Below are 115343 nucleotides of genomic sequence, written 5' to 3' on the forward strand. Positions count from 1 at the left end.
TTTATCTTTGTTGAATTTACTACAAATAGGAGTATTGCATGCAAAGAAAATGTGCCTTTGAGTTATGATTATTCCATTAGCAAATTGTTTCTTTATGCGATGGTTGGCTTTGGGATAATAGGCATGTTAATAGGGATTGTGTTAGCCTTTGAATTGTCTTTCCCTAACTTGAATTACATTGCAGGGGAGTATGGCGTTTTTGGCCGCTTGCGCCCTTTACACACGAATGCGGTGATCTATGGTTTCACCCCTTGGGGGGATTTGGGCGAGTTGGTATTATATCGGTCAAAGGGTGCTTAAAATCACTTATCACCAACACCCCTTTTTTGAAAATTGGTAGGGTTATTGCATTTTTGGCTCTGGATTCTTCTTTTAATTCTAGGGGTTATTAGCTTGTTTGCTGGTCTTACTCAATCTAAAGAATACGCTGAATTGATGTGGCCTTTAGATATTATTGTGGTTGTGGCATGGGTGCTATGGGGGTTAATATGTTTGGGAGCATGAGCGTTAGGAGAGAAAATACCATTTATGTGTCTTTATGGTATTACATCGCTACTTATGTGGGTATAGCGGTGATGTATCTCTTCAATAACCTTTCTGTCCCCACCTATTTTGTCGCTGATATGGGGAGTGTTTGGCATTCTATTTCTATGTATTCAGGCAGTAATGATGCGCTCATTCAATGGTGGTGGGGGCATAATGCGGTCGCTTTTGTCTTTACGAGTGGGGTGATTGGCACGATTTATTATTTCTTGCCTAAAGAGAGCGGCCAGCCTATCTTTTCTTACAAACTCACTTTGTTTCTTTTTGGAGCTTGATGTTTGTTTATATTTGGGCAGGCGGGCACCATTTGATTTATTCCACCGTGCCTGATTGGGTGCAAACCCTTTCTAGCGTGTTTTCAGTGGTGTTGATCTTGCCTTCGTGGGGGACAGCCATTAACATGCTTTTAACGATGCGAGGCCAGTGGCACCAGCTCAAAGAAAGCCCTTTGATTAATTCTTAGTTTTGGCTTCAACTTTCTACATGCTTTCCACGCTAGAAGGATCCATTCAAGCCATTAAGAGCGTGAACGCCTTAGCGCATTTTACCGATTGGATTATAGGGCATGTGCATGACGGCGTGCTTGGGTGGGTAGGCTTCACTTTGATTGCGAGCATGTATCACATGACGCCTAGGCTTTTTAGAAGAGAGATTTATTCAGGCAGGCTTGTGGATTTCCAATTTTGGATCATGACTTTAGGGATTGTGCTTTACTTTTCGTCCATGTGGATTGCAGGGATCACGCAAGGGATGATGTGGAGGGATGTGGATCAGTATGGGAATCTCACTTACCAGTTCATTGATACGGTTAAGGTGCTAATCCCTTATTACAATATTAGAGGCGTTGGGGGTCTTATGTATTTTACCGGATTTATTATCTTTGCCTACAATATTTTTATGACAATCACAGCAGGCAAAAAATTAGAGCGTGAGCCCAATTACGCCACGCCTATGTCTAGATAGGGGAGGTTGGAAATGTTTAGTTTTTTGGAAAAAAACCCGTTCTTTTTCACTCTTGCGTTTATTTTGTGTTTGCGATCGCAGGCTTGGTGGAGATTTTGCCTAACTTCTTTAAATCCGCTCGCCCCATTGAAGGCTTACGGCCTTATACGGTTTTAGAAACAGCGGGGAGACAAATTTATATCCAAGAAGGTTGCTATCATTGCCATTCCCAACTCATCCGCCCTTTCCAAGCTGAGGTGGATCGATACGGCGCGTATAGTTTGAGCGGGGAATATGCGTATGACAGGCCATTTTTATGGGGATCTAAAAGGATTGGCCCTGATTTGCACAGGGTGGGGGATTATCGCACAACCGATTGGCATGAAAAACACATGTTTGATCCCAAAAGCGTTGTGCCGCACAGCATCATGCCCGCCTATAAGCATTTATTCATAAAAAAGAGCGACTTTGACACCGCTTATGCAGAAGCTTTGACGCAAAAAAAGGTTTTTGGCGTGCCTTATGACACCGAAAACGGCGTGAAATTAGGGAGCGTGGAAGAAGCGAAAAAAGCCTATTTAGAAGAAGCTAAAAAAATCACAGCCGATATGAAAGACAAGAGGGTGCTAGAAGCGATTGAGAGAGGTGAAGTGTTAGAAATTGTGGCTTTGATCGCTTATTTGAATAGCTTGGGTAATTCCAGGATCAACGCTAATCAAAACGCTAAATAAGGGGTGAATGATGGATTTAGAAAGTTTGAGAGGTTTTGCGTATGCGTTTTTTACCATTCTTTTTACGCTCTTTTGTATGCCTATATTTTTAGCATGTATAGAAAGCAAAAAAAGGGTGTCGTGGATTATGAGCGATACGGGTATTTAGCGTTAAATGATGCTTTAGAAGATGAGTTGATTGAACCACGCCATAAAAAAGTTCATGATAAGGGCATAAAGGAAAGTTGAAATGGATTTTTTAAACGACCATATAAATGTTTTTGGCTTGATTGCAGCGCTTGTGATTTTAGTTTTAACCATCTATGAATCCAGTTCGCTCATTAAAGAAATGCGCGACAGCAAATCTCAGGGTGAGCTTGTAGAAAATGGGCATTTGATTGATGGGATAGGGGAGTTTGCCAATAATGTGCCAGTAGGCTGGATCGCAAGCTTTATGTGCACGATTGTGTGGGCTTTTTGGTATTTTTTCTTTGGGTATCCGCTGAACAGCTTTTCTCAAATCGGGCAATACAATGAAGAGGTTAAAGTGCACAACCAAAAATTTGAAGCCAAATGGAAGCATTTGGGTCAAAAGGAATTGGTGGATATGGGGCAAGGCATCTTTTTAGTCCATTGTTCGCAATGCCATGGCATCACCGCTGAAGGCTTGCATGGGAGCGCTCAAAATCTGGTGCATTGGGGTAAAGAAGAGGGCATTATGGACACCATTAAGCATGGCTCTAAAGGCATGGATTATCTCGCTGGGGAAATGCCCGCTATGGAATTGGACGAAAAAGACGCTAAAGCGATTGCGAGCTATGTGATGGCAGAAATTTCTAGCGTTAAAAAAACCAAAAACCCTCAACTCATTGATAAAGGCAAGGAATTGTTTGAAAGCATGGGCTGCACAGGTTGTCATGGCAATGATGGTAAGGGCTTGCAAGAAAATCAAGTGTTTGCGGCCGATTTGACCACTTACGGCACAGAGAATTTTTTAAGAAATATCTTAACGCATGGCAAAAAGGGCAATATAGGGCATATGCCATCATTCAAGTATAAAAACTTTAGCGATTTGCAAGTTAAAGCGTTGGCCGAATTTATCCAATCGCTAAAACCCTTAGAAGATTAAAGGAAAAGAGATGAAATTTTTAAACGGATTAGCAGGGAATTTACTGATTGTGGTTATTTTATTGTGTGTGGTCGTTTTTTTTACGCTCAAAGCGATCCATATCCAAAAAGAGCAAGCCACCAATTATTACCGCTATAAGGATATTAACGCTTTAGAGACAAAAAACACCCAAAACCGGGCTAATTATGAATTGATCAATCAAGGGAGTAAAAAATGAAATTCACCACTTTAGAAAAAATCTTAGCCTTAATGGTAGTAGCGACCATTTTAATGACGATTGTTATTTCTTTTGTGCCTAACTTGTTTTTGTTTAGCACATGAGGATCTTATGGCTTGTAATAGCCTTTGTTTGTTGTTTGGGGGCTAGTGATTATGTTTTGAATAATTCTAAAGGGCGTTTGGTAAAAAAAAGCGTTGCGTTTGTGGAGGGTGTTTCTAAAGAGCTTTATCTTAAAACAGGCGTACGTTTTGCGATTGACATGACGGATTTTGAAAAAAATCCTATCGCTTTGGCGGATAAAAATGAACGCCAAAATTATCAAGAGGGCTTTTTAAAACAGCTCAAACCCCCTTTTGTGGTATTCTTTTTCTACCATGACGCTCAAAAAATAGAATTAGTGGCTAACCCTAAAGATTTGTTGGATACTGATAAAATCTTTTTTGAAAAAATCGCTCCCTTACTCCCTACAAACGCTAAAGAATACACGCCTCAAAGGATTTCAGCCATGCTCATTAACGGCTATTCGGTCGCAGTAGATGCTTTAGCGCAAAAATATCGTGTGAATATCGCGCAGAATTTTAACGCTCCTAAGGGAGTAACTTTTGTAAAGGTGGTTGTTTATATTTTATTATTGACGCTTTTAGGTGCGTTTTTGGGGCTTTATTTTTTTAAAAAATCTTAAGAGAGAAATCAATGAAAGAAAAAAACTTTTGGCCTTTAGGGATCATGAGCGTGCTCATTCTTGGGCTTGGGATCGTGGTGTTTTTGGTGGTGTTTGCCCTAAAAAATTCGCCTAAAAACGATTTAGTGTATTTCAAAGGGCATAACGAAGTGGATTTAAACTTTAACGCTATGCTTAAAACTTATGAAAATTTTAAGTCTAATTATCGTTTTTTAGTGGGTTTAAAACCCCTTACTAAAAGCCCTAAAACCCCCATTTTGCCCTATTTTTCTAAAGGCACGCATGGGGATAAAAAACTCCAAGAAACCCTTTTAAACAACGCTTTGATTTTGGAAAAATCCAACACGCTTTATGTGCAATTGCAACCGCTCAAACCCGCTTTAGATCCGCCAAATATTCAAGTGTATTTAGCGTTTTATCCCAGCCCATCACAGCCCAGATTATTGGGGACGCTTGATTGTAGAAGCGCATGCGAGCCTTTAAAATTTGATTTGTTAGAGAGCGATAAAATGGGGCGTTATAAGATCCTTTTTAAATTTGTTTTTAAAAATAAAGAAGAATTGATTTTGGAGCAACTGGCTTTTTTCAAGCAGCGCGTTTAAAAAATGCCTTTAGCGTTTTTATTGGCACTTGATGATAAAAAGCCTGAATTTTCTATCCAAACGGGTATAATAAGGCTATGGGTTTTTTAAAAGTTTTTAAACATGATGCTTTGGGGCAATTAGGGAATGTTGTTGTGGGGAATTTTTTAATAACGCTCACTATTTTAGCGGTTTGTTTTTCCTCTCAAGGTGCTGAAGAAACGACCATGCTCACCCTAAGCTACACGCTCTTTTTTGTCTTGGGGGCGTTTTTACTGATTGCAATCAGTGTGGGAGCGATCAAAAATCTCAATGCGCTTTTTTCTAAAAGGGGGGTTTTAAGCTTTTCTTTACCCGTTAGTTTAGAGTCTTTATTGCTCCCTAAAATCTTGCTCCCTATGGTGTTTTTTATCTTCAGTTTGTTCTGGTTTGTGGCGAGCGTGCGTTTGGGCTATTATCTTTTTAACGCGCAATCCAGCGTGCTGTTTATCTTGCACACCGCTTTAAAAACCTTTGTGTTAAAACCCACTAAAACCCTAGGTATCGCGCTGTTTTTAGGGCTTGTTTTAATGAAATTTTTATTTGTTTTGAGCGTTTTAAACGCTGCTAGGATCAAAAAAGCGCGTTTTTTACTAGGGGGGCTGTTGTTCATTCTTGTGGGGGTTGTTTTGGAATTAGCGTTTAATTCGTTACTGCCCTTAATGAGTTCTAGTTTAAGCATCAATGAGGGGTTTTATTATTTCTTGCAACAACAAGAATTACAAGAAAAACAATACTACCTTTTATGGGGGTGGATTTTTTAAAAATCCTTTTATTGTATGCGATGAGTCGTTACTTGCTTGCACATAAATTAGAATTGGATTAAGAAAAGCGGTATTGCAAATACTCATCAGTGAGTAAGCAATCTTTAGCCTTTAACAAACTGGCATAAAACCCATGCTGATAGCCTAATTCAAAAAGCTTGTCTATGGCGAGAATCTGAATCTTGCTTAAGCGCGTTGAAGTTTCATTCGCATACAAGCTTAAATAAGTTTGCAAGCACTCTTTATTGACACGAATGAGCGAGCGCTCTAAGAGCATGTTAGAGAGCAGATTTTGGTGTTTTAGCGCGACTTCAACCGCTTTAATCAAAGCCTTTTTAATCAAAATCGCGCGATACAAGGGGATAGAGCGCCTAATCGCCATGCCCCCTAAAGGCAAGGGTAAATCCACTTTAATGAGTTCTTTCCAAACATCCCACAATTCTTTTTCCACTTCTAATTCACTATGGAAATCCAAGATATTTTCATGGATTAATACGCCCGCATGCACTTTTCCTTCCAAAACCGCTTTTTCAATGTCTAAAAAATTCATGTAAGCGATGCGCGCATGTTTGTAATAGATCTTAAACAAGAGGGCGTTGGTGGTATGCTCCCCACTTAATGCGACTTTAAAATCTTTTTTCAATTTCACGCCCTTTTTTTTCACTAATTTAGGCCCATAGCCATTCCCAAAGCTCGTTGCCGTGGGGAGTAAGGCGTAATCGTTCGCAATTTTAGGGTATAGCCCAAAGCTTATCGCACTCACATCATAAGTGTTTTTTAGGGCTTCTTGGTTTAGGGTTTCAATATCAAGGGCAATGTTTTTGAATGTTTTATTCTTAATGGGGCAATCTATCCAGCCAAACTTAATCGCATAATACATGAAAATATCATCAGCATCAGGGCTATGAGCGACACTAATCAAAGTAAAATCCTTTTGTGATAGGGTAAGTCCTTTTATTATAATAGATTTTAGGCTAGGATTTGATAGAATAAACAAATCAAATTCAATAAGGTAATTTAATGGCAATAGATGAAGACAAACAAAAAGCGATTTCTTTAGCGATCAAACAAATTGATAAGGTTTTTGGTAAGGGGGCGTTGGTGCGCCTTGGGGATAAGCAAGTAGAAAAGATTGACGCTATTTCTACAGGCTCGTTAGGATTGGATTTAGCTTTAGGGATTGGGGGCGTTCCAAAGGGTAGGATCATTGAAATTTATGGGCCAGAGTCAAGCGGGAAAACCACTCTAAGCTTGCACATTATTGCAGAATGCCAAAAAAATGGGGGCGTGTGCGCGTTCATTGACGCTGAACATGCCCTAGACGTGTATTATGCCAAGAGATTGGGCGTGGATACAGAAAATCTACTCGTTTCTCAACCAAGCACAGGAGAAGAAGCCTTAGAGATTTTAGAAACGATCACCAGAAGCGGAGGGATTGATTTAGTGGTGGTGGATTCGGTGGCGGCTCTTACGCCTAAAGCGGAGATTGATGGGGATATGGGCGATCAGCATGTGGGCTTGCAAGCAAGGCTTATGAGCCATGCGTTAAGGAAAATCACCGGTGTTTTGCACAAGATGAACACTACTTTAATCTTTATCAATCAAATAAGAATGAAGATCGGCATGACGGGCTATGGGAGTCCAGAGACCACAACCGGGGGTAATGCCTTAAAATTCTATGCGAGCGTTAGGATTGATATTAGAAGGATTGCGGCTTTAAAACAAAACGAACAGCATATCGGTAATAGGGCTAAAGCCAAAGTGGTTAAAAATAAAGTCGCTCCGCCTTTTAGAGAAGCGGAATTTGACATCATGTTTGGGGAGGGGATTTCTAAAGAGGGCGAAATCATTGACTATGGCGTGAAATTAGACATTGTGGATAAGAGTGGGGCATGGCTTAGTTACCAGGATAAAAAGCTAGGGCAAGGCAGAGAAAACGCTAAAGCCTTACTGAAAGAAGATAAAGCCCTAGCGGATGAAATCACTCTTAAGATTAAAGAGAGTATTGGCTCTAATGAAGAGATCATGCCCTTACCCGATGAGCCTTTAGAAGAAATGGAATAAAAGGATTTTGATGCTAACCATTAAAGATATTCATGCTTTAGAAGTGATGGATAGTAGGGGCAATCCTACCATTCAAGCCAGCGTGATTTTAAGCGATAACACTAAGGCGAGCGCGATTGTGCCTAGCGGAGCGAGCACCGGTAAAAGAGAAGCGTTAGAGTTAAGGGATAATGACAAAACCCGTTTTTTGGGTAAAGGGGTTTTAAGGGCATGCGAAAATGTCAATAGCGTGATCAAACACCATTTGATAGGGCTTGAAGCGATCAATCAAGCCTTTGTAGATGAGAGGTTAAGGGCTTTAGACGGCACGCCTAATTATGCTAATTTAGGGGCGAACGCTGTTTTGGGCGTTTCTATGGCGTTAGCAAGGGCTAGCGCGAAAGCCTTAAATCTGCCATTATACCGCTATTTAGGGGGGGCTAACGCTCTGACTTTGCCGGTGCCGATGCTCAATATCATTAACGGCGGATCGCATGCGAACAATTCCATAGACTTTCAAGAATACATGATCATGCCTTTAGGGTTTGAAAGCTTTAAAGAAGCCTTAAGAGCGAGCGCAGAAGTCTATCACACGCTTAAAAAACTTTTAGATGAAAAGAATCAGCTCACAAGCGTGGGCGATGAGGGGGGTTTTGCGCCTAATTTTAACAACAATGTAGAACCTCTTGAAATCATTTCTCAAGCCATTGAAAAAGCCGGCTATAAATTAGGCGAAGAAATCGCACTCGCTTTAGATGTAGCGAGCAGTGAGTTAGTGGATGAACATTTCAATTACCATTTAAAGGGTGAAAATAAGATTCTAGATTCGCATGAATTAGTGGCTTATTATAAAGAGTTGGTGGCAAAATACCCGATCGTGTCCATTGAAGATGGTTTGAGCGAAGACGATTGGGAGGGTTGGGCGTTTTTGAGCGAGGAATTAGCGCGTCAAATCCAATTAGTGGGCGATGATTTGTTTGTAACGAACGCAAGCATTTTACAAAAAGGCATTGAAAAAAACATTGCGAACGCCATTTTAATCAAACCCAATCAAATCGGCACCATTAGTGAGACTTTGGAAACCATAAGATTAGCCAAACACCATGCCTATCAATGCGTGATGAGCCATAGAAGCGGGGAGAGTGAGGACAGCTTTATCGCTGATTTTGCAGTCGCTCTCAATACGGGAGAAATCAAAACCGGATCCACCGCAAGGAGTGAAAGGATCGCCAAATACAACCGCCTTTTAGAGATTGAGCATGAATTAAAAGGGGGGATTTATATCGGTAAAGAGTTGTTTAAGCATGGCTAGTGGCCTTTTTGAAAACGATGAAATCAAAGAAAACAAAGCACGAGATTTTTTCTATAGCCATAGCTCCCTTATTGTCTTTTTCCTTTTACTGCTTGGGTTTGGGTATTATTTAGGGAAGTTGCTTTTTGGGGGTTCTTCTTTAGAGGTTTATTTGGATTTAAGAGACAAGCATGAACGATTGCAACAAGAAATCACCGAATTGCAAAGCAAGAATGTGCGTTTGCAAAAGCGTTTGTTTGAGTTGAAGGAATTACGGCCTAGAGATTAGATTTAAGGAAATGGTAGTGTTAAAAAAGATGATAGGTTTGGTGGTGGTTTTAAGCGTTTTATTGGCTAGAGACAACCCTTTTGAGCCTGAAATTAATTCCAAGAATTTGCAAGGGGGCTTTAATGGGATCTATGATAGCTATTTTAAAGAAATCCATGTGGATTTGCCCACGAGCGCTAGGATCTTAAAAAAAATCACGCTCACTTACCAGGATATTGATGGCTCTATCCATTCTAAAGTCGTGGGCATTGATAAAAGCATTGATTGGCACTACCCCTTAAAGCTCTCCCAACACACTCTTGATCAAGACGCCTTTGAAAAACGCTACCAGATCCAAGATTTTGATTTTTTAATGGCAAACAACATGATGATTTTGCGCTCCCCTTATAAAATTTTACGCTCTTTTGTGCTAGTCAATCCTTATAGAATCGTGTTAGACACGCAAAAAGGCCCTTTGGATATTTATCAAAATAGGGATTTAAACCAGAAGTTTTTTTCTCAAATTAAAGTCGGCACGCACAAAGATTATTACCGCATCACGCTCATTTTAGACGGGAAATACCGCTATCTTTTGGAAGAAAAAAATGGGGTGTATGAATTAAAATTGAAATAAAAGCATGCAGCATTTAGTCTTAATCGGTTTTATGGGGAGCGGTAAAAGCTCTTTGGCGCAAGAATTGGGGCTGGCTTTGAAATTAGAAGTGTTGGATACGGATATGATCATTAGCGAGAGGGTGGGCTTGAGCGTGAGAGGGATTTTTGAAGAGCTTGGCGAAGACAATTTCAGGATGTTTGAAAAAAATTTGATTGATGAATTAAAAACGCTCAAAACCCCCCATATCATTTCTACCGGTGGGGGCATTATCATGCATGATAATTTTAAGGGTTTAGGCACAACTTTTTACCTCAAGATTGATTTTGAGACCTTGATTAAGCGTTTGAACCAAAAAGAAAGGGAAAAACGCCCCCTTTTGAATGATCTCACTCAAGCCAAAGAGCTTTTTGAAAAACGCCAAGCCCTCTATGAAAAAAACGCCTCCTTTATCATTGACGCAAGGGGTGGTTTAAATAATTCTTTAAAACAAGTGCTACAATTCATCGCATAAATTTTTTTTAAAGGCCTTGTGATGTTAAGTAGAGACATTGTCCAATATTCCAAGATCCGCACCGAGTTATACGCCTACCTCACTTATTTGTTTTCGCACAATATCCGCAACCATCTCCCTGAAATCACTTTGGATTATTTAAACAAACAGATTAGAAAAATGCATGCTGAAATCAAAATGGCAAAAAGTTTTTTTGTGTTAGACGCTAAGGGCATGCTAATTCTTAAGCCAAGTCAGCTTAAAGAGGAAGGGCATAAGGAAGGGATATTAGAGCATGATTTAACAGAAGGGATTGAACTAGAATCGCATGCCAGTTTTAGCGATAAATATTATTTTTATCAAGCCGTGAGTGAAAAGCGTTGCATTTTAACCGATCCTTACCCTTCTAAAAAAGGAAACCATTTGGTAGTGAGCGCGTCTTACCCGGTGTATGATCAAAATAACGATCTAGCGTTTGTGGTGTGCTTGCAAATCCCTTTGAGGGTAGCGATTGAAATCAGCTCGCCTTCAAAGTATTTCAGAACCTTTAGCGAAGGGAGCATGGTCATGTATTTTATGATTTCTATCATGCTCACTTTAGTGTCGTTACTTTTATTTGTGAAATGCATCTCTAGCTTTTGGACAGCGATTGTCAATTTTAGCAGTTTTGACATTAAAGAAGTGTTCCACCCCATTGTGCTTTTAACCCTAGCCTTAGCCACCTTTGATCTGGTCAAGGCGATTTTTGAAGAGGAAGTTTTGGGTAAAAATAGCGGGGACAACCACCATGCGATCCACCGCACGATGATCAGGTTTTTAGGATCTATCATTATCGCATTAGCCATTGAAGCGTTAATGCTCGTGTTTAAATTCAGCGTGAGCGAACCGGATAAAATCACTTATGCGGTGTATTTGGCTATCGGCGTGGCGGTGCTTTTGATCAGTTTAGCGATTTATGTTAAATTCGCCTATAGCGTGTTGCCCAAACGAGAACGCTAAGAGTTAAAAAATTTTTCTTTTAAGCGTTTGAAAATCCTATTCAATCTGAAAAAGACATATTCTAAAAGGGTTTTTGGATTGAGTAGGGGGGCAAGAAATTCAAAGGTTTTTTGTTTGTCTTTAAGGCTTAAACATTCTGTCATTTGTTTGAGGAATTTCACGGAATACTCAGCGTAAAAAGGGGTTTTTAAAAGAGTCTCATGCCATTCTTTGGAGTATGAAAAAGTGGGTAAAACCCAAGGTTTTCTTACAAAATAAAAATGCAGCATGACGATTTCTTGTTGGTCAGGGATGAAGCGTTTTTGATTGGCCATGAAAGGGTGGGCGTTATAAATATAGGGTAAGATTAAAACTTTTTGATAGCATGCGAGCGTTAAAAGATCCTGTTCAGGGCAAAACACGCACTGGCCTTTTTGATGGGCTAAATTGAGTAAGCGTTCTTCTAATTTATCAGCCCGCCATAGCTTTAAATTCACGATTAAAAACCCAACGTTATAGTGGTTTTCATAAATGATCTTCACGTCTTTTTCTTTAAGGTAATGCTCATGGAGAAAAAATTTTTGGCGAGGCTCTCTCTCCCTTTCTGTTTGAAAGCGTTTAAGGCTTTTAGGAGAAGAAAAATCTTTAGCCGCTCCAAAATAATAGCCATCTAGCGGGATAAAAAAACTCTCGCTCACATCGTTTAAAAACAAAGTGTCTGCATCAAACATGATGATTTTGTCGTATTGTGGGAATAAAGAAGCCAAAAACAAACGGCACATGACCATTTTAGAAAAGCGAGTCTTAGCGTAAATATTGAGTTGCAAAAAAGCTTCATGGATTTTATCAATCACAGAGGGTTCTACTGAAGTGGTGTAAAGATTAGGGGTTGAAATGTCTAAAAAATCCACGCTCGCAAAAGCGCTAAAGGGGGCTAGAGTTTCTTTTAATTTTTGTTGGTTTTCAAGGCTTAAGTTATCCACTAGGCAGTGGATTTTATAAAAAAGTTTTTTATCATGGTGTTCTGTTTTAGTGCAAGCTAGCATGGAATACAAGCTCACGCCAGCCGGAATAACATAATGATTGTCAAAGGCGATGACAATAGGAATAATGATACTCATTTTAAGTGGTTTTCCTAAAATAGGTTTTTAATTAAATTTAATCCAAAAGTTGAATTTATTTTTTGACAATATTATACTATAATAACCAATTAGATTGGGGTTTTACTGATTTTTCTTTGTGTGAGCTTTGGCTTAGTTTTGTAAGGAATGAGATGATAAAGAGTTGGACTAAGAAGTGGGTTTTGATTTTATTTTTAATGGCAAGCTGTTTTGGTCATTTGGTGGCTACAACCGGTGGGAAATATTTTAAGATGGCTAATCAAGCCCTTAAGAGAGGGGATTACCATAGAGCGGTGGCTTTTTATAAGCGGAGCTGTAATTTGAGGATGGGGGTTGGTTGCACGAGTTTAGGCTCTATGTATGAAGATGGCGATGGCGTGGATCAGAATATTTCAAAAGCCGTTTTTTATTACAGAAGAGGGTGCAATTTAAGGAATCATCTCGCTTGTGCGAGCTTGGGTTCTATGTATGAAGATGGCGATGGCGTTCAAAAAAACCTTCCAAAGGCTCTCTATTATTATAGGAGAGGGTGCCACTTAAAGGGTGGGGTGAGCTGCGGGAGTTTAGGCTTTATGTATTTTAATGGCACGGGCGTTAAGCAAAATTATGCCAAAGCCCTTTCTCTTTCTAAATACGCTTGCAGTTTGAATTACGGCATTAGTTGTAACTTTGTGGGGTATATGTATAGGAACGCCAAAGGCGTACAGAAGGATTTAAAAAAAGCCCTTGCGAATTTTAAAAGAGGGTGCCATTTAAAAGACGGAGCGAGCTGTGTGAGTTTGGGATACATGTATGAAGTCGGTATGGATGTCAAGCAAAATGGAGAGCAAGCCTTGAATCTTTATAAAAAGGGTTGTTATTTAAAAAGGGGGAGCGGTTGTCATAATGTGGCGGTGATGTATTACACGGGTAGGGGCGCTCCAAAGGATTTAGATAAAGCCATTTCGTATTATAAGAAAGGGTGCACTCTAGGCTTTAGTGGTAGCTGTAAAGTGTTAGAAGAAGTGATTGGCAAGAAGTCTGATAATTTGCAAGATGACGTGCAAAACGACACGCAAGATGATACGCAATAAGCTAAAGTTTAAGAGCTAATCGTTGAGATTCGTCTTATAGAAATCTTTCTACTCTCCTATTATCAAATAGGGATTAATCTTCTCTATTGATGGGTATTGAGACTAAAAATCTGCAAATAGGGTTTGGATTTGTTCTCATATTGATAATAAAATACTCAAAGGCATTTTAAAACAAATATAAAAGAGATTGCACCAGACACAAGCGATAATTTTTAAAGCGCTTCTTTAGGGGATTTAATGGGGTTAAAGGGGGCGTTATTCTAAAATCCCCCTATCCGCTTTAAAAAATAACTTCACCACAAAATAAAATTTAACTATAAGAAAGCTTAAAAACAAGTTTTTTAAAAAAGAATATTGAATAAAGCTTTCATGTTTGAACAAATTTGAACAAAACAAAAACCTTTATTCAATCAAAATAAAATTAAAAATCCAATCAAAAAGGAGTTTTATAACTCTTTATAGGATTTTACAAGCTTATAGCGACAAAACTTTTTGTTGTTTTTGTTAAAAATCCTTTGAGCCTTTTTGCATTTCACTCAATATTCGTATAAAGCGCGACCACATCATCATCGTCTTCAATCCTATCCAATAATTTTTCGGTAAGCTCCATTTGTTCGTCATTCAATTCAATGGGCGTTGTGGCGATGCGTTGCAAACTCGCTTTTAAAATGGGCAATCTCAAGCTTTCAAACCCTTCATTTAAGAGCTTGAAGCTGTTATAATCCCCTCTAATAATGATTCTATCTCCCACTTCTTCTAATTCTTCCAAACCATAATCAATGAGGGCGAATTCTAAATCTTCTAGGTTGAGTTTTAAATTTTCCACTTCACTTTTCAAGCATTCAAACACGCTTTTTCTATTAAACATAAACTCTAAAGAGCCATTAGGCACGATGCTCGCCCCTTGCGTTTTATTGAAATAGCTTTTAAGGTTAGCGATGGTTCTAGTGGGGTTATCAGTCATGCATTCCATGATGATTAGCACGCCAAAATTCGCCTTACCCTCATAAGTGATTTCGCTCAAATTCCCCTCTTTGCTGCTCGCTCTTTTAATCGCCGCATCAATATTGTCTTTAGGCATGTTTTGCGCTTTAGCGTTTAAAATCGCTGTTCGCAGTTTGGCGTTCGTGTCCGGCTCGCTCCCGCCATCTTTTGCCGCTAGAGTGATTGCTTTGGCGAGCTTGGGGAAAACCTTACTCATCTTATCCCATCGTTTTTCTTTAGCCGCTCTTCTGTATTCAAACGCTCGTCCCATTCAATTCCTTTGTAATAAGTTAGCCACTTCTTTAGCATGATAGCTAATAATCATATCCGCTCCCGCTCTTTTAAAGCAAGTCATCGTTTCTAACAAAACGCTTTCATAGTTGATCAGGTTGTGTTTTTGCGCGAGTTTGAGCATGGCGTATTCCCCACTCACGTTATAGAGCGCTAAAGGGAGCAAAGTGTGATCTCTAATCTCTTTAACAATATCCAAATACGCCAAAGCCGGCTTCACCATTAAAATATCCGCGCCCTGCTTTTCATCTTCTAAACTTTCTAAAAGCGCTTCTTTTTGATTAGCGTAATCCATTTGATAGCTCTTGCGATCGCCAAAACTCGGTGCAGAATTGGCTACATCTCTAAAAGGCCCGTAATAACTGCTCGCAAATTTAGTGGAATAGCTCATGATGGGCGTGTGAAAATACCCGGCCTCATCGAGTGCGTTTCTTAGGCTTAAAACATTGCCATCCATCATGTTGCTTGGGGCTAGAATATCCACGCCGCTTTCAGCCAAAATAAGCCCTTGAAGATTTAAAATCTCTAGCGTTTTATCGTTAGACACAGAAGCGTTTTCTAAAATCCCGCAATGCCCATGGTCGGTGTATTCGCAAAAACACAAATCCGCTATAACGATCAAATCCTTAAATCGTTTTTTAATTTCTCTCGTAGCTTTTGCGACAATGTGATCCTTATTTAACGCATGGCTTCCTGTTGCGTCCTTATGTTTAGGAATGCCAAACAATAAAACGGCTTTTATACCAAGCTCCATTAATTCTTCGCACTCTTTTAAAAGAGGCTCTATACTCATTTGATACACGCCAGGCATGGAGCTGATTTCGTTTTTAATATAACTATTGCTTTCTATGACAAATAAGGGAGCGATGAAATCATTAATATTTAAACGCGTTTCTCTTAACATCGCTCTTAAGTTTTCGCTGCTTCGTAATCTTCTCAATCGTTTGAACATGTTCTCTCTTTTTGTTTTTCTTTAACCCCACAATTGGCTTTTTCTGTTCCCTTTATTCCCTTCATCTCTCTCAAATTTTCGGGGGGGGGGGGGTAGCTCTTCATTATCCGCTTCTAAATCGTAAAAACTATTAAAAACGCAATCATGGATAGTGAAACAAATTCTTCCATTGCCATAATGATAGCTCAAATTCAATCCCATAGCTTCTAAAGCGTTTTTAATGATATACATGCCTAACCCAAACCCATGGGCTTGGCTGGGGTTAGAAGATTTAAAATAAGGTTGCAAATACTTTTCAAAATCTTCTTTTAAAGGTTTGCTTTTATTAGACACCACCAAATCATTGCCGATGAAATCCAAAAACACCTGTTTGTCATTGCTGTATTTGATCGCATTATCTACCATGTTTTTTAACGCTATAGCAAACAATTCAAAATCCGCTTCAATAATGTAATTGGAAGAGGATACATGGATGGGGCTTTTTTATCCTCATCAATCAAAAGCATTTTTTCAATCTTGTCTATCAAATCGCTCATTAAAAATTTTTCTTTATTGCTCCCATAATTTTTGGAAGCGAGCTGCTCAATGCGGGCAAATTGCTCAATCAGCGTGTTTAGGTGATCAAAAATGGAAATGAAGCGTTTTTGTGGCAATTCTTCTTTGAGCATAGAGATTAGTATCTTGCCCTTAGTGATAGGGGTGCGCAATTCATGCATGATAGAGCGCAAAAATAAAACCCGAGATTCATTCATCGCATTGATTTTTAGAATGCAATTGTCAAATTCGTTAGCCAGATCCCCTATTTCATCTTTTTGCTTGCTTTTACAACTCACGCTTTTATCCCCTTGAGCGAAGCGTTTCACTTGAGATCTCAACTCTCTTAAGGGCAATAAACTCTGTAAAACAAATAAAAAGAGGAATAAAATCAATAATAAACCTACCGTGATAGCCAAGAAATAGTTCCTATAAGAAACCGAATGCAAATCTTTATAAAGCACAAAATGCTCATCCTTTTTTAAAAGGATAAAAACCATGTCGCTGAATTTGAACACTTCCGCATACCCAATATTCCTATGGTGCAACTGGTGGCGTCTTTTGGCTAAAACCTTTTCTAAATTTTCTATCGTGGTTTCTCTAAAACCGATTTTATAGAGGTAATCTTCTATGGCTCTATAATCAGAGTAGTTATTTAAGATTTCATTGATGGTGGTAACAAACTGGTAATGGCGCATTTCGTTTTGATAGTTTTCGTGACTGATTTGAGAAGACACGAAATAATAAGCGAACGCTCCAAAACTAAAGAGCGTTATCATAAACAAAGCGACAACTTTAAAAAAGATAGAGAAACGCAAAACCCCTTAACTCCTTATTAGAATCAGTATTCTAATTTATAACCAATCCCTCTAACAGAGATGATGTATTGCGGTTGCTTAGGATTTTTTTCAATCTTAGATCGCAAACGGCCGATGATCACATCAATGCTTTTGTTAGAGCTTTCAGGGTTGATGCTCTCGCTTTCAATCGCAATGCTTTCACGGCTAAACACATAACCTTTTTTGCTAATGAGAAGCGAAAGGATTTCATATTCAGCCCTAGTTAAGTCTAGCTTTTTTTCATGCATATACACTTCTCGGCTGTCCTTATCTACCCTAAAGATATTCGCATCGCCTGGCTCACTCACTTCTTCTTTTTTATGAGAACGCCTGAGTAAGGATTGGATGCGAGCTAGTAATTCTTTAGGATCATAGGGTTTAGGGAGGTAATCGTCAGCCCCATAATCTAGCGCTTTAATCTTATCTTCCACATCGCTTCTTGCTGAAGAAATAATAATAGGGATATGTTTTTGTTTGGAAATGCGTCGACACACTTCAAGCCCGTCCAAATTAGGCAAAGTCAAATCCAACAACAACAAATCATAATTTTGTGTGTTAGCCGCACTAATACCGGTGTATGGCTCATCGTAATTGGTTACATGAATGCCATGTTGGAGCAAAAACTCGCTCAAAAACTCGGCTAATTCTATATCATCTTCTATCATTAAAACTTCTATCATACTTCAATTAACTCCTTCAATGATTTTTACAACTTTAAAAACGATTAACTCTGTTAATGTTTTAAGGGCTTGATTTTAGCATTTTATTACTAAAGATACCTTAAAGATGTCTTAAAAATAAAAATTCAAAACATTATCATAGTTATTAATGGGAATTTAAGGCTTTGTTTTCATGGAATATTGAAAATTAAAAAGCGCTTTGAGTGTTTTTTACCCTCAAAAGAGCCTGCGTAAGCAAGCGATAATTTCTTATTTTAGGGGGGCTAAAAGGGGGAGAATGATTTCAAAATACCCCTATCCCCTTAAGGAAATGAGTTTAAAATAAAGTAACTAAAACCCCATTTTTTAAAATTAAAATAAGATTTCAGCGTCAGTATTTAATTAAAACAAAACTTTATTTTTGCATGTTACTTCGTGTTTTCTCGCTCCAAAGATTCCAATCGTTTTTCAAGCACGCTCAATTGGTATTGCAAGAAACGCGCCACTAAATCCAAACGCTTCAGTGCTTCTTTTTCGTTTAAGGCTTGCATGCCTTTAAACAACACTAAGGTCCTCTCTAGTAAGTTTTTTAAAAAAACCCGCTCGCTTGAAATTAACACTTGCGTGGGGTTTTTGGGCGTGATTTCTTCTATAATGATTCCTTTTGTTTCTTCTTCTTTTTCTTCTGTGTTTTCTTCTGTGATTTTTTCTTGCGTTTCTATTTTAGCAGCGTTTTTTGACTCTAAAGGGGTGTTAGCATTTTTAGGGTTTGGGGTGTTTTGCAAATGAGGGGGCGTTTTGAAAAAAGAGGGCGTTTTTTGCGCCGTATCAAAGTTATTATCAATGGTTTTAGCCATTTTCTCAATTTCATTAAGGGTTTCTGAAATAATGTTTTTCAATTCCATTCTACCAGCCATTGTTCTAAATTTTCAACGCTCAAAAAATCCCCTTTGATAAAATTCAAATAATGTCGCTCTAATAGCGCATCGTGTTTGAAAGGGGTGCAATTTTTTTGGATTTTTTCCAAACGCTTCATTTGTTTTAACGCCTCTATATGGTCAGGGGTTTTGTTTAAAATATTAGTATAAATTTGCAACGCTTCTTCAAAAAACCCTTGTTCTTCATAAATACGAGCGAGCGTGATAGTTTCTAATGGCATGCGTTTCTCTTAATTATTTTTAATACCTAATCTCTAAACGCCATTTTTAGACTCTACTTGGGTGCGTAAAAAACTAAAAGCCGGTAAGGGTGCGGGCAGTCGCACTAAATTCACGTTCCCGCTATGGATGGTTTCTAATTCGGTGTTATTTTCTAAAAGGATTTTATACAGCACTAGATAGTAGCGTTTTTCAAAGGTATAAATCTTGCCAATTTCATTGACTATTGGCGTGATAGTGGCATTTTTGGGGGCGATGATTTCATAAGCCATGTTAGTGGTGGTGGTGAATTTGCATGCAAAAAAACGCCCGTCTTCTGTGATTTCGCCATTGACTTGAAAATCCCCTTCGCTAATGGCTGTCTGGTGGTTTTGAGTATCCAACCTTTCAAAAGGCCTTCGCATCAAATAGCCGTCCGTAAAACCCCTGTTTTTAAGCGTGTTCAATTCGCTAGCATAAAAACTCGGCTTTAAGGTGTTATGGTAAAAATCATCAACCGCTAAACGATAGATGCGCGTGGTTTGCGCGGCGTAGTAACTGGACTTGGTGCGCCCTTCAATCTTGAGCGCGCTAATGGCGTTGGAACTTAAAATTTCAGCGATATGACTAGAAAGGTTCAAATCTTTAGCGTTAAAAATATGCGTGCCTACGCCCTCTTCTTCAACCAATCTCATCATCACGCCATTATCAGGGTTTTTCACGTAATATTCATAATCAAACCGGCAATCATTCGCGCAACTCCCTCTATTAGGCACGCGCCCCTTTTGTAAAGCCGAAATCAAGCAACGCCCTGAAAAGGCAAAGCACATGCTCCCATGCACAAAGATTTCTAATTCCAAATTAGGTAAGGCTTTTTTAATCTCAATCGCATCATTCAGGCTCAATTCCCTAGCGCACACAATGCGTTTAACCCCTAAATCATAAAACACTTGTGCATCTAGCGTGTTTAAAACATTCGCTTGCGTGGATAAATGGACAGGAATATGCGGGGCGATTTTTGAAGCGAGCTTGATGACACCAGGCGCAGCGATAATGAAAGCGTCTGGCTCTAGCTCTGCCATTTTAAAAAGATGCTCTTCTAAAAGTTTGAGCTGTGAATTGAAAGGGAAACCATTGATCGTGGCATAGACTTTTTTATTCAGTGCATGGGCGTAGTCAATCCCTTCTTTAAAGGTCTCTAAAGTGAATTCCTTGCTAGCGCGATTGCGTAAAGAAAAATGGCTCACTCCCCCATAAACCGCATCAGCCCCATAGTTGAGAGCGATTTTAAGTTTTTTCAAATTACCGGCTGGAGAGAGTAATTCAACTTGGTTCAAAATCACTTGGCTCCAAAAGAAGCGATCAAGGCTTCAATATCATCAGCGCTAGCTAAATCTTTATCGTCATCACCGGTGATAAAAGTCGCTGAACTCACGCGCTTAGAATCATCAATTTTGCCTTCAAAAAGCGAATTCATGTATTGGCTGAGCGCTCGCATGACATTGACCACTCGTTCAATTTTTTGGCGGTGGATGTCTTGAAACTGCATAATATCCATCGCTTGCATGGAGCTATCAGAGCAATTAGTGGCTTCTTCTTCAATGCTTTTAAGGGCGTTTAGGATTTCTTGTTGCTCATTGAGCGCGGTTTTAAAAGATTCAACATGGGGGAAATGGCCATGCAGATTGTCAAAAATTTCTTGGTGTTTTTGCAAAGGTTCTTGGATCTTTTTAACCATTTTAGCGATTTTTTCAGCGCTAGCTCCGATCAAATCCAATTGATCAAAAATTTGCGTGGCTTTCACTTCAGAATCTCTTGTAACATCGTCTAATTGATGCACGACCTTATGCTCTTCAGTGGGGGGAGGGGGAGGCCATTCATTGGGGCTAATCTTGCCGTATTTTTCAGCGTCTTCTTTTTTGACGGTCATTTTTTCACTAGAACTTTCTTTGGATTCTTTAGTTTCTTCTTTCTCTTTAGTTCCTTCTTTAGCCTCCTCTTTGGTTTCTAAGGCTTCCAAGTTTTCTAAATCGCCACCATTCATCAAAGCGTCTAATTCTTCTTGTGTCATTGTTGTTCCTTGCCAATTGGTTTTAAAAAGCGTTTTATAGTAACCATAATTTATCGGCTATCATTTTAGCGCACTTAAGCTTTAGCAATCAAAACGCCCTCTAAAATCGCATCAATATCGCCGTCTAAAATCGCTTCCACATTGCTATAAGCAATATTGGAGCGCGCGTCTTTGACTTGCTGGTAGGGGGCTAGAACATAGCTTCTTATTTGATGCCCCCAACCGATCTCGCTTTTTTCTTCATTTTTGGCGCTGCTTTGCTGCTTTTCTAATTCCAATTCATAAAGCTTGGATTTAAGCATTTTTAACGCGCTCGCCTTGTTTTTATGCTGGCTCCTGTCGTTTTGGCATTGCACCACAATACCGGTAGGGAAATGCGTGATTCTAACCGCGCTTTCTGTTTTATTGACATGCTGACCGCCTGCCCCACTGGCTCTGTAATAATCATAACGGACATCTTTTTCATCGATTTCTATATCAATATCATCGTCTAATTCAGGGCTAATTTGCACGCTCGCAAAACTCGTGTGCCGTTTGGCGTTCGCATCAAAGGGCGAAATCCTTACAAGCCTATGCACCCCGCTCTCGTTTTTCAAATAGCCATAAGCGTTTTCGCCCTTAATGATAAAGGCGACCCCTTTAATGCCCGCTTCTTCGCCATCTTGGTAATCTAAAATCTCGCTTTTAAAGCCCCTTCTTTCTGCCCACCTCAAATACATGCGATATAAAATACTCGCCCAATCCTGGCTTTCAGTCCCCCCCGCTCCAGGCTGAATGGTGATAATAGCGTTTGAAGCGTCGTTTTCACCGCTTAGCATGATTTCAATTTCCACTTTTTGCACGCTGTGTTCTAAAATGGGAGCCTCTTCATAGAGCAAAGATAAAGTAACCTCATCGTTATCGTTTTGAGCGAGTTCAAACAATTCCACGCTTTCATCTAAAGAATTTTTCATTTTTTGATAGGTTTCTAGCAAGCGGTTCAAGCGCACTTTTTCTTTATTGGTGTCTCTAGCCTTTAAGACATCTTGCCAAAAATTAGGGTCTTCTTGCTCTTTTTCAATGCGTTCTAATTCCTGTTTGATCTTTTCAGGCTTGATGATTAAGGCGATATTATCGCATTTGTTTTGCAGGCTTTTTAACAATTCGCTATAGGTGTAGTTATCCACAAACAGAACCTTTATGAGTGGGGTTTTGAACTTGCCATTATAGCATTGTTAGAGGCCATTTTAATTCTCAAACCTTAAAATTTCAATTTCGCCTTGAACCCATTCCACTCCTTCATCAATCAAGGCGATAGAATCCACTTGCGCAAGGGCTTGAATCGCTCCTGATTCATAGCGGTTGTTGTTGTAAGGAATGAATTGGTGGTTTGAATAGTTGCCTAAAATTAAATGCGCGCGTTCGCCTTTAAGCTTTAAAGGGGCATTGATTTGAGCCTTAAAGAGATTTAGTTTAAAATCTTTATTTAAGGATAAGCGCTCCAATAAGGGTAGAATCAAAACTCGTAAAACCAGTAAGCAACTCAAAGGATTACCCGGTAAGCCTATAATAATACTTTGATTGAGTCGGGCTAAAGTTACCGGTTTTCCAGGTTTGAGATTGACTTTTTCGTAATAAAAAAGGACGTTTTTTTCTTTCAAGGCGTCTTTAAAAAAGTCTTTATCCCCCACGCTCACCCCCGCGCTTGAAAGGATGACATCATAGCCTTGCAATTCAAGTATTTTAAGCTGTAAATCTTTATCGTCTTTTAAAACCCCTAGAAAATGCGTGTTGTAGTTTTTAAGCATGTTAAAAACACCCACTGAATTAACATCATAAACCTGGCATTCTAGGGCGTTTTGCCCTAAAGGCACTAATTCATCGCCGCTGCTAAAGAGAGCGATTTTTAATTTCCTAAACGCTTTGATTTCTTTGAACCCTTGAGAGGCAATGAGTGCGATATGCCCGTAATTCAAACGGGTATTTTTAGGGACTAAAACGCTGTTTAAAGAAGCGTTTTCGCCCTTTTGACGGATATTAGCGTGAATTTTAAAATCTTTAGGAGCTAGGGCGAAATCTTTATGACTCTCTAGCATGCACTCTATGGGAACGATCGTTTCTATTCCCTTTGGCACCATCGCTCCAGTCATGATTTTAACGCATTCATTTTCTTTGACTTCTAAAGCGCTCACATCATCTCCGGCAAAAATGTGCTGGATAACTTGAGTTTTTTGGCCCAAGTCTTGCATTTTAAACCCATAGCCATCCATTGCGCTTTGATTGAATTTAGGCAAGGCGTGAGTGCAAATAATATCCTCTGCTAAAATGCGCCCTATACTTTCAAACAAAGAGACAACCTCTATTTCTAAGGGTTTTAGGGGAATGTTAGAATGGATTTTTAGAGCTTCTTTAAAACTAATCATGTTTATCCTTTAAAAGATTTTACTAATAACGCTAAAGGCCAGGCTGATTTCTTCTTTAAAACGCCCCATGATAGCCGAAGTGATTAAAATAATGCCCACAAACCCGATCGCAATTTTAACCGGAAACCCGATAGCGAGCAGGTTGAATTGAGGGTGGGTTTTCATGATCATGCCAAAAATAATATCGCTCAATAACACCAAGCATAAAATAGGGAACGCCATAGAAAACCCTATGACAAAGAGGTGCGAAAAGGCTTTGACAATGTTTTTAGCTAATTCTGGCTCAAAGACAAATTGCCCTAAAGGGACGGCTCTTAAGCTGTGATCCACAAACAAAATGATTTGATGGTGGAACGATAAATCCAATAAAATTAAAATCGCTAACAATAAAAGGGCTTGCCCCACAATGGGTTTTTGCGATCCTGAAATGGGATCATAAGCGCTCGCCATGGTAAGCCCCATAGAAAAGCTGATGCTGTCAGTGGCAAACACTAAGCTTGCAAAGACGATTTGTAAAAAAACAGACGCGCACACCCCTAAAAACAGCTCGCATAAACAAGCAATGATAAAACCCTCTGGCGTGTAAATAGCGTTTGAAAACTCTAAAGTGGGGTAAAAAATCGCGCTCACATACAAGCTCAAAGCCCCACGCACCGACAATGGCACTAAATGGTTTTCAAAAAAAGGGAAAAAAGACAGCACGCCGCTAACCCTTAAAAACAACAAGAAAAAATCCCTAACATGGGGGGTGCTAAGCTCTTGAATAAAATCTAGCATTCTTTCTCTTTAAAGATAAAAAAGTAGTGCACTAGCATTAGGGTTTGCAATAAGGTGGCAAAAAAATTAAAAAAAGGGATTAAGGAAAAAAGATAGCAAAAAAACGAAAAACGATAATGCTTTAACCGGTGCTGTTTGAGTAGGTTTTGATAGCTTTGATAATTAAAAATCATGCTGGCTATATCCAAGCTCATGGTGTTTTTGAAAAAAAGAAAATGCGCGATTATGGAAAAAAGACCCCAAAGACTCCTATAAAGGGAATGAAATAAAAGGGCGTTAAAACCGCTAAGAATAAAAGCATAAAAATGAGCGATTTTAAAAAATATTTAATAGAAAAAAGAATAGAGCCAAATTCTTCTAAAACGACATGGGGATAATATTTTTGGTGCAAATAAGAAACCACTAAAGGGGTGTAAAAAATAGACGCAAAAATATTGATGACTAAACTCAAAAGAATCACGATCCAAAAAATAAGAAAATACACTAACGCTTTAAAAACCCATGTGAACACACCAGCAAAAAAGCCTTGAGAATGGGAATAATCATTCAAAGATTGCGGTAATAAAGTTTGGCAATAACCCACAATACTCCCGCCATTGTAATAAAAGATAGCTCCAAAAAACGCCAAACTCAAAAGGATAGGGCCAAGATTGATTAAAAGCATTCTAGCACTTAAAAAATCATTAAAACTTTTTTTAAAAATGGATAGAAACAAAACCATAAGCCTTTTTTAAACTCACTTTTTAAGGGGTATTTAAGCGCAAAGTCCCTTAATCTTAATATAGTGTAAGCTTAAATGTGAGATTGACTAAAGGAGTGTAGAAGTTATTTAATATGGGATAACATGTAATGCTAAAAAACCAAATATTAGAATAATAACCCTGGTAACCAAGGAAAGAGAATATATGCAACAATAATTACGAATATAATATTCATAATTGCATCGAGAATTTTTGAATCCTTTTTAACATTCTTTTCCTTTCCAAAAAGAATAAAACTAACACCAAAAAAGATAATCAATATTATTACAACATCTGAGGCGAACCTTTTTACCCGCTTTTAACGGAATGAATAACTTTAAGCATTTCTTACCCTTTAATGTGAGTTTTCTATAATCATGATAGCTGATTTTGTTTTAAATTTGCTATAATGTGAATTTAATGATGAAAATTAGTTTAGAGTGGAGAACACACAATGAAAAAAAATATCTTGAATTTAGCGTTAGTGGGCGCGTTGAGCGCGTCGTTTTTGATGGCCAAGCCGGCTCATAACGCAAATAACGCTACGCATAACACGAAAAAAACGACTGATTCTTCAGCAGGCGTGTTAGCGACAGTGGATGGCAGACCTATCACTAAAAGCGATTTTGATATGATTAAGCAACGAAATCCTAATTTTGATTTTGACAAGCTTAAAGAGAAAGAAAAAGAAGCCTTGATTGAGCAAGCTATCCGCACCGCACTTGTAGAAAATGAGGCTAAGGCAGAAAAGCTTAATCAGACTCCAGAATTTAAAGCGATGATGGAAGCGGTTAAAAAACAGGCTTTAGTGGAATTTTGGGCTAAAAAACAGGCTGAAGAAGTGAAAAAAATCCAAATCCCAGAAAAAGAAATGCAAGATTTTTACAACGCTAATAAAGATCAGCTTTTTGTCAAGCAAGAAGCTCATGCTAGGCATATTTTAGTGAAAACCGAAGATGAGGCTAAACGGATTATTTCTGAGATTGACAAACAGCCAAAGGCTAAAAAAGAAGCCAAATTCATTGAGTTAGCCAATCGGGATACGATTGATCCTAACAGCAAGAACGCGCAAAATGGCGGTGATTTGGGGAAATTCCAAAAGAACCAAATGGCTCCGGATTTTTCTAAAGCCGCTTTCGCTTTAACTCCTGGGGATTACACTAAAACCCCCGTTAAAACAGAGTTTGGTTATCATATTATCTATTTGATTTCAAAAGACAGCCCTGTAACTTATACTTATGAGCAAGCCAAACCCACCATTAAGGGGATGTTACAAGAAAAGCTTTTCCAAGAACGCATGAATCAACGAATCGAGGAATTAAGGAAGCACGCTAAAATTGTTATCAACAAGTAATTGATGAGGTGTTATCATGTTAGTTAAAGGCAATGAAATCTTATTGAAAGCCCATAAAGAAGGTTATGGGGTAGGGGCGTTTAATTTCGTGAATTTTGAAATGCTAAACGCTATTTTTGAAGCAGGAAACGAGGAAAATTCCCCGCTTTTCATTCAAGCGAGTGAAGGAGCGATCAAATACATGGGGATTGATATGGCAGTGGGCATGGTGAAAATCATGTGCGAACGCTACCCGCACATTCCTGTGGCCTTACATTTAGATCATGGCACGACTTTTGAAAGCTGCGAAAAAGCCGTGAAAGCGGGTTTCACTTCTGTGATGATTGATGCCTCTCATCATGCTTTTGAAGAAAATTTGGAATTGACTTCTAAAGTGGTCAAAATGGCGCATAACGCTGGAGTGAGCGTGGAAGCGGAGTTGGGGCGTTTGATGGGGATTGAAGACAATATTTCAGTGGATGAAAAAGACGCTGTGTTAGTGAATCCTAAAGAAGCGGAGCAGTTTGTCAAAGAATCTCAAGTGGATTACTTAGCTCCAGCCATTGGGACAAGCCATGGAGCGTTTAAGTTTAAGGGCGAGCCAAAATTGGATTTTGAACGCTTGCAAGAAGTCAAAAGGCTCACTAATATCCCTTTAGTTTTGCATGGAGCGAGCGCGATACCAGATGATGTGAGGAAATCTTATTTGGACGCTGGAGGCGATTTGAAAGGTTCTAAGGGCGTGCCTTTTGAATTTTTACAAGAATCTATAAAAGGGGGGATCAATAAGGTCAATACCGACACGGACTTAAGGATCGCTTTCATCGCAGAAGTGCGCAAGGTGGCTAATGAAGATAAGAGCCAATTTGATTTGAGGAAGTTTTTTTCTCCGGCCCAATTAGCGCTTAAAAATGTGGTCAAAGAGCGCATGAAACTTTTGGGCAGCGCTAATAAAATTTAACCAACAAGGAAAGAATGTAACATGGCAATTGGGATGAGCGAGCTCAAAAAGGGCTTGAAAATTGAATTGGGCGGTGTGCCTTATAGGATCGTAGAATACCAGCATGTCAAGCCCGGCAAGGGTGCGGCTTTTGTGCGCGCGAAAATCAAGTCGTTTTTGGACGGCAAGGTGATTGAGAAGACTTTCCATGCTGGGGACAAGTGCGAAGAGCCTAATCTAGTTGAAAAAACGATGCAATACCTTTATCATGATGGCGATACATACCAATTCATGGATATAGAGAGCTATGAGCAAATCGCTTTAAACGACTCTCAAGTGGGCGAGGCTTCTAAGTGGATGCTAGACGGCATGCAAGTGCAGGTTTTATTGCATAATGACAAGGCGATTTCAGTGGATGTGCCGCAAGTTGTGGCTTTAAAGATTGTAGAAACAGCCCCTAATTTTAAGGGCGATACTTCAAGCGCGAGCAAAAAGCCAGCGACTTTAGAAACCGGTGCGGTCGTGCAAGTGCCTTTCCATGTTTTAGAGGGTGAGGTAATTAAAGTCAATACGGAAACAGAAGAGTATCTTGAAAAGGTGAAGTGAGACTATCTTTTTATTGAGTTAGCGTTTTTAGACACAGCTTTTTTATCATAAGGGGTGTTTCAGCCCCTTTTTGGGCTTTGTTTAATGAGCTTTATTTAGAGCGTGTGTGGAATCTGTGATTAAAAATTATTTAGGATTTCTTTTCTCTGTTCTCGTTTGGAATTGATTATTATAAAATATAAAAAATGCTTTAGTATTTTTTACAATCTAAAAAGAGATTGATTTAGCCAAGCGGATAACCTCTTAAAAAGCATTCTTTGGGGGTTAGGGGGATAAAAGAGGAAGAATTTTATTACCCCATTTAAAAGAGTGTGAGCTTAGACATAAGGACTTGCACCAAGTTTTATTGAAATAGATACAAAAATCCACTTAAATTGTTTTGACCCAATTTATTTTGCTACAATCATACTAAAAGCAAAAGATAGTTGGCGGATAAAATGAAACAAGAAATAAAATATCAAACAGACTTTATAATACCATAGATGGCGTTAAGAGTTTAAATGAGCAAATATAATTGCATAGATTTATTTAGTGGGGCTGGCGGTTTATCATTGGGCTTTGCGAATACAAATAGATTTAATATTTTAGCCCACATTGAGTGGGAAAAACCTATGGTTACTACACTGAGAAACGCTTTAATCAAACGCTTTAAGATCAGTGAAAAAGAAACAAAAAAAAGAGTTATTAAATTTGATATTCAAAAAACTGATGAATTGATAAATGGCTCTTGGAGTGATGAAACTCTTAAAATTTATGGATCTGATAATGATGAAAGCGTTAGCCAATTTGGGCTAAATGGCGTAATTAGTGGTAAAAAAATAGATGTTATCTTTGGCGGTCCTCCTTGTCAAGCTTATTCCCTTGCGGGTAGAGCGCAAGATAAACACTCTATGAAATATGATTATAGGAATTATCTTTTTGAAAGTTTTGTTAAAATAGTTGATTATTACCAACCACAATGTTTTGTGTTTGAAAACGTTCCTGGCATGCTTAGCGCAAAACCGGGTAATCAATTTGTAAAAGACAGGATTTATGAAGCTTTTTCAAAAATAGGGTATGAAATTAAAAAACCAAATGAAATGAAAGAGATAGTCTATTCCAGCGATGATTATGAAGTCCTACAAACCAGAAAACGAGTGATCGTATTTGGCGTTCGCAAAGACAATAAAGAGCGGTTATTCAAATTTTATCAAAATCTAGACAATCTCAAATCAAAAAACCCACCGCTTAGCGTTAAAGACGCTATTGGCCATTTACCCAAGTTTAGACCACTCAAAACGCCCTTAAAAATCAACAATAAAAACATTTCTCACGAACTTATTGGCGCAAATAATTTGGCACAAAATTTTCCACGATATAATAATTTACGAGATTTAAAAGCGATGAAATTTTGGATTGAAAACAACATGAATAACGCTCCCGCAAAAGAAAAGCTTGACTTTTACACTAAGATTACAGGAAAAGTCTCAAACCATAACAAATACAGGAATTTAGAATGGGATAAACCATCGCCAACCTTAGTGGCGCATTTGCAAAAAGATGGTTTTATGTTTATACACCCAGAAGCCGATCAGAGCCGCTCAATCACCATAAGAGAAGCAGCGATTTTACAGACTTTTCCTAATGATTTTGAATTTATCGGATCGCAAGCGGCTTGTTTTAAAATGATAGGCAATGCAGTGCCAATTAATTTTGCCAAAAATATAGCCCTAGCAGTGGCAAAGGTCTTAGATGAAAAAAACTAATATAAATATTTTAGTAGCTTGTGAAGAAAGCCAAAGGGTGTGCAATGAATTTAGAAAGCTTGGTTTCAACGCTTATAGTTGTGATTTATTAGAATGTAGTGGCGGGCATCCTGAGTGGCATTTTAATTGCGATGTTTTTGAAGTGATTGGAAATAAAGGCGGTGTTTTGCAAAATGGCAAACATGCAAAAGTTTCGCAATGGGATATGATGATAGCGCACCCGCCTTGCACCTTTTTAGCTGTTAGTGGAGCGAAGTGGTATTACCACCCTAAAGATAAAGATTTGCCCATAGAACAAAAAAGACCCCACCCCAAATTCCCCAACCGTGCAAAAGACAGAGAAGAAGCTTCAAAATTCTTTATGGATTTAGTGGAAGCAAAAATCCCTTATATTGCAATAGAAAACCCCATTGGCATAATGAATACAAGATACAAAAAGCCCAATCAAATAGTCCAACCTTACCACTTTGGCGATAGTGCATCAAAAAAGACTTGTTTGTGGCTTAAAAACTTACCACCCTTAAAATATACAAATATCGTTGATCCTGGCGAGTTTATAGAATTTAAAAGCGGTAAAAAAATAGCAAAATGGTATAGCGATGGACTGACTAAAACAAAATCAGCCAAAGAGCGTCAAATTTGGAGGAGTAAAACATTTCCAGGATTTGCAAAGGCGATGGCAGAGCAGTGGGGGGAGTTTGTAAAAAATGAGATGTTTAAAAAGGTGAAAAATGAAAGTTTATTTGAGGAAAATTGATAATCAATGCATCAACAAACAAATTAGTATTACAAGAGGTATTTTAGAGCATTTTTTTGATAACGCCAACAACCAAGATGAAATAGATGTGAGTGGTATCTTGTCTGATTATAACGATAAAGTGAGCATTCTCTTAGCAACAGATCCCAGACTTGGTGGAGGAATTAAGAGAATCATTAATGCAGAAGTTGACAAAATAAAAGAAAACCGATTGGATTATGAATTAAAAATTGATGATATTCTGCTTTTTACTCACATATCTTATAAAAATACACATTAGAAATCATTTTACCCACTGATACAAGATACAATGTCTTAAACGGCTTAATCAGTAATAGCAGGCATTTATTGGTTTTTAGCGAGAATGAAACGAGTTCTTTAGATGATAGTAGAATAGATGAAAGCGTTAGAATAGATGGGGGAAAAAATATCATCCTTTATGGTGTTCCTGGCAGCGGCAAAAGTTATACTTTACGAAGAGATTATTGCAATGATAATAGCGTGGTAGAAAAGATAGTGTTCCACCCTGATTATTCTTATAGCGATTTTGTGGGACAGATTATGCCAAGTGTGGATGATAGCGGTATAGTCAGTTATAAATTTTTAGCTGGACCTTTTACAAACATCCTAAAAAAAGCGTATCATAACCCACAAACTAAACATGTTCTGGTGATTGATGAAATAAATCGTGGTAATGCACCTGCCATATTTGGAGAAATTTTTCAACTTCTTGACAGACTAAAACATGACAAAGATGGCTTTAAAAAAGGCTCTAGTGAGTATGCTATCAATAATACGGATATTGCAAATATTGTCCATAACGATAAAAATGCAAGTATAAGAATCCCGTCAAATTTATGGATAGTCGCTACAATGAATACGAGCGATCAAAATGTATTCACACTAGATACTGCTTTTCAGCGCAGATTTTCTATGCAACTCATTGAAAATTCCTTTGAAAATGTTGATGATGATTTTAAAAATATGAAAATTTTAGATACTGATATAACTTGGCAAAAATTTTGCACCACCATCAATGAAAAAATAGCTCAAAATAACGAGGGGCTGAGTTCTATGGAAGATAAGCGATTTGGCGTTTATTTTGTAAGTATTGATGATCTAAAGAGCAAAGAAAATTTTGCACATAAAGTTATAAAATACCTTTGGGACGATGTCTTTAAATTTGATAGAAATATAATATTTAACACTATAAAATTTAATACGCTTGAAGCTGTTGTAAAGAATTTTACCAGAGAAAAAGGTAGAACCCAATTTGATATTTTTAGCGATGATATAAAAGAACTTTTATTCAATGTTTAATTTAAAAGAGCGCTGTTTTACAGACAATGAACTGAACGACAATTTTGTAGGTATTAGAAGCATCAATAATGACTTGCAAATTTGTTTCCCACTAGGATTTGATATAAGCGATGATAAAAACATTAGAGTAGATGTAAAAAAGCTTGTTTCTATTCTTTTAGAATACAATAAAACAATTGTATGTGAAAATTTGTTAAATAATAAAAATGAGATTATAAGATCAAATTTTCCACTCATAGCGTATAAAAATGTCATAGAATATTTTTTATCGCATGGTTATTATATAGAAAATAAGAGCTATTATGAAAATAACGCAAAAGGCAGGATAAATTTTTCCAAAACGATGAAGAAAAATAGGCCCATTATTCAAACTTTTAACAATAAAAACTCTTTTGTTTATACTCGTTTTCAAGTTAAAAAGGAAATGATTTAATGAAAATGAATTGATAACAGCTATAAACAAATATTGTGTGCATGAAGCGTTTTCTAAATTTGGCTTTGTGTTTAGCTCGTTTATGCCATCAAAATTTAACCTACCCACTGATAAAAATTATTGCATTTATCTGCTTGAAAACAAGCTAAACAACACCTTTAATGATGACAAGAAAATCCTTTTTCAATCTATGAAAAATATTCTTTTACAAGATGATAATATTTTGGATAAGACTGATTTTAAATTTGGAACATATCATTTTTATGTTGTTTGGGAAAGAATGATAGACAAGGCATTTGGTATAAAAAATAAAGAAGTTTATTTTCCTAAAACAAAATGGAATTTGCGGCGTTCTAATCAAAACCCTGATTATTCATTGCAACCAGATAGCATCATGCTGTTTGGCGATAAAATTTACATATTAGATGCAAAATATTATAAATATGGCATAAGTGGGGTTGCAAGCGATTTGCCTAGTAGCACATCCATCATAAAACAGATTGTTTATGGCGAATATGCGGCAAAACGAGAAACAAAAAAAGAGATTTACAATGTCTTTTTAATGCCCTTTAACAGATTTAACAATCCGCTAAAATTGGGTAATATTCTTGAAAATATAGGTTTTGCAAATGGAGAGTGGAGAGACAATCTAAAGCAATATGAAAATATACAAGGAATTTTAATGGACACTAAATTTTTAATGCAAAATTATAACAAGAAATCCAATGATCTTTTAAAATTACTAGCAAAAAATGTGGAAGAAACTAAAATATGATTTTAAATTTTAATCAAAAATCAAATCTAAAACCACAAAACAAAATTAAAAACCCCATTTTTTAATCAAAACGAACCTACAATGAGTGTTCTATATCATCAGCGTTTAAAGGGGTGTTGGCTTTTAAGAATTTTGATGCCTTTTGGCCTAAAATTTCTTTATAAAATTTAGGGTGTAAGCCAAGGTTGGGGCGTAAGGCTTTGATATTGTTTTCAGTCAATGCTTCGCCTTTTTGAATATCCTTAATGACAAATAAAGAACGCGCAAAAAATCTTCGCTCCTCTAAAGTCTTTGGATTGATTTTAGGCTCTTCTTCGCCCAAGGCTAAAACGCTTTGTTTGATGGCTTCAACCATGCTTTTAAATTCGTTAAAATCCATGCTAAAAGCGCTGTCTGGGGTTTGTAAGGATTTGTTTAAAATGAAATGCTTTTCTATCATGCTCGCTCCTAAAGTGGTGGCTAAAATGGGGCAAAGAGAGCCAATCGTGTGATCGCTCAAGCCAAATTTAACGCCAAAGGTTTCGCCTAATTTAACCATGCTCAATAAGTTAGCGTCTTCTATTTGGCTGGGATAAGCGCTCACGCATTTTAAAAGGGTGATGTCAAAATTATTCACGCCTTTGCACAACGAGATAGCGTCTTGCAATTCGGTATGTGTAGCGATACCGCTAGAAAGGATAATGGGCTTTTGTGTGCGAGCGGACTTTTCAATCAAATCTAAATCAACGATTTCAAAACTAGCGATCTTATACATGGGGCAATTCAGGCTCTCTAAAAGCTCTAAAGCTTTTGAGCTAAAAGGCGAGCTAAAAATGCCTAAATCAAGCTTTTTAGCCAACTCAAACAATTCCGCATGCCACTCTAGGGGGGTAGAAGCCTTTTGATACAATTCATACAGATTTTCTTTATCCCATAAAGTGCCTTGAATGATGAAAGGATCTTCTTTGGAGTTTAAAGTCATGCAGCTTGGCGTGTAGGTTTGGAGCTTGACAAAATCCGCGCCGCTTTCCTTAATGGCATGAAGGCTTTCTTTGGCTAGGTTTAGATCCTGGTTATGGTTAGCGCTCAATTCAGCGACAATTTTAGGGCGTTGTAACATTTCTTATTTTTCCTTAATCAAAACTTCTTTTTCTAGGCGATAGACTTGAGAGCAAGTGAAGGCTAAATGCTCATCATGCGTGGCTAAAACTAACGCCCCTTCGTTTTCTGCAATGTAATTTTGCAGCATGCTGATGACTTGATTAGCGCTAATGGTGTCTAAATTCCCGGTGGGTTCATCAGCGATAATGATTTTGGGTTTTTTAGAAAGCACTCTGGCGATGCTTAAGCGTTGTTGTTGGCCGCCGCTCAATTCACCCACGCCTTGTTTTAGGGTGTGGGCTATGCCTAATTGTTCTAAAAGGGAATGATTTATTTCTTGCTTGGCTAGGATGGAAGCGACTTGCAAGTTTTCTAAAGCGCTAAAACCCTTAAAAAGGTAATGCGATTGGAAGACTATGCCCACTTTTAAGCGTCGTAATTCCAAAAGTTTTTTGGAATTTAAGGCATAAATATCCTGGTGCTCTAACAAACTAACTGTCCCGCTATCCGGTTTTAGCATGGTGGCCAAATGGCTTAAAAGCGTGCTTTTACCGCTCCCGCTCACGCCTAAAATCGCTAGGCTTTCTTTGGGTTTAATGCACAAATTCACGCCATTATAAAGAGGTTTTTCAAAAGCATGAGAAATACCAGTCGCTTTAATCATGATCGTTTCCTAAAAAGAATATCGCCCAATAAGCTAGGGCTTAAAATGTAAGAAGTTGAAAAATTCGCACTGTGCAAAATGATTTTATCATAACGCCTTGCATAGTATTTTAAAAGCGTTCTTTGTAAGGTGGGTTCAATGCTTGGGCTAAACCATGCGTTATTGCTCATCACGATAAAAATTTTTGAAGGGCTGTTTGAATAAGCGGGTTTGGAAGTGCCTTCATAGCAAATCAAGGGGCGAAAAGTGAAATCGTCTAATGTAAAATCGCTGAAATGGGGAGCGTTGCGGTATAAATAAGCGCTCTCGCCAAAAAAGAGCTTTTCAAGGGGTTTTTGAAGAAACTTGGGTAAAGGCATTATCTCGCCAAAGGGGGCTAAGATCACTTTATCAGCGATCTGAACGCTTTTTTTAGAAAATAAAAACGAGCTGTTATAAAGGCTATAGCCTTGAGCGCGCAATGTCCCTATTAAAATAGCAATATTATCGCTTAAATCTTCTAACTTCGCTTTAAAAGGGGAGTTTTCTAAAGCGATGGGGTAGGCGGTCTCTGGAAAAACAATCAGGGTTTTTTGCTTGCTTTGAGCGAGTTTGATTTCTTTAAGGATGTTGTTTTCAATATTGTTAAGGTAGTTTGAATCAAATTTCAAATCTTGGGGCGTTCTTGTAGAGACTAATTCAACATTTCCAACCTCTGTTAAATCGCTTGTTTTAAAAAAATGAAAATCCAACGCGCCAAGCAGCAATAAAACCCCTATCATTCTGTATTTTTTAAGATTTTGAGCGCTCAAAAAAATGCAAGCTAAAAAAATAAGCCCTAAAGATAATTTATCCACCCTAAACACGCTATAAGAAAAAAAGCTATCCGGGACTAACCAATCAAATCCAAAAGGGTGGATAAAACTAGAGCCTAAAAAACTCAAAAGCCTGAAGTAGGGGTTTTCAAAATAGAGCAACAAATAAAATAAAACCCCATAAACTAACGCTACTAAAACAATGATTAAGGGCAATAAATAAGTGAAATCCGAATAGCGAAAGCTTAAAGCGCACCAGTAAAACAATAACGCCCCCACGAAAAAACCCAAAGCAAAAGCGCTGTTTCTAGGGGTTTTTAAAAACGCTAGCATGCTTAAAGGGGCTAGTAGGCTTGTGAGCATGATAGAAATATAAGGGTTTTCAACCACATAAGCGTCTAAAACAGCGTTCGCATACGCACTTGAAACAAACATGCATGCCAATAAAAAAGCGTTTTGATTGAACAGAATAAGACGCATGGCTAGATTTTGAAACCTTGAGATTGTTTTAGTGTATTATAGCTATATTTTAATTTAAGAATTTTAGATTGATTTTTTTAAGGGTAGTTTTTTTTAAGTTGTGTTATTATTTTCAAATTTCAAGTCTAAAGAGCGTGAATTGGCATGATTTAAGAGTAATGGGTGTTTGTTTTAAGACGCTATGACTATCTTTATGCGAGATATATGAGAGAAAGGTTTGGGTTTAGGGTTTGAATTATATTGATTTGGCGTTACTTGTGGTGGTGGTAGCTTTTGGGATTAGGGGATTTTATCATGGCTTCGTGAGTGAAGTGGCGGGGACTTTAGGGATTGTGCTTGGCGTGTATTTAGCGTCTCGCTATTCTGTGGCTGTTGGGAATTTATTTTCAGAGCATTTGTATGATTTAAGAAATGAAACCATGACGAATCTCATCGGTTTTTTATTGGTGTTAGCGTCTATTTGGGTGTTTTTTTTAGCTTTTGGAGTGTTGCTAGGCAAGGTGTTAGTCTTTAGCGGATTAGGCATTATAGACAAAGCGTTAGGGTTTATTTTCTCATGTTTAAAGACTTTTTTAGTGCTTTCTTTCATCCTTTATGCACTCTCTAAAATGGAAGTCATGAAAGACGCTAACGCCTATTTGCAAGAAAAAAGTGCTTTTTTTTCTACCATGAAAAGCATCGCCAGTAAGATCATGCGCCTTGATGGCGTCAAACATGTGGAGAAAAACCTTAAAGACAACCTTGAAGAAATGAGCGATGAAGTCAAAAATAAAGAATCTTTTAATAAAAATAAACAATCTTTTGATAAAGCGATGGATAAGGGCGTGGAATCTTTAAAAGAAAAGGCTAAAGATTTGCCTAAAAACATGCTAGATCCAAAAGCTAACCAAACCCCACCAAACCCCACCCCATCTAATAAAGAACCCCTATAAAGGCATCACATGTTTTCTAACCAATACATCCAACAACGCATCCATAAAGCCAATAGCTTGAGAGAAGAAGGGAAAAACCCTTATAAAAATGGCTTGAAACGAAGCCTCACCAACGCTGCTTTTTTAGAAAAATACGCTTATGTTAAGGGTTTAGAAGAGCCTAAAGACAAAGAAAAACACGAAAGTATTGTAGGGAGGGTCAAGCTCTTGCGTTTAATGGGTAAGGCATGTTTTATTAAAGTTGAAGATGAAAGCGCGATTTTGCAAGCTTATGTTTCGCAAAATGAATTGAACGATGAATTTAAAAGCTTGAAAAAGCATTTGGAAGTGGGCGATATTGTGTTGGTGAAAGGCTTCCCTTTTGCTACCAAAACCGGTGAATTAAGCGTTCATGCCCTAGAATTTCATATTTTAAGCAAAACCATTGTGCCTTTACCTGAAAAATTTCATGGATTAAGCGATATAGAATTGCGTTACCGCCAGCGCTATTTGGATTTGATCGTCAATCCTAGCGTTAAAGATGTGTTTAAAAAGCGCAGTTTGATCGTCTCTAGCGTGCGGAAATTTTTTGAAATGGAAGGGTTTTTAGAAGTGGAAACCCCTATGATGCACCCCATTCCTGGCGGGGCGAACGCAAGGCCTTTCATCACTTATCATAACGCCTTAGAAATTGAAAGGTATTTGAGAATCGCCCCAGAATTATACCTTAAACGCTTGATTGTAGGGGGGTTTGAGGCGGTGTTTGAAATCAATCGTAATTTCAGGAATGAGGGCATGGATCACAGCCATAACCCCGAATTCACGATGATTGAGTTTTACTGGGCGTATCACACTTATGAAGATTTGATTGAACTCAGTAAGAGGTTGTTTGACTACTTGCTAAAGACTTTAAATTTAGATTCAAAAATCATTTACAACGATATGGAAGTGGATTTCAACCAAACGAGCGTGATTTCTTATTTGGACGCTTTAGAAACAATAGGGGGCATTAGTAAGGGCATTTTAGAAAAAGAAGACAGGCTTTTGGCTTATTTATTAGAGCAAGGCATCAAAGTAGAGCCAAACCTCACTCATGGCAAGTTACTCGCTGAAGCGTTTGATCATTTTGTAGAGCATAAGCTCATTAACCCCACTTTTGTAACCCAATACCCTATTGAGATTAGCCCCTTAGCCAGACGCAACGATAGTAACCCTAATATTGCTGACAGGTTTGAATTGTTTATTGCAGGGAAAGAAATCGCTAACGGCTTTAGCGAGTTGAACGATCCTTTAGATCAATTAGAACGCTTTAAAAATCAAGTGGCTGAAAAAGAAAAAGGCGATGAAGAAGCCCAATACATGGATGAAGATTATGTGTGGGCGTTAGCCCATGGAATGCCCCCCACTGCAGGGCAAGGCATAGGCATTGATAGATTAGTGATGCTACTCACTGGAGCTAAAAGCATTAAAGATGTGATTTTATTCCCAGCGATGCGTCCTGTTAAAAACGATTTTAATGTGGAGAGTGAAGAATAATGGCGTATTTTTTAGAACAAACGGATAGTGAAATTTTTGAGCTTATCTTTGAAGAATACAAGAGGCAAAACGAGCATTTAGAAATGATAGCGAGCGAGAATTACACTTTTGCAAGCGTTATGGAGGCTATGGGGAGTGTTTTAACGAATAAATACGCTGAAGGCTATCCTAACAAGCGCTACTATGGAGGCTGTGAAGTGGTGGATAAAATAGAAAGCTTGGCCATAGAAAGGGCTAAAAAGCTTTTTAATTGCCAGTTCGCTAATGTGCAAGCGCACTCAGGCTCACAAGCCAATAACGCTGTCTATCACGCTCTTTTAAAGCCTTATGACAAGATTTTAGGCATGGATTTAAGCTGTGGAGGGCATTTAACGCATGGCGCTAAAGTGAGCTTAACCGGTAAGCATTATCAGAGCTTTTCTTATGGCGTGAATTTAGATGGCTATATTGATTATGAAGAGACGCTAAAAATCGCTCAAAGCGTTAAGCCAGAAATCATTGTGTGCGGGTTTTCAGCCTATCCAAGGGAGATTGATTTTAAGAAATTTAGAGAAATCGCTGATGAAGTGGGAGCGTTACTATTAGGCGATATAGCCCATGTGGCAGGGCTTGTGGTAACCGGTGAGCATGCCCATCCTTTCCCGCATTGCCATGTGGTTTCAAGCACCACTCATAAGACCTTAAGAGGGCCTAGAGGGGGGCTTATTTTAACCAATGATGAAGAGATAGCGGCCAAGATTGATAAAGCGATTTTTCCAGGGACTCAAGGTGGGCCTTTGATGCATGCAATTGCTGCTAAAGCGGTGGGGTTTAAAGAGAATCTAAAACCAGAATTTAAAGCTTATGCAAAATTGGTGAAATCTAACATGCAAGTTTTGGCTAAAGCGTTAAAAGAAAAAAACCACAAGTTAGTGAGTGGTGGCACTTCTAACCATTTGCTTTTAATGGATTTCTTGGATAAGCCTTATAGTGGGAAAGACGCTGATATTGCATTAGGGAATGCCGGGATCACCGTGAATAAAAACACCATTCCTGGCGAAACGCGCAGCCCTTTTGTAACGAGTGGGATAAGGATTGGATCAGCGGCATTGAGCGCAAGGGGCATGGGAGCTAAAGAATTTGAAATCATAGGGAATAAAATATCAGATATTTTGAATGATATTAATAATGTTAGTTTGCAATTGCATGTGAAAGAAGAATTGAAGGCCATGGCCAATCAATTCCCTGTGTACCACCAACCTATTTTTTAAGGGAGTCAAGATGACAGAAATGGAATTAAAGCTCATTAAGATAGACACAAGCCATTATTTTGAAAAAAAACCAGGCTTGGGGGAGAGGGTGGATTATGCGGGGCGTTGCTACTATAATAAATTCCAAAGAGTGAATGCCATGCTCACAAGCTCGCTCATTCAAAAGCATTTGAAAAGGGAGATAGAAATCGCACACAATCTCATCTTGCGTAACGATAAGGTGGAAAACATTGTGTTTGATTATAACGGGAGGAACCCGGAGCGTTTTTACCATAAGGCGCAGTTATTGCTTCGTGAGGAAGGTTTTATGAATTTTACCGCTTATAACACGAAAACGCCAGGGCATTTGCATTTGTATGTGCATAAGGGGCATACGGAATTAGGCGAGGGTGAAAGGTTGGTTAAAACTTTGTCCATGAAATTAGCACAAGGGTTGCCTAAAGAATGGAAGGTATTCCCTAGCAATGAATGGCCTAAGGAATTTAATATTTTAGCTTTACCTTATGAAGTGTTTGCAAAAGAGCGCGGGAGCTCTTGGGCGAAGCATTTATAACCATTTTTGAAAGGATTTTTGATGTCAGAAAAAGAAAGACTGAATGAAGTGATCTTAGAAGAAGAAAATAATGGGGGCGGCACTAAAAAGGTGTTTTTGATCGTGGCTATAGCCATTATCATTTTAGCGGTGCTTTTAATGGTGTTTTGGAAAAGCACGAGAGTCGCTCCTAAAGAGACTTTTTTACAAGCCGATAGTGGGATGCAAAAAATAGGCAACACTAAAGATGAGAAAAAAGACGATGAGTTTGAAAACTTGAATTTGGATCCTTCCAAGCAAGAAGACAAGTTAGACAAAGTGGCGGATAATGTTAAAAAACAAGAAAATGATGCGTTTAACATGCCCACTCAAACCAATCAAGCTCAAACGGAGATGAAAACAACAGAAGAAAAACAAGAAGCTCAAAAAGAATTAAAAGCTGTTGAGCACACTCCTATAATCGCTCAAAAAGAATCTCAAGCTGTGGCTAAAAAAGAAACCCCCCATAAAAAGCCCAAAGTAACCCCTAAAGATAAGCAAGCTCATAAAGATAAAGCTAAGCATGCGGTTAAAGAACCAAAAGTCAAAAAAGAAGCTCATAAAGAAGTTCCTAAAAAAGCCAATTCTAAAACCAACCTTACTAAAGGGCATTATTTGCAAGTGGGGGTTTTTGCACACACGCCTAATAAAGCGTTTTTACAAGCGTTTAACCAATTCCCCCATAAGATTGAAGATAGGGGGGCTACTAAACGCTACCTCATAGGCCCTTATAAGAGCAAGCAAGAAGCCTTAATGCATGCTGATGAGGTCAGCAAAAAGATGACTAAACCGGTTGTCATAGAGGTTCGTTAAAGATTTTACAAACTTAAAAGAGTTTAGCGTTAGTCAAGCGATAATTTCTTGTGATGCACTCTTAGGGGTTAGAGGGATTTATGGGGGAGAGTTTGCAAAATACCCCTATTTTCTTAAGAGTTTTGTATAAAACTAAAATAAAGTAATCCCATTTAAAAAATAAAGAGCGTTATGAATTTAATGGATAGCAAAGAATATGACGGCTTTTTAACTAGCAAGCAAAATATAAGACAGCTAAAACAAAGTAATAGCATTTAGTAAAGTAGGGGTAAGAGGTAAAAAATGGAAAAACATGCGTTTTAAATCAAACATTCATACCCACTACTAGCAGTCAAGGAGAAGTAACAAACCCAGACCGCATGAAAGAATTGTAATACAAAAAAGATTAAAACAGCTTTTAAGACTATCAATCCATATGATTTTACCAAAAAGAAAGCATCAGTCATTTTAATAGGTTTTTTAAAATTAGCTATAATCAAGGCTTCAAAAAGCCATAATTAAAAGAGTTGAGATGTTGGAAAAATTGATTGAAAGAGTGTTGTTTGCCACTCGTTGGTTGCTAGCCCCTTTATGCATTGCCATGTCGTTAGTGTTGGTGGTTTTAGGCTATGTGTTCATGAAAGAGTTGTGGCACATGCTCAGCCATTTAGACACCATTAGTGAAACGGATTTGGTTTTATCAGCCTTAGGTTTAGTGGATTTGTTGTTTATGGCCGGGCTTGTTTTGATGGTGTTGCTCGCTAGTTATGAAAGCTTTGTTTCTAAATTAGACAAGGTGGATGCCAGTGAAATCACCTGGCTAAAGCACACGGATTTTAACGCTTTAAAGTTAAAGGTTTCACTCTCCATTGTAGCCATTTCGGCGATTTTCTTGCTCAAACGCTACATGAGTTTAGAAGACGTTCTATCTAGCATTCCTAAAGACACGCCTTTATCGCATAACCCCATTTTTTGGCAAGTGGTGATCCATTTGGTGTTTGTGTGTTCAGCGCTTTTAGCCGCCGTTACCAATAACATCGCTTTTTCGCAAAATAAAGGGCATTAAAAGTTTTAAAGCTCTCTTTCAGGAAGGACTTTAGACCATTCTTTAATCAAGCGTAAAAAGAAGGAAGTGTCAGGCGAAGTTTTTTCATGGATTAAAGTGCCTTCTTCCACCGCTTCCCAAATCACTCTATGCCGATACACCACCAGATGCCATGATTGTTGGGCATGATCTTTAAGCGACAAACGCACCCTTTTAGCAAAAGACGGGTTGTCAAACAAAACCGCGCTTTCAGTGTTGATGTATGCAGAGCGCGGATCAATATTAAAACTCCCTAGAAGCGTTAAATTGTCATCAAAAACAATCGTCTTGCCATGCAAGGAATGTTTGGTGCTAAAGCGCCCTTTAATCTGGCGGTTGAAAAAATCGTTTCGTATTTCATAGACATTCGCGCCCATTCGCACTAATTGGTTGCGATACCTTTCCCACGCCCCATAGACCACTATCGCATCAGTAGATGAAAGGGAATTGGTAAGGATGTTCAATTCAATCCCCTTAGAAATTTGATTTTTAAAGATTTTCATCATCTTTTTACCTGGAATAAAATACGATGAAGCGATAAAAACGGAGTCTTTAGTGTTTTTAAGGGCTTTCTCAAAAGCGATTTTGATAGGTGAATACAAGGGCGTGTCAATTTTGGCGGGCAAATCGGCTAAAAAAATGGCATTCCCATAATAAATGGGGTATTGGTATTTTTGGAAGCGTTCTATAAAATCATTGACTTTTTTTTCAAACTGGTCTTTGTCTTCGGCGCTGATAGGGATTTTTTCATGGAGTTTAGCGATTTCTTTAGCGTTGTTTTTGAGTCTTTTATGGGTTCTTAGCAATGAAACAGGAATGGAGCGGTGGAATCTCCAATAGCGTTCAAAGCTTTCTTTGGCTTTTGAAGCAACCCCCCCAAAAAACAAAGCGTCTAAATCTAAAAAATTCGTGTCTAAATCGTTATCAAAATAATTGTCCCCAATATTGCGCCCCCCTATAATGACAGCGAAATTATCCACGATGAAAAGCTTGTTGTGCATGCGTTTTTTAATGCGTTCATAATCCGCAAGCATTTCAAAATAACGCAAGCCTTTATTGCGGATATAGTAGGGGTTAAAAATTTTCACCTCAATGTTTTTATGGAAATTTAAAAGCATGATATCTGAAAAATCTGAATCCAATCCGTTATCATCTAAAAGGATGCGCACTTTCACCCCACGATTGGCTGCATTTAAAAGTTCTTTAGCGATCACTTGAGAGGAAAGATCGTTCTTATAGATATAAGTTTGCATGTCAATGCTTTTTTGGCTCATTCTGATAAGACCCACTCTGTGCAATAAAGCGTCAAAGCCGTCTTCTAAAAGAATGGCCGCACTATGGTTAGGGTTTTCTTTTAAATTTTTAGCGTATAAGCTCCCAATGGTGGTAGTGTAGGGATCATAAGAGATAGGTGGGCTTGAAATGGGAGTCTTATAGACTAACCCAAAACACCCATTAAAAAAAAAGACGCTTAAAAAAACTAAAAAGATTTTCAAAAACGACCCACTAAAAGAAATTAGCGGCTTTTACCCACTTTCAACATTCGGTTACGCAAAGTAGCGATACTGCTTTGCAAGGGTAATTCTTTAGGGCAAGTGTCATGGCAAGCAATCAAGCTCATGCACCCAAAAACGCCATCATCATCGCCGACTAATTCATAAAAATCGTCATCGCTTCTTTCATCGTGGCTGTCAATCATAAAACGCATGGCTCTGTTCATGCCAGCAGCTCCAATGAAATTAGGGCGCATGAGTTTGGTCCCACAAGAAGCGATACAGCACCCGCATTCAATACACCTGTCTAGTTCAAAGACTTCTTGAGCTTCATCAGGCTCAATCCTTTTTTCCGGCTGAGTAATATCCACCTCTTCTTTAGAATGCGCCCAACTCTCCACCCTTTTAGTCATATCCAAAAACCAATCGCCAGTATTCACGCTCAAATCTTTAATGAGCGTAAAACTGGGCATGGGCATGAGCGTAATCACCCCGCTTTCAAAGCTAGAAGTTAGGGTTTTACAAGCTAGCCTCGGTCTCCCATTAACCATCATCGCGCAAGAGCCGCAAATCCCAGCACGGCACACAAAATCAAAACTCAAATCCGGATCTTGATGCTCTCTAATGAGGTTTAAAGCGATAAAGAGCGTCATGGATGGCGTTTCTTTCAATTGATACTCTTTAAAATGCGGCTTACTCACCGCGCTTTGAGGGTCAAATTTTAACACTCTAACTACAATCGTTCGTTCATTATCACTCATGGTGTTCTCCTTTTAGATTAACGTTGTGTTGGTCTAATAAATCATGGACGTTGAAAGAATACAAATGTTCCCCCTAGCCCTGACTTCTTCATCTTCTAAACGCATGTTCCTGGCTTTGTATTTTTCTTGCAATTCAAAAGGCATGAGCGCATGTTGGACTTCTATCCTGTCTTTTCCAAGCTTTTCTAATTCCAAAATCGTTTTTAAAATCTCAGCGTCGCGCTCTTCTTTTTTGGGGTGGGGGATGAAATTACCCTTTTTGCCATAGCCCCTAAAATCAGGGCTGATTTCCATTTTCATCACATCCAATTCTTCGTATTCAATCGTGGGCATGTCTTGCTCAGCGCTAGGCCAGCTCGCTAGAGTCCGATTAAGCCATTTTTCATCGTCTCTTTTAGGGTAGTCAATCCTTGTGTGAGCCCCTCTGCTTTCAGTGCGCAGTAACGCTCCTTGAGTGATGCAAAGCGCGAGTTTGAGCATTTTTTTGGTGCGGTAAGCGTCTTCTAATTCAGGGTTATTGTGTAAAACCTTGTTTTTCACGCAAATGTTTTTGGAGCGCGCATAAAGCTCTTGCAATTCTTTAAGGGCTTCTTCTAATTTTTTGCCCTCTCTAAAAACGCCCACCTTTTCATCCATGACTTCTTTCATGCGCTCTCTGATTTCATACACATCTTCCTTGCCTTCATTATGCAATAAAAAATGCATATAATCTTGGCTTTCTTTAATGAAGGCTTCAACCTTTTGCGTGTTGATTTCAATTTGCGCTTCCAAACAATGCGAGGCGAAATAATCCCCTATGATCATGCCAGCGACCACCGCTTCACTCACAGAATTTCCCCCCAAGCGGTTAAACCCATGCAAATCCCAGCATGCCGCTTCACCGGCGCAAAACAAGCCTTTTAAATGGGTTTCGCCTTTAGGGTTTGTCCTAACCCCACCCATAGAATAGTGTTGCATGGGCTTTATGGGGATCCAGCCTTTTTGCTTAGCCATCGCTTGGCCGTATTCTGGCTCATTAGTAGGCGCTCCTTGCATGTTGTCTTTGGTTTGCTCCTCGCTATCCGCCGGATCAATGCCCGCAAAAGTCATGGCAATATCGCGCACATCTCTCAAGTTTTTTTCCACATGGTTACGCCCTAAAATAGCAATATCCAGCCACACATGATCCCCATAAGGCGATTTGGCTCCATAGCCTTTTTGGATATGCTCTAAAATCCGCCTTGAGACCACATCCCTACTCGCAAGCTCTTTTTTCTCCGGCTCATAAGCGGGCATGAAGCGTCTGCCAAACTTGTCTCTTAAAACGCCGCCATCGCCCCTACAACCTTCGGTCATTAAAATCCCGCTTGGCACTAAAGCGGTAGGGTGGAATTGCACCGCTTCCATGTTGCCCAATTTAGCCACGCCGGTTTCTAAGGCGCTTGCAGCCCCGGCTCCATCGCAAATCACAGCGTTAGTGGTGTGTTTATACACGCGCCCATAACCTCCGGTAGCTAAAAGCGTGCCTTTAGAAACATACGCTGAAATTTCGCCTGTGATCAAATCCCTTACCACCGCCCCATAGCATTTATTATCATGATGAATGAAAGCGAGCATGTCCTTTCTGTCTTGAATATCCACTTTGTGGCGTAAGGCTTCATTAGCGACCGCATAAAGCATGGTATGCCCTGTGGCATCAGCCGTAAAGCATGTGCGCCATTTTTTAGTGCCGCCAAAATCACGGCTTAGAATATAACCATGCCTATCGTCTCTTTCAGTGATAGTTACATGCTCACCATTGACGACCGCAGGCCTATCGCCCTTTTTAATCCTAGTCCAAGGCACCCCCCAACTGGCCAATTCCCTAATGGCTTTAGGGGCAGTGGTTACAAACATCCTAGCCACTTGCTGATCGCACCCCCAATCGCTCCCTTTAACCGTGTCTAAAAAGTGCAAATCTTCATTATCGCCCTCGCTTTTTTTAGCATTCGCAAGGCTCGCTTGCATGCCCCCTTGAGCGGCCGCCGAGTGCGAACGCCTGACAGGCACTAGGCTTAAAACGATGGTGTTTAAACCCTTTTGTTTGCATGCGATACTAGCCCTTAACCCAGCCAATCCGCCTCCAATAATTAGCGCATCACAATATGTTATTTTCATTTTCTACCCTTATTCTTTGTGGAATTTCCCATCAGCTTCTATGGCCTCTTGCATGGTTTTAATGCCATTGTCCTTATTTTCTAAACCTTTTTTAATGTAAGCCCCATAGGTGCAAAGCCCTAAAACAATGAAAAACACGCTCATCGCCCATTTGACTTTTCTTAAGCCTTGAATGCTCACATTCTTAAACCACCCCCATTTAATCGCTAAGCGATACAACCCAATAGAACCATGCAATTCTACGGCAAACAATAAGAAAATATACAAAAGCCAAAAGTTTTGCGTGACAAAACGATAGCTTGAGCCATGAGGCCCAATACTTTCAGGCTCTGTGAGCATGACAAACAAGTGGATACTCGCTAAAAAAAACATCGCAAACCCGGTTAAGGCCTGGATAAACCACAAACTCGTATCGCCATGTTTCATCAAATGCTTATGGGTTTTAAAAACCTTGTATTGCCGATAATTGATAGGGAATTTCCTTAGCGCCAAAAAAGCATGCACGACTAAAATAAGAATAACTCCTGCTGCAACCACGCTCACAATAGCCGGCTCGCCCGCTTTTAAAAACAAGCTCCCTTCAAAAAATTTCGCCACTTTATACATGGCTTCATCGCTAATTAAGATACTAGAGACCAAAAACATGTGCGCTATCATAAAGAGCGCTAAAATCAAGCCCGTAGCGCTCTGTAAAAAATCCAGCTTAGCGTAAATACCGCTCTTTTTAAGCCCTTTACTAGCGCCATAATAACCCTCTATAATCTCTTCTTGTTGCATAAAAACTGCTCCTAAAAACTCAAAATTAACCTAAAATCGCTTGACGCAAAAACACTGCCTTAATTCTACTACATTTGAAATAATTTTTCTTATAAACAAAACCTAAATTGGGAAAAAATTCAATTCAAGGGGGCTATTGTTTAAAATTTACATTTTTTGAATGCTATAATAAGGGATAGACCACCTATAAAATAAGGATCATTCAATGACAAAAATTGCCATGGCTAATTTTAAATCCGCTATGCCTATTTTTAAAAGCCATGCGTATTTAAAAGAATTAGAAAAAACTTTAAAACCGCAGCATTTTGATAGGGTGTTTGTATTCCCTGATTTTTTGGGGTTATTGCCTAATTCGTTTTTGCATTTCACTTTAGGGGTGCAAAACGCTTACCCTAGAGATTGTGGGGCTTTTACCGGTGAAATCACTTCAAAGCATTTAGAAGAACTCAAAATCCACACGCTTTTAATAGGGCATAGCGAGAGGCGAACGCTTTTAAAGGAAAGCCCTAGCTTTTTGAAAGAAAAGTTTGATTTTTTTAAAGGTAAAAATTTTAAAATTATTTATTGTATTGGCGAAGATTTAACGACCAGAGAAAAGGGTTTTAAGGCTGTAAAGGAATTTTTAAGCGAGCAATTAGAAAATATTGATCTCAATTATTCCAATTTAATTGTGGCGTATGAGCCTATTTGGGCGATTGGCGCAAAAAAGAGCGCTTCTTTAGAAGATATTTATCTCACGCATGGTTTTTTAAAGCAAATTTTAAATCAAAAAACGCCCTTGTTGTATGGGGGGAGCGTGAATGCGCAAAATGCTAAAGAAATTTTAGGGATTGATAGCGTGGATGGCTTATTGATTGGGAGCGCGTCTTGGGAATTAGAAAATTTTAAAACAATCATTTCATTTTTATAAAGGAAAATCATGGGATTTTTAAAAGGTAAAAAAGGGCTTATTGTAGGGGTGGCAAACAATAAATCCATCGCTTATGGGATCGCTCAATCTTGTTTCAATCAAGGGGCTACTTTGGCTTTCACTTATTTGAATGAGAGCTTAGAAAAGCGCGTGAGGCCTATCGCACAGGAATTGAATAGCCCCTATGTGTATGAATTGGATGTGAGTAAAGAAGAGCATTTCAAGTCGCTATACAATAATATTAAGCAGGATTTAGGCTCATTGGATTTTATCGTTCATAGCGTGGCCTTTGCCCCTAAAGAGGCTTTAGAAGGGAGTTTGTTAGAAACTTCTAAAAGCGCGTTTAACACCGCTATGGAAATTTCTGTTTATTCTTTAATAGAGCTGACAAACACTCTAAAACCTTTATTGAATAACGGGGCGTCTGTTTTGACTTTAAGCTATTTAGGCAGCACCAAATACATGGCGCATTACAATGTGATGGGGTTGGCTAAAGCGGCCCTAGAGAGCGCGGTGCGTTATTTAGCGGTGGATTTAGGCAAACATAATATTAGAGTGAATGCCCTATCGGCCGGGCCTATCAGGACGCTCGCTTCTAGCGGGATCGCTGATTTTAGGATGATTTTAAAATGGAATGAAATCAACGCCCCTTTAAGAAAAAATGTGAGTTTAGAGGAAGTGGGCAATGCTGGGATGTATTTGCTTTCTAGCTTGTCTAATGGGGTGAGTGGGGAAGTGCATTTTGTGGATGCCGGCTATCATGTGATGGGCATGGGGGCTGTGGAAGAAAAAGATAATAAAGCTACGCTGTTGTGGGATTTGCAGAACAATAAGGGGTATTGATGAAATTAAGCGAATTGTTAAGCGCCTATTCTATTGAAACGGAATTTTCAAACGATTTTGAAGTGCATGCTTTAGCGGAATTAGATAAGGCTACGCCTAATGATATTAGCTATATTGACCAAGCGCGTTACCTTAAACTTTTAAAAGATTCCAAAGCCGGGGCGGTGTTTATCCGTAAAAAAGAATCTTCTAAAGTGCCAAAACACATGCAAGCTTTAGTCGTGGATAACCCGCATTTAGCCTTTGCCAAAGCTTCGCATGCCTTTAAAATCCCTTTTTTTAAAAACCCAGAAAGCGTGAATGAGCCTAAACATTTTGAAAGAGTAACGATCATGCCTAATGTGATGATTGGAGAGGGCGTAGAAATTGGCGAAAACTCTTTGATTTATCCGGGTGTGGTGATCGCTGATGGGGTCAAAATCGGTAAAAATTGCGTTTTGTATCCTCGTGTGATCTTGTATCAAAACACGATTTTAGAGGATAATGTGATTATCCATGCAGGCAGTGTGATCGGAGGCGATGGCTTTGGTTATGCGCACACCGCTTTAGGAGAGCATGTCAAAATTGAGCATGTGGGGATTGTTAGGATTCAAAAAAATGTAGAAATTGGCGCTAACACGGCGATTGATCGGGCGGTGTTTGGCGAGACTTTGATTAAAGAGGGCGTTAAGATTGATAACCTGGTTCAAATCGGGCATAATTGCGTTTTAGGCGAGCACAGCATCGTCGTTTCTCAAGTGGGCTTGAGCGGCTCTACAACCACTGGCCGTAATGTGGTTTTTGGCGGTCAAGTGGGCATTGGGGGGCATTTGCATGTGGGCGAATTCACTCAAATTGGGGGTAAAAGCGCGGTGGGTAAAGACTTGCCCCCTAACACTAATTTTGCCGGAGCGATCCCTGCTATGGAAATCCATGAATGGCACCATTTCCTGGCTCATTTACGGACGAATTTCAGGAAACAGCAAAAAACGAGTTTGTTGCAAAAAGCTAAAGGGTTTTTCAAGTCTTAAAGAATGAAATAAGCTATAATAAGTCCATTTTGAATACGAATGATTATTTTAATAAGGACAATCAATGAAAGATAGTTTTCTTTTCACTTCTGAGTCAGTAACCGAGGGGCATCCTGATAAAATGGCTGATCAAATCAGCGATGCGGTTTTAGATTATATTATTGAGCGGGATCAAAAAGCCAAAGTCGCATGCGAGACTTTAGTTTCTAACGGGTTTTGCATGATCACTGGCGAATTAAAAACTTCTGTTTATGCCCCTATGCAAGAGATCGCAAGAGAAGTGGTTAAAAAAATTGGCTATACAGACGCCCTTTATGGCTTTGATTACAGGAGCGCGGCGGTTTTAAATGGTATTGGCGAACAAAGCCCTGATATTAATCAAGGCGTGGATAGAGAAGATGGCGAGATTGGGGCAGGGGATCAAGGGCTTATGTTTGGTTATGCATGCAAGGAGACTGAAACGCTCATGCCCTTACCCATTCATTTAGCGCACCAACTCGCTTTCGCTTTGGCTCAAAAAAGAAAAGACAACATCTTGCCTTTTTTAAGGCCTGATGGCAAGTCTCAAGTGAGCGTGCGTTATGAAAACAACAAGCCTGTAAGCGTTGATACGATTGTTATTTCTACCCAACATTCCCCAGAAGTTTCACAAAAGCATTTAAAAGAAGCCGTGATTGAAGAGATCGTGTATAAGGTTTTACCCAAAGAATATTTGCATGACAATATCAAGTTTTTTATAAACCCCACAGGAAAATTCGTTATCGGTGGGCCTCAAGGCGATGCGGGTCTGACAGGCAGAAAAATCATCGTGGATACTTATGGAGGGTTTTGCCCGCATGGGGGGGGAGCGTTTAGCGGGAAAGACCCTAGCAAGGTGGATAGGAGCGCGGCTTATGCGGCCCGCTATGTGGCTAAAAATTTGGTAGCGAGCGGGGTTTGCGATAAAGCGACCGTGCAGCTTGCTTATGCGATTGGGGTGATAGAGCCAGTGTCTATTTATGTGAACACGCATAACACGAGCAAGTATTCAAGCGCAGAGCTAGAAAAATGCGTGAAAGCGGTTTTCAAACTCACGCCAAAAGGCATTATTGAAAGCTTGGATTTGTTAAGGCCCATTTATTCGCTCACTTCAGCTTATGGGCATTTTGGGCGCGAATTAGAGGAATTCACTTGGGAAAAAACCAACAAAGCTGAGGAGATTAAAGCGTTCTTTAAGCGTTAAAAAAATATTTTAAGGGTAATATTTTAGGAAATTTTTGTATAATCAACAATTCACAAGGAGTTTAAATTGAAACAAAGAACGCTGTCTATTATTAAACCGGATGCGCTTAAGAAAAAAGTGGTAGGCAAGATCATTGATCGCTTTGAGAGTAACGGCTTGGAAGTCATTGCTATGAAACGCTTGCATTTGAGCGTTAAAGACGCTGAAAACTTTTATGCGATCCACAGAGAGAGACCCTTTTTTAAAGATTTAATAGAATTTATGGTCAGTGGTCCGGTAGTGGTTATGGTTTTAGAGGGCGAAGATGCGGTAGCTAAAAACAGAGATCTTATGGGAGCGACTGATCCCAAACTCGCTCAAAAAGGCACTATCAGAGCGGATTTTGCTGAAAGCATTGACGCTAATGCGGTGCATGGGAGCGATAGCTTGGAAAACGCGTGCAATGAAATCGCTTTCTTTTTTGCCGCTAGGGATCTTTAAGGTTTAAGGGCGTTTTAAGTAAGCATGCAATTTGAAATGCGTAAAATCGCTTTTAATGTGCCTAGAGCGTTTTCTTTAGAGCATGAGGGAGTGGTTTTAGAGGGCGAAGTTATACGAGTGGGGGCGAAATTGTTTCGTTTGGAAGCGCGCCTTAAGGGTGAATTGATGCTTATTTGCGATACAAGCGGTAAAGAGTTTAAAAAAAACCTTGATGAGTCGTTGGTTTTGCATATTTCAGACGGGTTGTGGGATACGCAAAGCCAAAGTTTGGATTTTGATAATTTAGATGTTATTGAATCTTTCAATGGTTTTATTGATTTGAGCGAGATTTTACGCTCTGAAGTGGAGTCTATTAGATTAGACTACCATTATGCAGATTGAAATGAAGGAGAATTTATGGCAGTACCTGATAGAAGAGTGAGTAAGACAAGAGCGGCAAAAAGGCGCACGCATTATAGCGTTAAGCTGGCTAAGCCCATAAAAGCTAAAGATGGCACTTGGAAACTTCCCCACCATATTAACAAATTTACTAAAGAATACTAGTATAAAAGCTATCTTTAATGATAGAAAGTATTTTAAAGGATTGCAACGGATTGCAACAAGCCTTTTAAGGACGCATGATGAAAATTGTAATAGACTTAATGGGAGCTGACCATGGGGTTTTACCCGTTATTGAGGGAGTCTCAAGGGCTTTAGAGAATAAGAGTTTTAGTGCGGTTTTAGTGGGGGATAAAGACAAAGCAACCCCTTTTATTTCTAAAGAGTTAGCTAGCAAAGTGGAAATGATCCACACGCAAGATTATATTAAAATGGAAGAAGCCGCCACTGAGGCGATTAAGCGTAAGGAATCTTCCATTTACTTGGGCATGGATATTCTAAAAAATGGGGCTGACGCTTTGATTTCAGCGGGGCATAGCGGAGCGACTATGGGTTTAGCAACCTTGCGTTTAGGGCGTATCAAGGGGGTTGAAAGGCCTGCCATTTGCACTTTAATGCCTAGCGTTGGCAAACGCCCTAGCGTGCTATTAGACGCAGGAGCGAACACCGATTGCAAGCCTGAATATTTGATTGATTTTGCTCTTATGGGGTATGAATACGCTAAAAGCGTGCTGCATTATGATAGCCCTAAGGTGGGTCTTTTGAGTAATGGCGAAGAAGATATTAAAGGGAACATGCTCGTTAAAGAAACGCATAAAATGCTGAAAACTTATGACTTCTTTTATGGCAATGTGGAGGGGAGCGATATTTTCAAAGGGGTTGTGGATGTGGTGGTTTGCGATGGCTTTATGGGGAATGTGGTCTTAAAGACAACAGAAGGGGTCGCTAGCGCGATAGGCTCTATTTTTAAAGATGAAATTAAAAGCTCTTTTAAATCTAAAATGGGGGCTTTGATGCTTAAGAATGCGTTTGGTATTTTAAAACAAAAAACCGATTACGCTGAATATGGTGGAGCACCGCTTTTAGGCGTGAATAAAAGCGTGATCATTAGCCATGGCAAGAGCAACGCTAGAGCGGTTGAATGCGCGATTTATCAAGCTATTAGCGCTGTTGAAAGTCAGGTTTGTTTGAGGATTACTCAAGCGTTTGAGAGCTTGAAGCCTAGCGTTTCTGTGCCTCAAAGCGATCAGCAAGACGCTTAAAGATGACTATTTTAAGGGGATTGAATGGAATTTTACGCCTCTCTTAAATCCATTGCGATGCATGTTCCAAGCGAGCGTGTGAAAAATGCAGAGTTTCAGCAATTTTTGGATACCAGCGATGAATGGATAGAAAAAAGGACTGGTATCAAAGAGCGCCGTTTCGCTAACGATGAAGAAAAAAGCAGCGATTTAGGGGTAATAGCGGCTAAACAGGCCATAGAGAGAGCGCATTTAACCCCAAAAGACATTGATTTGGTGGTTGTGGCGACTTTAAGCCCTGATTTTTTGGCCATGCCTTCAACCGCTTGCGTGTTGAGCGCGAAATTAGGCATTGAAAACAAGCCGGCGTTTGATATTTCAGCCGCTTGCACGGGTTTTATTTATTTATTATCGGTGGCTAAGGCTTATGTTGAGAGCGGGATGTGCGAAAATGTGCTGATTGTGGGGGCAGAAAAAACGAGCAGCGTGCTAGATTTTAAGGATAGGGGGACTTGTATTTTATTTGGCGATGGGGCTGGGGCGTGCGTGATAGGCAGAACCAAGCGTTTAAAAGAAAGCATTTTAGACGTGCAGATTTCAGCGAACGGGAATTTTTCTAATTATCTTTATACGCCAAGGACTCTAAAACCCACGCCCTTTAACGCTAAAGAAGAAGCTTTAGAGCCTTTTTTGTGCATGAAGGGCAATGAAGTGTTTAAACTGGCGGTAAAAACGCTTTTAAAAGATGTGGAAATGATTTTAGAAAAAAACGCTCTCAAACCTGAAGATGTGCGTCTGTTTATCCCGCATCAAGCTAATTTTAGGATCATTCAAGCGGTGCGAGAGCATTTGGATTTTAAAGATGAGCAAGTGGTTTTAACCGTGCATAAATACGGCAACACTTCAGCAGCCAGTATCCCTATGGCCATGTGCGAAGCTTATGAAGAGGGGCGTTTGAAAAAGGGCGATTTAATGCTTTTAGACGCTTTTGGTGGGGGATTGACTTGGGGTTCAGCGTTGGTGTATTTTGGAGGAAGTTAGGAAGATATTGAAGGAGTATTGATGAAAAAGGTGATTTTTTTATTTTTAGTGGTGTTGGGGGGTTAAAGTCGCAAAGCAGTTATTGTAGCGATCATTGCGAAGGCACTCCAGAGAGTCGTATCCCTCCTATGGGGTTTCATTTCAGTTTTGTGCATTCAGTGAAATATTACTTGCAAGACCCACAAGAGCGCGATCACAAGCTTAAAAAATGCCATCAAGCCTTTGATTCGACGCTTAAGGTTAATTTTATTACGAAGTCTTTTAAAAAGGATTGCAAGCATGCGCAAATGGCTTTAGAGCAAGCTCAAAAAGAAACTCCATGAAGGGGTTTCTTTAGGAATGTTATTTCCTATAGCAGAAATTATTTTTAAAGTAAAAGACAAATAATGTTTAGAGGTATTGTAGTTATTCTAATATCTAAATCATTATTGTATTAGTATTAACAGCTATTAGAGCTACCATAATGGCATTTAGAGGCGATACTGATGACGATGAAGTTGAGAGTGATGGTTTTTTAGTAGAATATAATTCGTTGAATATCTCGGCTCTATTCTAGTTACTATAATGATATTTTTTCCTTATATAATTGGACCAGTTATCGCTTTAATATTTATCTTATCTGAGCTAGGTTATATAACTTTCTTTAATTTTATAAGATAAATAACTGACTATTATAATAGTCGGTTATACTTATCCTTTTGTTATTTTTTATATTTTTTTTGAACACAATTCTTCCAATGACTAGTAGCGTCTCAACCAAAAACTCAACCAACAACCAATTGAGAACCTAATATAGAAATTAATATTCTTTAGTCTGTTTTTTTAAAAAAGGGGGCTTTGGCTGCTTTATTTTATGGCAAACTTTTAAAGGGATAGGGGATATTTTGCGCTTTAATATCCCTTTAACCCCCCAACTAAATCCCCCCTAACCCCATAATACCGCATTACAAGAAATTACCGTTTGCTAAACAAACTTTTTGATATTAAAAAAGTTTTTAGCGTTTTTAAATTTTATCACCAACACCCCATTAGAACAAAAACCAAATTTTTATTTGGAAAATTTGTGGTAATACTCGCCCTTGTCCGTGATGATTTTAACTTCTAACAATTGGTTAGGCTTGCAATCCAAGCGGTAAAATATCTGTTGTGAATACTTTAATTCATGATCAAAGAGTTTTTCTTTTTTAAACTTATCGCCCAATTTGGGTTCTACTTTTTTAGTCGCTTCGCATGAATTTCCCCTATTGACAATAAGATTTTTAATCACCACCGGTTCATCGTTCATAGAAGTGATGCTTAAAAGACTAGAGTCCGTCATTTTCCCCATGAGTTTCCCCCCAGTTGCGCGATAATCCAGCTTGAAATCCAAATCCTTTGCCCCCACATAAACACCGCTTATCATCAGCAAGCTCAAACACATTTTTTAAACATCAAAATCCTTTCAATAATAGTATTTGTGGGGTATTATAATCAAATTTGATATATTCTTTTTTAATCGTTTGTTGCGTTTAGTTTTTGATCAAGTTTGTAGCCCATGCAACCCATTTGAATAATTTTAAAAAATTTCTTTTTGTTTGTTTTTCTACCGCATCTTTTCCGCCATACAAAAGCCTTGTTTTGAACGCCATGGCCAATTCCATTCGCTTATTTTTAGCGTATTTTTTTCTATCGTTTGCGCTGAAACAATCTTCAATTTGTTTGAAATGCCTATCGCAGTCTGAGAGTTGTAGGATTGTGATGGGATCATGCATTTCTTCATTAGCCCTTTTAAATCGTTCGCTCGTTGCTTTTTGGTTAAAAACGCATTTCCTGTCATCATCTGTCAAAACAATAGGGTGATTGTCTAACTCGCAAAGTTTTTTAATGGTTTCTTCCATGTCGTTTGGATTGTTTTTAAGCCCTGAAATGGGTAAGAAAGTGAAAGGAATGGGGTTGTCTTTGAATTCTCGCTCATTGAAATACAATTTGAAAGTGCTCAAATAACAATAATCCGTGATGCCTTCTACAAAAATGATTCGGTGTTTTTGGGGGTTGTGGAAAACATGCTGACCCACCCCTAAAGAGCGTTTGATTTTATCAAGAGCGTCGGAGTCTTTGCTTGCATTATTTAGGGGATAGTTAAAGTGATTCTTAATTACAGAGCCTTCTGTTTCTTTTTCCACAATCCTTATTTCATCTAAATGATCCGTATCCACTAAAAAGGGGTCATGGGTGGCTAAAACAAAAGTAACATGATTTTTATGAGCGTATTCTTTTAAAAACTTCCTAAACTCCTTTCTGGCTGGCACGCTCAAGTGAGTGGCTGGCTCGTCCATGACATAGATAATATTCTTGTTAAGGCTAAAATGTGATCCCACATTATAAAGAAAACCAAACATGAAATTAAACGCCCATTGGAAGCCGGTGCTTTGCTGGCTTAAGATGATTGGCTCATTTTGATTATCAGATTTTCTGCAATCATGAATTTCAAGTTTTATTTCATATGCCGTAGATTTCTTTGAATAATCATAAAATTTATTGTTGTGTCGGACACGAATTTTCAATTGGTAACTATCTTGAGGGCTATCTTCAGCGATCGCTAAAAGCCTGTTAAATTCTTTTGTAATTAAAGAATCTATTTTTAATTGCATGTTGTATTCTAAAATTTCTGCAAAACTTCCTTTAGCAAAAAGAAAGCTTGTGTCATTCTCAAAAAATTCAAGTTGCAGTATATCGTTATTATCATGCTTACTCTCTATTTTTTGAATTGGAAAAAAATCTTTTGATTGTTTGATCTTTTTTAGTGATTCTTGATCTATTTCTTGCAAGTATTTTTTAGAGATATTGAACGATCCATGACTATCAAAATAGATTTCTAAATCTTTATCAAACTTTATTTTTGATCTTTTATTGAACTCTAAAGGAATCCAAATTTTATTAGGATTAAAGTTTGTTTTATTAAATAACGAAAGCTGAAAAAACCAGTGCCCAGATAATTGGCTAGCAAGACCAGTCTCTTTGGTTGATATGGCTTCAAGGTCATTATCTGTGATTTTTGGCTCTTTGTATTCTTTCATGATTGGCACGAATTTTTCAAATTGATGAGATAAACCATTATTTATATTTAGATGAAAGTTGAACGCTGTATAGGGGTTACACTCTCGGCAATATTCTGCGAACTCAGAAACATTTTTGCTTTGTTTGAATTTTTCCTTGTTTGCTTCAAATTTATCCTTGATTTCACCAATATTTTTAGGGAACAAATAAATGCCACTTTCATTATCTAAAATTTTTATACTCTCCCATAAAGATCTTTGTATTGGTTCAAAAAGATTGCTGTATCTGTATCGCACAATTTCTGAATTGACTAATAAATCTATCTGTTTCAAATAAAACTGACACATCATGGATTTAATATCTTTAGACACATCATTAACGGCATGACTTTCTATATAATTTTTGCATATTTGTTGGATATTTTTGAGTAGATCATTAATCTTATACTCTGGCTCTTCTTCGCTATTGCATTCATTTTTGCAGTGATTTTCAATTTCTCGGATCAGCGACTCTTTGTTTCGCTCAAAATCCTCTCTTGTTTTTTCAAGGTTTTTTAAAGAATTTTTAATTTTCTTTTTAAGGTTGCCTATATTTAATCGGAATGTTCTAAATTGCTGTTTAAATTTTTCATTGATGGGGTATTTTTCGTCTATTTTTTCAATCATCTCTTTGACAAACTCTGATAATTTTTCTTGAGATTGTTCATTTAATAGAGCTTTAGTTTTTGGTGTGAATTTTGTATTAGAGTCAGTAGTCTTAAAAATTTCATCTAAAGCTTCTAGCTTTTTTAAGATATATTCCACATCTTTTGGTTTGATTTCTTTTTCACTAAGTTTTTTAAAACAAGAATAAATTTTTTCTAATTGGTTTTGTTTGTGTTTCCCCATGATAAAAAATTCATCTGAGTTGTGTTTTTTATTAGGCGTATTGCACTTTATGATTTCTTTGATGCACTGACAAAAAGTTTTAATCCCTTCGCTATTACCGCTTACATATTTGATTAATTCTTTGAAAAGCAGATTGTTGGTTGCATCGGCATATTTGGTTACAAGCTCGCTCAATTTTAATTTTTCTTTGTAAAAATGTAAAAATAATCCTAATGAATTGTAAGAAGTTATAAGATTTATAAAATTACTCACAAGAGTGCAAATCTTTGAATAGTCGTTATTGTTAGTGGGAATATAAACGCTGTTGTTACATTGTTCCCCTAAAGCTTCTACATGTTTTTCAAAAGGATAGCTGATTAATATTTTTGATAATTCCTTTAATCCTTTATTAACTTCCTTAGATTGAATTTTTAAATCCACGCAAGAAAAATCTGTGATTTTATGATCAAGGATTGCTTCTTCTTCTAAACTTAAAAGGGTGTCTTTTTCATGGTTTTTAAAATAATCTTCTTCACTACAAAGTTTGACACCCGCATCATTAAAGATTGTCAAAGCTTCTAAAACATTGCTTTTGCCGACATTATTTTCCCCCACTAAGATCACCAACCCCCCATGTTTTTCAAAACTTGAATTTAAAAGCAACTCCGTAGGCGATTTTCTATCCAAATTCCTAAAATGGTGCAATTTCAAAACACGCTTATAAAATTTCATGCCCTATCCTTTCAAAACTCAAATTTAATTTATAATGCAAAATTAAACAAAACATGCTATAAAGAAAATTCAAATACTATCATTTTAAGGATTAAAATGCTCACCCAAGAAGACATCTTAAACGCGTTAAAAACGATCATTTACCCTAATTTTGAAAAGGATATTGTCAGCTTTGGTTTTGTTAAAAACATCACCTTGCATGACAACCAGTTAGGGCTTTTAATAGAAATCCCCTCAAGCTCTGAAGAAACGAGCGCGATTTTAAGGGAAAATATCTCCAAAGCGATGCAAGAAATAGGCGTGAAAGCTTTAAATTTGGATATTAAAACCCCGCCAAAGCCCCAAGCCCCAAAGCCCACCACTAAAAATCTGGCTAAAAATATCAAGCATGTAGTGATGATAAGCTCAGGCAAGGGCGGTGTGGGTAAAAGCACCACCAGCGTGAATCTAAGCATCGCTTTAGCGAATTTAAACCAAAAAGTGGGGCTACTAGACGCTGATGTGTATGGCCCTAATATCCCTAGAATGATGGGCTTGCAAAACGCTGATGTGATCATGGATCCTAGCGGTAAAAAACTCATTCCTTTAAAAGCTTTTGGCGTTTCTGTGATGAGCATGGGGCTTTTGTATGATGAGGGGCAGAGTCTCATTTGGAGAGGGCCCATGCTCATGCGAGCGATTGAGCAGATGCTAAGCGATATTATTTGGGGGGATTTAGATGTGTTGGTGGTGGATATGCCCCCAGGAACAGGCGATGCGCAGCTCACGCTAGCCCAAGCCGTGCCTTTGAGCGCAGGAATCACCGTTACTACGCCTCAAATAGTGAGTTTAGATGATGCTAAACGGAGTTTGGACATGTTTAAGAAACTACACATTCCTATTGCAGGCATTGTAGAAAATATGGGGAGTTTTGTGTGCGAGCATTGCAAGAAAGAGAGCGAGATTTTTGGCTCAAATTCCATGAGTGGATTATTAGAAGCTTACCACACGCAGATTTTAGCCAAGCTCCCTTTAGAGCCTAAAGTGCGTTTAGGGGGGGATAAGGGTGAACCGATTGTGATCTCTCATCCTGATAGCGTGAGCGCTAAGATTTTTGAAAAAATGGCAAAGGATTTGAGCGCTTTTTTAGACAAGGTGGAAAGGGAAAAATTAGCCGATAATAAGGACATTCAGCCCACACAAACGCACGCCTGCTCGCGTTAATTTTGAAAGACCGCTTTTTTAAGAAAATACCGCTTGACTTAGCGTCAAGCCCTTTTGTGTTAAATTTTAAAAAACGCTTTTAGTATTTTTTTAACCAATCGCTTCGCTTTTTGTTTGGCTTTAAAAATCAAAAATCCTACAAGGAGTTTAGAAGAAAGCCTAGGCAGAAGGAATTCAAAAGAATACCGCTTGTCTGAAAAAGATAGGGCTTTATTGAAAGCGTGGATTTCTTGGGTTTCTTTGTCTCTGTTTTGAAGGGATTCAAAGAGGTGATCTAAAAAGGGAGCGTTAAAATAGGCGTCTTTAAAAGGCGTTTGGATCAAAATTTCATGCCATTTTTTCGCGCCAATGACGCTTAAGAGCTTCCAAGGTTTATCGCCCCAAAAATGCAGCATGTGCGCTTCTTTGATGCTAGGGAATGATGGCGTATCAAGGAAACTGGGGTGGGCGTTGTAGGAGTAAGGCAATTCTAAAATCCTACCACGGCACACAAAACACAAAGTATCTTGATCGTTAAATAAAAGTTTTTCATTTTTTAAAAGGAAAAATCCAATCAATTGGTTTTCCAGATTTTCTTCACGCCACAATTTTAAATTTAAGGCTAAAAACCCGGCGTTAAAGTAGTTGTCAAAAAGGATTTGCACTTCTTCTAAATTAGGGAAAGCGTCAGTAACGCCGATAGATTTTGCGCGCATTTGGCGTAATTCGTATAAATCCTTAGCCGAATTCCTGTCCATAGCGATCAAATCTTTTTCCCTCACAGCCCCAAAATAATGCGCTTCAAGGGGGATAAAAAAGCTCTCGCTAATATCATTCACAAACAAAGTGTCCACATCAAACATGATCATCTTGTCGTATTGGGGGAAAAGGGAGGCAAAAAAGAAACGGCACATGATCATTTTAGAAAAGCGTTTTTGCGAAAAAGCATTGAGTTTTAAATACAATTTTTTAATTTCACTCGCTATTAAAGGATCAAGCTTGCGGTAATTATGGCGTGGTTTTAATTCTTCATTAGAAATATCCAAAAACTCTATACTGGAAAAAGCGCTAAAAGGAGCGATCGTTTCTTCTAATTTGGCTACATTTTCAGCGCTTAAATCCTCCACCAAACAATGGATTTGATAAAAGAGTTTTACTCTCTCTCTCTCTCTCTCTCTCGTTTGGCGTGCACTAGCATGGAATACAAACTCACGCCAGCAGGGATACAATAGTGGTTATCAAAAACCACCACAATAGGGATAATCTCTTGCATGCATAGTCCTTAAATCTTGAAATTGAACCCGCTAAAAAAGGGGTATTTTTGTGATTTTATCGTTTTTTTTTTTTTTTCAAAACCAAAATGGCGAGTTTGTTTATAGCATAATATCAGACTTCAATAAAAAAGGTGTTTGATAAAAGGGTGCTTAATCAAAAAATTTGGCTAGGGTTTTTGGCTTTGAATGGGATTTTCCTCAGTGCTTTTGAGTATCAAGTGAGTGCGAGAGTGGGATCGTTTTCGCGCATCGCTTTCAACCAATCAATCATCAATTCCAAAAAAGGGATTTACCCTACAGGGAGTTATGTAACCACTACCGGGGCTTTGCAAATTGATTCTAGTTTGCTCCCTAAAGGGATTGAAGATCACAAACTGGGTTTTGGGGTGGGGGGCGAAATAGGAGCGTTAGCGTATGATTCCACGAAGTTTTTGATTGATGAAGCCAATCCTAAGGCAGGGTTTCAGCCGGCGAACTGGTATTACATGGGGCGATGGGAGGGCTATTTGATGCAACACAGCCAAAATTGGACCAGAGAGCAAAAGGCTCAAAACGCCAGGTCTTATGTGTTATACAATTTGTATTTAGATTATCAGTATAAGGACATTTTTGGGATTAAATTAGGGCGTTACCCCTCTAAAGCTTTGTTTTTGAGCGGGTTTAATCAAGGGTTTGAGATTTTTTACCGGTGGAAAAAGTTTAGGGTAGAGTGGTTTAGCACCTTTGGAAGGGCTTTAGCTAATGAGCAATATATTAGGGATTTTTACGCCCCTGTCAATTACAAGCAAAAAACCAACTACGGCATGCACAATTTCAACCTCATTTATGAAAATAAATACATTAGGATCGCGCCTTTTATTTGGTTTTACCCTAAAAATTTTAACGCTCCTGGATTTGAAATCACCCATGACACAAAATCTTATTGGAAATCTCTTTGGCGCATCCAAACGACTTTTTACGCATGGTTTCCTCTCTATAGCGATTATTTGTCTAAAGATTATTACAGAGCCTCTTTAGTGGGTAAAAAAAGCGCGGCTTTGTTTGTGTTTCAAAGAGTGCATTTCCGCTCTTATCGTTTTGGCTGGAGCGTGTATAAGAATTTTGGGAACGCGAGCGTTCAATTAGGTTGGAATGGCTCGCCAGCGGATCCTTTTTACGACACTAAAGATGACACCCCTTATGAAGACGCTTATTCCAATTTTTACAACGCTAATTCCATAACGATTAACGCTTTTGTAGGAAAGAGCATTAAAAACCTTTTGGTGCAATTGTATGGGAAATTGACTTATTCCCCAAGGGCTGATTCGCAAAGCTTAGGGGTTACTCTCAAATATAATATTAAAAAACATATCTATTTAATGTTAACGCTTAATGGCTATCAGATCACGATGCATAAGGGTTATAAGGTAGGGTTTTTTACAAGCGGTTACAACCCTGATTTCGCTCAAACCATTCAAGATAGAAGCTATTTTATGAGCTCTATGAGTTATCGTTTTTAAGGAATTAAACATCCTTTCATGTGATTTTTAAGCCATAGCATGCCCCTTTTAAGCGCGCTTTTATTGTATAATCTTAAAAATTTTATTAAAGGAAAAAGTTCAATGTCTAATCAAGAATACACCTTTCAAACTGAAATCAACCAGCTTTTGGATTTGATGATCCACTCTTTGTATTCCAATAAAGAGATTTTTTTAAGGGAGTTGATTTCTAACGCGAGCGACGCTTTGGATAAACTGAATTATTTGATGCTAACCGATGAGAAATTAAAAGGACTCAATACCACGCCTAGCATTCATTTGAGTTTTGATAGCCAGAAAAAAACCTTAACGATTAAAGATAATGGTATAGGCATGGATAAAAACGATCTCATTGAGCATTTAGGCACGATCGCTAAATCAGGCACGAAGAGTTTTTTGAGCGCTTTGAGTGGGGATAAGAAAAAAGATAGTGCACTGATTGGCCAGTTTGGTGTGGGCTTTTATTCGGCGTTCATGGTAGCGAGTAAGATTGTCGTTCAAACCAAAAAAGTTACCAGCGAGCAAGCTTATGCATGGGTGAGCGATGGTAAGGGCAAGTTTGAAATCAGCGAATGCGTCAAAGAGGAGCAAGGCACAGAAATCACCCTCTTTTTAAAAGATGAAGATTCTCATTTTGCGAGCCGTTGGGAGATTGATAGCATTGTTAAAAAGTATTCTGAGCATATCCCTTTCCCTATTTTTTTAACTTACACCGATACAAAAATGGAAGGCGAAGGGGATCATAAAAAAGAAGTTAAAGAAGAAAAATGCGAGCAAATCAATCAAGCGAGCGCTTTATGGAAAATGAATAAGAGCGAATTGAAAGAAAAGGATTACAAAGACTTTTACCAATCGTTTGCGCATGACAACAGCGAGCCTTTAAGCTATATCCACAATAAAGTGGAAGGCTCTTTAGAATACACAACGCTTTTTTACATCCCTAGCAAAGCGCCCTTTGATTTGTTCAGGGTGGATTATAAAAGCGGGGTCAAACTTTATGTTAAAAGGGTGTTTATCACTGATGATGACAAAGAATTGTTGCCGTCTTATTTGAGGTTTGTTAAAGGCGTGATTGACAGCGAAGATTTGCCCTTGAACGTGAGCCGTGAAATCTTACAGCAGAATAAGATTTTAGCCAATATCCGTTCGGCTTCAGTGAAAAAGATTTTAAGCGAGATTGAAAGGCTGAGCAAGGATAACAAAAATTACCATAAATTCTATGAGCCTTTCGGGAAAGTGTTAAAAGAAGGTTTGTATGGGGATTTTGAAAACAAAGAAAAACTTTTAGAATTGTTGAGATTTTATTCCAAAAACAAAGGAGAATGGATTTCTTTAAAAGAATACAAAGAAAATTTAAAAGAAAACCAAAAAAGCATTTACTACCTTTTAGGCGAAAATTTAGACTTATTAAAAGCGTCCCCCATTTTGGAAAAATACGCTCAAAAAGGCTATGATGTTTTGTTGTTGAGCGATGAAATTGATGCGTTTGTGATGCCAGGCGTGAATGAATACGATAAAACGCCCTTTAGAGACGCTAGCCATAGCGAGAGCCTAAAAGAGCTTGGTTTGGCAGAAATCCATGATGAGGTGAAAGATCAGTTTAAAGATTTAATCAAAGCGTTTGAAGAAAATCTTAAAGATGAGATTAAAGGCGTAGAGCTTTCTAATCATCTCACTTCAGCGGTGGCTTTAATAGGCGATGAACAAAATGCGATGATGGCTAATTGGATGCGTCAAATGGGGCAAAGCGTGCCTGAAAGCAAGAAAACTTTAGAATTAAACCCTAACCATGCGATTTTGCAAAAACTCTTAAAATGCGAAGATAAAGAGCAGTTGAGCGCTTTTATCTGGTTGCTTTATGATGGGGCGAAGCTTTTAGAAAAAGGGGCTTTAAAAGACGCTAAAAGCTTTAACGAGCGTTTAAATAGCGTGCTGTTGAAAGCGTTGTAGGAAAAAACCCTTTTTTAGGGTTTGAATAAAAATGCTTTTAAACCTTTCAAACACTAATCTCAAAACGGTGTTTGGAATGAATGGGTTCGATAAAAGCCTTTTATGATCATTAAAAATGATTATTCTGTAGGGTTTATGTTTTCCTTAAAATATAAAAAGCGTAAAAGCTAGATAAACGCAGCCTTTAGCTTAACTTCATTAAAACTAAAGTTCTATTTTTAATTCCTTGAGAGCGTCGCATGCTTCTTTAACGCTTGATTTGCAACCTTTTTTAAAGTTTTCTACCGCTTGCTTTTCGTCCTTTGCTGTGCCTTGGGCGTTGTATTGCATAACCCCTAAATTATAACACCCCCTGCCATCTTTTAACTCGCATGCTTTAGAATAACGAACGATAGCCTCCTTAAAATTCTTTGCTACACCATACATGTATCCTGCATTAATGCACCCGGGGCTGTCTTTTAAATCGCAAGCTTTTTCATACAAATCAAGAGCCTTTCTTAAATCCTTAGGCGTGCCTACGCCATAATGGTGTAAGCTTCCTAAGACTGTACACCCTTCAGCATGGTTCAATTCACAAGATTTAGAGTAATATTGTGAGGCTTTTTTGGCGTCTTTAGAAACGCCTTGTCCGTTATAGTATAAATTGCCTAGCAAGCGGCACCCATAACCATCATTTAATTCACAACCTTGAGTGTAAAATTGAATGGCTTTTTTCAAGTCTTTTCCCACTCCTTTCCCTTCTTCATAGAACGCCCCTAAAAAAACACACCCAAAACCTTCTTTTAACTCACACGCTTTTTCAAAATGCGTTTTAGCTTGAGCGAAATCTTGCTTCTTTGTGCTCTCTATACCTAAATTCACAAGCTCTTTAGCGTCTGGCTCTGCCATTAACCCTCTCAAACACAATGCGCCCAAACACAAGACCCTAAAAAGGGTTTTTTGAACACTTCCTGGCATGATATATCTCCTATTATAAAAAATGTGATCCCTTATAATTGTAACCAAATATTGATGACTAAAGCCTTATTGAACCTTTATTGATGAGATGAAGAAAAAAATTATTTTTCTTTTAACTGCGTGTTGTTTGAGCCTAATTGCTATGCTAAAAGGGATACTTCTAAAGATAGGGCTTAAAAGAGTTTGTTTTAAAAAGTTGATTGAGCCACCCCTTTAAGAGTGGCTTGGTAAAAGCCCTTAAGAATTTAATTTTTGGAAAGGTTTCTTTATTACAAATGGAACAAAAAGGGGCAAAAAGACTATAGCAAGCTTTGGTTACTTTGTCAAGCATGACCCCACTCTTATAAGGCTATAATAAATGGATACTGGAATGCTAAAGCTTGAGTTGGTTTGGTGGTTTTTATCAGCGAAAAAGGCGTTGGTATTAAAAATAAAACCCTTACGCCAAAACTCCCCATTCATTTCTCGCTTAAATCCTCTAAAACCCCCAAAAACACTTTTTCCAAAAGCTCTAATTCCTTCAAGCTCACCCTTTCATCAACGGCATGGATTCTGTCATTAATGGCGCCAAACTCCACCACTTCTATGCCATGAGCGCTAAAAAATCGCGCATCGCTCGTGCCGCCTTTGGTGTTTAAAAGGGGGGTGGTGCGGCATGTTTTTAAAATATTTTCTTGTAAAACGCTGGTAAGCTTTGAATGAGAAGCCGTGATGAAAGGCGAACTGCTTGATTCTAATTCTAAAGTATAAGGCAAATCTTTCAAAACCTTTTCTAAATATTCTTTCAAACTCTCTTGGGTGGTTTTTAAAGAATGGCGCGCATTAAAGGTAATTTCTACGCTCCCTGGTGTCACATTATTAGCCCCTAACCCTGCATGCAAGTTGGTGATGACTAATTTTGAAGGGTCAAAACACTCATCGCCATTGTCTAAATGAACTCCTGAAATGAGAGGCAAAACCGAAGCGAGCGTATCAATAGGGTTTTGGCATTTTTGCGGGTAAGCCACATGCCCTTGAATGCCTTTTAAAATGAGTTTGCCATTAATGGAGCCTCTTCGGCCAATTTTGATGCTATCGCCTAAGACTTTTTCGCAAGTGGGTTCAGCCACAATCGCCATATGGGGCAGCAAATCCTTTTCTTTGAGTTTTTCTAGCATGAGTTTTGTGCCAAAAATCCCTGGCCCTTCTTCATCGCTCGTGAGTAAAATAGAAAGCAAAAAAGGGGTTTTAGGGTTAAAATTTAAACTCGCGCTCAAAAACGCCCCCACGCCCCCTTTCATGTCTTGCGCCCCACGGCCGTATAAAAACCCTTCTTTAATAATGGGTTTAAAGGGATCGCTTTGCCAATTGTTTCCAGGAGGCACGACATCAATATGCCCTGCAAAGCAAAAATGCAAGGGTTTGGTATCCTCTTTTGCATGTTCTTTTTTTGCATGCTTTTCTTCTGCATGATCTTTGAGGGGGTTAAAAATGCGGTATAAAAAAGGTTTTTCACGCCATTTTCCCCACACTCTAGGGTTTTAAAAGTGGGAAAAAGCGATTTAATGTATTCAAAAATACCGCATTCTTTGGGCGTAATGGTGGGGTAGCTGATGAGTTTTTGGGTGATTTCTAAAGCGTTCATTAAAAATCCTTTAAGAGTTTTTCCGCAAATGGATATACAAATGCAAAACGTCTAAATTCGCCGGGGTGATCCCACTGATTTCTGAAGCTTCAAAAAGGCTTTTGGGGCGGAATTTTTCTAACTTTTCTACCGCTTCTAAGCTAAGGCCTGGAATGCCTTTAAACACAAAATGTTTAGGGATAGACACCTTGAGCATGCTATCCATTTTAGCGATATTTTCGTGTTGCTTTTCAATATAAATATTATACTTGCATTCAATTTTGATTTGCTCTAAAACCCGCTCATTCAAGGGGGCTAAAAAGCTAAAAAAGGAGCGCATTTTTTCTAAATTAAAACTATCGCGCGCTAAAAGACTGACGCCATCAACCTTGTCATTGATAGGGTTTTCATCTAATTCACTCAAGCGTTTTAACGCTTCTTTGCTAGGGGTAAGGACGCATTCTTTAAGGCGTTTCAAGTTTTCTTGTATTGCTTGTTGGTCTTTTTTTAATTCTTTATAAAAATATTCTTCCATAAGCCCTAAACGATAGGCATGTTCGCCTAATCTAAAAAGCGTGTTGTCTTCTCTTAAAAGCAAGCGGTATTCGGCCCGGCTGGTAAACATTCTGTAAGGCTCATTCGTGCCTTTAGTAACCAAATCATCAATCAAAACGCCGATATAGGCTTCATTGCGCTTTAAAATAAAGGGGGCTTGATTCTTTAGGGCTAACACCGCATTAATCCCAGCCATAAGCCCTTGAGCCGCCGCTTCTTCATAGCCGGTAGTCCCATTGATTTGCCCGGCCAAATAAAGCCCTTTGATTTTTTTGGTTTCTAAAGTGTGAGTCAATTCTGTAGGCTGGATAAAATCATATTCTATCGCATAGCCATAACGCGTGATGAGCGCGTTTTCTAAGCCTTTGATAGAATGGATGACCTTTTCTTGCACATCTAGGGGCAAAGAGGTGCTTAAGCCGTTGATATAATATTCGCTTTTATGGATGGTTTGAGGCTCTAAAAACAGCTGGTGGCGTTCTTTTTCGCTGAAGCGGTTGATTTTATCTTCAATGCTAGGGCAATACCTTGGGCCTATGCCTTCAATTTGACCGCTAAATAGGGGGGCTCGGTGGAAATTATCCCTGATGATTTGGTGGGTAATAGGGTTAGTGTAAGTGATAAAACATGAGAGTTGGGTGGGGTTAAAATCTTTGGTTTTATAGCTGAAATAGGGAGGGTTTGTGTCCCCAAAATGCTCTTCTAATCCTTCAAAATCAATGCTATTACCGGCCACTCTTGGGCAAGTGCCGGTTTTTAACCTTTCCACCTTAAAGCCAAGCTCCCTTAAATTCAAGGCTAAAGAATTGGAAGCGTTTTCCCCAAAGCGCCCGTTTTGGTTTTGGTGTTCGCCAATATGCACCACCCCTTTTAAAAAAGTGCCTGTGGTGATGATCACTTTTTTAGCTCTGTAAGTGTTGTTAATGTTCGTGGTTACGCCCACTACCTCATCGTTTTCAAGGATTAAACTTTCAGTCATTTCTTGAGAGACGCTCAAATTAGGGGTGTTTAAAACAAGATTTCTTGCAAAAATGCGGTAAGTATCCATATCAATTTGCGCTCTAGTCCCCCTAACCGCTGGCCCTTTAGAAGCGTTTAACACACGATATTGCAAACCGCTATGATCTGTAATAATCCCCATAGCCCCCCCTAACACATCCACTTCTTTAGTCAAATGCCCTTTACCCAAGCCTCCAATAGCTGGATTACAGCTCGCTAAACCGATCGTGTCTATGAGCATGGTGATTAAATGCACTCTAGCTCCCATTTTAGCCGCAATCAAGCTCGCTTCAATGCCCGCATGCCCCCCACCAACCACTAAAATATCACTTTCTTTTACCACTCTTTTTCCTGTTTTGATTTTATTTTTCTAAAACCCTAGTTTTAAAAAAGTTTTATTGTAGCATGTAGGTTAGTAATTTTAAAGGGTAAAATAAAATGGAAAATCATTCGCATGCCGATACGAACGCTGATGACAAAAGCACCAAGATCGTTCGTTTGTTTGGTCTCATAGGGGGGGCGTTAATCGCGCTCATTATCTATTACGCTTTAGACGCTCAAATGCCTCATATTGTAGAAGAAATCCCCAAGCTCAGTTCTTTGAATTATAAGGCGATGCCTGTTGTGGCTGGGGTGGCTGTTTTAATGGGGATATGGTGGATGACTGAAGCCATTGACTTGCCTGCAACCGCGCTTTTACCTTTGGTGCTTTTTAGCGTCTTTAGCGTGGATCAATTCTCTAGCGTTAGCTCTTCTTACGCATCGCCCATTATCTTTCTTTTTATGGGAGGGTTTATTTTAGCTTTAAGCATGCAAAAATGGAATTTGCACACGCGCATCGCTTTAAGCATTATTTTATTGGTAGGCACAAGCCCTAGGAGGTTGATTTTAGGTTTCATGATAGCCACAGGATTTCTGTCTATGTGGGTGAGCAATACCGCAACGGCGGTGATGATGTTTCCTGTTGGCATGAGCGTTTTGCAATTAGTCGCTAAACTTGTGGGTAAAGAAAACGCCTCTAATGCATTCTATCAAAAAGAAGAAATCACCAAAGCGCATGGGGGCATTATGAGTAATATCGTGCATAAGGGCAAAGATATTACCCAAGTGATTCAAGAAAAGACCACCATTTATCGCACGAATTTCAGTATTTGCTTGATGCTTGGCATCGCTTATGCGGCTTCTATTGGCTCTTTAGGCACTTTGATTGGCACGCCGCCTAACGCTTTATTAGCCGGCTATATGAAAACCGCTTTCAATATTGAAATTGGTTTCGCTCAGTGGATGGTGTTTGGGACACCGTTAGCCTTTATCATGCTCATTTTAGCGTGGCTCTTGATCACTTATGCGATTTTCCCTTTAAAGATTAAAGAAATCCCAGGGGGTAAGGAAGTTATTAGGGTAGAGTTAAAAAAACTAGGCCGTTTGAGTCAGGCGGAAATCTCTGTGGGGGTTCTTTTTATATTAGCGTCTTTAGGGTGGATTTTCTTAGACACGATTTTAAAATCTTGGGGCATTAAGATAGATAAAATTGATTCCGTGATCGCTATGGGGGTTTCTGCGCTTTTATTCATTTTGCCCGCTAACAATCAAGGCGATAGGCTCATTGATTGGGGTGTTGCTAAAAAACTCCCTTGGGATGTGTTGCTTTTATTTGGCGGCGGGTTAGCTTTGAGCGCGCAATTTTCTAAAACCGGGTTGAGCTTGTGGATCGGGCATTTGGTTTCTGGCTTTTCGCATTTACCGGTTTTATTCATCATTGTCATGGTAACTTTAATGGTCATTTTCTTAACCGAAGTCACTTCTAACACCGCCACCGCTGCCGCATTTTTGCCGGTGATTGGAGGGGTTGCGATGGGCATGGGTTATGAAAACCACCAAAGCTTGTTATTGACCATTCCTGTAGCTTTGAGCGCGACTTGCGCGTTCATGCTCCCTGTGGCCACCCCACCGAATGCGATAGCTTATGGCTCTGGGTATGTTAAAATAACGGATATGATTAAAGTCGGCTTGTGGCTTAATTTAGTGGGCGTTGTTTTGATTAGCTCGTTTAGCTATTTTTTAGTTTCGCTGATATTTAATTGATTAAGGAAAAAAGTGAAAGAAGAGTTATTTAAAGAAAAGTCTCGTTACATTACAGGGGTTGTTTTAATCGTTGTGGCGGGCTTGATTTTGTATGCGGACAATTTGTTGTTGTTTTGGGCTGTTTTAGGGGGGATTTATGCGGTAGGGTTTTTTGAAGCGTTAAGGTTGTTCCAGGTCAAAGCGGGCTTTAGCTTGTATCTCATTTTAGTGTTGTCATGGGTAGCGGCGTATTTTAACGGGCATCCTGTAGAATGCGCTCTTATCAGCGCGATGGTCATGGCTAGCGTCATCGCTTATCAAAAAGCGCACCACAGCGAAGCCATTTTACCCTTTTTATACCCGGGCGTTGGGTTTTTTGCGCTTTTTGGGGTTTATAAGGATTTTGGCGCGGTGGCGATCATCTGGCTTTTAGTGGTGGTGGTCGCAAGCGATGTGGGGGCGTTTTTTGGAGGCAAGCTTTTAGGCAAAACCCCTTTCACAGCCACTTCACCGAATAAAACCTTAGAGGGCGCGTTGATTGGCGTTGTTTTAGCGAGCGTTTTAGGATCGTTTGTGGGCATGGGGAAATTGAGCGGAGGCTTTCTTATGGCGCTTTTATTCAGTTTCTTAATCGCGCTTATGGCGGTGTTTGGGGATTTGTATGAAAGCTATTTGAAAAGAAAAGTTGGGATCAAGGATAGCGGTAAGATTTTACCCGGGCATGGGGGCGTTTTAGACCGACTGGATTCCATGCTTTTTGGGGCTTTAAGCTTGCATGTGTTGTTGTATTTTTTAGAAGTTTGGAAAGAAACGGCGGTGTTTTTAGGGGATTGAATGGTTGTTTTAGGAAGCACCGGCTCTATCGGAAAAAACGCCCTTAAAATCGCAAAAAAATTTGGCGTAGAAATAGAAGCCTTAAGCTGCGGGAAAAATATCGCTTTAATCAATGAGCAAATCAAAGTTTTCAAGCCCAAGAAAGTGGCGATTTTTGATCCTAGCGATTTGAATGGTTTAGAGCCTTTGGGCGCAAAAGTGTTTGTGGGGTTAGACGGCATTGATGCGATGATAGAGGAGTGCGTTTCCAATTTAGTCCTTAACGCCATTGTGGGCGTAGCCGGATTGAAAGCGAGCTTTAAAAGCTTACAAAGGAACAAAAAACTAGCCCTAGCGAATAAAGAAAGTTTAGTGAGCGCGGGGCATTTATTAGACATTTCACAAATCACGCCCGTTGATAGCGAGCATTTTGGTTTGTGGGCGTTGTTGCAAAACAAGACTTTAAAGCCTAAATCTTTAATCATTAGTGCGAGTGGGGGGGCTTTTAGGGACACGCCTTTAGAATTTATTCCTATTCAAAACGCGCAAAACGCACTCAAGCACCCTAATTGGAGCATGGGATCTAAAATCACCATTGATTCAGCGAGCATGGTCAATAAGCTTTTTGAAATTTTAGAAACTTACTGGCTTTTTGGCGCGTCTTTAAAGATTGATGCGCTGATTGAAAGAAGTTCTATCGTGCATGCTTTGGTGGAGTTTGAAGACAACTCTGTCATCGCGCATTTAGCGAGTGCGGACATGAAACTACCCATAAGCTATGCCATTAACCCTAAATTAGCTTCCTTGAACGCTTCCATTAAACCCTTAGACTTATACGCTTTAAGCGCGATTAAATTTGAACCCATTAGCATGGAGCGCTACACTCTGTGGCGTTATAAAGACTTGTTATTAGAAAACCCAAAGCTTGGCGTGGTGCTGAATGCGAGCAATGAAGTGGCGATGAAGAAGTTTTTAAATCAAGAAATCGCCTTTGGTGGCCTTATCCAAATCATTTCTCAAGCCTTAGAATTGTATGCTAAAAAATCTTTCAAGCTCTCTACTTTAGATGAAGTGCTAGAATTAGACAAAGAAGTTAGGGAGCGTTTTAAAAATTATAGGTAGTGTTGAATGAATGGTTTGATAAGGAGTTGATGCGTGTTTAAATCAGCTTTTGGTGCTTTTAGCTCTAATTTCTAGCGTTATAATCCATCTCGTTAGGGTTGCATAAAACCCCACTTTTTAAAAAAATGAAAGAATATTAAGGTTAAACAAGTTCATTGAACTAAGCCTACAAGCTTGTAGCCTATTTCCTCACAAACTGCTTGTATAAAAATTCCTTTCTCCCTATGGCGATGATATGGTTGCGCATTTTGTCATGCAAATCGCCTAAGAAAAAAGGAACTTTTAATTCCAGTTTAGGGATGTCTAGGGCATACACTTGAATTAAGTAATGGTGATCGCCATTAGGGGGCATGGGGCCGATATAGACGCTGTTATTGAGATTGGAGCGTTGTTTTTCGCTTTCATTGAGCGGTGAACGGATAAAGCCTTGAGTGAGCGAATTGACTCCTTGAGTAATCCTTTTATCCATCATGGAAGCGTTTTCTTCTAAAACATTGTAAGAAATATTGCCCACGACCCAATGGACAAACGGCATGCCGCACACTTTTTGCGCGTCATGATCTATTAATTCTAAAGCGTAGCTTTTAGCGCCTTCTACTTTTTGCCATGAGATTTTAGGCGAATAAGTGGGTAAGCCGTTTGGATTGAGAAACCCTCTAGGAGCGTTACCGCCAAATTTAGCGTCCAAATACCCTTTCGAATCGGTTTGAATCATCACTTCAAAAGTTTTCATTTTAAGCCCTTTTTCTTTGAAATCGTTTTGTGTTTTTTATTGTAGCATGATCCTAAAAATATATCTTAATTTGGAGCATGGTATTAGAATAATCATTTTTAATGATTAAATAGCTATTTATTTTTACTAGTTACCATTGAACGCATGGAAAGTAAAATAAATCGTTTGAGCACCAAAATAGACGCACTATTGGAACAGCAAAAAAGAGTGATTTCTTTACTAGAAACTTATTTGAGCGTTTATCCCGCCCAAGAGGCTTCAAATAAGTTTTTTAAAAGCGTTAGTCAAGGGATGGAGTTAGCCCCAGAAATCGCGCAAGAAGATGAAGAAAAACGCCTTTATGTGTTGCAATATTTAAGCCATGTGGATATTACTAAAAACAAGCAAGACTCCCAGATCAAAAAAGATTGTTTGGAATTTATCCAAAGGTTTAATGTCCCAAAGCCCATTATCGTTACCGCTCTTTATAACCTTAAAGGCATTAAGCCCACTAAAAAAGAAGTGGCGAAACAATTGCAAAAACTCTATGTGTGGGAGAGACGTTACCAACAAGGGGGATAGACGCTTTAAAAGACAGGCGTGGGAGACCCCTTAAAAAACCTTGAGCGGGTTGGTAGTGGCTGTTGTTGGTTTTTAATGGAGGTATTCGTGTTTCTCAAAATGTTTTTTAAAATTCATCTTATTTTTAAGTTAAAATTAAGAAAATATCTTGTATTTAATCATAATTTAGACCTAGATAAGAAATCTATGTAAAATTTTTAAGGAGAACACTCATTTGTTACAACGAATTTATTTAGACAATAACGCTACAACCAGGATTGATCCTAAAGTCAAAGAAATCATGGATCCTTTTTTAAGGGATCATTACGGCAACCCTAGCTCGTTGCACCAGTTTGGCACAGAAACCCACCCAGCCATTGCAGAAGCTTTAGATAAGCTCTATAAAGGCATTAACGCTAGGGATATAGACGATGTGATCATCACCTCTTGTGCGACAGAGAGCAATAACTGGGTTTTAAAGGGCGTGTATTTTGATGAATGTTTGAAAAAGGGCAAAAACCATATTGTAACCACGGTTGCAGAGCATCCGGCGGTGCGATCCACTTGTAATTTTTTAGAAAGCTTGGGGGTGGAGATTACTTACTTGCCCATTAATGAGCATGGGAGCATCACCGCAGAGCAAGTCAAAGAAGCGATCACAGAAAAAACCGCTTTAGTGAGCGTGATGTGGGCTAATAATGAAACCGGTCTTATTTTCCCTATTGAAGAAATCGGGGCTATCTGTAAAGAAAAGGGCGTGTTGTTCCATACTGATGCGGTGCAAGCGATTGGTAAAATCCCTGTAGATGTGTTGAAGGCGAATGTGGATTTCCTTTCTTTTAGCGCACACAAGTTTCATGGGCCTAAAGGCATTGGGGGGTTGTATATTAGAAGTGGGGTGGGATTGACCCCTCTTTTTCATGGCGGGGAACATATGAATGGCAGGCGCAGCGGGACTTTGAACGTGCCTTATATCGTGGGCATGGGCGAAGCGATGAAATTAGCCGTAGAGCATTTAGATTATGAAAAAGAAGTGGTAGGGAAATTGCGCGACAAATTAGAAGAAGCGCTTTTGAAAATCCCTGATGTGATGGTGGTAGGCGATCGAGTCCATCGTGTGCCTAACACGACTTTAGTCAGCGTGAGAGGGATTGAAGGAGAGGCCATGCTGTGGGATTTAAACCGCTCTAATATCGCCGCTTCCACAGGGAGCGCATGCGCGAGTGAGGATTTAGAGGCTAATCCTGTCATGGTAGCGATTGGAGCGAGTAAGGAATTAGCTCATACCGCTATCAGGCTTTCATTGAGCCGTTTTAACACGGAAGCTGAGATTGACAAAACGATTGAAGTTTTCTCTCAAGCGGCTGTAAGATTGAGAAACATTTCAAGCTCTTATTAAAAAGAATATAAAGGAATCAAAATGGCAAAACATGATTTAGTGGGTTCGGTTCTCTGGGACGCGTATTCTAAAGAAGTTCAAAGGCGCATGGATAACCCTACGCATTTAGGGGTCATCACCGAAGAGCAGGCTAAAGCCAAAAACGCTAAGCTGATTGTGGCGGATTATGGCGCAGAGGCATGCGGTGATGCGGTGAGGTTGTATTGGCTTGTAGATGAGAGCACGGATAGAATTGTTGACGCGAAGTTTAAAAGCTTTGGTTGCGGGACAGCGATCGCAAGCTCAGACATGATGGTAGAATTGTGTTTGAATAAAAGAGTCCAAGATGCGGTAAAAATCACGAATTTAGATGTGGAAAGAGGCTTGAGAGACGATCCGGACACGCCGGCTGTCCCTGGGCAAAAAATGCACTGCTCGGTGATGGCGTATGATGTGATCAAAAAGGCTGCCGGCATGTATTTGGGGAAAAACGCTGAAGATTTTGAAGAAGAAATCATCGTGTGCGAGTGCGCTAGGGTGAGTTTAGGCACGATTAAGGAAGTGATTAAACTCAATGATTTAAAAAGCGTTGAAGAAATCACTAACTACACCAAAGCCGGTGCGTTTTGTAAAAGCTGTGTGAGACCGGGAGGGCATGAAAAAAGGGATTATTACCTGGTGGATATTCTTAAAGAAGTGCGCGAAGAAATGGAAGCTGAAAAGCTTAAAGCCGCTGCGAATAAATCCCAAAATGGGGAATTGGCTTTTAGGGAAATGACTATGGTTCAAAAGATTAAAGCGGTGGATAAAGTCATTGATGAAAATATCCGCGCTATGCTTATGATGGATGGGGGGGATTTAGAGATTTTAGACATTAAAGAAAGCGATGATTACATTGATGTGTATATCCGCTACATGGGGGCATGCGATGGGTGCATGAGCGCGACTACTGGGACTTTATTTGCCATTGAAAACGCCTTGCAGGAATTATTGGATCGCAGTATCAGGGTGTTACCGATTTGATTTGTTCTTTTTAGGGGGTGAAGGCCTTTTCAAGCGAACGCTAATAAACTTAAAATGAGAAATGATTAGCGCTTGCGGCATTGTTCGTTATACGCTACTTTTATGCTAATATGCTATTTTAAAGCGATTTGCGATGATGATTGAAGGAACTTGATGAAAACGACAGAAAACACAGATGAAACTCACTTAAGGGGAGCTAAAAATAAACTAGGGCGCAAACCAAAAGCAGACGCTAATAAAAAAACTCGCGCTGTAAGCTTGTATTTTTCTGATGAGCAATACCAAAAACTAGAGAAAATGGCTAACGAAGAAGAAGAAAGCGTGGGATCTTATATCAAACGCTATATTTTGAAGGCTTTAAGAAAAATAGAGCAAAATGGTGCTTGATAACTTTTTAACTTGTTTTTAGTTTAACTCCACGAGTTTCACTATAAAGCAAAATGATTAAAACCCCCATTTTATCTAGCCTTTAGCTGTGTGATTTTAAAAAAAGAGTGGTATTTTGGCTAAAAAAACTTCTTTATTTGAGTGTCAGCATTGCGGTTTTACAAGCCCTAAGTGGTTGGGTAAGTGCGTTCAGTGCAACGCATGGGAGAGTTTTATAGAATTGAACCAAACTCAAAAGGAAGTTTTAAATGCGCTTAAAAAACCGCTCCCACAAGCGCAAAAAAGCGTTTCTATCGCTGCAATTGAGCATGAAGAAGTCATTAAGTTTTCTTCCACTCAAAGCGAATTGGATATTGTTTTAGGTGGAGGGATCGCTAAAGGGGGGTTGTATTTAGTGGGGGGGAGTCCTGGGGTGGGGAAATCCACTTTGCTTTTAAAAGTGGCTTCTGGCTTAGCCAAAAACCAGCAAAAGGTTTTGTATGTGAGCGGGGAAGAGAGCTTGAGCCAGATTAAAATGCGCGCCACTAGACTAGATTGCATAGAAAAAGAATTGTATCTGCTCAATGAAATCAATTGGCCTGTGATTAAGGCTAATATAGAAAGCGAAAATTATTTTGCTTGCGTGATTGATTCCATCCAAACGCTTTATTCGCCAGAGATTTCTTCAGCGCCCGGCTCTATTTCGCAAGTGCGAGAGATCACTTTTGAGCTCATGCGTTTGGCCAAAACAAGAAATATTGCTATTTTTATCATCGGTCATATCACTAAAGAAGGGAGCATCGCAGGGCCTAGAGTGCTAGAGCATATGGTGGATAGCGTGCTGTATTTTGAAGGCGATCCCAGTAGGGAATTAAGGATTTTAAGGAGTTTTAAAAACCGCTTTGGCCCTACGAGTGAAATCGGCTTGTTTGAGATGAAAGAGCAGGGTTTGGTGAGCGCTAAAGAAGCTTCAAGCTTGTTTTTTTCTAAAGAAGAGCCTATGGAAGGGAGTGCCATTACCATCACTTTAGAAGGCTCAAGAGCGTTGATTTTAGAGATTCAGGCGTTGGTGAGCGAGTGCAGTTTTGGAGCGCCCAAACGATTAGCGAACGGGTTTGACACTAACCGCCTTAACATGCTTATTGCTTTATTGGAAAAAAAGCTAGAAATCCCCTTAAACCGCCATGATGTGTTTATTAATGTGAGCGGGGGCATTAAGATCAGCGAGCCGGCTTGCGATTTAGCGGTCATTGCCAGTATCCTTTCAAGCTTTAAAAACAGAAAAATTGACAATAAAACGGCGTTTTTGGGCGAAGTGAGTTTGAATGGCAGGATTTTAGAAGCCCCCAATTTGAACGCCAGATTGAAAGAAATGGAAAATTACGGCTTTTTAAAAGCCATTTTGCCCAAAAAACCCAGTCAAAAAACCTCTATCAAATGCTATGAAGCCAATGCGGTAGGCAAGATTGTTGAATGGATGTGATTTTAACTTTTGTTACCTAATAGAATAGAGTCTTATTAAAATTTAAACTCAATTTAAAGAACAATTACCATCTTTTTTAGTTATAATGGCGGACACCATTAAAATTAAAACAAAGGTTGTCAATGAAAATATTATCTTATTTGAAAAAATTTTATCTTTTTCTACTAATAGGAGCGATCATGCAAGCGAATGAAAGCATGGGGGCTAAACACCCAAAAACCGATGAAAGAGTGATTTACTTGGCTGGGGGGTGCTTTTGGGGGCTAGAGGCGTATATGGAGAGGATTTATGGCGTTATAGACGCAAGCTCTGGTTACGCTAATGGCAAGACTTCAAGCACGAATTATGAAAAGTTGCATGAGAGCGATCATGCTGAAAGCGTGAAAGTGATCTATGATCCTAAAAAGATCAGTTTGGACAAGTTGCTGCGCTATTATTTTAAGGTGATTGATCCGGTGAGCGTGAACAAGCAGGGTAATGATGTGGGCAGGCAGTATCGCACAGGGATTTACTATGTCAATAGCGCGGATAAAGAAGTGATAGACAACGCCTTAAAAGCGTTACAAAAAGAAGTGAAAGGCAAAATCGCCATTGAGGTAGAGCCGTTAAAAAATTATGTGAGGGCTGAAGAATACCACCAAGATTATTTGAAAAAACACCCTGGTGGTTATTGCCATATTGATTTGAAAAAGGCGGATGAAGTGATTGTGGATGACGATAAATACACCAAACCAAGCGATGAAGTTTTAAAGAAAAAACTCACTAAACTCCAGTATGAGGTGACTCAAAACAAACACACTGAGAAACCTTTTGAAAATGAGTATTACAACAAAGAAGAAGAGGGCATTTATGTGGATATTACCACCGGCGAGCCGTTATTTTCTTCAGCGGATAAATACGACTCCGGTTGCGGGTGGCCAAGCTTTTCTAAGCCTATCAATAAAGATGTGGTGAAATACGAAGACGATGAGAGCCTTAACAGGAAACGCATTGAAGTATTAAGCCGTATTGGTAAGGCGCATTTAGGGCATGTATTTAACGATGGGCCTAAAGAATTGGGAGGCTTAAGGTATTGCATCAACAGCGCGGCTTTAAGGTTTATCCCCTTAAAAGACATGGAAAAAGAGGGTTATGGCGAGTTTATCCCTTATATCAAAAAGGGTGAATTGAAAAAATACATTCAAGATAAAAAAACACATTAAGGGGTAATGACTAAGCCCCCTAATGGGGGTTAAAATGGGGGGTTCAAGCGTTTGGGTTATCTTATGGGTTATTTTAAAAAACGCTAAAATACGCCCTAAATAATTCATTTTTTAATTACCCTTACTTTTTTAAGTTTTATGGTTTTGTTCTCATCAAATAAAGATAATTAAAACTTTTTATTTTTTTAAAAATGGGGTTTTTAATTTTATTTTTTGTTTCAAACTTATTTTTTAAGGGGGTAGGGGGTTATCCCATTACAACCCCCAAACTAAACCCCCCTAACCCTAAAGAAGTGCTTTTTTAGAGATTATCGCTTGCTCTTAGAAAGCTTTTTGATATTAATTTTAAAAATGCCCTTGAGCATTTTTAGATTTTTAACCCATAATGAGCTTGTGTAAAGTCGCTAAAATGCTTAAAGCATAAATGAGGAGCAAGAGGATTTTATGCACCTTTTCATTAGCCAAAGCAATCAGTTTAATGCCAATGCCCACCCCTAAAAACGCTCCAATACCGGTAATCACCCCCGCTTGAACGCTTATATCATCAAGAACCTTCCCATTATAAAGAGAGATGACCCCAGATAAAGAAGCGAACACCACAAAAAATAGCCCCAAAGGCACGATTTTTTTAGAATCGTATTTCAAAAAATAGCCCAAAAACGGCACCATTAAAATCCCCCCACCCATGCCTAGCGGGATAGAAAAGATGCCAGTAACAAAACCGGCGAGCATCAAAACCCCATGCGTTCTATCCATAGACACAAAGGGGATTGCGCGCTTTTTTTCGGGCGTTTTGTTATTCGCATGCAAATCAAAATGCATTTCTTCAAAATGCTCTGGTTTCTTGTTGTTAGAAAAAGCGTATTTGATAAAGGTGTAGCACACCACCACCACAAACACACCCATTAAAATTTTATCGTTAATGATTTTTAAGATAAAGCTCCCTAAAATCGCCCCCATTAGCCCTCCAAGCGCGGCAAATGAGCCTTCTTTCAAATCCAATAAGCCCTTTTTGTAATTGATGATAGAGCCGACCACTGAAGAAAAAAGCATTTGCATGAGCGAAATACCCACTGCATGGCTATAGCTAAAATGAGCAAAAATCGCGCTAGGGACGACAATCTCCCCCCCACCAATACCAAAAAACCCGGCGGTGATGCCGGTGAATAGCCCCACAAGAGCCAAAATAAACGCCGTTGATTCTTCCATGAAAAACTCCCTAAATTCTAAATTATTACTTTATCAAAAAAGAGTGATAATCTTTAAAAAATTTTCTTTAATACTCCTTAGCAGAAATCCCAGTCGTCTTTAGCGGTTGGGATGAATGCTACCAATTCATGGTATCATATCCCCATACATTCGTATCTAGCGCAGGAAGTGCACAAAGTTACGCCTTTGGAGATATGATGTGTGAGACCTATAGGGAATGCGTTGGAGCTCAAACTCTGTAAAATCCCTACTATAGGGACACAGAGTGAGAACCAAACTCTCCCTATGGGCAACATCAGCCTAGGAAGCCCAATCGTCTTTAGCGGTTGGGCACTTCACTGATTACAAAAATAGGGTTTTGATTACTTTAATTTTATCGCTTAAGAGCGGTTGCAAGAAATTATCCAAACTCTTTACTGCTTAATTTTAAAAATGCTTTTAAGCGTTTTTAAACAAGCCCCCTTTTTTAAAGAGAGTTTAATAAGCAAAAACATAATTCAAATACACGCTATAGAGCCTTCTGTATTTGAGTTCAGCGCCCATGAAAGAATAATAATCCGTGTTAATGGTGGGGATTTTCACGCCCAATTCCACGCCATGCTGCACGGCATGATCGCTGTCTTTTTTCTTTGCTCTAGCGAGGTTCATTCTCAAGCCTAAATTGAATAAAAATTGGAAATTTGCCACATTCATTTTAGCGCTATAAATATTACCCACCACATTCAAATTCACAAATTCAGAATTAAGCCATGAAGTCCCAGCTAACGCAAAGCCACCAAAAAGCCCCACGGAGAGCTTGTTATTCTTGCCTAAAAAGTTGGTGTTTTTATCGTTAATGAAGTTATAAAGCGCATCCATTCCCACCCCATAAGTCCAAACATCAGAAGCGGAGTTGAAAAAGCTGGATTTGATGAACGCATGGTTATAGTCAAAAAAGCCGTAATACCTTAACCCCCAATTCCTTTTTTTGCCAAAGAATTGTTTGTAACCCATTTGCACGCCGATCCCATTCATCGCGCCGTTATTGGTTTGAGAACTAATCATGCCAAAGCGCCTGAAAGGGTTTTTGCCTAATTCTTGCGTGGTGGCTTGGAGCTGGTTGTATTTGTTTGAATCCAAAGAATAAGTGAGCAAACCTTCTGGGGAATTAGGGTTTTGAGTGGAATGCGTCATGTTTTGAAGAGATTTAGCGTTAGGCAAGCTAGAGATACCGCTATTAATCGCTTTTGAGTCTTTATTCAGGGTGTTAAGGGCTTCTTTAAAATTCAAAATGGTTTGAGCCAAAGCCCTATCTTGATTGACCTGGTTGCCATAATAAGCGGTGTGTTGCTCTAAGGAATTGAGAGTTTCTTTCACAAACGCGCAACCTGAACCCCAAGTGTTATTAGTGATCACGCCAGCCGATCCTGCTTTACATTGTTCTAAATCCCCTTGAATAGGCCCTTGAATGCTGTGGAAATTGTTCGCTACTTGCTTAGCTAAATTTAAAATCTCTGCTTGAGCGTTCGCTCTATTGAGCATTTCTTGAGCAAACCCTTTGTCTTGAGAAGTGTAGGGGTTGAAATTGTCTGGTTGCGTGATTTGGGCGTTTTCATTAGCGTTAAGCTGTTGGGTTTTTGCTAGGGCTGTTTGAGCGTTTTTGATCATCTCATTAATTGCGTTAAAAGAAGGGCCAAAAATATCCATCACATTCCCAGGCGTAGAACTCAACCCCCACGCTTTACCGCCATTGCTCGTTTGCACATGCGGCTTTTGAGTAATAAGGACTTGCATGATAGTAGCGGCTTGTTGCAAAAGGTATTCAGCGTTATTATTGTATTTCAATTGTATTGTAGGCGAGAATGATGCTCCGCCTGAATAAGAGGTTGGGATCTCTTTCCCATTCTCTGTATAATAATGCTCTATGATATTGTTTTGTGTAGTGGTTTTATAATTGGTTTGTTGTATGTTGACTACCCCTGTTTTGGTGGTGTCGTTCAAGGCAGGCATTCCGCCTCCTTGGTTTTGGTTTAAAGCGGTTTGGATAATTTGATAAGCTTGGTTGAGTTTTTGGTATTCATCAATGGATAGGATGCCATTGGGGCCTGTCCCATACGCTTGATTGCAAGTGGTGGTTGTCCCATTAAGGGCTGGTGTGTTACCAAACGATTGGTAGCTTTGATTATTGGTAGGGCCAGGGCCGCAGCCAATAAAAAGGGCTATGACTTGCCACATGCCCACAGCCGCATTGAGCGCTAAAGCCACAGCTTGATAGGCCGGAGAAGTGGTGGTAGTGCTAGTGAGGTTGATCGCGCTTGAGCTTAAATTATTAATCGCACCGGTGATCGCACTGGGCGTGCTGGCTAGATTGACTAAGGAATTTAAGTAATTGTATTGGTTTAAAAGGTTGCTTAAGTTATCGTATCTGTCTGCAAGATTTTGCAATGCTCCAGTGTTTTTCACTTTTTGAACCGCTTCACCGATTTGATAGCCCACACTCATATAAAATCCGTCATCTTCAGCGTTTAAGAGCGGTGTAGTAAGAGCGAGAGAGAGAGTTAAAAGGGTTTTTTTCATTTTCTTTTTCATGTTTTTTTCCTTTCTTTTCCTTTTGTCCTTTTTGTCCTTTTGTTGATCCCACATTTGATAGCCATGTTCTATAAAGATCCGGTATTTTACCACGAAATGCTTATTTTTAGCTTAAAATTTATATTTTGAAAAAAAAAAAAAACAATTTTAAGTATTTTTTACAATAAAATATCACAGAGCTTGGTTTTAGGCGAGCGAGAGTTTTATTAAAAGCGCTTTTAGGGGGTTATTTGAAATTGGTTTTTAAACCTTTGGTTATAATGAAAGCGATTTGAATTGAAAAGAGCGGCATGTTTGAAAAGATACAAAAAGAATGGTTGAGCAACATTCAAAAAGATTTGTTGTCTGGTTTTGTGGTGGGGCTTTCTGTGATCCCAGAGACCGCTGGCTTTGCGATCATGGTGGGTTTAGATGTGGGCGTGGCGTTTTATACGACCTTTTATATGGCTTTTGTTTTGTCTTTTTTTGGGGCTAGAAAGGCGATGATTAGTGCAGCGGCCGGCTCAGTGGCGCTCATTTTAGTGGGCGTGGTTAAAAATTATGGGCTTGAATACGCGGGCGTGGCGACTCTTATGGCAGGAATATTGCAAATTCTTTTAGGCTATTTGAAAATAGGGAATCTTTTGAGGTTTATCCCCCAATCGGTGATGTATGGCTTTGTGAACGCGCTAGGCATTTTGCTTTTAATGGAGCAATTCAAATTCCTTCAAAACCAAAATTTGGGGGTGTTTATTTTGCTCGCTATTGGGATACTCATCATTTATCTCTTCCCTTTAATCACTAAAAAAATCCCCTCTAATCTGATTTGTATCCTTGCAGTGAGCGCGATCGCTTTAATTTTTGATGTGCATGCGCCGAATTTAGGGAGCATTGAGCAAGGGGTTTCAGGCTTTCATTTCATTATTATCCCCAAAAATTTGGATTTTAAAATCGTTATAGAATTGTTGCCTTACGCTCTTTCTTTAGCGCTAGTAGGCACGATAGAAAGTTTATTGACCGCTAAAACTTTAGACGTGATTTTAAAAGACGGCGTGAGCGATAAAAACAAAGAAACTAAAGCGCAAGGCTTGGGGAATATCATTTCAGGGCTTTTAGGGGGAATGACAGGGTGCGCTTTAGTGGGGCAGTCTATCATTAACGCAAAATCCGGGGCCAAAACAAGGCTTTCTACTTTTTTTGCCGGCTTTTCTTTAATGGTGCTAATATTAGTGTTTAATGAATATGTGGTTAAGATCCCCATTGTAGCGGTTGTGGCGGTGATGGTGATGATTTCTTTCACCACTTTTAATTTCCAATCCATTATGAACATTAAAAAAATCAAGCTCTATGACACGCTCAACATGCTTTTAGTCGTGGCGGTGGTTTTATACACGCATAATTTAGCGATAGGGGTTGTGGTGGGGGTTTTAGTCAATGCGTTATGGATCAAATCAAAAGGGATTGCATGAAGTTTTACTATAAAAAAGAAAAAGATGAGTTAAAAGTATGGCTCCAGATGTAGGATTCGAACCTACGACCAAGCGGTTAACAGCCGCCTACTCTACCGCTGAGCTAATCTGGAATTTCGCTCAAAAATAAAAAGAAATTTTAGTGTGTTTTTTGTAAAAAGTCAAGTAAAATGACGCCGTTATTCATTGAGAGCCAAAAAATTGGCTTTGTCCTCATTAGTAATGAGAACTGATTCAATATCAATAAGCCAAAACATAATTGAAATACACGCTATAAAGTCTTCTATAGGCTAATTTAGCGCCCATGAAAGAATAGTAATTCGTGTTGATGGTGGGGATTTTCACGCCTAATTCAACGCCATGATGGATCCCTTGAAGCCTTAAGCCGGTGTTGAATAAGAATTGGAAATTGGTGTTGTTGATTTTGGCGCTGTAGGCGCTATTGGTGATTTTTAAATTCGCCGATTGGTTATTAAGCCATGTCGTTCCCGCTAGAGCGATGCCCCCAAAAATACCAAAAGAGACTTTGCGGTTTTTATCGGATCCGCCATTGATGAAATTCAATAAAAGATCACTGCCCGCGCCATAGGTGAAAACATTGGAAGCGGAGTTAAAAAAGTTGGATTTGATATACGCATAGTTGTAATCAAAAAAGCCATAATACCGGATCCCAAAAAATTTATTTTTCCCAAAGAATTGCTTATAGCCTAATTGCACGCCCACGCCATTCATCGCCCCGTTATTGCTTTGAGAGTTGATTAATCCCACGCTTCTAAAGGGGTTATGGCCAAACTCTTTGGTGGTAGTTTGGAATTCAGAATATTGGGTTTCGTTGAGAGAATAACTATAGCTAGATCTGCTCACCAAACTTTGAAACCCTTTAGAATCGGGCGTTTTTTGAAGGGTGTTATAGATGGTTGCTAAATTGTCCCCTTTGAGATAAGAGATCGTATCATTAATAACGCTTGATACTTCATTAAGGTTTTTATTGAAATCAGCGTTGGTAAATGCGTTTGGTTGGTTTGGATTTTCTGGGTCAGTTCTTCGAGATTGCTCGGCGGCTTTTTTAGCGCTATCAATCATGCTAGTGATGGCACTAAATGTGTTGCCAAAAATATTGCATGCGTTCCCGCTTGCATTAATGCCCCATGGTGTGCCATTGCCCCCGTCTATGCTTGGGCATTGGCTTTGAAGGGTGCTAATAATGGTGCTAGCTTGCCCTAAAAGATATTCATAGTCATTTACAATCGTGAGATCATTGTTTTTATTCTCTAGGGTATTTTGGAGCGATTGAGAAATCGTATTGATTTTTTCGTATTCACTAGTGGGTAGCGAGTTGTTGGCTAAATTAGAGGCTATCACTTGCCACATGGCTACCGCAGAGCTGAGCGCTGAAGACACGGCTTCTTTGGCGCTATTAGGGGTCGTTTTTAATCTGCTAGCGCTCTCTTTTAGATTGTCAATCGCTTGAGCGGTGCTTGAATCGGTGTTAGAGGCCGTTTGTTTGAGCTCGTTATAGCGGGTTAAAAGATTGTTTAAATTTTCGTAAGCGTTGGAGACTTTTTGGATTTCGCCGGTGTTTTTCACTTGTTGAACCGCTTCGCCGATTTGATAGCCCACGCTCATAAAAACGCCGTCATCTTCAGCAAGGAGCGATGACGCCATAAGAGAAAGTAAAATCGTTTTTTTCATAAAATGTTCCTTAAAGTAATGTTTTATTTGCAAAATCGTATCAAATTGAAACTTTATTTACAATTAGCTTAAATTATGCCATTAAATTTATTGAATTTTTAATAAAATTGAGCAAAAATTAAGAAATTTTGCTTTTTTTTTGGATTTAAAAAGAGGTTTTTGATGGTGAAAAATGCTTTGAGTGAATTTTAGCGCTCAAAGGAGATTGGGGCTAAAAATTTTCAAAGCGTTTTGCAAATCCTCTTTGGTGTCAATGCCCACGCTTTGGCTTTGAACGATTTTTACTGCAATCTTTTTTTGATAATACAAAGCCCTTAATTGCTCTAATTTTTCTAATTCCTCTAAAACGCAAGGTTTTAAAGCACACAATTCTTCTAACATTTCTTTATTGTGGAAGCCATAAATACCGATATGCCCTAAAAGGGGGGTTTGGCGTTTCATACCAGCGTCTCGTAAAAAAGGGATAAGGGAGCGCGAAAAATACAAGGCGTTATTTTGGCTATCTAAAACCACCTTGACTAAATTAGGGCTTTTGGCTTGCTCTTCATCAATGACTTTAGCGCAAGTCGCCATGAAAGGGGCGTTTTTAGTGGCTTCTAATAACGCTAAAATGACTTCTTTTTCTAAAAAAGGCTCATCGCCTTGCAAATTTAAAACCCTTTCATCGTTTTTTAACCCTAAAATTTGCACCGCTTCCAAACAGCGTTCTGTGCCGCTATTATGGTGTTTGGAGGTTAGCACCGCTTTAATGTGGAATTTTTGGCATGTTTGCATGATGCTTTCATCATCGCAAGCGACCACGCATTCATCTACCAGATTTGCATTTTTAGCGCAACGCACTACCATAGGCAAGCCAAAAATATCTTCTAGCACTTTATTTTCAAAACGACTGGATTTTAATCTAGCAGGAATGATGATCATCTTTAAACCTTTTTAAGCCTTATGAAAATAGGGGATTTTTATGGTATTATACCCATTAAAAGCTTATTCCTTTTGTTGTAGGGATTTAGGCTATTGAACTTTAGGAGTTTTAATGATATTAAGAGCGAGTGTGTTGAGTGCGTTACTTCTTGTAGGCTTAGGGGCAGCCCCTAAACATTCAGTTTCAGCTAATGACAAACGGATGCAGGATAATTTAGTGAGCGTGATTGAAAAACAAACCAATAAAAAGGTGCGTATTTTAGAAATCAAACCTTTAAAATCCAGCCAGGATTTAAAAATGGTCGTCATTGAAGATCCGGACACTAAATACAATATCCCGCTTGTGGTGAGTAAGGATGGCAATTTAGTCATAGGGCTTAGCAACATATTCTTTAGCAATAAAAGCGATGATGTGAAATTAGTTGCAGAAACCAATCAAAAAATCCAAGCCCTTAACGCCACCCAGCAAAACAGCGCGAAATTGAACGCTATTTTTAATGAAATACCGGCTGATTATGCGATAGAGTTGCCCTCTACTAACGCTGAAAATAAGGACAAGATCCTTTATATTGTTTCTGATCCCATGTGCCCGCATTGCCAAAAAGAGCTCACCAAACTCAGGGATCACTTAAAAGAAAACACCGTGAGAATGGTTGTAGTGGGGTGGCTTGGGGTCAATTCGGCTAAAAAAGCGGCTTTGATCCAAGAAGAAATGGCGAAAGCTAGGGCTAGGGGAGCGAGCGTGGAAGATAAAATCTCTATCCTTGAAAAGATTTATTCCACCCAATACGATATTAACGCCCAAAAAGAGCCTGAAGATTTACGCACTAAAGTGGAAAATGTTACGAAAAAGATTTTTGAATCTGGCGTGATTAAGGGCGTGCCTTTCTTATACCATTATAAGGCATGATATAAGGTTACTCTCATGAAAAAACCCTACAGAAAGATTTCTGATTATGCGATCGTGGGTGGCTTGAGCGCGTTAGTGATGGTGAGCATTGTGGGGTGTAAGAGCAATGCCGATGACAAACCCAAAGAGCAAAGCTCTTTGAGCCAAAGCGTTCAAAAAGGCGCGTTTGTGATTTTAGAAGAGCAAAAGGATAAATCTTACAAGGTTGTTGAAGAATACCCTAGCTCAAGAACCCACATTATAGTGCGCGATTTGCAAGGCAATGAACGAGTGCTCAGCAATGAAGAGATTCAAAAGCTCATCAAAGAAGAAGAAGCCAAAATTGATAACGGCACGAGCAAGCTTATCCAGCCTAATAATGGGGGTGGGAGTAATGAAAGCTCAGGCTTTGGCTTGGGGAGTGCGATTTTAGGGAGCGCGGCGGGGGCGATTTTAGGGAGTTATATTGGCAACAAGCTTTTCAATAACCCTAATTACCAGCAAAACGCCCAACGGACTTATAAATCCCCACAAGCTTACCAACGCTCTCAAAATTCCTTTTCTAAAAGCACGCCTAGCGCTTCAAGCATGGGTGGGGCGAGTAAGGGACAGAGCGGGTTTTTTGGCTCTAGTAGGCCTACTAGCTCGCCGGCGGTAAGCTCTGGGACAAGGGGCTTTAACTCATAATTTAATTGATTCAAGGCTAAAAAATGCAAGTGATTCCTTTAAAACCTTTAGACAATAAGACCTTAGAAGAAATCGGCTTAGATTGGCACACGAATGACGACATGTCATCTTATATCGCTGATGAAATGGTGGTTGTTTCTCAAAAAGAAGCGGACGCTTATTATGACGCTTGTAATGAGCTTTATGACATGTTTGTAGAGACGGCTGAAGAGGCCATTGAAAACGATCGCTTTTTTGAATTGGATATTCCTAACGCGCTCATTCCTATGATCAAACAGAGTTTTGAAGAAGAAGTGCATTGGCATATTTACGGGCGTTTTGATTTAGCCGGGGGGCTTGATGGCAAGCCCATTAAATTACTGGAATTTAACGCTGATACCCCCACCATGCTCTATGAAACCGCAGTGATTCAATGGGCGTTACTCAAAGCGAATGGCTATGATGAAAACAAGCAATTCAATAACCTTTATGAAGCGCTTGGCGAGAATTTTAAACGCATGGTAACTTTAGGCGAAGACACGAGCCGTTTTGAAGAGTTGTATGAGGGGTGGAAAATCCTTTTTTCAAGCGTTAGGGGGAATATTGAAGAAGAGCGCACCATGCGTTTTTTGCAAGATGCTGCTCAGAGCGTGGGGTTTGAAACGGATTTTTCTTACATTGATGAGGTGGAATTTAATGTAGAAGAGGGCGTGTTTAAAAACGGCTTGAATTATGAGTTTTTATTCAAGTTAATCCCATGGGAAAATATCGCCATTGATGAGCCAGAATTAGCCCTTTTGATGCAAGGCATGATGGAAAATAAAAACACGATTTTTTTAAACCCGGCTTATACGATCCTTTTCCAATCCAAGCGTTTTTTAAAACTTTTATGGGACAGATACCCCAACCACCCCTTATTGTTAGAAACGAGTTATGAGCCTTTAGCCCATAAAAAGCAAATCAAAAAAGTAGCTTTTGGTAGGGAAGGGGCGAATAGTGAAATCTTTGAAGCTTCCATGCAATCGCTTTTGAAAACGGACGGCGTTTATTCTAACCACAAGCCCGTTTATCAAGAGTTTTACGAGCTCAATTCGCATAACGGGTTGTATTATCAGCCTAATGTGTTTTTTGCTTATGAATCTTGCGCGCTAGGGTTTAGAAAAGGGGGGTTGATCTTGGATAATTTTTCTAAATTCGTGAGCCACATGTTGCAATAATGACCACAATGATGCGTTATTTTCACATCTATGCGACCACTTTTTTCTTCCCTTTGGTGCTTCTTTTTGCGATTAGCGGGCTTTCATTGCTCTTTGGGGTGCGCCAAGACACTGGCGCTAACATCAAAGAGTGGATTTTAGAAAAATCTTTAAAAAAAGAAGAGCGGCTGGATTTTTTAAAAGACTTTATAAAAGAAAACCATATCGCTATGCCTAAAAAGATAGAGCCTAGAGAGTATAGGGGAGCGTTGGTTATTGGCACGCCTTTGTATGAAATCAACCTTGAAACTAAAGGCGATCAAACAAAAATCAAAACCATTGAAAGGGGCTTTTTAGGCGCGCTCATCATGCTGCATAAGGCTAAGGTGGGCGTTGTGTTTAAGGTGCTTTTGGGGATTTTTTGCGTGTTTTTATTGCTGTTTTACTTGAGCGCGTTTTTAATGGTGGCTTTTAAGGACACTAAACGCATGTTTATAAGCGTTTTGATAGGGAGTATCGTGTTCTTTGGAGCGATCTACTGGTCTTTATAGGGTTTTAAAATATTAGCTCTGTTTTGGATATTGGTTATGAAATCTAAAAAATGCCTTTGGGCGTTTTGACAACCAAAATAAAAAAGCTTTCGTAAGCGAGCGATAATTTCTCATAACGCGCTCTTAGGGGATTAGGGGGATTTTAAAAAAGGGGGTTGTAGGGGAATGATTTCAAAATGCCCCTATCCTTTTATGAATTTTAAAAACCCCGTTTTTTAAAAAATTAAAGAATAACTAAACCAACAAACCCCTAAAACTCTATCTTTAAACTAAAAGCATTTTATCTGTCTCATCTGACAACAATTTTTAAAAGAACGCTTGAAATTTAACTATTTTTCGTTATTTTTATCAAGTCTTTTTATAGCACATGCATACCGCTCTATTATTGTGTAATTCGTATTTATAGCGTGCTTATAATAATAACCACGCAAAGCCATAAATTAAAACCATTGAAAAACACAACCAAACGCATATCTATCCATAGCGCAAAAACACGCTAAAACATTTTTATAGAACTTTTAAACCTAAAACCCACTTCAAGCTAACCTAACAAAAATTTATACTATAAAAACACGCTAACAAACACAACCAAATAACCGCAAAAAACATTCAAAAAGTTTTCTTTTTGAAAATAGACAAATCCCTAAAAACACTAAAGATTAAAAAGTTAATAGGGGGGATTCCTGCTTTAGCTCTTAAAACAGAGCCAAATCTTTGAAAAGTTTTGAGTCAAACACGATGATAATTTAGGGGATTGATTAAATTTTTCAATACCCCCTAAGTTTAGTGAGGTTTTCGCATGCTTGTTTCATGCCCAGCTTACAGCCCTTGTCATAAATCATTATGGCGTTTTCTTTATCTTTCATGTTGTAATACATGCCCGCTAGAGCGAAGCAACCCACTTCATCGCCCATATCGCAACCCCTTTCATAATTATCAAGGGCTTTTCTCAAGTCTTTTGGAACAGTGTCCCCTTGGGAATACATAAAGCCCATCCTAGAGCAACTCACCGCGCTCCCCATATCGCATGCCTGTTTGAAATAATCAAAAGCCTTTTGGGGATCTTTTTTGACATACCTGCCCAACATATACATAGAGCCTAAACTCGCGCAACCACCAGAATTGTTTAAAGCACAAGCTTTTTGCAAATAATCAAACGCCACTTCAAAATCTTCATCAAGCCCTGCATCGCCATTTTCAAACAAACTCCCTAACGCGCGGCAAGCCTGCCCATCATCTAATCGGCATGCTTTCAAATAATAGATGACGGCTTTATGGTTGCTTTGTTTGACTTCTAAAAAGCCTTTTTCATAAGCCACGCCCAAAACATAACACCCCTTAGCCATATCAAAATTACAGCTTTTTTGGTAGTAGGTAACCGCTTGATCGGCATTGCCTTTGATTTTTCTATCATAAATAATGCCTAAATTGTAGCAACTCTCAGGGTGTTTTAAAACGCACGCCTTAGCATAAGCGTCAATGGCCTCTTGATAATTTTGAGTCGTGCCTAACCCCTCATCATAAAGCCCCCCTAAACCAAAACACCCTTCCCTATCATCAGCCTGGCATGCGGTTTTATAATATTCTAGGGCTTTTTTATAATCTATTCTAGTGCCTTGCCCGTTTTCATAAATGATTCCTAATTGCGTGCAACCTTCACTCACCCCATCGTTGCATGCTTTTTTAAAATAAGATGCCGCTTTAGAATAGTTCCCGCTTTTATAGGCTCTTTCAGCAACCCCTAAAAAACTATTGTCTTGTTTCCCCCATAAATGGGCGTTCAAGCCCCAAAAAAGCAACCCCCCAACTAATATTTTTAAAATTTTGACACTCATTTTTACCTTCTTTTAAATTCTGATTTTTAGAACCTTTCTTTAATCAAAACAAAAAATGCAACGCTCCATTTTAGCATAAATCAAGCGCTTTGATTAAGGCTTAAGAGAATCCTTATGTTCTTCTTTATGCCCTAAAGAGGTGATATAAAGGTAAATCGCTTGGATTTCTTCTAAATTGAGATTGTATTTAGGCATCATGCCTTTGCCTAAACTCAGGGCGTCTTTAAAGGTTTTAAAATCTAAATGGTTGATTTTAGGGGCGTAGAGGATTTTTTTTTCGCCTTTTTCATAATAAAAAGTGATTTCTTGTTGTTCGCCTTTAATGCCATGGCATTTCGCGCACGCAACACCCCTAGGGTTTTTATAAAGAGCCAGCCCGTATTCAAAATCAGAGATGAAATCCGCTTCCTTAGCGTTCAAACTTAACCACCACAAGAACAAAACTAGCGCGATAAACAAACGCATTAAAACAACTGCGCCTTTTCTAAAATCTCTTTCGCCCCGCTTTGCAAAAATTCTTCTAAAAGCTCTTGAATTAAATCGAACGCCTTAGTTTTATCCCCTTGCTTTTCTTTAGTGATGACTTCTTTCCCATTGGGCAAGCCTAAAACCGCCTGGATTTTAACCCTATCGCCCATTAAACTCGCATGCACGCCAATAGGGATCTGACACCCTCCATTAAGCCCCTTAATAAACTCCCTTTCTAAATGGCAGCAAAACGCGCTTTCTTCATCGTTGAGTTTTTGGAGCGTAATAAAATGCTTGTGGTTTTTGAGCATTTCCACCCCTAAAGCCCCCTGACCCATGCTAGGAATCATTTCTTTTACGCTAAAAGCCTTGCGGTATTTCGCCCCTTGAACGTTTAAGCGGCACAACCCGGCTTCAGCCAAAATGATAGCGTCAAATTCACCGCACTCAAGTTTTTTCAAACGGGTTTGGACATTCCCCCTTAAGCTTTCTGTGTCTAGATCTTGGCGTTTCAGTTTGATCTGCATGGAGCGCCTTAAAGAAGTCGTGCCAACCTTGGCTCCTTTAGGCAAGCTCATCAAATCAGGGAATTTCACGCTCAAAAAAGTGTCCCTCACATCAGCCCTTTTGGTGATGCATGCCAAGTCCAACCCCTTTTCAAACACGACCGGCACATCTTTTAAAGAATGCACCGCCAAATCAATTGCGCCTTTTAAAAGCAATTCTTCCAATTCCTTAGTGAATAGCCCCTTACCGCCGATCTTATTTAAAGGGGTGTCTAAGATTTTATCGCCTTTAGTCTTAACGATTTGAATCTCGCTTTCCATAGAGCATTCTTTTTTCAGGCGCTCTTTAATGTGATTCGCTTGCCACAAGGCTAATTCGCTCCCCCTAGAGCCAATCACTAAATTTCCCACTCACTCCCCCTTATTCGCTCGCTAACATTTCTAAAATTTTTTCTTCTAATTCTATGTCTTTGATCGTTTGTTTTTCTAAATTAGCGCGTTTGACGCATTCAAATTCCTTGCTCTCTAAAGTTTGCTTCCCAATAATGAGCGCTAATCGTTCCCCAATCAATTCAAAATCCCTCATCTTCGCCCCAAAACGAGCGTCTCTGTCATCTAACAGTGCATCAACGCCCTTTTGGAGCAGCCTTTCATACACTTCAAAAGCGAGTTTTTTTTGCGCTTCATCTTTCAAATTAGAAACCACGATCACCACATCAAAAGGAGCGGTATTTTTCGTCCACACACAGCCTAGATCATCGCTTTTTTGCTCTAAAATCGCGCTGAGCAATCGGCTAATGCCTATCCCATAGCACCCCATTTCAAAAAACCGCTCTTTGCCATTCTTATCCAAGAAACTAGCCTTCAAGCTTTTAGCATAGCCTTGCCCGAGTTTGAAAATATGCCCCACCTCCAAACTCTTATGGTATTTCAACGATCCCTGACAATTAGGGCAACAATCGCTCTCTTTAACCTGGACAATATCCGCATAAACAAGGTTTTCAAACCCTTTTAAATCCACGCCCACCGCATGAAAATCCTTTTCATTAGCCCCAACGATCAAGCAATCACTCTCTTTTAAATCTTCATCAAAAATAATGTAAGAAACATGCTTTTTCAAGCCATAAGGCCCTATAAAGCCCGCTATTAACCCTGCGTGGTTTAAATCTTCTTGACTGGCTTCTCTTAATTCTAAAGCGTTCGCTCCTATAATGTTCAAAGCGTTTAGGGCTTTAACTTCCTCTAAATTGTCATCGCCCCTAACAAAAAAGCACGCTAGGGTTTCTCTATCTTTGTGGATCACTTTTTTAACAAGCGCTTTTAAAACAAAATAAGGCTCTGTTTTAAAAAATTCCGCCACGCTTTGAGCGCTGGTGGTATTAGGGGTGGGGAATTTCGCTAATTGCGCTTTTGGGACATTTAAAGGCTCAGGCCTTTTAGAGCGTTTAGCGATTTCAATGTTGGCGGCATAATCGCAATTTTGACACACCACGATCGTGTCTTCCCCGCATTCTGTTAAAACGACAAATTCCCTGCTTTTACTCCCACCAATCGCCCCGCTATCCGCTTCCACGATGCGAAAATTCAAACCCAAATCGCTTAAAATTTCTTTATAAGCGCTTTGCGTGTTTAAAAATTCCTTATCCAAGCTCTCAGCGTCTTCATGAAAGCTATAACCATCTTTCATGATAAATTCCCTAGCTCTCACCAACCCGAATCGTGGGCGGATTTCATCACGGAATTTCGTGTGGATTTGATAGAGATGCACGGGTAATTGCTTGTAGCTTTTGATGAAATTAGAGGCAATTTCGGTGATATTTTCTTCTAAAGTGGGGCTTAAGACAAAATCATTGTCTTTTCGGTCTTTAAAAACCAATAATTCCTTGCCGTATTTATCCAAACGGCCTGATTTTTCCCACAAACTCGCCAAAACCACAAAACTCATTAAAATATTTTGCGCCCCATGCTCTTGCATGCGTTTGTGCGTGATGTTTTCTATCTTGTCTAGCACTTTTTTAGCTAAAGGCAAAAAATTATAAATCCCGCTGCCTACTTGATAGATGTATCCTGCTTGAGCTAGGTGTTTATGGCTTTTTAACACGGCATCTTTAGGGGGTTCTTTGAGGGTGGGGGCAAAGAGTTTTGAAAATAACATGCATTATTCCTCGTAATATTCGCATTTATAGAGATTCAAATTCTGGGCATGGCTAGCGTTAGATTTGTCTAAATTAAACAAGTTTTTAATCGCGCCCACAAGCACATCGGATTCTTCTTTTTGAGCGTTCTTTTTTAAAGCGATGGTGGGGTGGTGTAAAAAAGTGTTGAAAGCGTTGTGCAAGATCTTTTCAATATTGCTTTCGTATTCTTTAGGCACATAGCGTTTTTTGAGCGCCTTTTGCAATTCCTTTTGGGCTGAAATCCTAGCTAATTCCCTTAAATCCTTAATCACAGGCTCTACTTCTAAACTTTGGATCCATTGGTAAAATTCCATTGTGGCAAGCCCTACAATCTCATAAGCTTTCGTTCTGCTCTCTTGCCTGTTTCCCACATTTTCCCTCACCATAGGCTCTAAATCATCCACGCTGTATAAGAAAATATTATTAAATACCGGCTTTTCAATATTTCGTGGCACGGCTAAATCAAACCAAAAACGCCTGAAAATCGTTTCTTTTAACATGGAATTTTGCACGATAAAGTTCGGCGAAGAAGTGGTACAAAAAAGCAATGCGTATTCATTGATATAAGTTTTTAAATGTTCTATATTTTGGAAGCTCACTTTTTTAGGCTCTTCTAATTCTTTGATGAAATCTTCAAATTTAGCCACATTACGCCCTAAAATAAGCGCTTCAAATTGCTTGTTTAAAAGGTGTTTGATGACTAATTGAGCCATCTCGCCAAGCCCTATCACGAGGGCTTTTTTATCCTTAATCCTTTCTTTTTCAAAAATATTAAGCGCTTCTTTGACCGCCACTGAAGAGATGGAGACCCCTTGCTTGGAAATGCCGGTTAAATTGCGCACTTTAGCGGCGCATTTGAAAGCAAAATGGAGCAATCGGGTTAAATCTTTAGAGCAAAATTTCTCTTCAAAAGCGAATTTATAGGCGTTTTTCATCTGCCCTGTGATTTGAGTTTCCCCCACCACCAAGCTATCCAAACTGCTGCACACGCTAAAGACATGATGGACGGCACTTTCATCAGTGTTCATTAAAACGCATTTTTCTAAATCAGACACGCTCATTTTTTTATTTTGAGCCAAAATTTTTAGTAACGCGTTTTTTTGTTCATTAGTATTAGCGCCGTGCTTTAGGCTCGCATAGATTTCAAAGCGATTGCATGTGGATAGCACCATGCACTCTTTGATATTAGGGCAGTGGGTTTTAATGGTTTGTAAAAATTCTTTAAGCGTTGCGTTCGAATTGATAGCGAGTTTTTCTCGCATTTCTAAGCTCATGCTTTTATGCGTAAAGGCTAGGGTAAAATATTTTGATAAATGAGTTTCTAACTCCATTAAAAAGTCCTATAAATGACATCTTGCGCTAGTTTTTCTAAAATCAAATTGTTCTCCCCTTTAATGGCTTCAAGGGCCTTTTTAGAATAAACTTGAGCGATCTTAAGGGTTTCTTCTATGATAGCATATTGCTTGAATTTTTCCTTAGTCCATTCTATGATTTCATGACTATCTTGTTTAAAATAAGAAATTAAAAGCCCTTGTTCATGCTGATTTAATTTTTCATATAAAAGCAAGTAGGGTAAAGTGGTTTTGCCCTCTTTAAAATCGCTAAAATTGGGCTTGCCTAGAGTTTTGGCGTCTTGAGTGATGTCTAATAAATCATCAATGATTTGAAACGCCATGCCAAAATGCAACCCAAAATCCGCATACATTTTGGCGTCTTTATTTAAAAGAATCGCCATGCTCTTTAAGCTCGCTTCTATGAAATGAGCGGTCTTGTCTTCTAAAATACGCCAATATTTTTGTTTGTCGCTATTAAAACTTTCCCCCACAAACACGTCTTCAATCTCGCCTCTAGAGAGCCTTAAAACCGCATTAGAGAGGATTTGAGCGATGGATTCACCCATTTTGGATAGTTCAAAAAAGGCTTTAGAATAAAACACATCCCCAAGCATCACGGCGTTAAAATTCCCAAAAAGAGCGTTAATGCTAGGGAGTTTTCGGCGCATGGTCGCTTTGTCAATCACATCATCATGCAATAAAGAAGCGGTCTGTATCATTTCTACAATCGCGCACAAATTGAAGGCTTTATCCAATAAAATAGCGTCTGTTTTTTCGTCTAATAAAGCGAGCATGAGTTTGGAGCGCAACATTTTTGAAGGGCCAATCTTAGAAAACAATGCATCGATAAAGCCGCTTTCTATTTCTTTGATCCAAGAAGCGATTTTATTTTGAATGGCTTGAAGTTGTTTTTCTTGCATGCAAATTCCTTAAGGCTCTTTAGGGGAAAAAACAAGGGGCATAAGGGCTAAAAGCCTTAAAGTGGCTTTATCTTCTTTAAAATCTTTAAACACAAGCGACAGAGCGCTGTTAGAAGAAAATTTTTCTTCAAAAACTTTGAGATTATAGGTGTTTCTCGCATGATCGGTGTATAAATAAACTGGTAAGGGAAATGGTTAAAACGCATGTTGATGACTAAACCTTTATTTGCATATAGCGTCCAATAGAGCGTAATTTCTTTGGTTTGTTCGTTAGAAGTGTCTTTGATGATCGCTTTAAACGCTTCATCTTTTTTTAATTCTAGCGTTTTATCTATCCCATAATCAAGCCCAAACGCTTCTAAAAAAAAGAGGAATATCAAGCCATAGCGGATAAGCTCATTCATTCCCGCTGAGAATATTCGCCATGGATTGGATCACAATGTCTGTTTTTCTACTTTCTATTTTCTGCTGCAACTCTTCATCCATTCTTAAAGCTTTAGCGAAAGATTCAAACTTTTCTTCCAAGTCTTCTTTTTCTATAAAAGTTTCTAAAAGAGCCAAAAGCTCTAAAAGCCTTTCTAGCTCTTTTTTAGAAAGCTTTTTACTCGCATGAAAAATAATGTCATTCCACTTGTCTAAGGGGTTTCCCTCAAAAATTTCAAGCTCGCTGTAATCTCTCATGCTGGGCTTCTTTTTGATAGCTTAAGCCAAATGGGCTTCTAGCATCCAAATGGATTTTTGCAACTTGGCTAATTGATCGTCCGCATAAGTTACGGTGACTTTATCGCCTTCTTTTTCAGCGGTGTTAGAAAGCTCTTTAAATTCTTTTTCTAGGTGTTTGTAATCGCCTAGAATTTCTTTAAAGATGTCTTTAGAGTGGAAGCTCGTTTTAGTTTCTTCTTTAACACGAGTGAGTTTAAGCGCTTCAGATAAAGTCACTAAGGGGTGGTGTCCTAATTGAGCGATCCTTTCAGCGAGATCATCAAACATGTCCGCAAATTCTTCATAAATTTCTTCAGTGGCTTTATGCACATTGAAAAAATCGGTGCCTTTCACATTCCAATGGAAGTTATGCACTTTCATAAACAACACGATCGCATCCGCTTGCAAATGTTTTAAAATTTCAAATGTTTTCATCAAAAGTCCTTTTTTTTATAAAATGTTTTAGGCTTTTACTTTCATAAAAACCTTGATCGCTATCCTACACCAAAAGAGTTAATGAAAAAATTTTTTTGTCTTATTTTTGTCAAAAACTGATAAACCCTATTCAATTTAATGTTCTTTAATCTTTTTAAAATTTTTTTATAGTAAAACTCATTTTTGTAAAACTCATTTTTTAAGGGGGATATTATCACTCAAGAAGCGTTAAGAATCTTAATTTCAAAGGTTTTTTCTTGATTTTCTAACAGCGCAATGCTCCCTTCATGGGCTTTAACGACTTGTAAAGACAGAGCTAACCCTAGGCCATTACCCTTTAATTTGGTGGTTTCAAAAGGCTCAAATAAAGCGCTTTTGTTTTCCACTTCCTTGCCATTATCAATAATGGTGAAGACGATAAATTCATTTTGAATGAACGCTTCAATTTTGACTTGACCCTGTTCGCTCTCTTCTAAGGCTTCAATCGCATCAATAGCGTTATACAAGAAATTTTGCAACACAATCCCCATTAAATCAAAGTCAAAAAACCCTTCTTCATCGCTAAAATTAAAAAGAAAATCAATGTCTTTAGAGTAAGTGTAGCAATTTAGGGCTTCTTTGAGATCGCTCTCTAGCGTTTTCAAACTTTGCTTGGTGCGGTTGGCTTGAATGCCTTTAGAAAAAAGCAAGGTGGCTTTAATGATTCTTTCCACGCGCCATAAAGCTTTTTGCAATTCTACAACAATGGGCTTAGTCTTTTCGTTCGCATGCTTTAATAACACCGAAGCTAAAAGAGAGATAGAGCCTACAGGGTTTCTGATCTCATGGGCTAAATGCGCTGAGATTTTCCCCATAGAAGCGAGCCGCTCTTGGCGTTTTTGAGCGCTAATATCGGTTGCAGTGATGATTTGCTTGCCTTGAATGCTGTTTTGCTGGACTAAATAGCTTTTATTTTCATGCTCAATTTCAGTGTTAAAATTTTCTAATTTAGCCTTATTGAACACCTCATGGCTTTGATTGGCTAAAGAATTTTTATAAAAAAAGCTCCCGTTTTCATTCATCACCCAAATGGCTTGCGGTAAAATTTCTATGACCCATTCATAAAGGGCTTTATAATCTTTAAATTCCTTTTCTACCTTGTAGCTTTGCAAAATAAATTGGTTTAAAAGCCCTAGCAATTCTCGCATGTCTTTTTTGTTGGAAAAATTTTCTAATAAATCTTCGCTCTCTTTGGGTTTAAAATTTTCTAATGAAATCACATTATCCTCTTTTTTTAACAACCCCTTGAAAGAAGAAGCCTTATAAGAGCGTTTCAAATGGGAACGCTTTAAATAAGGGCGTTTTAAGCGCTTGGATTTTTTCATGGTTTTTGTTTTTCCTGCTCTTTTAAGAAATTAAACAGCATTTCGCTATAACCAAAATTCCCGCTCAATTCTTTAGAAAGCGTGTCCTTATACATGGATGTGTAAATCTCATCGCCTGGGGCTTTAGGATACAAAGGGTTATCCATTTTCATAGCAGTATCTAGCATGAATTTTAAAAGCAACGCTTCAAAAGAATCGGTTTGTTCTTTGAGGAGCTTGTCGTTTTTAGTTTGAGCTAGTGCTTTTAATTTCTCTTCGCTCGCTAACTTAGAAACATTGTATTGCTCTAACATGGCTTTATTGTTGTTTATCATAATATCTCCATTTCAGCGCTAATCGCACCGCTTTTTTTTAGGGCCTGCAAGATTGAAACCATCCCCTTAGCGCTCACGCCAATTTTTTGTAAGGCTTTTACCACCCCGACAATGGTGATGCTTTTCCCGTTAGAGCTCAGCGTGTTGTGAGCGGTGTCTAAAGACATGTTATTGTCTAAATCCTGCGTGTTTTTAGAGTCATTTAAAGGCTCTTTAGTGATTTTAAGCGTGATGTCTTGGCTTGTAACCACTATAGGATGCACTATTATATCCACTCCTGAAACGATCGTGCCTGATTTTTCATCTACAATGATCTTATTTTTCGCGCTGTAATTAATAGGGATTTCTTGCACTAAGGCTAAAAACTCCACCATAGAAAGACGCTCTGGGCGGGTGATTTGAATGGTTTTTGGATCTAGTGCTATGGCTACTTTATTGCCAAATACCTTATTTAAAGTGTTTTGCACTTGGATAGCGTTTTTAAAATTGGGGTTTTTCAGGCTTAAAGTCATGGCGTTTTTATGGAACAAATCATACGAAACCTCCCTTTCAATAGTCGCCCCATTGATGATATTGGCTGAGAGCAAGTTACTAGAATTACCCGAAACGATAGCCCCTTGAGCGAGGGCGTAAATATTCCCATCTACCGCATTTAAAGGGGTCATCACCAAAGTCCCTCCTTGAATGGATTTCGCATCGCCAATAGAAGAAATGTGAATATCAATTTTATCGCCCTGTCTTGCAAAGGGGGGCAAAGAGGCTGTAATCATCACGGCAGCGACATTTTTAGATTTAATATCATCTGCAGAAATTTTAACATTCACGCTCTCTAGCATGTTAGAAATGGATTGCATGGTGAATTTTGAGCCGGATTTATCCCCTGTGCCATTTAGGCCAATCACAAGCCCATAGCCAATCAGCTGGTTATCCCTTACGCCCACCACGCTCGCTATATCGCCTATTTTTTCGGCCAAAAGCTTGTGGAAAGCTAATACAAAAATAAGCCACAAAAACACCCGTTTCAATCAAACCCTTTCTTTATTCCTTAATTCTAATTATTTTAGCATAAGCCTTTTATAAAAACTTTAAACTTAATTGAGCGTATTTTTATGCTATACTCAAAAATCTTATAAACTTTAAATCAAAGATTTTAATTTTAGCCTTTTATTAACTTTTTATAAAGTTTCAAATTAAATTGAGGTATGAATCTCCCATGGAATTGAATCAACCACCACTCCCTACAGAAATTGATGATGACGCTTATCATAAGCCGAGTTTTAATGATTTGGGCTTAAAAGAATCGGTTTTAAAATCCGTTTATGAAGCCGGTTTCACTTCCCCAAGCCCCATTCAAGAAAAGGCCATTCCGGCTGTTTTGCAAGGCCGAGATGTCATCGCACAAGCCCAAACAGGCACAGGAAAAACCGCCGCTTTCGCTCTGCCCATTATCAACAACCTTAAAAACAACCACACCATAGAGGCCTTAGTGATCACGCCCACCAGAGAATTAGCCATGCAAATTAGCGATGAGATTTTTAAATTGGGCAAACACACCAGGACTAAAACCGTGTGCGTGTATGGAGGCCAGAGCGTTAAAAAACAATGCGAATTTATTAAGAAAAACCCCCAAGTGATGATCGCTACACCAGGAAGGTTGTTGGATCATTTAAAAAACGAACGCATCCATAAATTTGTGCCTAAAGTGGTCGTTTTAGATGAAAGCGATGAAATGCTAGATATGGGGTTTTTAGACGATATTGAAGAGATTTTTGACTACCTTCCTAGCGAAGCGCAGATCTTGCTTTTTTCAGCCACGATGCCAGAGCCGATTAAAAGACTAGCGGATAAGATTTTAGAAAACCCTATTAAAATCCATATCGCTCCTTCTAATATCACCAACACCGACATCACCCAACGCTTTTATGTGATCAACGAACATGAAAGATCTGAAGCGATCATGCGCCTTTTAGACACCCAAGCGCCCAAAAAGAGCATTGTTTTCACGCGCACTAAAAAAGAAGCCGATGAATTGCACCAATTCCTTGCTTCTAAAAATTACAAAAGCACCGCCTTGCATGGGGATATGGATCAAAGGGATCGCCGCTCTTCTATCATGGCGTTTAAAAAAAATGACGCTGACGTGTTGGTGGCTACAGATGTGGCGAGCCGTGGGCTAGATATTAGCGGTGTAAGCCATGTGTTTAATTACCATTTGCCCCTAAACACCGAGAGCTATATCCATCGCATTGGGAGAACCGGGCGAGCGGGCAAAAAAGGCATGGCGATCACTTTAGTAACCCCCTTAGAATACAAAGAGCTTTTACGCATGCAAAAAGAAATTGATTCAGAGATTGAGCTTTTTGAAATCCCCACCATTAACGAAAATCAGATCATCAAAACCTTGCATGACGCTAAAGTGTCTGAAGGGACTATCAGTCTTTATGAACAGCTTACCGAAATTTTTGAGCCGTCTCAATTGGTTTTAAAACTTTTGAGTTTGCAGTTTGAAACCAGCAAAATTGGCTTAAACCAGCAAGAAATTGATGCGATTCAAAACCCTAAAGAAAAAACGCCAAAAACCTCTAACAAAAAAACGCACCAGCATGAGCAAGCGCGTTCTTTCAAAAAGGGTCAGCACAAAGACAGACACCCTAAAACAAACCACCATTCTAAAAAACCCAAACGCCGTTAAAATATTTAAAAAGGAAATCCATGCCCATTGATTTGAACGAACATTTAAAAAAGAAAAATTCTCAAAGAGAAACCCCCACGCCTAATACGCCTAATGATGGGGGGCGTTTCATCCCGCCGTCTAATTCTTTTAATTCTAAAAAACTATCGGTTTTAATTGTCATTGTCCTTTTAGGCGTTATCGCTTTTTTGGCCAAGCCTTTTGAAGTGATTAGTTCAGGAGAAATTGGCATTAAAATCACCGCCGGGAAATACGAACCCACCCCCTTACAGCCAGGAATCCACTTTTTTGTGCCTATCATTCAAGACATTCTCATTGTAGATACAAGGATTAGAAATATCAATTTTTCACGCACCGAAGACATGGGCGTGGCGGGTAAAAACCAAGGGATTTTTAGAAACGACGCTATTAATGTGATGGATAGTAGGGGCTTGACCGTTTCTATTGAACTCACCGTGCAATACCGCCTAAACCCTCAAACCACCCCCCAAACGATCGCTACTTATGGCTTATCTTGGGAGCAAAAAATCATCAACCCTGTGGTGCGCGATGTAGTGCGCTCTGTCGTGGGGCGCTACCCGGCTGAAGATTTACCCATTAAGCGCAACGAAATCGCCGCTCTTATCAATAGCGGTATCAATAAAGAAGTTTCTAAGCTCCCCAACACCCCTGTGGAATTAAGCTCTATCCAATTGAGAGAAATCGTCTTGCCCGCTAAGATTAAAGAGCAAATTGAAAAAGTCCAAATCGCGCGCCAAGAATCAGAAAGGGTGAAATATGAGGTGGAGCGCTCTAAACAAGAAGCTCAAAAACAAGCCGCTCTGGCTAAAGGGGAAGCGGACGCTAACAGGATTAAGGCTCAGGGCGTGGCTGATGCGATCGTGATTGAGGCTAAGGCAAAATCTCAAGCCAATTTAAGCATTTCACAAAGTTTGAGCGACAAACTTTTAAGACTGCGCCAAATTGAAGTTCAAGGCCAGTTTAATGAAGCGTTAAAAACGAACAACAACGCTCAAATCATGCTCACTCCAGGTGGGGCTGTGCCTAACATTTGGATTGACACTAAAAGTAAGGTTAAATCTAGCGTTGCCGAGACTAAAGAGCCTTAAAAACGCATGGCGTCTCTTGCCTTTGTTCAAGCTTTTTTAGAGTCTTTTAAGGGATTTTTAAGCCAAGCGACCTTAATTAGCGTTTTAATAGCGAGCGTTTTAATCCTTTTTTGCGCGATTTTGCTCCTTTTGGCTCTGCTTTTAAGAAACCGCTGGGCCAGTTATATAACAACAGCAGCTTTTTTGGGCACGTTTTTAAGCATGCCTTTTGTTTTGAACGTTTTACTCACTCAAGCGATTTACCCCATAGAAACGCGCATCTTGCACGCTAACCCTTTAAGTTATAGCAACGCCTTTTCTTTGCAAGTGGGAGTCAAAAATATTTCCAAATTCAGTCTAAACAAATGCGTTTTACGCCTAGAAGTCCTTAAAAACCCTCACAATTTTGTGGAAGAGCGAGCTTTTAAATGGTTTGTCAAAAAAAGCTATGAAAAAATTTTTAAAGAAAAGATTTTGCCCAAAGAATCCAAAGTCTTTTCATTCTTTATTGACGACTACCCTTATTCAAAAACAGCCCCTTATCAAGTTTCTTCGTTTTGTTTATAGAAAATGAAAAGATAACGCCCATGCGTTTGAGTATTTTTTAAGAGCTAGCCCCCTTAAAGCCTAGATTCCAACAAACGCTTGGTATAAGCGTGCTTAGGGTTGTCAAACACTTCTTCAATAGCGCCTGTTTCTACGATTTTCCCCTCACTCACCACTAACACCCTATCGCAAAAAGCTTTGATCACATCTAAATCATGGCTGATAAACAAATAGCTCAAATCCTGCTTTTCTTGTAAATTCAACAATAATTCCAACACGCTTTTTTGAATGCTCTTATCCAAAGCGGAAGTGGGCTCATCTAAAAGAATGATTTTAGGTTTTAAGGCAATCGCTCTAGCGATCGCCACTCTTTGGCGCTCCCCTCCGCTGAGCTCATAAGCGTAAAAGTCAAGCAATTCAGGGTTTAAACACACTTCTTCTAAACAAAGTTCAGCTAAATGGTACCATTCTTGTTGTGAAGCCTTAGGGTAAGCAAAGCGCAAAGCTTCTATTAAAATACTTTGAATGCTTAAGCGAGGGTTTAATGAGGCGTAAGGGTCTTGAAACACCATTTGCAAGATCTTGCGGTAGGGTTTGAACGCCTTAGAATTTAAAAGCCCCACGCTTTGGCCTAAAATCTTTTCTTCCCCGCTATTTAAAGCGAGTTTTAAAAGCCCTAACGCTAAAGAGCTTTTCCCGCTCCCGCTTTCGCCAATGATGCCGATGTTTTCTTTAGCTTTGAGGGAAAAATCCACTGATGCGATAAGGGGTTTTTTTAAAGAAGATCTAAAGAAGCGTTTTTGCAAGTAATAAACGCTAAAATCCTTCACCTCTAAAAGCGTCTCGTCTAGCGCTTTTAAGTTTTTAGCGGGCAAATTTGAAGCCTGAATCAAGAGTTTTGAATATTCGTGCTTGGGGTCATTAAAAAGCTCTTTGGTGGAATTGGTTTCTACTATCTCGCCTTTTTTTAGCACATAAACCCTATCAGCCAATCGTTTAACCGCTTTTAAATCATGGCTAATGAATAAAAGGGCGATGTTTTTTTCCACGCTCAATTGCTTGAGCAAGTCTAAAATTTGGTTTTGGATTTGTGCATCTAGCGCGGTGGTAGGCTCATCGCAAATGAGCAGTTTGGGCACATTAATGATCCCCATAGCGATACACACCCTTTGGCGTTGCCCTCCGCTCAATTCATAAGGGTAACGATCCAAAAATTTTTCATCTAATTGGACTTGTTTCATGGCGTTTAAAACTTGTTCTTTAAGGAGCGTTTGAGAAGCGTTTTTATGGTGTAAGAAATAGGCTTCACTCATTTGCTTGCCGATTTTATGCAAGGGGTTTAGGCTGGATAGGGGGTCTTGAGCGATGTAAGCGATAATATTCCCCCTTAAATGCTGCATGAACGCTTCGCTTTCCTTTAAAAGATTGGTTGTTTCAAACAGGATTTCGCCATTATGAGGCTTGAATCTAGGGTTTAAACGCATGATGAGATTAGCGATAGAGCTTTTACCGCTCCCGCTCTCGCCCACGATCGCCACCCTTTCACCATAACTTAAAGAAATATTGATGTTTTGGAGCGAAAAATGCGCGTTTAAAACGCAGTTTAAATTCTTGATTTCTAGCATGTAACCCCCTTATTTGAGCATGTTAGCGTTGAAAGCATCGCGCACCCCTTCGCCAATGAACACCAAAACAGAAAGCAACAAACTGATGGCTACAAAGGCTACAACCGCTAAATGAGGCGTAGTGAGGTTATCCTTGCCTTGATTGACCAATTCGCCCAAACTCGCGCTCCCTATAGGCATGCCAAAACCCAAGAAATCTAAAGACACTAAAGTGGAAATGCTAGCCGCCATTAAAAAAGGAATGTAAGTGATCGTTGCCACTAAAGCGTTGGGTAACACATGGTAGAAAATGATTTTTAAATCATTCACCCCAAGCGCTCTAGCGGCTTTGGTGTAGTCCATATTCCTTGCTTTTAAAAATTCCGTGCGCACGACTTGAGAAAGCCCCATCCAGCTAAAGAGCAAGACTAAAAACAAGATGATCCAAAAATTAGAATTGAACGCGCTAGAAATTACAATGAGTAAAAAAAGCATGGGAATGGCACTCCAAATCTCGCTCAACCTTTGCCCCACTAAATCTATTAACCCTCCATAATACCCCTGAAACGCTCCCAAACTCACGCCAATAAGAACGCTAAAAAGGGTGAGTAAAATCCCAAACACTAACGAAACACGATAGCCATAAACAAGCCTAGCTAACACGTCTCTGGCTTGATCGTCTGTGCCTAAAAGGTGTTTGAAGCTTGGGGGGGTGGGGGCAGGCGAGTCTAAATCCATAATGATCGTATCATAGCTATAAGGGATGAGCACATGGATGATGAAAGCGTCTTTTAAAAGCGTGTTTTTCACATAAGGATCGTTATAATCCGTAGGGGTGAAAAAATCGCCTCCAAACTCCACTTCCGCATAATTTTTAAACATGGGGAAATACGCTTTATTGTCTTTATAGATGAATAAAGGGCGATCATTCACCCACAAGGGGGCTAAAAGAGAAAGCGCTAATAAAGCGATAAAAAGATAGAGCGAAAACACCGCCCGCTTATTCTTTTTGAAACTAAGAATGCGCATTTTAAACAAACTGCTCACGCTCAAACTCCCTTGATGAAAAACAATTCCTAAGATTATAATTAATTATGGGTAATACTAGCAAGAAAACGGGTTTGATCAATAAAGAAAAAGGATAAGCGTAATAAATGATGGTGGAGTGTAGGGGGTTCGAACCCCTGACCTCAACGCTGCCAGCGTTGCACTCTCCCAACTGAGCTAACACCCCAAATAAAATTAAGCGAGCATTATAACATTTTGCTTAAAAGATGTCAATTTGATGCTTTTTTGAAACACTTAATAGCAAATTAAGAATGATTATCTTAAAATTAGAAAGTTTCTTTTATGGATTAAGTAAAATCACTTATCAAAGCAAAAAGGATATTTTTGAAAAACCACTCCTTTAAAAAAACGATCGCTCTTTCCTTACTAGCGGGCATGTCTTTGTGTAACGCTGAAGAAGATGGGGCGTTTTTTGTCATAGATTATCAAACGAGTTTGGCCAGACAGGAATTGAAAAATCCAGGCTTCACCCAAGCGCAAGAATTAAAGCAGTTAATCAGAGATGGGGCTGTGAGGTTGCAAACTTCTGCCATTCCCTTATCTTATTATTTGGATATTTTAGGGAATAAAACAAAAATTCTTTTGAGTGAAAGCCTGAAAAACGGCTCACAAACGCAACCATCGCAACCAAACCAAGCACAACCAAACCAAGCCTTAGTCAATTTAGAACAATCTCTAGGGATTTTAGGAAAGCTATTGGATCTATCCCAGCAATACGCCAATCAGGGTGTCATTAAGCCTTTGGTGGTGGATGTGAAGGGTCAAGAAGTCGGTATCACTGATAGCATGCTCTTAGTGGCTCAAAACATCGTTTTAGCTTTAGGGCAAGTGGATTTGAGCAAAATCCAACAAAACAATAACGAACAGCTATACGAAAATATTATGAAAGTCATGCTTTTAGGCGCAGGCGGGACTAATGGAGCGTATAATGGCGTGAGCGTGGGCGATATTGCCACAGGCATGCAAAATTTTTCTTCGCAAACGGGCTTGATAGGGGCTAATTCTACGGTGAGCGAACTCAACGCTTTGATTAAGAGCGGGATTTCTTTAGATCGTGAGACTTTGAGATTAGGGAGTTTTATTGAAAAAAATATTTGTAGCAGTGCATCGTCTTGTTTTAGTGGGAATCAGCTTATCTATAAGAAAGGGCTAGATAGAGTCATAAATATTATTAACGCGAGTTTAGGCCAGTTTGAATCTTCGGCTAGTTCTCTTTATAAGATTTCTTATATCCCTAATCTCTTTTCTCTCAAAGATTATCAGTCAGCGAGCATGAACGGCTTTGGGGCTAAGATGGGCTATAAACAATTTTTCACCCATAAGAAGAATATTGGCTTAAGGTATTACGGGTTTTTGGATTATGGCTATGCGAACTTTGGCGATACGAATTTAAAAGTGGGAGCGAATCTTGTTACTTATGGGGTAGGAACGGATTTTTTATACAATGTGTATGAACGCTCTAGAAGGAGGGAAAGGACTACAATCGGCCTTTTCTTTGGCGCTCAAATCGCAGGGCAAACTTGGAGCACTAATGTAACGAACTTGTTGAGCGGGCAAAGGCCTGATGTCAAGTCTAGCTCGTTCCAATTCTTGTTTGATTTGGGCGTGCGCACCAACTTTGCAAAAACCAATTTCAACAAGCACAGGCTAGACCAAGGGATAGAATTTGGGGTGAAAATCCCTGTTATCGCTCATAAATATTTTGCAACCCAAGGCTCAAGCGCGAGCTATATGAGGAATTTTAGCTTCTATGTGGGCTATTCAGTCGGTTTTTAAGGAAGGCTCTTGATGAAACATACCAATACAAAAGAGATAGAGAATACAAGAATGAAAAAAGGTCAATACCAAGCACTCAAAAAAGGGCTTTTAAAAACCGCTCTGCTTTTTAGCCTTCCCTTAAGCATGGCGTTAGCTGAAGACGATGGTTTTTATATGGGAGTGGGCTATCAAATCGGCGGCGCACAACAAAATATCAATAACAAAGGCAGCACCCTAAGGAATAATGTCATTGATGATTTCCGCCAAGTGGGCGTGGGTATGGCAGGGGGTAATGGGCTTTTAGCCTTAGCGACAAACACGACCATGGACGCTCTTTTAGGGATAGGCAACCAAATTATCAATACTAATACAACTGTTGGCAACAATAACGCAGAATTAACCCAGTTTAAAAAAATACTCCCCCAAATTGAGCAACGCTTTGAAACGAATAAAAACGCTTATAGCGTTCAAGCCTTGCAAGTGTATTTGAGCAATGTGTTGTATAACTTGGTTAATAATAGTAATAATGGCAGCAACAATGGAGTCGTTCCTGAATACGTGGGAATTATAAAAGTTCTCTATGGTTCTCAAAGTGAATTCAGTCTCTTAGCCACGGAGAGTGTGGCGCTTTTAAACGCGCTCACGAGAGTGAATCTGGATAGTAATTCGGTGTTTTTAAAAGGGCTATTAGCCCAAATGCAGCTTTTTAATGACACTTCTTCAGCAAAGCTAGGCCAAATTGCAGAAAACTTGAAGAACAGTGGTGCAGGATCAATGCTCCAAAAGGATGTGAAAACCATCTCGGATCGAATCGCTACTTACCAAGAGAATTTAAAACAGCTAGGAGGGATGCTGAATAATTACGATGAGCCCTACTTGCCCCAATTTGGGCCAGGCAAAAGCTCTCAGCATGGGGTTATTAATGGCTTTGGCGTTCAAGTGGGCTATAAGCAATTTTTTGGGAGCAAGAAGAATATAGGCTTACGGTATTACGCTTTCTTTGATTATGGCTTTACGCAATTGGGCAGTCTTAGCAGCGCTGTTAAGGCGAATATCTTTACTTATGGCGCTGGCACAGACTTTTTATGGAATATCTTTAGAAGGGTTTTTAGCGATCAGTCCTTGAATGTGGGGGTGTTTGGGGGCATTCAAATAGCGGGTAACACTTGGGATAGCTCTTTAAGAGGCCAAATTGAAAACTCGTTTAAAGAATACCCCACTCCCACGAATTTCCAATTTTTATTTAATTTGGGCTTAAGGGCTCATTTTGCCAGCACCATGCACCGCCGGTTTTTGAGCGCGTCCCAAAGCATTCAGCATGGTATGGAATTTGGCGTGAAAATCCCAGCTATCAATCAAAGGTATTTGAGGGCCAATGGGGCTGATGTGGATTACAGGCGTTTGTATGCGTTCTATATCAATTACACGATAGGCTTTTAAGCTCTTTTTAGGGCTTATAAAGAGGCTCTTTACTTTTTTTTGGTATTCTAACAAGCTTTTAGACCATCCAATCTACTTTGTTTTAAGGATAATATTTTATGGCAGATGTCGTTGTGGGGATTCAGTGGGGAGATGAGGGGAAGGGAAAAATTGTTGATAGGATCGCTAAAGATTATGACTTTGTGGTGCGCTATCAAGGCGGGCATAATGCGGGGCATACCATTGTGCATAAGGGGGTTAAGCATTCTTTGCATTTAATGCCCTCAGGAGCGCTATACCCCAAATGCAAGAACATCATTTCTAGCGCGGTGGTCGTGAGTATTAAGGATTTGTGCGAAGAAATCAGTGCGTTTGAGGATTTAGAAAATCGTTTGTTTATCAGCGACAGAGCCCATGTGATCTTGCCTTATCATGCCAAAAAAGACGCTTTTAAAGAAAAGTCTCAAAACATCGGCACGACTAAAAAAGGCATAGGCCCTTGCTATGAGGATAAAATGGCGAGGAGCGGGATAAGAATGGGGGATTTATTAGACGATACCATATTAGAAGAGAAACTAAAAGCGCATTTCAAAGCCATTGAGCCTTTTAAAGAAGCGTATGATTTGGGCGAGGATTACGAAAAAGATTTGAGGGAGTATTTTAAAACTTACGCTCCAAAAATTTGCCCCTTTATCAAAGACACCACAAGCATGCTGATAGAAGCGAACCAAAAGGGTGAAAAAATCCTACTAGAAGGGGCGCAAGGCACGCTTTTAGACATTGATTTAGGGACTTACCCTTTTGTAACAAGCTCTAACACCACGAGCGCTAGCGCATGCGTTAGCACCGGCTTAAACCCTAAAGCGATCAATGAAGTCATAGGTATCACAAAAGCCTATTCTACTCGTGTGGGTAACGGGCCTTTCCCTAGCGAAGACACTACACTCATGGGCGATCATTTAAGGACTAAGGGCGCGGAGTTTGGCACGACAACCAAGCGCCCAAGGCGTTGCGGGTGGCTGGATTTGGTGGCTTTAAAATACGCTTGCGCTTTGAATGGTTGCACGCAATTAGCCTTAATGAAATTAGATGTTTTGGACGGGATTGATGCGATTAAGGTGTGCGTGGCTTATGAAAGAAAGGGCGAAAGATTAGAGGCTTTCCCTAGCGATTTGAGAGATTGCGTGCCGATTTATCAAACTTTTAAAGGCTGGGAAAAAAGCGCGGGCGTGAGAAAATTAGACGATTTAGAGCCAAACGCTAGAGAGTATGTTCGTTTTATTGAAAAAGAAGTGGGGGTGAAAATTGGCCTTATTTCTACAAGCCCTGAAAGAGAAGACACGATTTTTCTATGAAAAAATTCGCTTCTGTGTTGGTGCAATTAAAAACCCTTGCGTTAGAAAAAATAGAACAAAAACTCCAAAACAAACGCCTAGAATTGCAACAAAACGAGCGAGAAATTTTGGACAAACAAGCCCAATTGAGCGCGTTTAAAAACCCTGAGTTGGGGGGAATGAGCCTTTTTTACAAACCCAGCAATTAAAAAGCGCTTTAAGAATGGAGATAGAATATTACCAACAAGAGGGCGAGAATTTAAATAAGGATTTAAAAGTTTTAGAAAAAGATTATTTTTTGGCTAACCAAGAGTTAGAAAAAGCTAAAATCATTTTAGAAAATGAAAAACAAAAAGAAAAGGAAAATTTGGAAAAAAAAGAGCAGGCCCTTTTAGATGAAAACGCCATGATTTTACACTGGCAAAAAGGGGGCTTGCATGCGTAAAATCTTGTTAATGGGCTTGATTTTACAAGCGCTTTTTAGCGAAGAAGCCGCGCAAGAATTGTTGCAATGCTCTGCGATTTTTGAATCTAAAAAAGCCGAATTGAAAGACGATTTGCGCCAATTGAGCGAAAAAGAGCAGTCTTTAAGGATCTTGCAAACCGAAAACGCCCGCCTTTTAGATGAAAAAAGCGATCTATTAAACCAAAAAGAAAAAGAAATAGACGAAAAACTGAAAAATTTAGCGGCTAAAGAAGAAGCCTTTAAAACCTTACAAACAGAAGAAAAGAAACGCCTTAAAAATTTGATAGAAGAAAATGAAGATATTTTAAGAGAAATCAAGCAGGCTAAAGACAGCAAGATTGGCGAGACTTATTCTAAAATGAAGGATTCTAAATCGGCTCTGATTTTAGAAAATCTACCCACTCAAAACGCCTTAGAAATTTTAATGGCGCTAAAACCTCAAGAATTAGGCAAAATTCTAGCCAAAATGGATCCTAAAAAAGCGGCGGCTTTGACAGAGTTGTGGCAAAAACCCCCAAAAGAAAATAAAGAAAATAAAGAAAACCAAAAAACCACAGATCCCACGCCCCCCACACCACCCACGCCTCCTAAAGAGCCAGCCCTAAAAGATCCTAACACCAAAGAGCCAACAGGGGTATGATGTTCATTGTAGCGGTTTTAATGCTGGCGTTTTTAATCTTTGTCCATGAGTTAGGGCATTTTGTTATTGCTAGGATTTGTGGGGTGAAAGTGGAAGTCTTTAGCATTGGTTTTGGTAAAAAACTCTGGTTTTTTAAGCTTTTTGGCACGCAATTCGCTTTGTCTTTGATCCCGCTTGGGGGCTATGTGAAATTAAAGGGCATGGATAAAGAAGAAAAAGAAGTGAATGAAGAAAAAGAAGCGAATGATAGCTACGTGCAAAAAAGCCCTTTCCAAAAGCTATGGATATTGTTTGGGGGGGCGTTTTTTAATTTTCTTTTTGCGATTCTAGTGTATTTTTTTCTGGCATTGAGCGGGGAAAAAGTCTTACTGCCCATCATTGGCGGTTTAGACAAAAACGCGCTAGAAGCCGGGCTATTAAAGGGGGATAAAATCCTTTCTATCAACCATCAAAAAATAGCGAGTTTTAGAGAGATTAGAAGCGTAGTGGCACGCTCTCAAGGCGAGTTAATTTTAGAAATAGAGCGAAACAACCGGATTTTAGAAAAACGCCTAACCCCCAAAATCGTGGCGGTAATAAGCGAATCTAATGATCCTAATGAAATCATCCAATACAAAGCGATAGGCATTAAACCGGACATGCAAAAAATGGGCGTTGTCTCTTATTCCCTAATTCAGGCGTTCAAGCAGGCTTTGAGTCGGTTTAAAGAGGGCGTTGTTTTGATTGTGGATTCTTTAAGGCGTTTGATTATGGGGAGCACTTCAGTTAAGGAATTGAGTGGGGTAATAGGCATTGTGGGAGCGTTAAGCCATGCCAATAGCGTGAGCATGCTTTTGTTGTTTGGGGCGTTTTTGTCTATCAATTTAGGGATTTTAAATTTACTACCCATTCCAACGCTGGATGGGGCGCAAATGCTAGGGGTTGTTTTTAAAAATATTTTTCATATCGCTTTGCCAACACCCATACAAAATGCGTTGTGGCTAGTGGGGGTGGGGTTTTTGGTTTTTGTCATGTTTTTAGGGCTTTTCAATGACATCACTCGTTTGCTATAAAAGGGGGAGTTGATGCATGTATTGAGCGTGAGCGAAATCAATGTGCAAATCAAAGCCCTTTTAGAAGCGACTTTTTTGCAAGTTAGGGTTCAAGGGGAAGTGAGTAATTTGACTATCCATAAGGTGAGCGGCCATGCGTATTTTTCGCTCAAAGACAGCCAGTCGGTTATTAAATGCGTGCTGTTTAAAGGGAACGCTAACAGGATCAAATTCGCTTTAAAAGAAGGGCAGGAAATGGTTGTTTTTGGGGGTGTTAGCGTGTATGTTCCAAGGGGGGATTATCAAATCAATTGCTTTGAAATAGAGCCTAAAGATATAGGTTCATTAACCCTAGCTTTAGAACAATTGAAAGAAAAATTACGCCTTAAAGGCTATTTTGATGAAGCGAATAAATTACCCAAACCGCATTTTCCTAAACGAGTGGCAGTCATCACTTCTCAAAATTCAGCCGCTTGGGCGGACATGAAAAAGATCGCTTCCAAACGATGGCCGATATGCGAATTAGTCTGTATCAACACTTTAATGCAAGGGGAAGGGTGCGTTCAAAGCGTGGTGGAGAGCATCGCTTATGCGGATAGTTTTCATGACACAAAAAACGCTTTTGATGCGATTGTAGTGGCTAGGGGTGGGGGGAGCATGGAGGATTTGTATTCTTTCAATGATGAAAAAATCGCCGATGCTCTGTATTTGGCTAAAACCTTCAGCATGTCAGCTATTGGGCATGAGAGCGATTTTTTATTGAGCGATTTAGTGGCGGATTTAAGGGCTTCTACGCCTTCAAACGCGATGGAGATCTTGCTCCCTAGTAGCGATGAGTGGTTGCAAAGACTTGATGGGTTTAATGTGAA

General features: G+C 39.2%; 99 protein-coding genes, 2 tRNA genes and 15 pseudogenes (1 of these 116 running past the window's edge). 65 read left to right on the forward strand and 51 right to left on the reverse strand.

Annotated elements, in window-relative coordinates; genetic code table 11:
- The first annotated feature begins 99 nt into the window (after positions 1 to 99).
- The 8 genes and pseudogenes from ccoN to D2C72_00040 all read left to right on the forward strand — a co-directional run bounded on the left by ccoN (position 100) and on the right by D2C72_00040 (position 5672).
- Positions 100 to 1506: pseudogene (ccoN, locus tag D2C72_00005) on the forward strand (cytochrome-c oxidase, cbb3-type subunit I).
- 12 nt (positions 1507 to 1518) lie between these two features.
- Positions 1519 to 2216, forward strand: a pseudogene (gene ccoO, locus D2C72_00010) (cytochrome-c oxidase, cbb3-type subunit II).
- A gap of 7 nt (positions 2217 to 2223) precedes the next feature.
- Positions 2224 to 2444, forward strand: a pseudogene (locus tag D2C72_00015) (cytochrome c oxidase, cbb3-type, CcoQ subunit).
- Position 2445: 1 nt separating this feature from the next.
- Positions 2446 to 3324 carry a cytochrome-c oxidase, cbb3-type subunit III gene (gene ccoP / locus D2C72_00020; protein QEF42885.1) on the forward strand — a complete coding sequence of 293 codons (879 nt, stop codon included), beginning with the start codon at positions 2446 to 2448 and terminating at the stop codon, positions 3322 to 3324.
- Positions 3325 to 3334: 10 nt separating this feature from the next.
- On the forward strand, positions 3335 to 3541 hold the full coding sequence (locus D2C72_00025) for a DUF4006 family protein (GenBank protein QEF42886.1): 207 nt from the start codon (positions 3335 to 3337) through the stop codon (positions 3539 to 3541).
- Positions 3542 to 3641: 100 nt separating this feature from the next.
- Positions 3642 to 4226, forward strand: a complete 585-nt coding sequence (locus D2C72_00030) for a hypothetical protein (protein QEF42887.1) — start codon at positions 3642 to 3644, stop codon at positions 4224 to 4226.
- Positions 4227 to 4237: 11 nt separating this feature from the next.
- The gene (locus D2C72_00035; GenBank protein QEF42888.1) at positions 4238 to 4828 is read left to right on the forward strand and encodes a hypothetical protein; all 591 of its coding nucleotides are present in this window, start codon (positions 4238 to 4240) and stop codon (positions 4826 to 4828) included.
- Positions 4829 to 4905: 77 nt separating this feature from the next.
- Positions 4906 to 5672: pseudogene (locus D2C72_00040) on the forward strand (hypothetical protein).
- On the opposite strand, the gene D2C72_00045 reads toward D2C72_00040, so the two are convergent.
- Positions 5669 to 6532 (reverse strand): succinate--CoA ligase, encoded by an 864-nt coding sequence (locus D2C72_00045; protein ID QEF42889.1) that lies wholly within the window; start codon positions 6530 to 6532, stop codon positions 5669 to 5671. The pseudogene D2C72_00040 and the gene D2C72_00045 sit on opposite strands and share 4 nt — an antisense overlap.
- A 98-nt stretch (positions 6533 to 6630) precedes the next feature.
- Here D2C72_00045 and D2C72_00050 point away from each other — a divergent pair, with 98 nt between their 5' ends.
- Genes D2C72_00050 through D2C72_00075 form a run of 6 tightly spaced genes read left to right on the forward strand, consistent with a single transcriptional unit; the run spans position 6631 to position 11317 of the window.
- Positions 6631 to 7674 (forward strand): DNA recombination/repair protein RecA, encoded by a 1044-nt coding sequence (locus tag D2C72_00050; protein ID QEF42890.1) that lies wholly within the window; start codon positions 6631 to 6633, stop codon positions 7672 to 7674.
- Between the two features lie 10 nt (positions 7675 to 7684).
- A complete protein-coding gene (gene eno / locus D2C72_00055) occupies positions 7685 to 8965 on the forward strand; it encodes a phosphopyruvate hydratase (protein QEF42891.1) in 1281 nt (426 codons plus the stop codon).
- Entirely contained in the window at positions 8958 to 9233 is a 276-nt protein-coding gene (locus D2C72_00060; protein ID QEF42892.1) for a hypothetical protein, read from the forward strand. The genes eno and D2C72_00060 overlap by 8 nt, the downstream gene beginning before the upstream one ends.
- 10 nt (positions 9234 to 9243) lie before the next feature.
- A complete protein-coding gene (locus tag D2C72_00065) occupies positions 9244 to 9846 on the forward strand; it encodes an AMIN domain-containing protein (GenBank protein QEF42893.1) in 603 nt (200 codons plus the stop codon).
- A 4-nt stretch (positions 9847 to 9850) separates the two neighbouring features.
- The gene (locus D2C72_00070; protein ID QEF42894.1) at positions 9851 to 10339 is read left to right on the forward strand and encodes a shikimate kinase; all 489 of its coding nucleotides are present in this window, start codon (positions 9851 to 9853) and stop codon (positions 10337 to 10339) included.
- Between the two features lie 21 nt (positions 10340 to 10360).
- A complete protein-coding gene (locus tag D2C72_00075) occupies positions 10361 to 11317 on the forward strand; it encodes a hypothetical protein (protein QEF42895.1) in 957 nt (318 codons plus the stop codon).
- Here the strand turns inward: D2C72_00075 and D2C72_00080 are convergent.
- Positions 11314 to 12417 (reverse strand): glycosyltransferase family 8 protein, encoded by a 1104-nt coding sequence (locus D2C72_00080; protein QEF42896.1) that lies wholly within the window; start codon positions 12415 to 12417, stop codon positions 11314 to 11316. The genes D2C72_00075 and D2C72_00080 overlap by 4 nt on opposite strands.
- A gap of 152 nt (positions 12418 to 12569) precedes the next feature.
- On the opposite strand from D2C72_00080, the gene hcpD reads away from it, so the two are divergent.
- A complete protein-coding gene (gene hcpD / locus D2C72_00085) occupies positions 12570 to 13490 on the forward strand; it encodes a Sel1-like repeat protein HcpD (protein ID QEF42897.1) in 921 nt (306 codons plus the stop codon).
- 532 nt (positions 13491 to 14022) lie between these two features.
- Here the strand turns inward: hcpD and D2C72_00090 are convergent.
- The 13 genes and pseudogenes from D2C72_00090 to D2C72_00150 form a co-directional block, all read right to left on the reverse strand.
- The gene (locus D2C72_00090) at positions 14023 to 14745 is read right to left on the reverse strand and encodes a YebC/PmpR family DNA-binding regulatory protein (GenBank protein QEF42898.1); all 723 of its coding nucleotides are present in this window, start codon (positions 14743 to 14745) and stop codon (positions 14023 to 14025) included.
- Positions 14746 to 15717 (reverse strand): porphobilinogen synthase, encoded by a 972-nt coding sequence (locus D2C72_00095; GenBank protein ID QEF42899.1) that lies wholly within the window; start codon positions 15715 to 15717, stop codon positions 14746 to 14748.
- 21 nt (positions 15718 to 15738) lie between these two features.
- Positions 15739 to 17069: pseudogene (locus D2C72_00100) on the reverse strand (sensor histidine kinase).
- Between the two features lie 23 nt (positions 17070 to 17092).
- Complete coding sequence (locus tag D2C72_00105; GenBank protein ID QEF42900.1) at positions 17093 to 17770, reverse strand: DNA-binding response regulator; 678 nt, start codon at positions 17768 to 17770, stop codon at positions 17093 to 17095.
- A gap of 407 nt (positions 17771 to 18177) precedes the next feature.
- Positions 18178 to 18666, reverse strand: a complete 489-nt coding sequence (locus D2C72_00110) for a hypothetical protein (GenBank protein ID QEF42901.1) — start codon at positions 18664 to 18666, stop codon at positions 18178 to 18180.
- On the reverse strand, positions 18645 to 18908 hold the full coding sequence (locus tag D2C72_00115; protein QEF42902.1) for a tetratricopeptide repeat-containing protein: 264 nt from the start codon (positions 18906 to 18908) through the stop codon (positions 18645 to 18647). Before D2C72_00115 ends, D2C72_00110 begins: the two co-directional genes overlap by 22 nt.
- A gap of 33 nt (positions 18909 to 18941) precedes the next feature.
- Positions 18942 to 20222, reverse strand: coding sequence for a U32 family peptidase (locus tag D2C72_00120; protein QEF44140.1), 1281 nt, complete (start codon positions 20220 to 20222; stop codon positions 18942 to 18944).
- 2 nt (positions 20223 to 20224) lie between these two features.
- On the reverse strand, positions 20225 to 20956 hold the full coding sequence (locus D2C72_00125) for a chemotaxis protein (protein QEF42903.1): 732 nt from the start codon (positions 20954 to 20956) through the stop codon (positions 20225 to 20227).
- Between the two features lie 74 nt (positions 20957 to 21030).
- The gene (prfB, locus tag D2C72_00130) at positions 21031 to 22122 is read right to left on the reverse strand and encodes a peptide chain release factor 2 (protein ID QEF42904.1); all 1092 of its coding nucleotides are present in this window, start codon (positions 22120 to 22122) and stop codon (positions 21031 to 21033) included.
- Positions 22123 to 22182: 60 nt separating this feature from the next.
- Positions 22183 to 23358, reverse strand: a complete 1176-nt coding sequence (locus D2C72_00135; protein QEF42905.1) for a molybdopterin molybdenumtransferase MoeA — start codon at positions 23356 to 23358, stop codon at positions 22183 to 22185.
- A gap of 9 nt (positions 23359 to 23367) precedes the next feature.
- Positions 23368 to 24135, reverse strand: coding sequence for a flagellar type III secretion system protein FliR (fliR, locus tag D2C72_00140; protein ID QEF42906.1), 768 nt, complete (start codon positions 24133 to 24135; stop codon positions 23368 to 23370).
- Positions 24129 to 24856 (reverse strand): annotated as a pseudogene (locus D2C72_00145) (peptidase). The gene fliR and the pseudogene D2C72_00145 overlap by 7 nt, the downstream one beginning before the upstream one ends.
- 146 nt (positions 24857 to 25002) lie before the next feature.
- Positions 25003 to 25161: a hypothetical protein gene (locus tag D2C72_00150; GenBank protein QEF42907.1), complete on the reverse strand. Its 159-nt coding sequence runs from the start codon at positions 25159 to 25161 to the stop codon at positions 25003 to 25005.
- Positions 25162 to 25329: 168 nt separating this feature from the next.
- Here D2C72_00150 and D2C72_00155 point away from each other — a divergent pair, with 168 nt between their 5' ends.
- From D2C72_00155 to D2C72_00185, 7 genes and pseudogenes are all read left to right on the forward strand, one after another.
- On the forward strand, positions 25330 to 26229 hold the full coding sequence (locus D2C72_00155; protein ID QEF42908.1) for a peptidylprolyl isomerase CBF2: 900 nt from the start codon (positions 25330 to 25332) through the stop codon (positions 26227 to 26229).
- A gap of 16 nt (positions 26230 to 26245) precedes the next feature.
- Entirely contained in the window at positions 26246 to 27169 is a 924-nt protein-coding gene (locus D2C72_00160; protein QEF42909.1) for a fructose-bisphosphate aldolase, read from the forward strand.
- 21 nt (positions 27170 to 27190) lie between these two features.
- Positions 27191 to 27754 carry an elongation factor P gene (gene efp / locus D2C72_00165; protein QEF42910.1) on the forward strand — a complete coding sequence of 188 codons (564 nt, stop codon included), beginning with the start codon at positions 27191 to 27193 and terminating at the stop codon, positions 27752 to 27754.
- Positions 27755 to 28254: 500 nt separating this feature from the next.
- Positions 28255 to 29499, forward strand: a complete 1245-nt coding sequence (locus D2C72_00170) for a DNA cytosine methyltransferase (protein QEF42911.1) — start codon at positions 28255 to 28257, stop codon at positions 29497 to 29499.
- Positions 29486 to 30256, forward strand: coding sequence for a hypothetical protein (locus D2C72_00175; GenBank protein ID QEF42912.1), 771 nt, complete (start codon positions 29486 to 29488; stop codon positions 30254 to 30256). Before D2C72_00170 ends, D2C72_00175 begins: the two co-directional genes overlap by 14 nt.
- Positions 30231 to 31576: pseudogene (locus D2C72_00180) on the forward strand (AAA family ATPase). The gene D2C72_00175 and the pseudogene D2C72_00180 overlap by 26 nt, the downstream one beginning before the upstream one ends.
- Positions 31569 to 32784 (forward strand): annotated as a pseudogene (locus tag D2C72_00185) (LlaJI family restriction endonuclease). The pseudogenes D2C72_00180 and D2C72_00185 overlap by 8 nt, the downstream one beginning before the upstream one ends.
- A 76-nt stretch (positions 32785 to 32860) precedes the next feature.
- Here the strand turns inward: D2C72_00185 and pseI are convergent.
- Genes pseI through D2C72_00200 form a run of 3 tightly spaced genes read right to left on the reverse strand, consistent with a single transcriptional unit; the run spans position 32861 to position 35802 of the window.
- Positions 32861 to 33883: a pseudaminic acid synthase gene (pseI, locus tag D2C72_00190; GenBank protein ID QEF42913.1), complete on the reverse strand. Its 1023-nt coding sequence runs from the start codon at positions 33881 to 33883 to the stop codon at positions 32861 to 32863.
- A gap of 3 nt (positions 33884 to 33886) precedes the next feature.
- Positions 33887 to 34528: an ATP-binding cassette domain-containing protein gene (locus D2C72_00195; GenBank protein ID QEF42914.1), complete on the reverse strand. Its 642-nt coding sequence runs from the start codon at positions 34526 to 34528 to the stop codon at positions 33887 to 33889.
- Positions 34525 to 35802, reverse strand: a complete 1278-nt coding sequence (locus D2C72_00200) for an apolipoprotein N-acyltransferase (GenBank protein ID QEF42915.1) — start codon at positions 35800 to 35802, stop codon at positions 34525 to 34527. Before D2C72_00200 ends, D2C72_00195 begins: the two co-directional genes overlap by 4 nt.
- Before the next feature lie 230 nt (positions 35803 to 36032).
- Between D2C72_00200 and D2C72_00205 the strand changes: the two genes are divergently transcribed.
- The 5 genes from D2C72_00205 to D2C72_00225 are packed head-to-tail and all read left to right on the forward strand — an operon-like array spanning position 36033 to position 40883.
- Entirely contained in the window at positions 36033 to 36734 is a 702-nt protein-coding gene (locus tag D2C72_00205) for a CvpA family protein (protein ID QEF42916.1), read from the forward strand.
- Positions 36735 to 36743: 9 nt separating this feature from the next.
- Positions 36744 to 38249 (forward strand): lysine--tRNA ligase, encoded by a 1506-nt coding sequence (gene lysS, locus D2C72_00210; GenBank protein QEF42917.1) that lies wholly within the window; start codon positions 36744 to 36746, stop codon positions 38247 to 38249.
- Positions 38249 to 39499: a serine hydroxymethyltransferase gene (locus D2C72_00215; protein QEF42918.1), complete on the forward strand. Its 1251-nt coding sequence runs from the start codon at positions 38249 to 38251 to the stop codon at positions 39497 to 39499. The genes lysS and D2C72_00215 overlap by 1 nt, the downstream gene beginning before the upstream one ends.
- Before the next feature lie 10 nt (positions 39500 to 39509).
- Positions 39510 to 40052 carry a DUF1882 domain-containing protein gene (locus D2C72_00220; protein ID QEF42919.1) on the forward strand — a complete coding sequence of 181 codons (543 nt, stop codon included), beginning with the start codon at positions 39510 to 39512 and terminating at the stop codon, positions 40050 to 40052.
- A gap of 21 nt (positions 40053 to 40073) precedes the next feature.
- A complete protein-coding gene (locus D2C72_00225) occupies positions 40074 to 40883 on the forward strand; it encodes an SPOR domain-containing protein (protein QEF42920.1) in 810 nt (269 codons plus the stop codon).
- Positions 40884 to 41214: 331 nt separating this feature from the next.
- On the opposite strand, the pseudogene D2C72_00230 reads toward D2C72_00225, so the two are convergent.
- Positions 41215 to 41432, reverse strand: a pseudogene (locus D2C72_00230) (hypothetical protein).
- On the opposite strand from D2C72_00230, the gene D2C72_00235 reads away from it, so the two are divergent.
- Positions 41395 to 41928: a TIGR00645 family protein gene (locus D2C72_00235; protein ID QEF42921.1), complete on the forward strand. Its 534-nt coding sequence runs from the start codon at positions 41395 to 41397 to the stop codon at positions 41926 to 41928. The pseudogene D2C72_00230 and the gene D2C72_00235 sit on opposite strands and share 38 nt — an antisense overlap.
- A gap of 5 nt (positions 41929 to 41933) precedes the next feature.
- Here the strand turns inward: D2C72_00235 and D2C72_00240 are convergent, their stop codons facing one another.
- The 4 genes and pseudogenes from D2C72_00240 to D2C72_00255 all read right to left on the reverse strand — a co-directional run bounded on the left by D2C72_00240 (position 41934) and on the right by D2C72_00255 (position 47113).
- Entirely contained in the window at positions 41934 to 43442 is a 1509-nt protein-coding gene (locus tag D2C72_00240; protein QEF42922.1) for a phospholipase D family protein, read from the reverse strand.
- Between the two features lie 20 nt (positions 43443 to 43462).
- Positions 43463 to 44200 (reverse strand): fumarate reductase iron-sulfur subunit, encoded by a 738-nt coding sequence (locus D2C72_00245; GenBank protein ID QEF42923.1) that lies wholly within the window; start codon positions 44198 to 44200, stop codon positions 43463 to 43465.
- Positions 44193 to 46336: pseudogene (locus D2C72_00250) on the reverse strand (fumarate reductase flavoprotein subunit). Before D2C72_00250 ends, D2C72_00245 begins: the two are co-directional and overlap by 8 nt.
- 9 nt (positions 46337 to 46345) lie before the next feature.
- Positions 46346 to 47113 (reverse strand): fumarate reductase cytochrome b subunit, encoded by a 768-nt coding sequence (locus D2C72_00255; GenBank protein QEF42924.1) that lies wholly within the window; start codon positions 47111 to 47113, stop codon positions 46346 to 46348.
- Positions 47114 to 47318: 205 nt separating this feature from the next.
- Here D2C72_00255 and D2C72_00260 point away from each other — a divergent pair, with 205 nt between their 5' ends.
- The 10 genes from D2C72_00260 to D2C72_00305 all read left to right on the forward strand — a co-directional run bounded on the left by D2C72_00260 (position 47319) and on the right by D2C72_00305 (position 54561).
- Positions 47319 to 48023, forward strand: a complete 705-nt coding sequence (locus D2C72_00260) for a triose-phosphate isomerase (GenBank protein ID QEF42925.1) — start codon at positions 47319 to 47321, stop codon at positions 48021 to 48023.
- Positions 48024 to 48032: 9 nt separating this feature from the next.
- Complete coding sequence (gene fabI, locus D2C72_00265) at positions 48033 to 48866, forward strand: enoyl-[acyl-carrier-protein] reductase FabI (GenBank protein QEF42926.1); 834 nt, start codon at positions 48033 to 48035, stop codon at positions 48864 to 48866.
- The gene (lpxD, locus tag D2C72_00270) at positions 48866 to 49876 is read left to right on the forward strand and encodes a UDP-3-O-(3-hydroxymyristoyl)glucosamine N-acyltransferase (protein QEF42927.1); all 1011 of its coding nucleotides are present in this window, start codon (positions 48866 to 48868) and stop codon (positions 49874 to 49876) included. Before fabI ends, lpxD begins: the two co-directional genes overlap by 1 nt.
- Before the next feature lie 64 nt (positions 49877 to 49940).
- Complete coding sequence (metK, locus tag D2C72_00275; GenBank protein QEF42928.1) at positions 49941 to 51098, forward strand: methionine adenosyltransferase; 1158 nt, start codon at positions 49941 to 49943, stop codon at positions 51096 to 51098.
- A 66-nt stretch (positions 51099 to 51164) separates the two neighbouring features.
- A complete protein-coding gene (locus tag D2C72_00280; GenBank protein ID QEF42929.1) occupies positions 51165 to 51578 on the forward strand; it encodes a nucleoside-diphosphate kinase in 414 nt (137 codons plus the stop codon).
- A gap of 24 nt (positions 51579 to 51602) precedes the next feature.
- Positions 51603 to 51959, forward strand: coding sequence for a hypothetical protein (locus D2C72_00285; GenBank protein QEF42930.1), 357 nt, complete (start codon positions 51603 to 51605; stop codon positions 51957 to 51959).
- A gap of 15 nt (positions 51960 to 51974) precedes the next feature.
- Complete coding sequence (rpmF, locus tag D2C72_00290; GenBank protein QEF42931.1) at positions 51975 to 52121, forward strand: 50S ribosomal protein L32; 147 nt, start codon at positions 51975 to 51977, stop codon at positions 52119 to 52121.
- Between the two features lie 74 nt (positions 52122 to 52195).
- On the forward strand, positions 52196 to 53218 hold the full coding sequence (gene plsX, locus D2C72_00295) for a phosphate acyltransferase PlsX (GenBank protein ID QEF42932.1): 1023 nt from the start codon (positions 52196 to 52198) through the stop codon (positions 53216 to 53218).
- Between the two features lie 24 nt (positions 53219 to 53242).
- On the forward strand, positions 53243 to 54238 hold the full coding sequence (locus D2C72_00300; protein QEF42933.1) for a ketoacyl-ACP synthase III: 996 nt from the start codon (positions 53243 to 53245) through the stop codon (positions 54236 to 54238).
- A 41-nt stretch (positions 54239 to 54279) separates the two neighbouring features.
- On the forward strand, positions 54280 to 54561 hold the full coding sequence (locus tag D2C72_00305; protein ID QEF42934.1) for a hypothetical protein: 282 nt from the start codon (positions 54280 to 54282) through the stop codon (positions 54559 to 54561).
- Positions 54562 to 54953: 392 nt separating this feature from the next.
- Here the strand turns inward: D2C72_00305 and D2C72_00310 are convergent.
- The 3 genes and pseudogenes from D2C72_00310 to D2C72_00320 all read right to left on the reverse strand — a co-directional run bounded on the left by D2C72_00310 (position 54954) and on the right by D2C72_00320 (position 58872).
- Positions 54954 to 55136, reverse strand: a pseudogene (locus D2C72_00310) (hypothetical protein).
- Between the two features lie 150 nt (positions 55137 to 55286).
- The gene (locus D2C72_00315; GenBank protein ID QEF42935.1) at positions 55287 to 55658 is read right to left on the reverse strand and encodes a hypothetical protein; all 372 of its coding nucleotides are present in this window, start codon (positions 55656 to 55658) and stop codon (positions 55287 to 55289) included.
- Between the two features lie 88 nt (positions 55659 to 55746).
- Positions 55747 to 58872, reverse strand: a complete 3126-nt coding sequence (locus D2C72_00320; protein QEF42936.1) for an ATP-binding protein — start codon at positions 58870 to 58872, stop codon at positions 55747 to 55749.
- Here D2C72_00320 and D2C72_00325 point away from each other — a divergent pair.
- On the forward strand, positions 58837 to 60075 hold the full coding sequence (locus tag D2C72_00325) for an MRP family ATP-binding protein (GenBank protein ID QEF44141.1): 1239 nt from the start codon (positions 58837 to 58839) through the stop codon (positions 60073 to 60075). The two genes, D2C72_00320 and D2C72_00325, sit on opposite strands and share 36 nt — an antisense overlap.
- Before the next feature lie 59 nt (positions 60076 to 60134).
- Here the strand turns inward: D2C72_00325 and D2C72_00330 are convergent, their stop codons facing one another.
- A complete protein-coding gene (locus tag D2C72_00330) occupies positions 60135 to 61283 on the reverse strand; it encodes a glycosyltransferase family 8 protein (GenBank protein ID QEF42937.1) in 1149 nt (382 codons plus the stop codon).
- Positions 61284 to 61474: 191 nt separating this feature from the next.
- Here D2C72_00330 and D2C72_00335 point away from each other — a divergent pair, with 191 nt between their 5' ends.
- Both D2C72_00335 and htpG read left to right on the forward strand, forming a co-directional pair.
- Positions 61475 to 62827: an outer membrane family protein gene (locus D2C72_00335; protein QEF44142.1), complete on the forward strand. Its 1353-nt coding sequence runs from the start codon at positions 61475 to 61477 to the stop codon at positions 62825 to 62827.
- A gap of 102 nt (positions 62828 to 62929) precedes the next feature.
- Positions 62930 to 64795 carry a molecular chaperone HtpG gene (gene htpG / locus D2C72_00340; protein QEF44143.1) on the forward strand — a complete coding sequence of 622 codons (1866 nt, stop codon included), beginning with the start codon at positions 62930 to 62932 and terminating at the stop codon, positions 64793 to 64795.
- A gap of 204 nt (positions 64796 to 64999) precedes the next feature.
- Here the strand turns inward: htpG and hcpA are convergent, their stop codons facing one another.
- From hcpA to mnmG, 3 genes and pseudogenes are all read right to left on the reverse strand, one after another.
- Positions 65000 to 65752 carry a Sel1-like repeat protein HcpA gene (gene hcpA / locus D2C72_00345; GenBank protein QEF42938.1) on the reverse strand — a complete coding sequence of 251 codons (753 nt, stop codon included), beginning with the start codon at positions 65750 to 65752 and terminating at the stop codon, positions 65000 to 65002.
- Positions 65753 to 66210: 458 nt separating this feature from the next.
- Positions 66211 to 67376 (reverse strand): annotated as a pseudogene (locus D2C72_00350) (succinyl-diaminopimelate desuccinylase).
- 10 nt (positions 67377 to 67386) lie between these two features.
- A complete protein-coding gene (mnmG, locus tag D2C72_00355) occupies positions 67387 to 69252 on the reverse strand; it encodes a tRNA uridine-5-carboxymethylaminomethyl(34) synthesis enzyme MnmG (protein QEF42939.1) in 1866 nt (621 codons plus the stop codon).
- A 95-nt stretch (positions 69253 to 69347) separates the two neighbouring features.
- Between mnmG and D2C72_00360 the strand changes: the two genes are divergently transcribed.
- From D2C72_00360 to D2C72_00370, 3 genes are read left to right on the forward strand one after another with little or no spacing between them, the layout of a single operon-like run.
- Positions 69348 to 70994 carry an SLC13 family permease gene (locus D2C72_00360; GenBank protein ID QEF42940.1) on the forward strand — a complete coding sequence of 549 codons (1647 nt, stop codon included), beginning with the start codon at positions 69348 to 69350 and terminating at the stop codon, positions 70992 to 70994.
- A 12-nt stretch (positions 70995 to 71006) separates the two neighbouring features.
- Positions 71007 to 71807, forward strand: a complete 801-nt coding sequence (locus D2C72_00365; GenBank protein QEF42941.1) for a CDP-archaeol synthase — start codon at positions 71007 to 71009, stop codon at positions 71805 to 71807.
- A complete protein-coding gene (locus D2C72_00370; GenBank protein QEF42942.1) occupies positions 71808 to 72908 on the forward strand; it encodes a 1-deoxy-D-xylulose-5-phosphate reductoisomerase in 1101 nt (366 codons plus the stop codon). It begins immediately after the preceding gene.
- Positions 72909 to 73089: 181 nt separating this feature from the next.
- On the opposite strand, the gene D2C72_00375 is transcribed toward D2C72_00370, so the two are convergent.
- Positions 73090 to 73641 (reverse strand): YbhB/YbcL family Raf kinase inhibitor-like protein, encoded by a 552-nt coding sequence (locus tag D2C72_00375; protein ID QEF42943.1) that lies wholly within the window; start codon positions 73639 to 73641, stop codon positions 73090 to 73092.
- Between the two features lie 144 nt (positions 73642 to 73785).
- Between D2C72_00375 and D2C72_00380 the strand changes: the two are divergent.
- From D2C72_00380 to msrB, 6 genes and pseudogenes are all read left to right on the forward strand, one after another.
- Positions 73786 to 74246: pseudogene (locus D2C72_00380) on the forward strand (helix-turn-helix domain-containing protein).
- Between the two features lie 170 nt (positions 74247 to 74416).
- Entirely contained in the window at positions 74417 to 75580 is a 1164-nt protein-coding gene (gene nifS / locus D2C72_00385) for a cysteine desulfurase, NifS family (protein ID QEF42944.1), read from the forward strand.
- A 21-nt stretch (positions 75581 to 75601) separates the two neighbouring features.
- Complete coding sequence (locus tag D2C72_00390) at positions 75602 to 76582, forward strand: iron-sulfur cluster assembly scaffold protein NifU (GenBank protein ID QEF42945.1); 981 nt, start codon at positions 75602 to 75604, stop codon at positions 76580 to 76582.
- Positions 76583 to 76735: 153 nt separating this feature from the next.
- Positions 76736 to 76969: a CopG family transcriptional regulator gene (locus D2C72_00395; protein QEF42946.1), complete on the forward strand. Its 234-nt coding sequence runs from the start codon at positions 76736 to 76738 to the stop codon at positions 76967 to 76969.
- Positions 76970 to 77084: 115 nt separating this feature from the next.
- Positions 77085 to 78431: a DNA repair protein RadA gene (radA, locus tag D2C72_00400; GenBank protein ID QEF42947.1), complete on the forward strand. Its 1347-nt coding sequence runs from the start codon at positions 77085 to 77087 to the stop codon at positions 78429 to 78431.
- 122 nt (positions 78432 to 78553) lie between these two features.
- Positions 78554 to 79633 carry a peptide-methionine (R)-S-oxide reductase gene (gene msrB / locus D2C72_00405; GenBank protein QEF42948.1) on the forward strand — a complete coding sequence of 360 codons (1080 nt, stop codon included), beginning with the start codon at positions 78554 to 78556 and terminating at the stop codon, positions 79631 to 79633.
- 375 nt (positions 79634 to 80008) lie between these two features.
- Here the strand turns inward: msrB and D2C72_00410 are convergent, their stop codons facing one another.
- Together D2C72_00410 and D2C72_00415 are read right to left on the reverse strand one after the other, a co-directional pair.
- On the reverse strand, positions 80009 to 80842 hold the full coding sequence (locus D2C72_00410) for a sulfite exporter TauE/SafE family protein (protein ID QEF42949.1): 834 nt from the start codon (positions 80840 to 80842) through the stop codon (positions 80009 to 80011).
- Positions 80843 to 81319: 477 nt separating this feature from the next.
- Positions 81320 to 83398: an outer membrane protein gene (locus tag D2C72_00415; protein QEF44144.1), complete on the reverse strand. Its 2079-nt coding sequence runs from the start codon at positions 83396 to 83398 to the stop codon at positions 81320 to 81322.
- Positions 83399 to 83685: 287 nt separating this feature from the next.
- Between D2C72_00415 and D2C72_00420 the strand changes: the two genes are divergently transcribed.
- Positions 83686 to 84858 carry a SulP family inorganic anion transporter gene (locus D2C72_00420; GenBank protein ID QEF42950.1) on the forward strand — a complete coding sequence of 391 codons (1173 nt, stop codon included), beginning with the start codon at positions 83686 to 83688 and terminating at the stop codon, positions 84856 to 84858.
- 38 nt (positions 84859 to 84896) lie between these two features.
- On the opposite strand, the gene D2C72_00425 is transcribed toward D2C72_00420, so the two are convergent.
- From D2C72_00425 to kdsB, 3 genes are all read right to left on the reverse strand, one after another.
- A tRNA-Asn gene (locus tag D2C72_00425) sits at positions 84897 to 84971 on the reverse strand.
- A 127-nt stretch (positions 84972 to 85098) separates the two neighbouring features.
- Positions 85099 to 86550, reverse strand: a complete 1452-nt coding sequence (locus tag D2C72_00430; GenBank protein QEF42951.1) for an outer membrane protein — start codon at positions 86548 to 86550, stop codon at positions 85099 to 85101.
- 195 nt (positions 86551 to 86745) lie between these two features.
- Entirely contained in the window at positions 86746 to 87471 is a 726-nt protein-coding gene (gene kdsB / locus D2C72_00435) for a 3-deoxy-manno-octulosonate cytidylyltransferase (GenBank protein QEF42952.1), read from the reverse strand.
- Positions 87472 to 87583: 112 nt separating this feature from the next.
- Between kdsB and D2C72_00440 the strand changes: the two genes are divergently transcribed.
- The 4 genes from D2C72_00440 to D2C72_00455 are packed head-to-tail and all read left to right on the forward strand — an operon-like array spanning position 87584 to position 90773.
- Entirely contained in the window at positions 87584 to 88381 is a 798-nt protein-coding gene (locus D2C72_00440) for a DsbA family protein (GenBank protein QEF42953.1), read from the forward strand.
- 15 nt (positions 88382 to 88396) lie between these two features.
- Positions 88397 to 89047, forward strand: a complete 651-nt coding sequence (locus D2C72_00445) for a hypothetical protein (protein QEF42954.1) — start codon at positions 88397 to 88399, stop codon at positions 89045 to 89047.
- Between the two features lie 23 nt (positions 89048 to 89070).
- Positions 89071 to 90243 carry a glutathionylspermidine synthase preATP-grasp family protein gene (locus D2C72_00450; protein ID QEF42955.1) on the forward strand — a complete coding sequence of 391 codons (1173 nt, stop codon included), beginning with the start codon at positions 89071 to 89073 and terminating at the stop codon, positions 90241 to 90243.
- On the forward strand, positions 90243 to 90773 hold the full coding sequence (locus D2C72_00455; GenBank protein QEF42956.1) for a hypothetical protein: 531 nt from the start codon (positions 90243 to 90245) through the stop codon (positions 90771 to 90773). The genes D2C72_00450 and D2C72_00455 overlap by 1 nt, the downstream gene beginning before the upstream one ends.
- A 767-nt stretch (positions 90774 to 91540) precedes the next feature.
- Here D2C72_00455 and hcpE read toward each other — a convergent pair.
- From hcpE to D2C72_00515, 12 genes and pseudogenes are all read right to left on the reverse strand, one after another.
- A complete protein-coding gene (gene hcpE / locus D2C72_00460; protein QEF42957.1) occupies positions 91541 to 92608 on the reverse strand; it encodes a Sel1-like repeat protein HcpE in 1068 nt (355 codons plus the stop codon).
- A 93-nt stretch (positions 92609 to 92701) separates the two neighbouring features.
- The gene (locus D2C72_00465) at positions 92702 to 93073 is read right to left on the reverse strand and encodes a cytochrome c (GenBank protein QEF42958.1); all 372 of its coding nucleotides are present in this window, start codon (positions 93071 to 93073) and stop codon (positions 92702 to 92704) included.
- Positions 93073 to 93993 carry a hydroxymethylbilane synthase gene (hemC, locus tag D2C72_00470; protein QEF42959.1) on the reverse strand — a complete coding sequence of 307 codons (921 nt, stop codon included), beginning with the start codon at positions 93991 to 93993 and terminating at the stop codon, positions 93073 to 93075. Before hemC ends, D2C72_00465 begins: the two co-directional genes overlap by 1 nt.
- A 10-nt stretch (positions 93994 to 94003) precedes the next feature.
- Complete coding sequence (proS, locus tag D2C72_00475) at positions 94004 to 95737, reverse strand: proline--tRNA ligase (GenBank protein ID QEF42960.1); 1734 nt, start codon at positions 95735 to 95737, stop codon at positions 94004 to 94006.
- 3 nt (positions 95738 to 95740) lie between these two features.
- On the reverse strand, positions 95741 to 97090 hold the full coding sequence (locus D2C72_00480; protein ID QEF42961.1) for a glutamyl-tRNA reductase: 1350 nt from the start codon (positions 97088 to 97090) through the stop codon (positions 95741 to 95743).
- On the reverse strand, positions 97090 to 98013 hold the full coding sequence (locus tag D2C72_00485; protein ID QEF42962.1) for a polyprenyl synthetase family protein: 924 nt from the start codon (positions 98011 to 98013) through the stop codon (positions 97090 to 97092). Before D2C72_00485 ends, D2C72_00480 begins: the two co-directional genes overlap by 1 nt.
- Before the next feature lie 9 nt (positions 98014 to 98022).
- Positions 98023 to 98417 (reverse strand): annotated as a pseudogene (locus D2C72_00490) (hypothetical protein).
- A complete protein-coding gene (locus tag D2C72_00495; GenBank protein QEF42963.1) occupies positions 98410 to 98694 on the reverse strand; it encodes a DUF2018 family protein in 285 nt (94 codons plus the stop codon). Before D2C72_00495 ends, D2C72_00490 begins: the two are co-directional and overlap by 8 nt.
- Before the next feature lie 21 nt (positions 98695 to 98715).
- Positions 98716 to 99150, reverse strand: a complete 435-nt coding sequence (locus tag D2C72_00500) for a DNA starvation/stationary phase protection protein (protein QEF42964.1) — start codon at positions 99148 to 99150, stop codon at positions 98716 to 98718.
- 218 nt (positions 99151 to 99368) lie between these two features.
- Positions 99369 to 100514: a GHKL domain-containing protein gene (locus tag D2C72_00505; GenBank protein ID QEF42965.1), complete on the reverse strand. Its 1146-nt coding sequence runs from the start codon at positions 100512 to 100514 to the stop codon at positions 99369 to 99371.
- Positions 100511 to 100828 carry a hypothetical protein gene (locus D2C72_00510; GenBank protein ID QEF42966.1) on the reverse strand — a complete coding sequence of 106 codons (318 nt, stop codon included), beginning with the start codon at positions 100826 to 100828 and terminating at the stop codon, positions 100511 to 100513. Before D2C72_00510 ends, D2C72_00505 begins: the two co-directional genes overlap by 4 nt.
- The gene (locus D2C72_00515) at positions 100825 to 101853 is read right to left on the reverse strand and encodes a flagellar basal body P-ring protein FlgI (protein QEF42967.1); all 1029 of its coding nucleotides are present in this window, start codon (positions 101851 to 101853) and stop codon (positions 100825 to 100827) included. The genes D2C72_00510 and D2C72_00515 overlap by 4 nt, the downstream gene beginning before the upstream one ends.
- 188 nt (positions 101854 to 102041) lie before the next feature.
- Here D2C72_00515 and D2C72_00520 point away from each other — a divergent pair, with 188 nt between their 5' ends.
- Genes D2C72_00520 through D2C72_00530 form a run of 3 tightly spaced genes read left to right on the forward strand, consistent with a single transcriptional unit; the run spans position 102042 to position 105175 of the window.
- Positions 102042 to 103520: a DEAD/DEAH box helicase gene (locus D2C72_00520; GenBank protein QEF42968.1), complete on the forward strand. Its 1479-nt coding sequence runs from the start codon at positions 102042 to 102044 to the stop codon at positions 103518 to 103520.
- Positions 103521 to 103540: 20 nt separating this feature from the next.
- On the forward strand, positions 103541 to 104629 hold the full coding sequence (locus D2C72_00525; protein QEF42969.1) for a prohibitin family protein: 1089 nt from the start codon (positions 103541 to 103543) through the stop codon (positions 104627 to 104629).
- A 6-nt stretch (positions 104630 to 104635) separates the two neighbouring features.
- Positions 104636 to 105175, forward strand: a complete 540-nt coding sequence (locus D2C72_00530; protein QEF42970.1) for a DUF2393 domain-containing protein — start codon at positions 104636 to 104638, stop codon at positions 105173 to 105175.
- Positions 105176 to 105228: 53 nt separating this feature from the next.
- Here the strand turns inward: D2C72_00530 and D2C72_00535 are convergent, their stop codons facing one another.
- From D2C72_00535 to D2C72_00545, 3 genes are all read right to left on the reverse strand, one after another.
- Entirely contained in the window at positions 105229 to 106779 is a 1551-nt protein-coding gene (locus D2C72_00535; GenBank protein ID QEF42971.1) for an ABC transporter ATP-binding protein, read from the reverse strand.
- 9 nt (positions 106780 to 106788) lie between these two features.
- A complete protein-coding gene (locus tag D2C72_00540; GenBank protein QEF44145.1) occupies positions 106789 to 107805 on the reverse strand; it encodes an ABC transporter permease in 1017 nt (338 codons plus the stop codon).
- Between the two features lie 111 nt (positions 107806 to 107916).
- Positions 107917 to 107992, reverse strand: a tRNA-Ala gene (locus tag D2C72_00545).
- A gap of 158 nt (positions 107993 to 108150) precedes the next feature.
- Here D2C72_00545 and D2C72_00550 point away from each other — a divergent pair.
- From D2C72_00550 to D2C72_00580, 7 genes and pseudogenes are all read left to right on the forward strand, one after another.
- Entirely contained in the window at positions 108151 to 109602 is a 1452-nt protein-coding gene (locus D2C72_00550; protein ID QEF42972.1) for an outer membrane protein, read from the forward strand.
- Between the two features lie 12 nt (positions 109603 to 109614).
- Positions 109615 to 111024, forward strand: coding sequence for an outer membrane protein (locus D2C72_00555; protein ID QEF42973.1), 1410 nt, complete (start codon positions 109615 to 109617; stop codon positions 111022 to 111024).
- 98 nt (positions 111025 to 111122) lie between these two features.
- Complete coding sequence (purA, locus tag D2C72_00560) at positions 111123 to 112358, forward strand: adenylosuccinate synthase (GenBank protein ID QEF42974.1); 1236 nt, start codon at positions 111123 to 111125, stop codon at positions 112356 to 112358.
- A pseudogene (locus D2C72_00565) lies at positions 112355 to 112782 on the forward strand (flagellar FliJ family protein). Before purA ends, D2C72_00565 begins: the two are co-directional and overlap by 4 nt.
- The gene (locus D2C72_00570; protein ID QEF42975.1) at positions 112775 to 113443 is read left to right on the forward strand and encodes a flagellar protein; all 669 of its coding nucleotides are present in this window, start codon (positions 112775 to 112777) and stop codon (positions 113441 to 113443) included. Before D2C72_00565 ends, D2C72_00570 begins: the two are co-directional and overlap by 8 nt.
- Positions 113443 to 114495 carry an RIP metalloprotease RseP gene (gene rseP, locus D2C72_00575; protein ID QEF44146.1) on the forward strand — a complete coding sequence of 351 codons (1053 nt, stop codon included), beginning with the start codon at positions 113443 to 113445 and terminating at the stop codon, positions 114493 to 114495. Before D2C72_00570 ends, rseP begins: the two co-directional genes overlap by 1 nt.
- Before the next feature lie 12 nt (positions 114496 to 114507).
- Positions 114508 to 115343, forward strand: the 5' portion of a protein-coding gene (locus D2C72_00580; GenBank protein QEF42976.1) for an exodeoxyribonuclease VII large subunit. It continues 427 nt past the right edge of the window; 836 of the gene's 1263 nt are visible here — the first part of the coding sequence; its start codon is at positions 114508 to 114510; its stop codon lies off the right edge, out of view.

Origin of the sequence: Helicobacter pylori, from assembly GCA_008032955.1 — a bacterium.
GTDB classification, from domain to species: domain Bacteria; phylum Campylobacterota; class Campylobacteria; order Campylobacterales; family Helicobacteraceae; genus Helicobacter; species Helicobacter pylori_DC.

Coding starts and splice junctions, on each gene's coding strand:
- ccoP (QEF42885.1), top strand. CDS start 2,446: ATGGATTTTTTAAACGACCATATAAATGTTTTTGGCTTGATTGCAGCG.
- D2C72_00025 (QEF42886.1), top strand. CDS start 3,335: ATGAAATTTTTAAACGGATTAGCAGGGAATTTACTGATTGTGGTTATT.
- D2C72_00030 (QEF42887.1), top strand. CDS start 3,642: ATGAGGATCTTATGGCTTGTAATAGCCTTTGTTTGTTGTTTGGGGGCT.
- D2C72_00035 (QEF42888.1), top strand. CDS start 4,238: ATGAAAGAAAAAAACTTTTGGCCTTTAGGGATCATGAGCGTGCTCATT.
- D2C72_00050 (QEF42890.1), top strand. CDS start 6,631: ATGGCAATAGATGAAGACAAACAAAAAGCGATTTCTTTAGCGATCAAA.
- eno (QEF42891.1), top strand. CDS start 7,685: ATGCTAACCATTAAAGATATTCATGCTTTAGAAGTGATGGATAGTAGG.
- D2C72_00060 (QEF42892.1), top strand. CDS start 8,958: ATGGCTAGTGGCCTTTTTGAAAACGATGAAATCAAAGAAAACAAAGCA.
- D2C72_00065 (QEF42893.1), top strand. CDS start 9,244: ATGGTAGTGTTAAAAAAGATGATAGGTTTGGTGGTGGTTTTAAGCGTT.
- D2C72_00070 (QEF42894.1), top strand. CDS start 9,851: ATGCAGCATTTAGTCTTAATCGGTTTTATGGGGAGCGGTAAAAGCTCT.
- D2C72_00075 (QEF42895.1), top strand. CDS start 10,361: ATGTTAAGTAGAGACATTGTCCAATATTCCAAGATCCGCACCGAGTTA.
- D2C72_00080 (QEF42896.1), bottom strand. CDS start 12,417: ATGAGTATCATTATTCCTATTGTCATCGCCTTTGACAATCATTATGTT.
- hcpD (QEF42897.1), top strand. CDS start 12,570: ATGATAAAGAGTTGGACTAAGAAGTGGGTTTTGATTTTATTTTTAATG.
- D2C72_00090 (QEF42898.1), bottom strand. CDS start 14,745: ATGGGACGAGCGTTTGAATACAGAAGAGCGGCTAAAGAAAAACGATGG.
- D2C72_00095 (QEF42899.1), bottom strand. CDS start 15,717: ATGTTCAAACGATTGAGAAGATTACGAAGCAGCGAAAACTTAAGAGCG.
- D2C72_00105 (QEF42900.1), bottom strand. CDS start 17,770: ATGATAGAAGTTTTAATGATAGAAGATGATATAGAATTAGCCGAGTTT.
- D2C72_00110 (QEF42901.1), bottom strand. CDS start 18,666: ATGGCTGGTAGAATGGAATTGAAAAACATTATTTCAGAAACCCTTAAT.
- D2C72_00115 (QEF42902.1), bottom strand. CDS start 18,908: ATGCCATTAGAAACTATCACGCTCGCTCGTATTTATGAAGAACAAGGG.
- D2C72_00125 (QEF42903.1), bottom strand. CDS start 20,956: ATGACACAAGAAGAATTAGACGCTTTGATGAATGGTGGCGATTTAGAA.
- D2C72_00135 (QEF42905.1), bottom strand. CDS start 23,358: ATGATTAGTTTTAAAGAAGCTCTAAAAATCCATTCTAACATTCCCCTA.
- fliR (QEF42906.1), bottom strand. CDS start 24,135: ATGCTAGATTTTATTCAAGAGCTTAGCACCCCCCATGTTAGGGATTTT.
- D2C72_00155 (QEF42908.1), top strand. CDS start 25,330: ATGAAAAAAAATATCTTGAATTTAGCGTTAGTGGGCGCGTTGAGCGCG.
- D2C72_00160 (QEF42909.1), top strand. CDS start 26,246: ATGTTAGTTAAAGGCAATGAAATCTTATTGAAAGCCCATAAAGAAGGT.
- efp (QEF42910.1), top strand. CDS start 27,191: ATGGCAATTGGGATGAGCGAGCTCAAAAAGGGCTTGAAAATTGAATTG.
- D2C72_00170 (QEF42911.1), top strand. CDS start 28,255: ATGAGCAAATATAATTGCATAGATTTATTTAGTGGGGCTGGCGGTTTA.
- D2C72_00175 (QEF42912.1), top strand. CDS start 29,486: ATGAAAAAAACTAATATAAATATTTTAGTAGCTTGTGAAGAAAGCCAA.
- pseI (QEF42913.1), bottom strand. CDS start 33,883: ATGTTACAACGCCCTAAAATTGTCGCTGAATTGAGCGCTAACCATAAC.
- D2C72_00195 (QEF42914.1), bottom strand. CDS start 34,528: ATGATTAAAGCGACTGGTATTTCTCATGCTTTTGAAAAACCTCTTTAT.
- D2C72_00200 (QEF42915.1), bottom strand. CDS start 35,802: ATGCGTCTTATTCTGTTCAATCAAAACGCTTTTTTATTGGCATGCATG.
- lysS (QEF42917.1), top strand. CDS start 36,744: ATGTTTTCTAACCAATACATCCAACAACGCATCCATAAAGCCAATAGC.
- D2C72_00215 (QEF42918.1), top strand. CDS start 38,249: ATGGCGTATTTTTTAGAACAAACGGATAGTGAAATTTTTGAGCTTATC.
- D2C72_00220 (QEF42919.1), top strand. CDS start 39,510: ATGACAGAAATGGAATTAAAGCTCATTAAGATAGACACAAGCCATTAT.
- D2C72_00225 (QEF42920.1), top strand. CDS start 40,074: ATGTCAGAAAAAGAAAGACTGAATGAAGTGATCTTAGAAGAAGAAAAT.
- D2C72_00235 (QEF42921.1), top strand. CDS start 41,395: ATGTTGGAAAAATTGATTGAAAGAGTGTTGTTTGCCACTCGTTGGTTG.
- D2C72_00245 (QEF42923.1), bottom strand. CDS start 44,200: ATGAGTGATAATGAACGAACGATTGTAGTTAGAGTGTTAAAATTTGAC.
- D2C72_00255 (QEF42924.1), bottom strand. CDS start 47,113: ATGCAACAAGAAGAGATTATAGAGGGTTATTATGGCGCTAGTAAAGGG.
- D2C72_00260 (QEF42925.1), top strand. CDS start 47,319: ATGACAAAAATTGCCATGGCTAATTTTAAATCCGCTATGCCTATTTTT.
- fabI (QEF42926.1), top strand. CDS start 48,033: ATGGGATTTTTAAAAGGTAAAAAAGGGCTTATTGTAGGGGTGGCAAAC.
- lpxD (QEF42927.1), top strand. CDS start 48,866: ATGAAATTAAGCGAATTGTTAAGCGCCTATTCTATTGAAACGGAATTT.
- metK (QEF42928.1), top strand. CDS start 49,941: ATGAAAGATAGTTTTCTTTTCACTTCTGAGTCAGTAACCGAGGGGCAT.
- D2C72_00285 (QEF42930.1), top strand. CDS start 51,603: ATGCAATTTGAAATGCGTAAAATCGCTTTTAATGTGCCTAGAGCGTTT.
- rpmF (QEF42931.1), top strand. CDS start 51,975: ATGGCAGTACCTGATAGAAGAGTGAGTAAGACAAGAGCGGCAAAAAGG.
- plsX (QEF42932.1), top strand. CDS start 52,196: ATGATGAAAATTGTAATAGACTTAATGGGAGCTGACCATGGGGTTTTA.
- D2C72_00300 (QEF42933.1), top strand. CDS start 53,243: ATGGAATTTTACGCCTCTCTTAAATCCATTGCGATGCATGTTCCAAGC.
- D2C72_00315 (QEF42935.1), bottom strand. CDS start 55,658: ATGTGTTTGAGCTTGCTGATGATAAGCGGTGTTTATGTGGGGGCAAAG.
- D2C72_00325 (QEF44141.1), top strand. CDS start 58,837: ATGGTGCAATTTCAAAACACGCTTATAAAATTTCATGCCCTATCCTTT.
- D2C72_00320 (QEF42936.1), bottom strand. CDS start 58,872: ATGAAATTTTATAAGCGTGTTTTGAAATTGCACCATTTTAGGAATTTG.
- htpG (QEF44143.1), top strand. CDS start 62,930: ATGTCTAATCAAGAATACACCTTTCAAACTGAAATCAACCAGCTTTTG.
- hcpA (QEF42938.1), bottom strand. CDS start 65,752: ATGCCAGGAAGTGTTCAAAAAACCCTTTTTAGGGTCTTGTGTTTGGGC.
- D2C72_00360 (QEF42940.1), top strand. CDS start 69,348: ATGGAAAATCATTCGCATGCCGATACGAACGCTGATGACAAAAGCACC.
- D2C72_00370 (QEF42942.1), top strand. CDS start 71,808: ATGGTTGTTTTAGGAAGCACCGGCTCTATCGGAAAAAACGCCCTTAAA.
- D2C72_00375 (QEF42943.1), bottom strand. CDS start 73,641: ATGAAAACTTTTGAAGTGATGATTCAAACCGATTCGAAAGGGTATTTG.
- D2C72_00390 (QEF42945.1), top strand. CDS start 75,602: ATGGCAAAACATGATTTAGTGGGTTCGGTTCTCTGGGACGCGTATTCT.
- D2C72_00395 (QEF42946.1), top strand. CDS start 76,736: ATGAAAACGACAGAAAACACAGATGAAACTCACTTAAGGGGAGCTAAA.
- msrB (QEF42948.1), top strand. CDS start 78,554: ATGAAAATATTATCTTATTTGAAAAAATTTTATCTTTTTCTACTAATA.
- D2C72_00410 (QEF42949.1), bottom strand. CDS start 80,842: ATGGAAGAATCAACGGCGTTTATTTTGGCTCTTGTGGGGCTATTCACC.
- D2C72_00415 (QEF44144.1), bottom strand. CDS start 83,398: ATGAAAAAAACCCTTTTAACTCTCTCTCTCGCTCTTACTACACCGCTC.
- D2C72_00430 (QEF42951.1), bottom strand. CDS start 86,550: ATGAAAAAAACGATTTTACTTTCTCTTATGGCGTCATCGCTCCTTGCT.
- kdsB (QEF42952.1), bottom strand. CDS start 87,471: ATGATCATCATTCCTGCTAGATTAAAATCCAGTCGTTTTGAAAATAAA.
- D2C72_00440 (QEF42953.1), top strand. CDS start 87,584: ATGATATTAAGAGCGAGTGTGTTGAGTGCGTTACTTCTTGTAGGCTTA.
- D2C72_00445 (QEF42954.1), top strand. CDS start 88,397: ATGAAAAAACCCTACAGAAAGATTTCTGATTATGCGATCGTGGGTGGC.
- D2C72_00450 (QEF42955.1), top strand. CDS start 89,071: ATGCAAGTGATTCCTTTAAAACCTTTAGACAATAAGACCTTAGAAGAA.
- D2C72_00455 (QEF42956.1), top strand. CDS start 90,243: ATGACCACAATGATGCGTTATTTTCACATCTATGCGACCACTTTTTTC.
- hcpE (QEF42957.1), bottom strand. CDS start 92,608: ATGAGTGTCAAAATTTTAAAAATATTAGTTGGGGGGTTGCTTTTTTGG.
- D2C72_00465 (QEF42958.1), bottom strand. CDS start 93,073: ATGCGTTTGTTTATCGCGCTAGTTTTGTTCTTGTGGTGGTTAAGTTTG.
- proS (QEF42960.1), bottom strand. CDS start 95,737: ATGTTATTTTCAAAACTCTTTGCCCCCACCCTCAAAGAACCCCCTAAA.
- D2C72_00480 (QEF42961.1), bottom strand. CDS start 97,090: ATGGAGTTAGAAACTCATTTATCAAAATATTTTACCCTAGCCTTTACG.
- D2C72_00485 (QEF42962.1), bottom strand. CDS start 98,013: ATGCAAGAAAAACAACTTCAAGCCATTCAAAATAAAATCGCTTCTTGG.
- D2C72_00495 (QEF42963.1), bottom strand. CDS start 98,694: ATGAGAGATTACAGCGAGCTTGAAATTTTTGAGGGAAACCCCTTAGAC.
- D2C72_00500 (QEF42964.1), bottom strand. CDS start 99,150: ATGAAAACATTTGAAATTTTAAAACATTTGCAAGCGGATGCGATCGTG.
- D2C72_00505 (QEF42965.1), bottom strand. CDS start 100,514: ATGAAAAAATCCAAGCGCTTAAAACGCCCTTATTTAAAGCGTTCCCAT.
- D2C72_00510 (QEF42966.1), bottom strand. CDS start 100,828: ATGATAAACAACAATAAAGCCATGTTAGAGCAATACAATGTTTCTAAG.
- D2C72_00520 (QEF42968.1), top strand. CDS start 102,042: ATGGAATTGAATCAACCACCACTCCCTACAGAAATTGATGATGACGCT.
- D2C72_00525 (QEF42969.1), top strand. CDS start 103,541: ATGCCCATTGATTTGAACGAACATTTAAAAAAGAAAAATTCTCAAAGA.
- D2C72_00530 (QEF42970.1), top strand. CDS start 104,636: ATGGCGTCTCTTGCCTTTGTTCAAGCTTTTTTAGAGTCTTTTAAGGGA.
- D2C72_00535 (QEF42971.1), bottom strand. CDS start 106,779: ATGCTAGAAATCAAGAATTTAAACTGCGTTTTAAACGCGCATTTTTCG.
- D2C72_00555 (QEF42973.1), top strand. CDS start 109,615: ATGAAACATACCAATACAAAAGAGATAGAGAATACAAGAATGAAAAAA.
- purA (QEF42974.1), top strand. CDS start 111,123: ATGGCAGATGTCGTTGTGGGGATTCAGTGGGGAGATGAGGGGAAGGGA.
- D2C72_00570 (QEF42975.1), top strand. CDS start 112,775: ATGCGTAAAATCTTGTTAATGGGCTTGATTTTACAAGCGCTTTTTAGC.
- rseP (QEF44146.1), top strand. CDS start 113,443: ATGTTCATTGTAGCGGTTTTAATGCTGGCGTTTTTAATCTTTGTCCAT.